Below are 112,738 nucleotides of genomic sequence, written 5' to 3' on the forward strand. Positions count from 1 at the left end.
CCCGTCGACCTACGACCCGAGCGGTGACGGTGCCTGGAAGGCGACCTGCGAAGGCAGCGCCGACAACAACGGCTTCTACGGAGCCGGCATCATCAACGCCAACAAGGCCGCCGACTGGTGGCGGATCTAGCAATATCGGTTTCCCACGGGCGCGCGGGGGTTCGGTCCCCCGCGCGCCCTCGGCATGGGTGGTCGGTCAGGCGCTCGGGCCGGCCGCGGCCGGGCCCCGCATCGCCTGCCCGCCGATCCCGCCGACGCCGCCGGCGGCGGCCCACCACTCGTCCACCGCCCGCTGGTCCATCGACGTCCACTCCGGGGTCCGCTGGACCTGGGCCAGGCCGAGGCTGCGCCCGAGCTCCAGGATGGCCCGGCCGACCGGGGCCCGCTCCGCGTCGTACGCGCGCAGCGCGGTGTCGGGATCGGGGGAGGCGGTCAGCGCCCGCTCCAGCACGGCGGCGTCCTGCAGCGCCTTGATCGCGCCGCTGCCGGTGTGCGGCCGGGCGATCGAGGCGGCGTCGCCGACCAGCACCAGCCGGTCCTTGGCGAAGTGCGGGGCCGCGATGTCGTACATCGGCTGGACGAACCGGTTCGCCTCCGGCGTGCGGGCGATCACCTCCTGCCAGAACGGCGGGAAGTGCTGCTCCACCACGGAGAGTTGGTACGCCTGGAGCTCCGCTCCGGTGGACCGCGAGGGCGTGGCGGTCGGGTCCTCGAACCGGGTGTCGGACCCGGCCGGCGGAGTGGCGTAGAAGACCCAGTTGACCTCGATGCCGGTGGCGCCGGGGATCCGGTAGACGATCATGTGCCCGCCGGGGAACGCCACCGTGGTCGCGTCCGGGACGGGGAACGCCTCGGCCGGCTCCGGCAGCAGCTCGACCGGCAGGGTGCCGCGCCAGGCGAGGTAGCCGCCGTAGCGGGCCCGAGCCTCCGGCGCCATCGCGGCCCGCACCAGCGAGCGGTAGCCGTCCGCGCCGACCACCAGGTCGAAGCGCTCCTCGCCGCCGCCTGCCGGCCTGAGCGTCACTCCGTCCGGTTCGGGGAGGACCTCGGCGACGCCGGCGCCGGTGCGGTAGTCCACTCCGTCCGGGATCCGCCCGCGCAGCTCCCGCCAGAGCGAGCCCCAGCCGTACGAGCGGAACGGGAACGGCAGCACCCCGATGACCCGCCCGGCGCGTTCGGTCCCCGACCTCACCACCCACGGGCGGCGGGCCAGTTGGACCCACGGCATGGCGGCGTCCAGATAGCCGGCCGCCTCCAGTTCGGCATAGCGGTCGTTGTGCAGCGCCAGGCCCACGCCCCGGTCCTGCAGGCGGCCGGCGGCCCGCTCGAACACCACCACCTCGTCCGCACCGGCCCGCCACGCCGCCAGTGCGGCCGCGCACCCGGCAATGCTTCCGCCGACGACGGCGACTCTTCCCCCGCGCACCGGACTCCCCCTCCGATCAACGGCAACCCGAACGAGTATTGGGCATCCGGGCGGGCGCGCCAAGCACGCCTCACTCCGGCGGACTACCGGCTGACTACCGACGGACCATCGGCGGACTACTCGCCGACGTGGCGGCTCCAGTCCGACTCCACGGGCGCCAGGCCCGCCCGGTTGGGGACCTGCTTGAGCCACGCCGGCCGGGCCGCCAGCGTGGCGGCCGCCCGGCGCTCCTCCGCGGCCCGCAGCTCCTCCGGGCTGGCGAAGCAGGTCGGCAGCCACGCCCGCGACTCGGCCGCGCGCGCCGCCAGATGCGCCACGTACGCCTCGCGGACCGCGGCCACCGAGTCGAAGCCGGGCTCGTCCGCCAGCCACGCGTCGGGGACCAGCGCCACCACCTCGCGCAGCAGTTCGGCGGTCACCCGGGGTGCCAGTTCCGCGTCGGCGGTGGTCACGTCGGGCCGGTAGGAGCCGAGCGCGTGCCCGCTGAGGTCGTACGCCTTCAACAGCGAGGCGTGGGCGCCGGACCAGCGGTGGTGGAAGATCAGCCCGGCGCCGTTGTCGATCAGCCAGAGCCGGCCGTGCCAGACCATCAGGTTGGGGTTGTGGACGGTCCGGTCCACGTTGCCGGTGAGCGCGTCCAGCCAGACGATCCGGCCGGCCTCGGCCGGGGAGACGTCGATCATCTCCGGGCGGAAGTCGCGCGCCCCGGGCAGCAAATCCATGCCGAGGTTGACCCCGGCGCTGGAGTGGAGCAGGTCCTGGATCTCCTGGTCCGGCTCGTGCGAGGCGACCGCCGGGTCGAACCGCACCAGCACCAGCGGGGGCACCCGCAGTCCCAGCCGGCGGGCCAGCTCGCCGACGATCACCTCGGCGACCAGGGCCTTCAGTCCCTGCGCGGCGCCGGTGAACTTCACCACGTAGGTGCCGAGATCGTCCGTCTCCACCACGCCGGGCACCGAGCCACCGGCCCGCAGCGGGTCGACGTAGCGGACGGCGGTCACCTCTTCGAGCATCCGGCCACCATAACCCGGCCCCCGGTTTGGCGGCGCCCGTCAGCGGTGGTTGGCTTGTCCCGATCACCGACGCGCGCAGCACGCAGCGGGCACACAGCGAGGAGAGTCACCGATGGGCAAGGTGTACGCCACCACCGAGCGGGTCTACCAGGCGGCCCCCGCGCGGGTCTACGAGGCGCTGGCCGACTACACCGGGACGCGGCCGAAAATCCTGCCCGCGCAGTACAGCGAGTACGAGGTGAAGGCGGGCGGCAGCGGGGCCGGGACCCAGGTGCACTGGAAGCTCCAGGCGACCGAGAAGCGGGTGCGGGACTGCCTGTTCACCGTCACCGCGCCGAGCCCCGAGCAGCTGGTGGAGACCGACGCCAACTCCTCCATGGTGGTCACCTGGACGGTCTCCGCGGTCGGCGAGAGCCAGTCCAAGGTCACGGTCGAGGCCACCTGGACCGGCGCCGGCGGGATCGGCGGCTTCTTCGAGCGGACGTTCGCGCCGAAGGGGCTGAACCGGATCCACGACCAGGTGCTCGCGAATCTTGCGGGTCAGCTGTAGTTGCGACTCAGGGGCGCGAGGAACTGCGCGAACGGCCGGCGCTCCACCTGAGTGCATGGTCGGGCGCGCAGTTCCTCGCGCCCCTGTTGGTCCTTCCCCGTACGAGTGAGTGGATTCGCCGGGACGGGTGAACGGGGGCCGCTCGGAGCTGTCGCGGAACCTAGAGTCCGGCGGATGCAGATGACGATCCTTCACGTGTCCCAGCCCGTCGACGGTGGGGTCGCCCGGGTGGTGGTGGACCTGGTCCGGGGTCAGCGCGCGGCGGGCCGGCGGGTGCTGGTGGCGTGTCCTCCGGGCGGTCGGCTGGGGGCGGAGGCGGCGGCCGTCGGTGCCCGGGTACTGGACTGGCCCGCCGAGCGGTCGCCCGGGCCGTCGACCGCCGCCGAGGCGTGGCGGCTGCGCCGGATCGTCCGCGGCGCGGCCCCGGACGTCCTCCATCTGCACAGTGCCAAGGCGGGCCTGGCGGGCCGGCTCGCCGCCCGGGGTTCGGTGCCCACGGTCTTCCAGCCGCACGCGTGGTCGTTCGCGGCGGTCGAGGGCCGGCTGGCGGCGGCGACGCTGCGGTGGGAGCGGTACGCGACGCGGTGGGCGGGGCGGGTGCTGTGCGTGAGCGCCCAGGAGCGGGCGGACGGTGAGGCGGCCGGGCTGCGCGCGGACTGGCGGGTGGTCCCGAACGGCGTGGACGTCCGCCACTTCGCCCCGGCGGACTCGGTGGCCCGGCGGCACGCCCGGATGGCGCTGGGCCTCGACCAGGCGGCGCCGCTGGCGGTCTGTGTCGGCCGGCTGTGCCGGCAGAAGGGCCAGGACGTGTTGCTGGAGGCGTGGCCGGAGGTGGCCCGCCGGGTGCCGGCGGCGCGGCTGGTGCTGGTGGGCGGCGGTCCGGACGCGCTGGCGGTGGCGGAGCGGGTGCGGGCGCTGCCGGAGCCGTCCCGGGTGCGGCTGGCCGGGGACGTGCCCGATCCGCGGCCGTGGCTGGCGGCGGCGGACCTGGTGGTGCTGCCGTCGCGCTGGGAGGGGATGGCGCTGGCGCCGCTGGAGGCGATGGCGGTGGCGCGGCCGGTGCTGCTGTCGGACGTGCCGGGTGCGCGGGAGTGCCTGCCGCCGGAGCAGCGGGGGACGGCGCTGGTGGCGCCGGAGGACCCGGCCGCGCTGGCGGCCCGGATGGCCGAGGCGCTGGCGGACCGGATCGAGTGCGAACGGCGGGGTGTGGCCGCACGCGAACACGTGACGGAACATCACGACATCCGTGGGGTGATTCGGCAGGTCGAGGGCGTGTACCGGGAACTGGTGGGGCCCGCGGCGGTGCCGGCGGGCCGCCGTCACCGTGTCCCCGAGAGGTCCTGATCGTTTGTCAGGCAGGAACGCTCGCCGGTGAAGGCGCGGCCATATTTCCGAATGTCTGATTAATGGGCGGGTGGAATGAAATGGCAAGTCAACTTCTCGTACGCGTGCCAGCGTTCGGTAATGTCTGATTTTGCCTGCTTCGCTCCCATTTTGAAACGAATGGCCGATCGCCGCCCCACGGCAGCAGGTGTCTACCTGGACCGCGTCCACCGGGTCGGGGTCGCCGTGCCGGTGCCTGTCGTCCGGATCCGGCTGTCCCGCCACGGCGGGTACACAGCAGGGGAGTTCGTGCGCTGATGACCATTGACCACGAGAGTGTGCCGAGGCCGGGCAGACCCGTGTCGGGCCCCGTGCGCCGGATCGCCACCCTGGACCGGCCGACCGGCGCACCGTCCGTCCGCCCGTCCACCGGCCTCGGCCGCCACCGCCGGCGGCTGCACTCCGGGCTCGCCCTGCCGGCCGGCCTGGTGGCGGTGGACGTCTCGGCGGCCGCCGGGGCGGCGGCGCTCACCGCGGCCTCCGGCAGCCACCCGCTGGCCGGCGCGGCGGTGCTGCTCCCGGCGCTGCTCCCGCTCAACCTGGCCGGCGGCCTCTACCGCAGCCGGCTCACCCTCTCCGCGCTCGACGAGTTCCCCGCGCTGGTCGCCCGCGCCGTCGTCGCCACCGCCTGCGTGGTCACCGTGGGCGCCTGCCTGGACGGCGGCTGGCGGGCGTTCGGCCCGGCCACCCCGCTGCGGCTGGCCGCCCTGCTCGGCGCCCTGGTGCTGTTTGCCGCCACCGGCCGGGCGTTCGCGTACCGGCTGGCCCGCAAGGTCCGCCGGCGCCGGCCGCGCCCGGTCCTGGTGCTCGGCGCCGGCCACCTGGGCCAGCGGATCGCTTCGGTGCTCAGCGAGCGCGCCGAGTACGGCATGAGCCCGGTCGGCTTCCTGGACTCCGACCCCGTGCTGCTCCCGCCGGACAACCGGCTCCCGGTGCTCGGCGGCCGGGAGGCCCTGCACAAGGTGATCCGCCGTCACCGCATCCACCACGTGGTCGCCACCGAGGGCGCCGCCGACGAGGCGGAGACCACCGCCTCGCTGCGGCTGGCCGCCCGGCTCGGCTGCCAGGTCTGGCTGGTCCCGGCGCTGCGCGAGTACGGCTCGGTGGGCCGCTTCCCGGCCGACCACCTCTACGGCTTCCCCTGCCTGCGGCTGAACCGCCCGGCGATGCGCCGCCCCGCGTGGACCGGCAAGCGGCTGCTCGACATCGCCGCCGCCGGCCTCGGCCTGGTCGCCCTCTCCCCGGTGCTGGCCGCCTGCGCCCTCGCGGTCCGCTTCGACACCGGTCCGGGCGTGCTGTTCCGCCAGCAGCGCACCGGCCTGGACGGCAAGGTGTTCACCGTCCTCAAGTTCCGCACCCTGCGGCCCAGCAACGAGCACGAGTCGGCCACCCGCTGGAACATCTCGCACGACCACCGGATGGGCGCGGTCGGCCGGCTGCTGCGCAAGACCTCGCTGGACGAGCTGCCCCAGCTGTGGAACGTCCTGCGCGGCGACATGAGCCTGGTCGGCCCGCGCCCCGAACGGCCGTACTTCGTGATGCGGTTCGGCCAGGCGTACCCCGAGTACGCCGACCGCCACCGCGTCCCGGTCGGGCTCACCGGCCTCGCCCAGGTCAACGGCCTGCGCGGGGACACCTCGATCGAGGACCGGGCCCGCTTCGACAACCGCTACATCGAGAGCTGGAGCCTCTGGCAGGACACCAAGATCCTGCTGCGGACCGCCGCCCTGATGCTCCACCCGGACGGGAGCTGACGGTGTCCCTGACCCTTGCCCGGCCCCAGCGGCCGACCTCGCTGCGCCGCCTCGCCGCGATAGTCCCGGCCCGGCCCAGCCTGCTGGCGGCCGCCACGGTGCTGCTGGTCTGCGTCCCCACCGGCGAGAAGGACGTCACCGCGGCCGTCCACGTCACCGCGGCCGACGTCGCGTCGATGGCGCTGGTCGCGCTCATCGCCCTGGACGCGCTGCGCGGGCGGATCCCGGCGCTGCACCCGGCCGCCGCCCTGCTGTTCGGCGGGGTGGTGGTGGCCGCCGGCGCCGCCACCGTCGGCTCGATCGACCCGGCCGCCAGCCTGACCGGCTTCGTCCGGCTCACCCAGGTGTTCGTCCTGGTGCCGGCCGCCGTGCTGTGCGCCGTCCGGGACCGCTTCGACCAGCGGCTGGTGCTCGGCTCCTTCGTCGCCGCCGCCCTGGTCCAGGGCGTGGTCGGCGCCCACCAGTACCTGACCGGGACGGGCGCCTCGTACACCGGCCGGCCGATCCGCGCCGTCGGCACCTTCGGCGCGCTCGACATCATGGCGATGTCCACCGTGGTCGCGTACGGGCTGCTCGCCGCCCTGGCGCTGGCCCTCGCCGAGCGGCGCCCCGGCGGCAGCTGGCGGCTGCGGATCGCGATGTACGCCAGTGCCGCGTTCCTGACCTTCCCGCTCGCGGTCTCCTTCAGCCGCGGCAGCTGGATCGCCACCGCGGTCGCCGCCACCGTGCTGCTGCTGCGCGCCGACGCCCGGCTCGCCGTCCGCGGCGCGGTGGTCGGCGCGGCCGCCGCCGTGGTCCTGGTCGGCGGCTTCGGCCTCGGCGGCGACGGGGTCACCGCCCGGCTCAGCTCGATCGGCTCGGTCTCCGCCGCGCCCGACCAGTCGGTCTCCGACCGCTACGACCTGTGGGCCACCGCCGGCCGGATCTGGCAGGACCACCCGGTCACCGGCGCCGGGCCGAAGGCCTTCCAGCAACTGCGCGACAGCCACGCCCCGTTGCGGCTGTCCTCCGGCAGCGACGCGGAGGACTCCACCATCGGCTTCCAGCGCGAGCCGCTGCTCTCCCCGCACAACATGTACTTCCTGGTCCTGAGCGAGCAGGGGCTGGTCGGGGTGGTCGCCTACCTGGCACTGTTCCTCGCGCTGCTGATCGGCTGCCTGCGCCGCGCCACCGGCGCCGGCCTGGCCGCGCTCGCCCTGCTCGCCTGGGTGCTGGTCGACTTCCTGTACGCCGACATCGGCGGGACCACCACCGTGCTCACCTCGGTGGTCCTCGGCCTCGCCGCCCGCGCCGCCCTTCCGGACCCCGACTCCACCGGAGCGTACGGCGCATGACCACCGACCAGTCCGTGGCCGAGCTGCCGGCCGCCCGGCGGGGGAGCGCGGCCGAGGCCGCCCCCCGCCGGGGCTTCCTCGCCAAGGCCTTCGGCGTCACCGCGCTGCTCAGCGCCGCCGGCTCCGCGCTCGGCCTGCTCCGCGACCTGCTGCTGGCCCGCTACTTCGGCGCCAACCAGGGCACCGACGCCTTCCTGGTCGCCTGGACCGTCCCGGAGACCGCCGCGCCGCTGCTGATCGAGGACGCGATGGCGTTCCTGATGGTCCCGGCCTTCAGCCTGGCCCTGGTGCTGCGCGAGGAGCGGCCGCACGGACCCGACCCGGTACGGCAGCTGGTCAGATCCACCCTGCCCTGGCTGCTGCTCGCCCTGTGCACCCTCTCGGCCGCCGCCGCACTCGGCGCCCCCCAGCTGGTCGACGTGCTCGCGCCCGGCCTCGCCGACCCGCAGCTGGCCGTCACCTGCACCCGGATCACCGCCATCACCATCCTGCCGTTCGGCGTGGTCGGGTACCTGACCTCCGCGCTGCGCGCCCACCACGGCTTCACCGCCCCCGCCACCATCTACGTGGCGTACAACCTCGGCATCCTCGGCCTGCTGCTCACCTGCCACCGGCTGTGGGGCGTCAGGTCGGCCGCGCTCGGCGTGGCCTTCGGCAGCCTGCTGATGGCCTCGGTGCTGATCGTGCCGTTCATCGCCCGGCTGCGCGCGGGCCGGCGCCGCCGGGCCCGCGGCCGGTCCGCCGCCCGCAGCCTGGTGCTGATCCCGCTGGCGATGCTCCCGGTGGCCGCGTTCACCCTGACCCGGCAGGCCCAGGTCTTCATCGAGCGCTACCTCGGCTCGGGCCTGCCGCCCGGCACCATCTCGCACCTCAACTACGCCGCCAAGGTCTCCCAGCTCGCCATGACCTCGGCCATCCTGATCGTCACGGTGACCTTCCCGGTGGTCGCCCGCGCGCTGGCCGCCGGCGACCTGACCGCGGCCCGCGACCGGGTGGAGAAGGACCTCGGCCAGGCGTCCGCCGTGGTGCTGGTCGGCACCGCCTTCCTGATGGCCTGCGCCCCGTCCGTGGTGGCGCTGCTCTTCGAGCGCGGCGCCTTCGGCGCGCACGACACCGCCGCCACCGCCGCGGTGATCCGGATCTACAGCTTCGGACTGCCCGCCCAGGCGCTGGTCGGCGTGATGGTCCGGCCGTACTTCTCGGTCCGCCCGGTGGTGCGCCGCGCGGACGCCCCCCGGACCGACAGCGGCCCCCGGCTGCTCGACTGGTTCCCGGTGGCCGCGATGGGCCTCGGCCTGCTGGTCACCGTCGGGGTCGGCCTTGCCGCCACCCCCCGGTTCGGCGCCCTGGGCCTGGCGGCCGGCAACGCGGCCGGTATCACCACCACCGCGGTGCTGCTGCTGCGCGGGCTGCTGCTGCGCGGGATCGCGCTGCGGATGCGGCCGGTCCTCGGCGGCCAGGCCCGGCTGCTGGCCGCCGCGCTGGGTGCCGCCGCGCTCGGCGCGCCCGTCGCCGCGCGCGCCGCCGACCCGCTGGCCGCCACCCTGCTCGGCGGTCTCACCGTGATCGTCGTCTTCGCCGGCCTCGGCACCCTGCTCGGTGCCGCCGAGGTCCGCGGCCCGGTCCTCGCGCTGGCCCGGGCCGTCAGCCCGCCCGCCCCGGCCCGTCCGACCGCGCGCGGCCGGCACCGCCTGCCCTCCCCGGCGCCGGCCGAGCCCGCCGCGCCGCCGTCCGCCGACCCGGCCCCTCGAAAGGCTGAAGGGACGCTGCCCCATGGACGCTGATCTCCTCCGTCTGCCGGTGCAGGCCGCAGGGTCCTGGCCGGCGCCCTGGATCCTGATGTACCACTCGGTCGCCGACGAGGAGGAGGACCCGTACCTGCTCACTGTCAGCCCGGACCGGTTCGCCGAGCAGATGGCGTTCCTGCACCGCAGCGGCCGGCGCGGGGTGAGCGTCCGGGAGCTGCTGGCCGCCCGCGCCGAGGGCACCGACGGACGGCTGGTCGGCCTCACCTTCGACGACGGCTACGCCGACTTCGCCCGGCACGCCGTCCCGGTCCTGCGCGAGTTCGGCTTCACCGCGACCGCGTACGTGGTGCCCGACCTGCTCGGCACCGAGAACGGCTGGGACGTCGAAGGCCCGCGCAAGAAGCTGCTCATCGTCGACCAGGTCACCCGACTCGCCTCGGCCGGCTGGGAGATCGGCTCGCACGGGCTCGGCCACCGAGCGCTCCCCGGGCTGCCCGCCGACGCGCTCGCCGAGCAGACCCGGGAGAGCCGCCGAGCCCTGGAGGAGCTGGTCGGCGGACCGGTCACCGGCTTCTGCTATCCGTACGGCGCGGTCGACCTGCCCGCCGGCCTGGCGGTCCGGGACGCCGGCTACGACTACGCCTGCGCCATCCAGCACTCCCCGCTGACCGGCCGCTTCGCCCTGCCGCGCTGCTACGTCGGCGACCGCGACGGCGCCTGGCGGCTGCGGGCCAAGCACGGCCGCCACCGCTGGCGCGACGCCCTCACCGGGCTGCGCAACGGCGCGCCGAGCGGCCCGTACGGGGGCCTGCGGTGAGGATCCTGCACATCGTCACCGGCCTGGCGGCCGGCGGCGCCGAACGCCAACTCCTGTTGATGCTGCGGCACCTGCCGCCCGGCTACGACTGCGAGGTGGCGACCCTGACCAATCCGGGCACGGTCGCCGTCGCGCTGCGCGCCGAGGGCTTCACCGTCCACGACCTCGGCATGCGCGGCAACCGTGACCTCGGGGTGCTGCCCCGGCTCATCCGGCTGGTCCGCGCGGGCCGCTACGACCTGGTGCACACGCATCTCTACCGGGCCGGGCTGTACGGGCGGCTGGCCGCCCGGCTGGCCGGCGTCCGGGCGGTGCTGGCCACCGAGCACTCGCTGCAGGCCGGGGTGATCGAGGGCCGGCCGACCACCCGGGGCGTCCGCGTGCTCTACCTGGCGGCCGAGCGGCTGGGCTCGGCCACCGTCGCCGTCTCCGGCCAGGTCGCCGGCGTGCTGGCCGACTGGGGCGTGCCCGCCGACCGCGTCCACCTGCTGCCCAACGGCATCGAGGCCGCCCGGTACGCCCGGCCGGCCGGCGAGCGGGCCGCCGTCCGCGACCGCCTGCGGGACGAACTCGGGCTGCCCCGGGCGGCGTTCGTGGTCGGCGGGGTGGGCCGGCTGGTGCCCGGCAAGCGCTTCGCCGTCCTGCTCGACGCGCTGGCCGAAACCCGCCCGGCGGGCCGGCCCGAGGCCCGGCTGCTGCTGGTCGGCGCCGGACCCGAGCGCCCCGTCCTGGAGCGGCAGGCCGAACGCCTCGGGTTGGCCGACCGGGTGCACTTCACCGGCGAGCGCGACGACGTGCCCGAACTCCTCACCGCCATGGACGTGCTGGCCTCGCCTTCGGCCGAGGAGACCTTCGGCCTGGCGGTCCTGGAGGGCCTGGCCGCCGGCCTGCCGGTGCTGCACTCGGCCTGCCCCGCGCTGGACGACCTGCCGCCCGCCGCCGCGCCCGGCGCCCTGGCCCTGCCCTCGGACGCCGCCGCCTACGCCGCCGCCCTCGCCGCCCTCGCCGACCGCCGTACCGCAGTGCTGCCCCGGCCGCCGGCCGTCGCCCACTACGACATCGCCCGGATCGCCGCCGAACTCGCCACCCTCTACGACCGCCTGGGGCCCGCGCCGCCCCGCCGGCGGGCCGACCGCCGTTCCACCGTCCGGGCCTGACCACCCCACCCCTCTAGATCCCACGGAGCCCGCCATGTCCGAATCCCGCCGAAGCGCCAGCGCGCTGGTCCGTCGCTGGTGGCCGCTGGCCCTCGCCGTCCCGCTGGGCGCCGCGGCCGGGGCCGGCTACGCGCTCGTCTCGCATCCCTCCTACGCCGCCAACTCCTATGTCGTGGTGGTCGCGGAGCAGCAGGGCGAGGGCGCCACCGCGGTCAACTTCGCCCAGGCGTACGGCCGGCTGGCCGGCCAACCGCAGGTGCTCGCGGCGGCGGCCGCCGAGACCGGGCACTCGGTCGCCACGCTCTCCGACACCGTCCGCGGCACCACCTCGCCGGACGCCCCGATGATCGAGATCACCGGCACCGGCCGCCGCCCCGCCGACGCGGTGAAGTCCGCCGACGCGGTCGCCAAGTCGCTGATCGCCTTCGCCAACACCAGCAGCAAGGAGACCGGCGTCCGCCTGGTGGCCCTGGCCGACGCGGCCGAGCCGGACGGTCCGTCCTCGCCCTCCGCCGCGCTCGACACCGCCGTCGGCGGTGCGGCCGGGGTGCTGGTGGGCACGCTGGTCATGCTGACCCGCCGCCGGCCGGGCGCCGCGACCGGGTCGGCGGGCACCGCCGCGTCCGCGGAGGCCGAGCCGGCGGCCGCCGCCGAGCCCGCGACCACCCCCCGCCCGCGCGCCGACTTCGAGCCGAAGAAGCCCGCCGGGAGCAACCGATGAGAGCGGCCACCCGGTCCGGCCGGCGCACCGCCCCGGCCGCCGCGGTCCCGGCCGTCCCCGGTTCGGCCGTCCCCGTCCCGCAGGGCGGCTCCTGGACCTTCGAGGTGCTCCGGGACGACCGGGCGCTGGACCGGCACACCGAGGAGTGGGACGGCCTGTTCGCCCGCTGCCGGACGGCCACCACCTTCCAGTCCGCGGGCTGGCTGTGCTCCTGGTGGCGCCAGTACGGCCGGCCCGGCGGCCTGGTCCTGGTGCTGGTCCGCCGCGACGGCGCGCTGGTCGGGGCGGCGGCGCTGATGCGGCGCGGACCGTTCGGCGGCCTGACCAACCTGGGCGCCGGCCTGGTCGACTTCACCGACGTCCTGCTCGACGACGAGTGCGCCGACCGGGCGGCCGCCGAGCTGGCCGCCGCCCTGCCGGTGCGCCGCCCCTGGCACAGCCTGGAGCTGCGCGAGGTCCGCCCCGAGGCGGCCCTCCAGCGGGTCTGGGCCGCCTGGCCGGGCCGGCGGTACCGGTTCGCCGACTCGCTCTGCCAGTACCTGCCGGCCGTGCCGATGGAGGAACTGCTCAAGCGGCTGCCCGGCAAGACCGCCCAGCGCAGCCGGGTGAAGCAGCGCAAGATCGCCGAGTCCGGCGTGGTGGTCCGCTCCACCGCCCCCGAGGAGGTGCCGGAGACGATCCGCGCGCTGCTGGGCCTGCACATCCTGCAGTGGCAGGAGCGCGGGGTCACCCCCGAGCACCGCACCGAGCGCTTCGCGGACCACCTGATCGAGTCCACCACCGCGCTGGTGGCGAGCCGCCGGGCCGCCCTGCACCGCTTCTTTCTGGACGGCGACCTGGTCGCGGTCAACCTGCTGCTGCTCTGCCCGGCGTTCGGCGGCCTCTACATGTACGGCGCCCACCCGCGGCTGCGCGAGCGGCTGGACATCGCCGGGCTGCTGTTCGGCGTGGCGCTGGACGAGGTCCGCGACGCCGGCATCCCGGTGCTCAGCCTGCTGCGCGGCCAGGAGCCGTACAAGCAGCGCTGGCGGCCGGACCAACTGCCCAACCAGCGCCTGGTCCTCGGCCCGCGCGGCTTCGCGCCGCTCGCCGCCGTCCGGGCCCTGCGGGTCCGGCTGCGCGGCGCCGCGGTGCACCAGCTGCGCACCCGGCTGCCCGGCCTCAAGCAGGCGCTAGCGGCCCGCCGGCTGCGGTGAGGGCGCCGGCGCCGGCGCGGGGACGGCGCCGGCCGAGCCGGACATCAGCTGCCGGAAGACCGCCGCCGAGCGGGGGTTGCGGTCGCACTGCCAGAAGCCGTGCGGACAGTAGTCGGTGACGGTCTGGTAGGCGGTGTCGTGGGTGCGCATCCACTCCACCATCCGCCGGACGAACTCCGGGTTGTCGCCGTTGCGGAACAGCCCCCACTCCGGGTACGAGACCGGCTTGCCGCGCTTGGCGGCGAACTCGACCTGGTCCTCCAGCCCGTACGGCTCGGAGACGTAGCTGTCGAAGGTGCCGCCGGCCGGCTGGTCGTAGCTGTCCATGCCGATGATGTCGACCACGTCGTCACCGGGGTAGCAGCGGGTCCACGGGATGGCGTCCAGGCCGCGGTTGGGGGTGAAGTCGAAGGAGAAGCGCTGGCCCGGCACCGAGCGCATCACGGTGACGATCCGCCGCCAGTACGCCTTCCAGGCGGTCGGGTCGGGCTTGCAGCGCGAGGTGTAGGTGACTCCGTTCATCTCCCAGCCGAGGGTGATGACGGTGTCCCCGCCGCCGAGCGCCACCAGTTTGTGCGCCAGCTTCAGGAAGTGCTGGTCGAACTCGCCCCTGGTGCCGCGGGCCAGCAGTCTGGCCACCTCGGCGTCCGGCAGGTTGCCCTCGTTGGGGACCAGCATCGGCACGCCGAGCACGAGCTTGCGCGAGCTGTCCGCCTGCCGCCACTGCGACCACAGGCCGAGCACCACCGGCTCGCCCTCGACGTCCTGCCAGCTGTTGCCCGCCAGGTAGGTGTGCCCGACCTGCATGTTGGCGTTGCCCAGCCAGTTCGCCATCCGGGCGATGTTGGGGATGTAGGTGTCCCAGGAGCCGACGAACGCGCCGAACGGCGTCTCGTGCCGGGACCGCTGCACCACCGGGCGGGGCGCCGCCCCGCGCGGCTGGATGGCGTCCGAGGAGAGCGCGGCGTGGCGCTCGGTCTGGCTCAGCGGCGAGCCGGACGGCACGCTCGCGGTCGTCACCAGCAGCAGTGCGGCGGCGGCCAGGGTCAGGCGGCCGATGCGCATGGGCTCTCCGTACGGGGCTTCGGAACTTCCTGAAAATGGACGTATCCGACAGTAAGTCAACAAGACGTCAGAAAAGCCTCATGTCACCCTAACGTGGCAGGTCGCACGGGTGACCGCCGGCCGCGGCCCGGCGCCGTTCCCGGCCTCAGTCGAAGGTGTCGCACTGCGCCATGTCACCGGTCCGGTAGCCGGTGGTGAACCACTGCGCCCGCTGCGCGGACGAGCCGTGCGTCCACGTCTCCGGGTTGGTGCGGCCGGTGGCGCGCTGCTGGATCCGGTCGTCGCCGACCGACTGGGCGGCGTCCAGCGCCCGGGCGATGTCCTGGTCGGTCAGCTGCGTGATCAGCGGCCGCCCGGTGGACGCCTGCGGGGTGGTGGTCGCGTGGTGCGTCCACACCCCCGCGTAGCAGTCGGCCTGCAGCTCCAGGCGGACCGCGGCGCTGTCCGCGCCCTGCCGGTCGTTGCCGACCTTCGCCATGGTGCCGGTCAGGTTCTGGACGTGGTGCCCGTACTCGTGCGCCACCACGTACGCCTCCGCGAACGGGCCGCCCTGCGCGCCGAGCCGTCCGGTCAGCTCGTCGAAGAAGCCCAGGTCGAAGTAGGCCCGGCGGTCCGCCGGGCAGTAGAACGGGCCGACCGCCGAACTGGCCGTGCCGCACGCGGTCGACACCTGGTCGTCGAACAGCACCGTCGACGCCGGCGCGTACTGGCCCTGCCGCCGGGCGAACTCGGCCTGCCAGAAGCTCTGCAGGCTGTTGACGGTGGCCAGGATCCGGCAGTCCTGCCGCCGCTCGGCGTCCGCCCCGGTCCGGCACGCCGCCTGCAACTGGGCCGGGCTGGTGGCCCGACCCACCGGCGCCACCGCGCCGTCCGAGACGCCGAACAGCGCCGGATCCACCCCGAACACCACCGCCACCAGCACCGTGAGGAGGCCGACCACGCCGCCACCGACCGTCAGTCGCCCGCCCGGCAGACCGCGCCGGTCCTGCACCTGGGAGGCGTCCAGCGGGGCGTCGTCGTCAAACCGCATCCTGTATCACCTCTGTAACAGTCCGTCCAGCGCGCGCAGTGGCACACTAACGGCGGCCGCAGGTCACCGCCCGTCGACAACCGCAGGTGAACGGCGCTCCCGTCAGCGCGCCGTCAACGTCCCGCAGGCTCCGCCCGGCAACGCGTCAAGCTGACCCGACACCCGATCGGGCGGTACGCTCCGCCCGTGTCCTCCAACCCGCTGCGAAGCCTCAGCCCCCGATCGGTGCTCCCTGCCCTGGCCGTGCTGCTCGTCCTCGGAGCGGGTGCCGCCGCGCACGCCAACCGGCCGGTGCCGTTCGGCGACCGGGTGGTCGACCCGGGCGGCGCGGACGCCAGCCCGGTGGGTGCGCAGTCGCTGGACGCCGGCGCGCTGGAGTTCAAGGTCGGCCCCGGCCTGGAGGCCTACGACCGCGGCACCGGCCAGCACCTGTGGTCCTACCGCCGCGAGGGCGCGACCGCGCTGCACACCGCCATGGTCGGCGAGAACGCCGTGGTGGTCTGGGACGACGGCATGGTCACCTCGGTCCACCCCAGTGACCACTCGGTCCGCTGGCACCGCTCGGTGCCCGGCCTGGCCGACTGGCTGCGGGCCGACGGCGAGCCCGGCGCGGCCGACCGGACCGACACCCAGAAGCGGGACACCGCGCTGAAGCGGGCCGCGGCCGCGCTCCAGCCCGGGATCGAGGAGGAGCCCTGGGTGGCGGTGGTCACACCGTCGCTGACCATGGGGTTCCGCGAGCGCGACGGCGACCTGCGGTTCAACTCGCGACCCGCCACCGGCTGCAGCTACGACCCGCTGCGCGCCGTGCACACCGCCAACGCCATGCTCGTGCCGCGCACCTGCACCGGCACCACCGGCGCCAGCCACCCCCTGCCCGGCGGCATCAGCGGCTTCCAGCTCAGCGGCCACGGCTGGCAGCTCAACGCCGGCCCGGACGTCCAGCTGCGCCAGATCGACGCCCACCGCGTCTCCATCGAGGACGGCCCGATCATCGGCAGCCGCGTCTTCGACACGACCGAGGGGTCGCCGGAGACCGCCTGCGGCAGTCCTGCGGAGCCCTTCGCGGCCGTCTCCCCGACCTGCTCCAAGTAGGGCGAACCGACAGGGCGGGCGGTGCGCCCGGCGGCGTTCCCCCTCCTCGAAAATTGCGTTTGCCGGGGTCACGTAGACTGGTCCGGATGGCTGTGTGCCATGACCACCGCTAGGAGTGACCCCAGCCATGATTTCCGCGAACGCCCTGGAGCTGCGCGCCGGCGCCCGCGTCCTGATCGAGTCCGCCACCTTCCGTGTCGCCCCGGGCGACCGCATCGGCCTGGTCGGCCGCAACGGTGCCGGCAAGACCACCCTGACCAAGGTGCTGGCCGGCGAGGGCCTCCCGGCTGGCGGCACCGTCACCAACTCCGGCCAGGTCGGCTACCTGCCCCAGGACCCCCGTACCGGTGACCTGGACGTGCTCGCCCGTGACCGCATCCTCTCCGCCCGCGGCCTCGACACCGTGCTGAAGAAGATGCGCGAGAACGAGGAGCGGATGGCCACCGGCAAGGGCTCCACCCGCGACAACGCGATGAAGAAGTACGCCCGGCTGGAGACCGAGTTCCTGACCAAGGGCGGGTACGCGGCCGAGGCGGAGGCGGCGACCATCGCGGCGGCGCTCGGCCTGCCGGACCGCATCCTGACCCAGCCGCTGCACACCCTGTCCGGCGGTCAGCGCCGCCGGGTGGAGCTGGCGCGGATCCTGTTCTCGGACGCGGACATCCTGCTGCTGGACGAGCCGACCAACCACCTGGACGCCGACTCGATCGTCTGGCTGCGCGACTTCCTGAAGACGTACAAGGGTGGCTTCATCGTCATCTCGCACGACATCGACCTGGTCGAGACGGTCGTCAACAAGGTCTTCTACCTGGACGCCAACCGCTCCTGCATCGACGTCTACAACATGGGCTGGAAGCAGTACCAGCAGCAGCGCGAGGACGACGAGAAGCGCCGCAAGCGCGAGCGCGCCAACGCGGAGAAGAAGGCGGCCACCCTCAACGCGCAGGCCGACAAGATGCGCGCCAAGGCGACCAAGACCGTCGCCGCGCAGAACATGGCCCGCCGCGCCGAGAAGCTGCTGTCCGGCCTGGAGCAGGTCCGGGCCTCCGACAAGGTCGCCAAGCTGCGCTTCCCGGACCCGGCCCCGTGCGGCAAGACGCCGCTGACGGCGGAGGACCTGTCGAAGTCGTACGGCTCGCTGGAGATCTTCGCCGGGGTGGACCTGGCGATCGACCGCGGCTCCAAGGTGGTCGTGCTGGGCCTGAACGGCGCCGGCAAGACGACGCTGCTGCGGATGCTGGCGGGCGTGGAGCAGCCGGACACCGGCGAGGTGATCCCGGGCCACGGCCTGAAGATCGGCTACTACGCGCAGGAGCACGAGACGCTGGATCCGGACCGCACGGTCCTGGAGAACATGCGCTCCTCGGCGCCCGACACCGACCTGGTGCAGATCCGGAAGATCCTGGGCTCGTTCCTGTTCTCCGGTGACGACGTGGACAAGCCGGCCGGGGTGCTCTCGGGTGGCGAGAAGACCCGTCTGGCGCTGGCCACCCTGGTGGTCTCCAGTGCCAATGTGCTGCTGCTGGACGAGCCGACCAACAACCTCGACCCGGCCAGCCGCGAGGAGATCCTCTCCGCGCTGCGGTCGTTCACCGGCGCGGTGGTGCTGGTGACCCACGACGAGGGGGCGGTCGACGCCCTCCAGCCGGAGCGGATCATCCTGCTGCCGGACGGCGTGGAGGACCTGTGGAGCCCGGCCTACCACGACCTGGTGGCGCTGGCCTGACGGTCGGGTAGACGCCTGATCGGCTCTTCTGCGCAGAAAATCTCATCCTCCCGGCGCTGTCGGGAATGCAAGGGTCCCGGATTCCGTTTGGCCGGGGCCCTCTGCTGTTTGGGTTCGGACGGTCCGGGCTGATCAGCTATTTCTCCCGGGGGCGCACATGCGCCGGGGGGCGCGTGCACCGAGTGTGAGCGCCCTTGTGCGGAGCGGGTACCACCGCCGGACTGCGCTTTCCCGGGATTGACCTTGTCGAATGGGTGGCCAGGAGCCTGGCAATGGGTGATCATGGGAATCTGACCGATCACCTCTACGAGGAGGCACGGGTGGCTGAGACTCTGAAAAAGGGCAGCCGGGTGACAGGTGCCGCGCGTGAGAAGCTCGCGGCGGACCTCAAGAAGAAGTACGACTCCGGGGCGAGCATTCGCGCACTGGCGGAGGAGACGGGTCGTTCCTACGGCTTCGTGCACCGCATGCTGAGCGAGTCCGGCGTGAACCTCCGCGGGCGCGGCGGGGCGACGCGGGGCAAGGGCAAGGCGGCTGCCGCCGCAGGTTCCTGACGGTTCATCACTCCTCCGGTGGTTCGGTCTGCGTGCGGTCGCAGCCGGTCCGATCCGGTCCGGTGCGTGCCGTCCCGTTCGGGGCGGGCGTCCACTCTTCGCTCCACCCTGTTTCGACGCACCAGACGATTCGGCGGCCGGGTTCTCCCGGGCCGCCGATCGTCTTTTCCGCACCTTGTCGGTCGTCGTTTCCGTGCGGCGCCGAAGGGTGTCTCGAAGGGCGGCGCACGGCGGTGAAGGGGGCTGTGCGGGCGTCGAACGGTTTGTTACTCTCCAGTAGCTCTGTCGCTACCCGCTGGAGGTACCCGCCATGACCGTCCCCGCCACCGACGCCGACCGGAAGCTGTGGGAGGAGGCCGGCGTCCGGCTCGACCTGGACGGCGAGCTCGCCACGGTCACGCTCTGCAACCCCAAGCGGCGCAACGCCCAGAGCCCCGCGATGTGGCGGGCACTGGCGGCGATCGGCCGCACGCTGGACGGCACCGTCCGGGTGGTGCTGCTCCGGGCGGAGGGGGTCTCCTTCTCGGCGGGCCTCGACCGGGCGATGTTCACCCCCGAGGGCATCCCCGGCGAGCGGACCTTCATGGAGCTCGCCGCCGCCGCCGACCAGGAGCTCGACGCCGCCATCGCCGAGTACCAGGAGGCCTTCACCTGGTGGCGCCGGCCCGACGTGGTCTCCATCGCCGCCGTCCAGGGCCACGCGGTCGGCGCCGGCTTCCAGCTGGCCCTCGGCTGCGACCTGCGGGTGGTCGCCGAGGACGTCCAGTTCGCCATGAAGGAGACCTCGCTCGGCCTGGTCCCGGACCTGGCCGGCACCAAGCCGCTCATCGAACTGGTCGGCTACGCACGGGCGTTGGAGATCTGCGCGACCGGCCGCTGGGTCGGTGCCGAGGAGTCGGTGGCCACCGGCCTGGCCAATCTGTCCGTCCCGGTCGAGGAGCTGGAGGGCGCTGCCCGCGACCTTGCCGCCGCCCTGCTCGCCGCCCCGCGCAACGCGGTGATCGAGACCAAGGCGCTGCTCCAGGGGGCCGGCGGCCGCTCGTACGACGAGCAGCGCTCCGCCGAGCGCCAGGCGCAGGCGCGCCGCCTGCGCGACCTGGCCGGGATCGGCGACTGAGGTTCCGGCGGACGACGCCCCGGGCGCCCCGTGCAGGGGGTGCCCGGGGCGTCTTTCGGCGCGCGGAGCGGGTGGCGGAATGTCAGAGTTGGGCTGATTTGCGATATAGCTGGACCTGACACCAGGGAGACCCGCGATGACGCAGCCCCCGACCCCCGCCGACCTCCAGAAGGCCATCGCCGCGCACGACGACGAGGCCGCCCCCGCGGCCGAACGCGGCCGCACCGCGCTGGCCGTCGGCGTGGTGGAGAAGATCGCAGGCATGGCGGCCCGCGAGGTGTCCGGCATCCATGCCCTGGGTTCCGGCTTCACCCGTACCTTCGGTGCGATGCGCGACCGCGTCCCCGGCACCAAGGGCAGCGTCGGCCGGGGCATCAAGGCCGAGGTCGGCGAGCGGCAGACCGCGATCGACATCGCCCTGGTGGTCGAGTACGGCGTGGTCATCCCCCGGCTCGCCGTCGAGGTACGGGAGAACATCATCGCGGCGGTCGAGCGGATGACCGGCCTCGAGGTCGTCGAGGTGAACATCGCCGTCAACGACGTCCACCTGCCCAACGAGCCGGAGGAGGAAGAGGAGGTCGAGACCTCCGGCCGACGGGCTCGGGTGCAGTGACAGCGGCAAGGGAGACGAGCGGATGAATCTGGCCCTGATCGGCATGGTCGCCGGCATGGCCCTCGGCTTCGCCGGGTACTTCGGCGGCTTCGCCGCGTTCCTGCTGGTCGCCCTGCTCGGCGCGGTCGGCTTCGTGGTGGGTCGCCTCCTGGAGGGCGACATCGAGCTCGGTGAGATCGGCGACCTGCTGCGCAGCCGCGACCGGCGGCGCCGATGACCGAGCCGGTCGCCCTGCCCGCGCCCGCCGGCCGCGGGCGGCTGCGGATCGCCGACCCGGTCTACGCCCGGATCGCCGCCCAGGCCGCCCGCGAGGCGCTCGCCGACGCGTGGGCCGAACGGCCGCAGCACGGACCGCTGCCCCGGGTCTCCGTCCTGGTGGTCCGCGGCCGGGTCAGGCTCACCCTCCACCTCGACCTCCCGTACCCCGTCGACACCGCCGCCCTCGCCGTCCGCGCCCGCGACGCGGCCATCGAACGGGTCACCGCGCTCACCGGCACCCCCGTCGGCGACGTCACCGTGATCGTCGACCGCCTGGTGCCCGCCGGAGCCGTCCGGTGAACGGGCCGGAGGCGCTGGAGGCGCTCGGCGCCCCCGACTCCGGCGACCGCGCGGCCGCCGCCGGCCGCGGCGCCCCCGGACCCAAGCTGCGCTCCCGCCGCACCGCCGCCACCTGCGTCGTGGTCACCGCCGTGGTGATCGCCGCCGGGGCGCTGCTGTACGACGTCATCGCGGTGCGCACCGGCCACCCCGCCCGGGAGTGGCGCTCCCGGCTCGCCCACCAGCTGGCCACCCGGCACCTCGACGACATCTGGGTGCTGACCGCCGCCGGAGTCGCCGTCCTGCTCGGCGCCCTGCTCTGCACTCTCGCCTTCGCCCCCGGACTGCGCCGCTGGCTGGCCCTGGAACCGGCCGGGGCGGCGATCCACCGCGGCGGGGTCGCCGCGCTGATCGCCGAGCGCGCCGCCGAACTGCCCGACGTCCACGGCGCCAAGGTCAAGGTCACCCGGCGGGCCACCCGGGTCACCGTCACCGGCGCGCACGACCCGGCCGCGGTGGAACGGGCGCTGCGCGCCGAACTCGCCCGGATCCCGCTGGCCGCACCGCACCGGCTGGACGTGCGCACCCGCACCGTCCGGTCCCACGGCCCGCACCACCGCAAAGCCCTGGAACAGGAGCCGTGATGGGCCGAGGCGCGGTCAACCGGACCATCCTCGCCGTGGTCGGCGTGATCCTGCTGCTCACCGGCCTGTTGGCGCTGGCCGGCGGCCTCGACCTGTACGGACACCTGGGCCTCTCCATGCCGAGTCGGTGGCCCTGGACCTCGCCGGACCAGCCGGTGCTCAGCGCCGAGGCGCGCACCCGCTGGAGCGACCGGGCCTGGTGGTGGCCGGTCGCCATCGCCGTCCCCTCGGTGGTGCTGGCCGGCGGACTGTGGTGGCTGTTCGGGCAGGTGCGCGGCAGCGGCCCGGCCGGGATCGACCTGCCCTCCCCGGCCGGGCCGACCGGCCACTTCGCCCTGCACGTCCGCAGCCGGGCCGTCGAGGAGGCGCTCGAAACCGAGACGATCGCCCTCCCCGAGGTCGCCCGGATCACCGCCCGGGTGGCTGGCGACCCCCACCACCCGCACATCCGGGCGGCCCTGCGGATGGTCTCCGGCGGCCACACCGCCGACCTCCTGCGGAGGTACGAGGCCGGGCCGATGGCCCACGCCCGCACCACCCTCGGCCTCGCCGACCTGCGGTCCGAACTGCGGATCCGGGTCACCGGCCGACGCGCCTCCGCCACCCGGGGGCACCACCCCCGGGTGCACTGAGCATCCTTCGACCGGCCGTCAGAGGCCGCGCAGGGCGCCGCCGTCCACCGGGACCATCACGCCGGTGAGGTACGAGGCGGCCGGGGAGAGCAGGAACGCCGCGACCCGGCCGAACTCCTGCGGCGTCCCGTACCGGCCCAGCGGAATGGCGGCGCTGGCCCGCGCCCGGGCGGCCTCGGCATCACCGCTCAGCCCGTCCAGCTCACGCACCCGGTCGGTGTCGATCCGGGCCGGCAGCAGGCCCACCACCCGGATGCCGCGCGGACCCAGCTCGTCCGCCAGCGACTTGGCCGCCATCGCCAGACCCGGCCGCAGCCCGTTCGAGATGCCCAGGCCCGCGATCGGCTCGCGCACCGAACCCGAGAGCACGAACGCGATCACCCCGCCCTCGCCCAGCTCCGCCGCCGCCGTCCGGGCCACCCGCAGCGCCCCCAGGAACACCGACTCGAAGGCCCCGCGCCACACCTCGTCCTCCGCCACCAGCACCGGCCCGGCCTTCGGGCCGCCGACGCTGATCAGCACGCCGTCCAGCCGGCCGAAGCGCTCCTTCGCCGCCGCGACCAGCCGCTCCGCGCTCGCCGGGTCGGCATTGTCGGCGACCACCCCGTGGGCGTGCTCCGCGCCGCCCAGCTCCGCGACGGCCGCATCCAGCCCCTCCTGCGAACGCCCGCTGATCACCACCCGCGCACCATCCGCGACCAGCTCCCGCGCCGAGGCGAAGCCCAGCCCCCGGGTGGCACCGGTCAGTACGTACACCTTCTGCTGAAGTCCGAGATCCATGGGCCCATCCTGCCTGCTCCCGCCCCGTCGGTGAGCCCCGTCTCACGGGCGGGTCGGAAGTTGACGGGAGAACAAAACTTAGGGAAACCTAACCTCGCTTTCGTCGCGCGGTCACCATCCCCGGAGTACAGCCATGCCCCAGCCCGAGCAGTTCGCCGCCCCCCTCGCCGGGACCGCGGCCCGGTGCGTCGCCGTGTCCTTCGGCCTCGCCGGGATGTGGGCGGCCAGTGCCTGGACCGCCGGCCACCTGCACGCCGACCCGTCGCTGCACACTGCGGCGCTCTTCGTCCACCTCGCCACCCTGGTGGTCGGCTTCGGCGCCGTGCTGGCCATCGACTACCTGGGACTGCTCTGGCTGCTCGGCCGGCGCACCCTCCGGCAGGTGGTGGACTTCACCGCGCCGCTGCACGTCCCGGTCTGGGCCGGCCTGGCCGGCCTCACCTTCAGCGGCATCCTGCTGGAACCGCACCTGGACTCCCCGCTCACCTGGCTGAAGCTGGTCCTGGTGCTCGCCATCGCCCTCAACGGCGTCCACGCGACCGCTCTCCACCAGCGCCTCGAGGAGTACGGCGACACCCGCCCGCCCCACCGCCTGCTCGGCCGCGGCGCCGCCTCCGCCCTGATCTCCCAGGTCGGCTGGTGGGGCTCGGTCGCGATCGGCTTCTGGAACGCCCAGCACTGAGGCCCGTCGGGCGGCGCTCAGGCCTCGGCCGGGGGTGCGCTGTGCCAGCGCCAGGCGGTGGGGCGGGGGTGGCCGGGGAGGTCGGTGCGGCCGGTGGCGTGGAGGAGGGTGGGCCAGGGGGAGTGGCCGGCCGGGGCGTCGGGGAAGAGGCGGGCCAGGACGCGGGCGCAGCGCTCGGCGGGCGGGCTCCACGGGAGGTCCAGGGCCTGGCAGACGTCGTGGACGTGGAGCAGCAGCTCGGCGGTGCCCATCGCGGCGAAGCCCTCGGGGTCGGCGAGGCCCCAGACGTGGAAGGCGCGCGCCTCGGGCGGGGCGGCCCGGAGCACCGCCGCCAGGATGCCGCCCGCCGCGTCCAGGACCCGCAGCAGGCCGTCCGGCCCGGCCGCCGGGTCGGCGCGCAGGGCGTTCGGCGGTCCGTCGGGCCGGTCGCGGTGCCAGGCGAGCGGAACGTAGTCGTGCTGCGGCGGCTCGGCGGGGGCGAGCTGGGCCGCGTAGCCGAAGAGGCCGTCCGCGACGTGTTCGACGGTCTCCCAGCAGCTCCAGCCACCGGGGGCGAGCGGCGTGGTCCAGGCCGCGCCGACGGCCGGGCGCAGGGTGGCGAGGGCCGCGCGGAGGGTGGCAGACAGGTCGTCGGCGGTGACGGGCGAGGGCATCCGGCGACCGTACCAGCGGTGTGCGGGCCGCCGGGCGGGGCGCAAGCCGGGCGCGATTCCGGCGGCCGGCGCACCGGGGCGGCGGTCCGGGCGAGGCAGTCGGCGTCGATGGCGCGCGGCGGGGAACCGGCCGAAGATGGGGGAAGCGGACCACCCACCCGAGGTGCAGAGCATGGAGAGACGGCGGCTGCCGTACATCGACAGCATGGCCGCGGCCCTGGTCGACGGCACCGGCTGCATCGTGGGCTGGACGAACGCCGCCGAGCGGCTGCTGGACCTGTCGGCGGCCGAGGTCACCGGCCGGCCGGTCCGCGAGCTGCTGGCGGACCCGGGCCACCGGCCGCGGCGCACCCGCAACGGCTGGACGGGCGACACCGAGGTGCGCACCGGCCGCGGCGAGCCGATGGCCGTCTGCTACCGGGTCCTCCCGCTCGCCGGGGAGCCCGGCAGCCCGCGCCACCTGGTGCTCTGCGCCCCCACCGACCGGGTCGTCCGGTGGAGCCAGGACCACGCGTTCACCCGCGAGCTGTTCCTCCAGGACCGGATCGGCCTGGCGGTCTTCGACGAGCAACTGCGGCTGGTGCGCACCAATACCCACCTCCTCCCGTACAGCGGCCTGCCGGCCGACCTGGGCGGTCACCGGCTGGCCGACTTCCTCTACCCGAAGGACGCGGAGGCGGTCGACGAGCTGCTGCGCGACGTGCTGCGCACCGGCCGGCCGGTGGTCCGGGCCGAGGTGCTGGTCCGCACCCTCGACGATCCGCGCGGCGGGGCGGTGATGGCGATCGAGGCGTTCCGGCTGCAGACCCCCGACGGCCGGGTGATCGGGGTGACCGCGCTGTTCGGGGACGTCACCGAGGTGCACCGGTCCCGGGAGCGGCTGGAACTGCTGCACCGGGCCACCGCCGCGGTCGGCTCCACCCTCTCGGTCGAGGGGACCGCCCACGACCTGGCCGCCGTCCTGGTGCCCGCGCTGGCCGACCACGCCGAGGTGGACATCGCGGAGGCGGTCTTCACCGGCGACGAGCCGGTCGTCGGAGCGGACGGCCGGCTGACACTGCGCCGCACCGCCTCGGCCCCTCCCGCGGACCCCGCGGCCGGCGGCGGCCCGGCTCCACCGGCCGGCCCGGCCGGCGCCGCCGGACCGCCCGGCCGGGTCGGCGCGCGCGGCCCGGCGGTGCTGGTCGACGCGGACGCCACCGCCGTCGCCGTGGACGACCCGCCCGCGATGACCGCCCCGCTCCGGGCCCGCGGCATCCTGCTCGGCGTGGTCACCCTGCGCCGCGCGTCGGCCCGGGGACCGTACGATCCGGCCGACCTGGACGTGCTGCGCCAGATCGCCGCCCGGACCGCGCTGGCGCTCGACAACGCCCGCCGCTTCACCCGCGAGCACCGCGCCGCCGTCGGCCTGCAGCGCAGCCTGCTGCCGCCCGCCGAGAGCGAGACCGCCGCCGCGGTCACCGCCAGCGTGTACCTGCCGACCGACACCGCCAGCGGCATCGGCGGGGACTGGTTCGACGTCATCCCGCTCTCCTCGGCGCGGGTCGCCCTGGTGGCCGGGGACGTGGTCGGCCACGGCCTGCAGGCCAGCGCCACCATGGGACGGCTGCGCACCGCCGTCCGCACCCTGGCCGACCTCGACCTGGAACCGGACGAGCTGCTGGTGCACCTGGACGACCTGGTCTCGCAGCTGGTGGTGGAGGACGAGGACGAGGACGGCGAGCACCCGGACGACGAGGACGCCCGCGCCCGTCGCGAGGCCGACCCGGTCGGCGCCACCTGCGTCTACGCCGTCTACGACCCGGTCTCCGGGCGCTGCACCGCTGCCAGCGCCGGACACCCGCCGCCCGCCGTGGTCGGCCCGGACGGCCGGGCCGCGTACCTGAGGATCAACCCCGGCCCGCCGCTCGGCGTCGGGGGCCTGCCGTTCGAGGCCACCGAGGTGGAGGTCGCGCCCGGCAGCGTGCTGGTGCTCTACACCGACGGGCTGATCGAGGGCGGCGCCGCGGACCTGGACGAGGGGATGGCCGGACTGCTGACCCGGCTGGAGCGGACCGACTTCGGTGTCGGGCTGCGCCGGGCCGGGCGGGAGATCGTCGCCGGGCTGCCCGCGGAGCGGCTGGACGACGACGTCACCCTGCTGCTGGCGCACCTGCGCGAGGTGCCGGTCGGTGCGACGGCCAGCTGGACCATCCCGGCGGATCCGGCGGCCGTGTCCGGGGTCCGGGAGGCGGCGACCCGGCAGCTGGAGGAGTGGGGGCTGGCGGAGCTGGTGTTCACCACCGAGCTGGTGCTGAGCGAGCTGGTGACCAACGCGATCCGGTACGCGGGCGGGCCGGTGGAGGTGCGGCTGATCCGCGCGGCGGCGCTGACCTGCGAGGTGTCGGATCCGAGTGCGACGCAGCCGCGGATGCGGCGGGCCCGGCTCACCGACGAGGGCGGGCGCGGGCTGTACCTGGTCGCGCAGCTCACCCAGCGGTGGGGGAGCCGCTACACCAGGAACGGCAAGACGATCTGGGCCGAACAGGCGCTGACGGGCGGGCTGTAGCGGCAGGGGGGTCAGACCGCGGTGGGCTGGGCGCGCAGTTCCTCGCGCCCCTCGGGGGCACCTGCCAGCGAGGCCTTCTCACGGCGGGCCATCACCACGAGCCCCACCGGCACCAGGGCCGCGAACAGCCACCACTGGATCGCGTAGGCCATGTGCGGGCCGATGTCCGAGTGGTTGGGCTCGGCGAGCAGTTCGGGGGTCGCGCCGACGGCGGGGGTCGCGGAGGCCAGCTCCAGGTAGCCGCCGAGCAGCCCGGTGGTGCCGGCCTTGCCCTGCTGGGCGGTGTTGATCAGCTTGTACTGGCGCTCCGGCAGGCCGCCGCGGTCGCGGATGCCGCTGCTGGCGGTGGTCTCGTCGGCGCGCAGCCGTCCGGTGACGGTGACCTCGCCGGTGGGCGGGGCGGGCACGGTCGGGTAGCTGGTGGCGTCTGCGGCGGACTCCACCCAGCCTCGGTTGACCAGCACCGAGCCCTTGCCGTCCGCCAGGGTCAGCGGGGTGACCACGAAGTAGCCGATGGTGCTGCCGCCCGGCTCGGTCCGGCCGCGCACCACGAACTCGTGCGCCGTGTCGTACGTGCCGACCGCCGTCACGGTGAGCCAGGTCCGGTCGGTCGGCACCGCCCACCCGGGGGTGGAGAGCGAGTCGAAGGCGACCGGCGCGCTGCCGAGGTTCTTCCCGATCAGCGTGTTGCGCGCGACCCGGGCCTCGTGGCGGTGGTACTGCCAGAAACCCAACCGGACCATGGTCGGGATCAGCAGCAGCGCGACGAGCGCGATGACCGCCCAGCGCGCGGACAGCAGAAATCGGTACACACCCGGCACGCTAGCTGGCCTTACCGATGATCTACGCACCGGGGTGCGCGACGACCTCGCGCAGCAGCTGGAGGAAGGCGTCCTCGCCGACCACCGGGGTGCCGTACTCGCGGGCCTTGCGGGCCTTGCCGCTCCAGCTGCCGGGCTCGTTGGTGACCAGCAGGCTGGTGAGCCGGCTGACCGAGGAGGCGATGTGCAGGCCGGCCTCGACGGCGCGGTCCTCCAGCAGTTCGCGGTCGGTGGCGGTGTCGCCGGTGATGGCCACCCGCATGCCCTGCATCAGCGGGTTGCCGTCGACCCAGCGGCCCGGGTTGGGGTAGGGGCAGGCCGGCCGCTTGCGGCTGGGGCGGTAGGAGGAGCTCCAGGAGCCGCGGGAGGGGGTGGCGGGGCTGTCCTCGCCGAGGTCGGTCACGGCCACGCAGGTGGTCAGCGGCAGCGGGACGCCGCCCTCGCGGGCCAGCCGCAGGCTGGGGCGGAAGATCTCGGCGAGCACCCGGGCGTCGTCCAGCGCGTTGTGGGCCTGGCGCTGCTGGACGCCGAAGTACGCGGCGAGCGAGGCGAGCTTGCCGTTGGGCAGCGGCAGGCCGAGGTCGCGGGCCAGCACCATGGTGCACAGCCGCTGCTCGACCGGGGCGCGCAGGCCGGCCCGGGAGAACTCGCGGGAGATCATGTTCCAGTCGAAGAGGGCGTTGTGGGCGACCATCACCCGGCCGCGCAGCCGCTCCGCCAGCTCGTCGGCCACCTCGGGGAAGGTGGGGGCGCCGGCCAGCACGTCCTCGGTGAGGCCGTGGATCCACACCGGGCCGGGGTCCCGCTCCGGGTTGACCAGGGTGTACCAGTGGTCGGTCACCTCGCCGTGGGCGTCGAGCTGGTAGACGCCGGCCGAGATGACGCGGTCCGACCGGCCGAGGCCGGTGGTCTCGACGTCGACCACCGCGAAGCCCGGGGCGTCGTCGCCGGAGCGCTGCGCGGGGAAGGTCGTGGACTGGAACGCGTACATGGCCAACCACTTTAAGGGTGATCAACGACAGGGATGGCCGGGAACCCGTGACCGGTGGCGTGCGCCACACCCCGGAATAGAGTGGGCGGTGGAGTGGTCGTACACCTGGTCGGCCCTCAACAGGCCGTCCGCACCCCGACCAACAGGCCGTCCGCACCCCGACGGCCGGACCATGCGACAAGGACACCCCCATGCGCGCCACCGTGATCCACGGCCCCAACGACATCCGGATCGAGGACGTCCCCGACGCCCGCATCCAGCAGCCGACCGACGCGGTGGTCCGGGTGGTGAACGCCTGCATCTGCGGCAGCGACCTGTGGGCGTACCGCGGGGTGGCCTCGCGCGAGGCGGGCCAGCGGATCGGGCACGAGTTCCTCGGCGTGGTCGAGGAGGTCGGCCCCCAGGTGCGCGGCTTCAAGGCCGGCGACTTCGTGGTGGCGCCGTTCGTCTGGTCGGACGGCACCTGTGACTTCTGTCGCGAGGGCCTGCAGACCTCCTGCCCGCACGGCGGGTTCTGGGGCCAGGTCGGCTCGGACGGCGGCCAGGGCGAGGCGGTCCGCGTCCCGTTCGCCGACGGCACCCTGGTGCAGCTGCCCAAGGAGGCGGCCGGTGACGAGAAGCTGCTGCCCGGACTGCTGTCGCTGTCCGACGTGATGGCGACCGGCCACCACGCCGCCGTCTCGGCCGGCGTCACCCCGGGCTCCACGGTCGCCGTGGTCGGCGACGGCGCGGTCGGCCTGTGCGGCGTGCTCGCCGCGCACCGGCTCGGCGCCGGCCGGATCATCGCGCTCGGCCGCCACCAGGTCCGCACCGACATCGCCCGGAAGTTCGGCGCCACCGACGTGGTCGCCGAGCGCGGCGAGGACGCCATCGAGAAGGTCAAGGAGCTGACCGGTGGCCAGGGCGCCCACGCGGTGCTGGAGGCGGTCGGCACCGAGGAGTCGATGCGCACCGCGATATCGATCGCCCGCGACGGCGGCGCGGTCGGCTACGTCGGCGTCCCGCACGGCGGCTCGGCCGGCGTCGACATCGGCCAGATGTTCGGCCGCAACGTCCAGCTGCGCGGCGGGGTCGCCCCGGCCCGCGCGTACATCCCCGAGCTGCTGCCGGACGTGCTCTCCGGGAAGATCGACCCGGGCCTGGTCTTCGACCGCACGGTCGACCTGGACGGCGTGCCGGAGGGCTACCGCGCGATGGACAACCGGTCCGCGCTGAAGGTCCGGATCTCCTTCTGACCCACCGTCAACGGGGCGGCACCGCAGCAGCGGTGCCGCCCCGTTGGTACGTACAGATGCTTTTCGGCCAGATCGTGCGCGGACGCTTTCCGTCCGCGTCCAGTGGATCTAGCATGCGCGGCAATGCCCTGTGACGCACCTCACCTCCACTCGTTCCCCCCGGTAGCGCCGAACGTCAGGAGACATCGCGTGGACAGCCCGCCGCAGACCACCCCCGAAACGCTCCAACGCCTGGAGGAGACAACCGAGTTCCAGCACCTGCGCCGCTCGTTCCGCGGCTTCGCCTTCCCGGTCACCGCCGCGTTCCTCCTCTGGTACCTGCTCTACGTCCTGCTCTCCAGCTACGCGCCCGACTTCATGGGCACCACCGTCTTCGGCCACGTCAACGTCGCCCTGGTGATGGGCCTGCTGCAGTTCGCCTCCACCTTCGCGATCGCCGCCTGGTACGCCCGCTACGCGGGTCGGCGGCTCGACCCGCCCGCCGCCGAGCTGCGCGAGCGCCACGCCGGCGAGGCCGTCGTCAACCCCCGGGAGGCGGCCGAATGACCACCACCACCCTGCTCGCCACCTCGGCGAGCGAGCACCGCACGCTGACCATGAGCCTGTTCGGCGTGTTCGTGCTGGCCACCCTCGGCATCACGATCTGGGCCGGCCGGCAGACCAAGGACGCCGCCGACTTCTACGCCGGCGGCCGCGGCTTCACCGGCTTCCAGAACGGCCTGGCCATCTCCGGCGACTACATGTCCGCCGCGTCCTTCCTCGGCATCGCCGGCGCCATCGCCCTGTACGGCTACGACGGCTTCCTCTACTCGATCGGCTTCCTGGTCGCCTGGCTGGTCGCGCTGCTCCTGGTGGCCGAGCCGCTGCGCAACTCCGGCCGCTACACCATGGCCGACGTGCTGGCCTTCCGGATGCGCCAGCGCCCGGTCCGCACCGCCGCCGGCGTCTCCACCATCGTGGTGTCGATCTTCTACCTGCTGGCCCAGATGGTCGGCGCCGGCTCGCTGGTCGCGCTGCTGCTCGGCGTCAGCGGCGACGGGGCCAAGCGCTGGACCATCGTCGCGGTCGGCGCGCTGATGGTCATCTACGTCGCCGTCGGCGGCATGAAGGGCACCACCTGGGTGCAGATCGTCAAGGCGGTGCTGCTGATCGCCGGCACCGCGCTGATGACCGTCCTGGTGCTGGCCAAGTACCACTTCAACCCGTCCGCGCTGCTCGGCGCCGCCGCCGACGCCAGCGGCAAGGGCTCCGCCTTCCTGGAGCCCGGCCTCAAGTACGGCGCCACCGGCACCACCAAACTGGACTTCATCAGCCTCGGCATCGCCCTGGTGCTCGGCACCGCCGGCCTCCCGCACATCCTGGTCCGCTTCTACACCGTGCCCACCGCCCGGGCTGCCCGGAAGTCGGTGCTCTGGGCGATCGGCATCATCGGCGGCTTCTACCTGATGACCCTGGCGCTCGGCTTCGGCGCCGCCGCCCTGGTCGGCCCCAGGACCATCAAGGCCTCCAACGCGGCCGGCAACACCGCGGCCCCGCTGCTCGCCGAGCAGCTCGGCGGCGGCGCCGGCACCACCGGCGGCGCGGTGCTGCTGGCGGTGATCTCGGCGGTGGCCTTCGCCACCATCCTGGCCGTCGTCGCCGGACTCACCCTGGCCTCCTCCGCCTCCTTCGCCCACGACCTCTGGGCCAATGTGATCCGGCGCGGCAGGGCGAGCGAGAAGGAGGAGGTGACCAGCGCCAAGCTGGCCGCGGTGGCGATCGGCGCGATCGCCATCCTGCTGTCGATCTTCGCCGACAAGCTCAACGCCGCCGCCCTGGTGGCCCTGGCCTTCGCGGTCGCCGCCTCGGCCAACCTGCCGACCCTGCTCTACTCGCTGTTCTGGAAGCGCTTCACCACCGCCGGTGCGGTCGCCTCGGTCTACGCCGGCCTGATCACCTCGGTCACCCTGGTGATCTTCTCGCCGGTGGTCTCCGGAAAGCCCACCTCGCTCTTCCCGCACAGCGACTTCCAGTGGTTCCCGCTGGAGAACCCCGGCCTGGTCTCCATCCCGGTCGGCTTCCTGGCCGGCTGGATCGCCACCCTGCTCTCCCGGCGGCCGGCCGACCCGGCGAAGTACGCTGAACTCGAGGTCCGCTCGCTGACCGGGCTGGGCGCCCACTGACCGGACAGGACCCCGGAGCGGTCCGACCGCCCCGATAAGCTGGCCCGGCCCGCGTCCCAGCGGGCCGGGCCGACTCGTTCACCGACCGGCGGCCGGTACAGGACAGGGAGCCCCGATGCTGTTGGACACCTTCGGCCGACAGGCCGTGGACCTCCGCGTCTCGCTCACCGACCGGTGCAACCTGCGCTGCACGTACTGCATGCCCGAGGAGGGCCTGCAGTGGCTCGCCAAGCCCGACCTGCTGACCGACGAGGAGATCGTCCGGCTGGTCGGGATCGCCGTGCGCGACCTGGGCGTGCGCGAGGTCCGGTTCACCGGCGGCGAGCCGCTGCTGCGCCCCGGACTGGTCGGCGTCGTCGCCGCCTGCGCCGAACTCGACCCGCGCCCCGAGCTCTCCCTCACCACCAACGGCATCGGCCTGGCCCGTACCGCCGACGCGCTGCGCGCCGCCGGGCTGGACCGGATCAACGTCTCCCTCGACACCCTCGACCCGGAGACCTTCTTCACCCTCACCCGCCGCCGGCGCCACCACGACGTCCTGGAGGGCCTGGCCGCCGCCGAGGCCGCCGGTCTCGCCCCGGTGAAGCTCAACGCGGTGCTGATGCGCGGGGTCAACGACCACGAGGCCGGCGACCTGCTCGCCTGGTGCGTGGAGCGCGGGTACGAGCTGCGCTTCATCGAGCAGATGCCGCTGGACGCCCAGCACGGCTGGGACCGCACCCGGATGGTCACCGCCGAGGAGATCCTCGCCCTGCTGCAGAAGCGTTTCACCCTCACCCCCGAGGCCACCGCCGCCCGCGGCGCCGCCCCGGCCGAGCGCTGGCTGGTGGACGGCGGCCCGGCCCGGGTCGGCGTGATCGCCTCGGTCACCCGGCCGTTCTGCCGCGCCTGCGACCGCACCCGGCTGACCGCCGACGGCCAGATCCGCGACTGCCTGTTCGCCACCACCGAGACCGACCTGCGGACCGCGCTGCGCTCCGGCGCGAGCGACGCCGAACTCGGTGAGCTGTGGCGCAAGGCGATGTGGGGCAAGAAGGCCGGCGGCGGCATCGACGACCCGCAGTTCCACCAGCCCGAGCGGCCGATGTCCGCGATCGGCGGCTGAACGAGCCGCGGTGTACCTCAGCCGGTGAACTCGGCGAACGGGACGACGTCCTTGAGGAAGCCGCGGACGCCCAGGAACTGGGAGAGGTGCTCGCGGTGCTCCTCGCAGGCGAGCCACGTCTTGCGGCGGTCCGGCGTGTGCAGCTTGGGGTTGTTCCAGACCAGCACCCAGGCGGCCGGTGCCCGGCAGCCCTTGGCCGAGCAGATCGGCGGGCCCGCGGGGGCGTCGTCCGGCGTGCCGAAGAGGGAGAGCGGGGGCGTGTCCATGGGGACGATCATATTCCGGGCGGTTCCCCGGCATGTTCCGGACAGGATCCGGGCATGACGACACCGGGCAGCCACGGGGGGAGCTGCCCGGTGTCGGTCTGTCGCTCCGACGGGGGATGCGGAGCGCTAAGGAAGTATGGCACGCCGGAGGTGCCGTGCGGGCGCCTCTTTCATGATTAATTTGAGGTTGTTCTGAGGTTTCTGCTGGTCAAATCACAGCAGAAACGGGCATACCGGACAGGCGGTTTGAGGGTCGGTCACTCCTCGGGCTGCTGCTTGGCGGCCGCGCCGCCGCCTCCGGTGCCACCCGGACCGAGCATCAGCGGCGTCTCCGGGGAGATCGCGAAGGTGCTCGGCAGACCCGGCGCCTTCTCCCGGCCGGCATTGGCGATCACCACCGCGAAGTACGGCAGCAGCGCGCCGCCGACCAGCGCGAGGACCGCCAGGTAGCGCTGGACGTCCCACAGCACCACCGCCAGCACCACGCACACGGTGCGGACCAGCATGGAGATCACGTAGCGGCGCTGGCGCCCCCGGACGTCCTCGGTCAGGCTGCTGCGAGCCCCCGTGATCCGGTGCACCTCTCCGCCACTGGAGCCCTTGCGCATGTCCTACCGCCCTCGTCCGTATCCGCACCCGCCTCAGGGACGCGGCCACCTCACGGTACGCCGCCTCACGCCCGCCCGGCCACAGGGGTGCGGCGCAGGTACCGCGGCGGGACGGCGTCGGTCAGCCAGACGCCGTTGGCGCTGACCCGGAACTCGTGGCCGTCGGCGGCCATCGCGGCCGCGTCCACGGCCAGCACCACCGGACGGCCGTGCCGCGAGCCCACCCGGACGGCGGTCTCCGTGTCGGCGGACAGGTGCACGTCCCGGCGGGACATCGGGCGCAGGCCCTCGTGGAAGATCGCGTCCAGGTTGCGGTCGGCGGTGCCGTGGTACAGCACGTTCGGCGGGGTGGTCGCCGGCAGGCCGAGGTCCACCTCGACGGTGTGGCCCTGGCTGGCCCGGATCGCGCCGCCGTCCTCGGAGTAGGCGAAGCGCTTCTTGTTGTTGTTCGCCACCACGTGGTCCAGCTGGGCGCGGCTCAGCGGGCGGCCCTGGCGGGCCAGCGCGGCGAGCAGGTCGGCGACGGGGACCCAGCCGGCCGGGTCGAGCGCGAGGCCGACGGAGGCCGGGTCGTGGCGGAGGATGCGGGAAAGGTTCTTGGAGGCTCTGACGGTCTGCTTCTCGTCCATTTCGGATCGATGGTCGCAGCGCGTTCTGCAGGTGGGCAACCACATTTCAACAGGGGCGCGAGGAACTGCGCGAACGACCTTGCACCTCCGTCACCGGTGGGCTGGTCGCGCAGTTCCCCGCGCCCCTGGAGGTACTGTCAGCTGGCCTGGCTGACCGAGCTCATGTTGAAGTCCGGCACGCGGACGGCCGGCATGGCCGCGCGGGTGAACCAGTCGCCCCACTCACGGGGCAGACAGCGCTCGGTACGGCCGACCTCGGTGATCCGGGCGAGCAGGTCGACGGGCGACTCGTTGAAGCGGAAGTTGTTCACCGCGCCGACCACCTCGCCGTTCTCGACCAGGTACACGCCGTCCCGGGTGAGGCCGGTGAGCAGCAGCGTCGCCGGGTCGACCTCGCGGATGTACCAGAGGCAGGTGAGCAGCAGCCCGCGCTCGGTCCGGGCGATCATCTCGTCCAGGGTCGGGGCGGCCGCCTGGTCGGCGGTCTCCAGCACCAGGTTGTCGATCGGCGGGGTGAGCGGCAGCCCGGCCAGGCCGGCGGAGTGCCGGGTGCTGAGCAGGTTGGTGAGTTCGCCGCCGCGGATCCAGTCGGTCGCGGCGAGCGGCTGGCCGTTGTCGAAGACGGAGTCGTTCTCGCCGGAGGAGTGGGCGATGACGAACGGCGCGGCCTCCAGGCCGGGCTCGGCGGGGTCGGAGCGCAGGGTGATCGGCAGCGGGCTGAGCCGCTCGCCGATCCGGGTGCCGCCGCCGGGCTTGGAGAAGACGGAGCGGCCCTCGGAGGCGTCCCGCGCGCCGGAGGACCAGCTGAGGTAGACCAGCAGGTCGGCGACGGCGGAGGGCGGCAGCAGCGCCTCGTACCGGCCGGCCGGCAGGTCGATCCGCTTGCTGCCCCAGGCGAGGCGCCGGCTGAGCTGGGCGTGCAGGGCAGCGACGTCCACGTCGGTGAAGTCGCGGGTGGCGGCGCCGGCCCAGGCGGAGCCGGTCAGGTCGGCGGTCTTGGCGTTGAGCTCGACCGAGCCGGTGGGCTGGTCGTGGCGCAGCCGCAGGCCGGTGGAGGTGCCGACGTAGGTGGAGGTGACCTCGTGGCGGGCGAAGCCGTAGAGGAGCTCGCCGGCCTCGCGGGCGCGGGCGAAGGCCTCGCCGAGGGCGGGGGCGAAGGCGGTGAACACCGCGGCGGAGGTCTCGGCGGGCGGCTCGGTGAAGCGGGGGTCGGCCGGGCGGGCGTCGATCAGCGGCTGGGCGTCCTCGGCGGGCTCGGCGCCGCGGGCGGCCTCCTCGGCGGCCCGGACCAGGCTCTCCACCTCGTCCGGGGTGACGGCCTCGCGGGCGACCACGCCGGAGGCGGTGCCCTCGGCGCCGTCGATGGTGGCGATCACGGTGAGCCGGCGGCTGCGGGTGACGCCGTTGGTGGTGAGCGCGTTGCCGGCCCAGCGCAGGTTGGCGGTGGACTCCTCGTCGGCGATCACCACGCAGCCGTCCGCCCGGGACAGCTCCAGCGCCCGCTCGACCAGCTCGTGGGGGTGCGTGTGGGACATCAGTGACCCGCCTCCTGCTGGGTGTTGAGCACGTTGACGTTGCGGAACAGCGCGGACGGGCAGCCGTGGCTGACCGCCGCGACCTGGCCCGGCTGGGCCTTGCCGCAGTTGAAGGCGCCGCCGAGGACGTAGGTCTGCGGGCCGCCGACGGCGCTCATCGAGCCCCAGAAGTCGGTGGTGGTGGCCTGGTAGGCGAAGTCCTTGACCTGGCCGGCGAGTCGGCCGTTCCGGATGGCGTACGCCCGCTGGCCGGTGAACTGGAAGTTGTAGCGCTGCATGTCGATCGACCAGGAGCGGTCGCCGACGATGTACAGCCCGTTCTCCACCTGGGAGACCAGGCCGTCGGTGTCCGGGCCGCCGGCCACCGGCTGGAGCGAGACGTTGGCCATCCGCTGCACCGGCACGTGCGAGGGCGAGTCGGCGAAGGCGCAGCCGTTGGAGCGGCCGAAGCCCTTCAACTGCGCCATCCGGCGGTCGAGTTGGTAGCCGACCAGGACGCCGTCCTTGATCAGGTCCCAGGACTGGGTGGCCACGCCCTCGTCGTCGTAGCCGGTGCTGGCCAGGCCGTGCTCGGCGGTGCGGTCGCCGGTGACGTGCATCAGCTCCGAGCCGTACTTCAGCGAGCCGAGCTTGTCGAAGGTGGCGAACGAGGTGCCGGCGTACGCGGCCTCGTAGCCGAGGGCGCGGTCCAGCTCGGTGGCATGGCCGATCGACTCGTGGATGGTCAGCCAGAGGTTGGACGGGTCGATCACCAGGTCGTAGGAGCCGGCCCGGACCGAGGGGGCCTTCATCTTCTCGGCCAGCAGCTCGGCCAGTTCGGCGTTCCAGTCCCAGCCGGTGCCGGTCAGGTACTCCCAGCCGCGGCCGACCGGCGGGGCGATGGTGCGCATCGAGTCGAACGCGCCGGTCTTCTCGTCGACCGCGGTGGCCTCCAGCCACGGGTGCAGCCGGATCCGCTGCTGGGTGGTGACGGTGCCGGCGGTGTCGGCGTAGAACTTGTTCTCCTGGACCGTCAGCAGGGCGGCCATGACGTGCGAGACGCCGTCGGCGGCCATCAGCCGGTTGCTCCAGTCGGCGAGCAGCCCGGTCTTCTCCGCGTCCGGCACCTCGAACGGGTTGACGTCGTACGCGGAGACCCAGGTGGCGTCCTGGTGGACCGGCTCGGGGGCGAGCTCGACCAGGTCCGCGGAGCCCGCGGCGCGGCTGATCCCGCCGGAGAGCCGGGCCACCTCGACGGCCTGCTCGGCCACCCGTGCGGCGGCCGCGGTGGTCAGGTCCACCCCGGCGGCAAAGCCCCAGGCACCGTCCAGCAGCACCCGGACGGCGAAGCCGAGCTGCACCGTGTCCGTGGAGCCGGCCGGGCGGCCGTCGCGCAGCCGCCAGGACGCGGAGCGGACCCGCTCCAGGCGGAAGTCGGCGTGGGCGGCACCCAGTTCGCGGGCGCGGGTGAGGGCGGCGTCGGCCAGCGTGCGCAGCGGATAGGCGAGGAACTGTGGGTCGACGGCTGTGGGCGGCATCGCTCTCCCTGGGTCGGCATCGGGCAGGTGTCTCCGATCGCATCATGGCTGGTCCACCGGGTTGTCGGCCAGGGAATTAGCACGGCGTGTCAGCGGTTCGGGGCACATCGGGGCGTCGAAGATCACCAAGCGCCGACCGGATGGTTGAATGACGGTCAGGCGCCGACGAAGGGGGAATCGACGATGCGACCTGATGACAACGGCAGCGCGGGCGGGGACGGCTTCAGCGTCCACCCGGACCAGTTGTCCGCCGCGGGGCAGCAGGCCGACATGCAGTCGGGGCGGGTCCCGGCCCACTGGGGCGAGCTCGACCGCACCGGCCAGGAGGCCGCGGACGGGATCCGGGGCTACGAGTCGCAGCAGCAGGTGTCGGCCCTCGCCGGCACCTGGTTCGACCTGATGGCCCGGCTCTCCGACGACATGCGCGAGCAGGGCAAGAACCTGGTGCACGTGGCCGAGACCTACCGCCGGGCCGACCAGGACAGCGCCGGCGAACTCCACCGGGCGCATGCCCGATGAGCCGATCGGAGGGAGCCGGAATGGACTACGCGACCCTGCACGACTCGAACCCCGGGGCGCTGGCGGCGACCGCCCAGGCCTACCGCGCCGAGGCCGAGCGGTGGACCCACTACGCCGACGACTGGCGGGACCGGGTCGAACGGCCGGCCATCGAGAACTGGACCGGTCAGACCGCGAGCCGTGCCGAGGCGCGCCTCGCCGAGACCGAGGCCCGGATGCGGCGCGGCCGGCCTGTGCTGGTGGACACGGCCGAGGCGCTCGACGAGGGCGCCATGCTGCTGGGGTCCTTCCGGGACCAGCTCCGGGGCCTGTCCCTGGAGGCGAAGAGCTACGGCTGGGTGATCGGTGACGACGGCAGCGTGAGCCGCTCACCGTGGGAGGAGCCCGCCACCGACCCGGTCGAGCTGGTGCAGCAGCACCAGCAGCAGGAGGCGATCGAGGACCGGATCCGGCGGATCCTCGACGAGGCCGGGCGGGCCGACGCCGACCTGGCCACAAAGCTGCGGGACCTGAACGCGCGGGCCCGGGACGCCGTCAAGGAGGGCGGTGGCGGACCGGAGCCGCGGCCACTGGCCCCGGGGGCCGTCCCGACCGCGCCGCCACCGAACGGCGGACGCGGCCCCTGGTGACGCGAAGAGCAGAGGGGCGGGCGGCCGTGACACCGGCCGCCCGCCCCTCGTCGCGTCACCCGTCAGGCGACCGTCTCCCACCAGCCGTCGAGCTCCGGCGGGTTGTCCACGTCGACCCGCTGACCGGGCCGCGGCACCGCCAGCGGCACGCCCTGCGCCTTGGCCTCGACCAGCAGCCGCTCGATCGGCTCGGACCACGCGTGCAGGCTCAGGTTGAAGGTGCACCAGTGCACCGGCACCAGCAGCCCCGCGTTCAGGTCCAGGTGGGCCCGGACCGCGTCCTCCGGCGTCATGTGGATGTCGGCCCACGCCTCGTCGTACGCGCCGACCTGCACCAGGGCCGCGTCGAACGGGCCGTGCTGCTCGCCGATCCGGGCGTACCCCTCGAAGTAGCCGGAGTCGCCGGTGTAGTAGACCTTCCGGTTCGGGCCGGCGATCACCCAGGAGCCCCACAGCGTGGTGTTGCGGGTCAGCCCGCGGCCGGAGAAGTGGTGCGCGGAGGTCAGCGTGAGGGTGAGCTCGCCGAGCGTGCAGGTCTCGTCCCAGTCCAGCTCGATGATCCGGTGCTCCGGCACGCCCCAGCGGCGCAGGTGCCCGCCGATGCCCAGCGGCACCGCGAACGGCGCCGACTGCAGCTCCACCAGCCGCCGCACCGTCGCCATGTCGAGGTGGTCGTAGTGGTCGTGGGAGATCAGCACCGCGTCCACCGGCGGCAGCGCCTCCAGTTCGACCGGCATCGGGTGCAGCCGCTTCGGGCCGACGTGGCCGGCCGGCGAGCAGCGCTCGGACCAGATCGGGTCCAGCAGCACCCGGCTGCCCTCGACCTCCACCAGCGCCGAGGCGTGGCCGTACCAGACCACCTCGACGCCCTCGGCGGGCCGGGCGGTCGGGACCGGGCGTACGGTGGGCACCGGGCCGGCGGGCGTACGGCCGTCGCGGTCCAGGAGCATCCGGCGGATCGTCCCCGAGTCCGGCCGCGCGGCACCCCGCAGCGCCAGCTCGGACGGCGCGTTGTGGAACACCCCGTCGCGGAACTGCGGCGAGTTGCGCACCCGCGGGTCGAGCGGGTCCGGACGGCGGCCGAAGGCGGCGGGCAGGTCGCGCAGCGCCCACGCCAGCGCACCGGCCGCGGCGGCGGCGGCCGTCACGGCGAGTAGGCGTGACCGTCGGCCAGGGTGTCCGTCGCTCATCCTTGCGCTCCCATTCGCGTGTCACGGCCGCCCCGGCGAGTCCGAGGAGCCCCCGGGGCAACGGCTGTGAACGCCCCGGTGTTCCCGTCCGCGCCGGTCACGGCGGTGGGTGCACGCATTGTCGGGATGTCACAGATCTCGGGCAAAGGGCCTGTCGAAGGCGGCTTCGCGTCCGCTCACGCGCTACCGATAGCGTCGCTCTGAGTACGCGTACACGACTAGGAGAGGTGGACCGTTGAGCCGCTCGGTTCTCGTCACCGGAGGCAACCGGGGCATCGGCCTCGCGATTGCCCAGGCCTTCGCCGAGAACGGTGACAAGGTCGCGATCACCAGCCGCTCGGGCGAGGTCCCGGCGGAGCTGCAGAAGTACGACGTGCTCGCCGTCCGTGCCGACGTCACCGACGCCGCGCAGGTCGACGCGGCCTTCACCGAGATCGAGGCCGCCCACGGCCCGGTCGAGGTCCTGGTCGCCAACGCGGGCATCACCAAGGACACGCTGCTGCTGCGCATGTCCGAGGACGACTTCAGCTCCGTGCTGGAGACCAACCTCACCGGCACCTTCCGCGTGGTCAAGCGCGCCTCGGCGAAGATGCTGCGCGCCCGCAAGGGTCGCATCGTGCTGATCTCCTCGGTGGTCGGCCTCACCGGCTCCCCGGGCCAGGCCAACTACGCCGCCTCCAAGGCCGGCCTGGTCGGTTTCGCCCGTTCGCTCGCCCGTGAGCTCGGCTCCCGCAACATCACGGTCAACGTGGTCGCGCCGGGATTCGTCGACACCGACATGACCGCCGTGCTCACCGAGGAGCGCCGCAAGGAGATCGTGTCGGGCGTCCCGCTCGGCCGCTACGCCGCCCCCGCCGAGATCGCCTCGGCCGTCCGCTTCCTCTCCTCGGACGAGGCCGCATACATCACCGGAGCCGTCATTCCCGTCGACGGCGGATTGGGCATGGGACACTGAACATGAGTGGAATCCTCGAGGGCAAGCGCATTCTGATCACCGGTGTGCTGATGGAGTCGTCCATCGCCTTCCACACCGCGAAGCTGGCGCAGGAGCAGGGTGCCGAGATCATCCTGACCGCCTTCCCCCGCCCCACGCTGACCGAGCGCATCGCCAAGAAGCTCCCCAAGCCCGTCAAGGTCCTGGAGCTGGACGTCTCCAACGCGGAGCAGCTGGCCGGCATCGCCGACCAGGTCCGCGAGCACCTGCCGACCCTGGACGGCATCGTCCACTCCATCGGCTTCGCCCCGCAGGACGCCCTCGGCGGCAACTTCCTCGACACCCCGTGGGAGTCCGTGGCCACCGCCATGCAGGTCTCCGCGTTCTCGCTGAAGTCGCTGACCATGGCGCTGCTCCCGCTGATGCAGGACGGCGGCTCGGTGGTCGGCCTGACCTTCGACGCGCAGTTCGCCTGGCCGCAGTACGACTGGATGGGCCCGGCCAAGGCCGCCCTCGAGTCCACCAACCGGTACCTGGCCCGCTACCTGGGTTCGCGCGACATCCGCTGCAACCTGATCTCGGCCGGCCCGCTCGGTTCGATGGCCGCCAAGTCCATCCCGGGCTTCGGCGACCTGGCCGCCACCTGGGACGTCCGCTCCCCGCTCAAGTGGGACCTGACCGACCCGGAGCCGGCCGGCCGCGGCGTGGTCGCGCTGCTGTCGGACTGGTTCCCGAAGACCACCGGCGAGATCGTCCACGTGGACGGCGGCCTGCACGCGATCGGCGCGTAAGCGCTTCTTGAGGGGCGCGGGGAACCGCGCGACCGGCCATCGCTCCACCTGAGTGCATGGCCGGGCGCGCCGTTCCCCGCGCCCCTTTCAGTTGCCCTCGCGGCACATGCCGATCGCCCGGCCCGCCTCCAGGGAGGCGCTCGCCGCGTCCCGGTCGCGGACGGCTTGCAGGATCGCGTCGTGCGACACGTACCGGTCGGCGATCAGCTCCGGGCCGACGTCGTGCCGCAGGTGGGCGCGGGTGACCTCGCCGAGGTCGGCGTAGACGGCGGCGAGCACCTCGTTGTGGGCGGCGGCCACCACCGCCTGGTGGAACGCGGCGTCGGCCTGGACGAAGTCCTCGGCGTCCCCGGAGCGCCAGGCGTCCTCGCGGCGCGCCAGCGCGGTGGCGATCAGCTCCAGGTCGCGGTCGGTGCGACGGAGGGCGGCGAGCCCGGCCGCGGAGGTCTCCAGGGTGGAGCGCAGCTCGGCGACCTGGTCCTGGTCGGCGTCGGCGAAGCGGCGGTGCATCACCCCGGCGAGTTCGCTGGTGGCCAGCACGTACGTGCCGGAGCCCTGGCGGATGTCCAGCAGCCCGTTGTGGGCCAGCGCCCGGACCGCCTCGCGCACGGTGTTGCGGGCGACCCCGAGCTGCTCGACCAGCTCCGCCTCGGTGGGAATGCGTGAGCCGACCGGCCACTCGCCCGAGGTGATCTGGCCCCGCAGCTGCGCGATCACCTGATCGGAGAGCGGGGTGCGGCGGGTCGTCGAGAGCGCCATCGGACTCCTATCCCTGTGGGCAAGAGCACCAGGATACCGGGGTGCGAGCATTCATCCCATGATTCTATGATGGGGCGCATGTCTACCCCAGCAGGCACCTCAGCGAGCACCCCGGCGGACGCTCCGACCACCCGGCCGTCGCCGTCCACCCGCTCGTCCGCCGGGCCCGCGCCGGCCCTTCCCCGGTACGCGGGCCTGCTGCTCGCCGTCGCCATCGCCGGCGCCGCGCTCAACCTGCGCCCGGTGGTCACCAGCCTCGGCCCGCTGCTCGACCGGGTCCGGGCCGACCTGGGGATGAACCCGACGGTGGCCGGCCTGCTCACCGCCGTGCCCTCGCTGTGCTTCGCACTGTTCGGCGTGGCGGCGCCCGCGCTGGCCCGCCGGGTCGGTCCGATCGCGGTGGTGGCGGCCGGCATGGGCGCGATCACGGTCGGCGTGCTGGCCCGCTCGTTCACCGGCTCGGCCGGGGTGTTCCTGCTGCTGACCGCGGTCGCGCTGGCCGGTGTCGCGGTCTCCAACGTGCTGCTGCCGGTGGTGATCAAGCGGTACTTCCCGGACCGGGTCGGCCCGATGATCGGCCTCTACTCGATGGCGCTGTCGGTCGGCACCTCGCTGGCCGCCGCCGCGACCGTCCCGCTGACCACCGCGCTGGGCGGCAACTGGCGCCTGGGCCTCGGCCTGTGGGGCGTGCTGGCGGCCGCCGCGCTGGTGCTGTGGGTCGTCGTGCTGGTGGTCCGGCGCGAGCGGGTCGGCCGCGGCGGCGGCCCGCAGGGCGCCAAGCTGCCGATCCTGCGCAGCCGCACCGCCTGGGCGCTCGCCCTGTTCTTCGGTCTGCAGTCGACCAGTGCGTACGCCACCATGGGCTGGCTGCCCAAGATCTACCAGGACGCCGGGGTGTCCGCCGAGGCGTCCGGGGTGCTGCTGGCGGTGGTCATGGCGGTCAGCGTGCCGGCCTCGTTCGTACTGCCCAACCTCGCCGCCCGCCGCGGCGACCAGCGGATCTTCGTCCTGGTGCTGGGCCTGTGCGGGATCACCGGCTTCCTCGGCCTGATGCTCGCCGCCGGCACGCTGTCCTGGCTGTGGGCGGTCCTGGTGGGCCTGTCGATGTGCGCCTTCCCGCTGGCGCTGACCATGCTCGGCCTGCGCGCCCGTACCCCCGGCGGGGTCACCCAGCTCTCCGCCTTCGCGCAGAGCCTCGGCTACCTGCTGTCGATCCCCGGCCCGATCCTGATCGGCGCGATCTACCAGCACACCGGCGGCTGGTACCTGCCGCTGGGCCTGCTGGCCCTGCTGCTGGTGCCGCAGATCCTGGTCGGCTCCCGGGCGGCCAGGGCCCGGTACATCGAGGACGAGGCCGTCGGTTAGGCTCGCGACATGCCCGTACTCGACCCGAACCCCGCCGACGGCCGCAAGAAGCTGCTGCAGATGCTCGGCCTGATCGCCGCCATCGCCGTGGTGATCTCGATCATCGCCTCGGTCGCCCAGAACCTGGGCTGACCGCCGGTCCGACCGCGCTCTCCACTCCTGCGGGTGGCGCCGCACGCGAGGCCGCGACCGGACGGCGATTTTCTGCGAAGCTCTGGGGGTATGAGCACCGACACCCCTCGAAGGATCATCGTTCTCCGGCATGCCCGGGCCGACTGGCCGAATCAGGTCGCCGACCACGAGCGGCCGCTGGCCGACCGGGGCGAGACCCAGGCGGCCGAGGCCGGCGAGTGGCTGGCCGACTCCGGAATCAACCCCGACTACGTGCTCTGCTCCACCGCGCTGCGGACCCGGCAGACCTGGAAGCTGGTCGCCCACCAGCTGCCCAAGCGCCCCCGGAAGACGGTGTACGAGGACCGGGTCTACGAGGCCAGTCCCGGGGAGATCATCGCGGTGCTCCAGGAGACCCCGGAGGACCACGCCGATGTGATCCTGGTGGGCCACAACCCCGGTGTGCTCGGCCTCACCCAGGTGCTCGCCGGCGACCAGGGCGACCGCGAGGCGCTCGAGCGGCTCCGGCTGAACGGCTTCCCGCCGTCCGCCGTCGCGGTGCTCGCCCTCAGCGGCTCCTGGAAGCAGGTCGAACCCGGCGCGGCCCGCCTCGACGCGTACCACACCCCGCAGGAGTGAACGCCCGAGGGCGGGCCCGGCCGGGCCCGCCCTCGGTGCGGTGGTGCGTCAGTGGGCCGTGGTGCCGTCCACGGCGTCGGCCGCCTCGACCTCCTCGCGGGAGATGCCCAGCAGGTAGAGCACGGTGTCCAGGAACGGCACGTTCACCGCGGTGTCGGCGGCCTCCCGGACCACCGGCTTGGCGTTGAACGCCACGCCCAGCCCGGCCGCGTTCAGCATGTCCAGGTCGTTGGCGCCGTCGCCGATCGCCACCGTCTGCTCCAGCGGCACCTTCGCCTGCTCGGCGAACCGGGCCAGCCAGCGGGCCTTGCCCGCGCGGTCCACGATCTCCCCGGTCACCCGGCCGGTGAACTTCCCGTCCACCACCTCCAGGGTGTTGGCCGCCGCGAAGTCCAGCCCCAGCAGGCCCACCAGGTGGTCGGTGACCTGGGTGAAGCCGCCGGAGACGATGCCCACCTGGTAGCCCAGCCGCTGCAGCGTACGGATCAGGGTCCGGGCGCCCGGCGTCAGCCGTACCTCGGCGCGGACCTTCTCGGTGACCGCCGCGTCCAGCCCGGCCAGCAGCGCCACCCGGGCGCGCAGCGACTCGGCGAAGTCCAGCTCGCCGCGCATCGCGGCCGCGGTCACCGCGGCGACCTCCTCCTCGCAGCCGGCGTGGGCGGCGAAGAGCTCGATCACCTCGTCCTGGATCAGCGTGGAGTCCACGTCCATCACCACCAGGCGCTTGGCCCGGCGGTGCAGTCCGGCACCGACCACCGCGATGTCCACCCGCTGGGCGGCCGCCTCGGTCGCCAGCAGGGCGCGCAGTTCCTCGGTCGGCACACCGGAGACGGCCAGTTCCACCGCGGTCACCGGGTACTTGGCGAGTCGGAAGACACGGTCGATGTTGCCGCCGGCCTCGCTCACCCGTCCGGTCAGCGCGGCCACCGCCGCGGCCGTCAGCGGGTGGCCGAGCACCGTCACGTGCGAGCGGCCCTCCCGGCGGGGCCGGTTGTCGCCGATGCCGGAGATGATCTCGGCCTGGAGCTTCTGCTCCTCGGCCCAGCGGTGCACGGTGACCCGCAGCGCCCCCTCGGCGCCCGGCGAGTCCGGGGGAGTGACCAGGGCGCACAGCGTTATCCGGCCACGGGTGACCACCTGTTCGATGTCGATCACCTCGACGCCGAATCCGCCGAGCGTGGCGAACAGGCCGGCGGTGATACCCGGGCGGTCCTTGCCGAACACCTTGACCAGCAGGGTCCGCTCGTCGGACGGGCCGGGCGGCTGCGGGGCGGGGAGGGCCTCAGCGGCCGGATCAGTCGCATTCATGGTGCCTCCCACGCTACCGGGCCCACCGGTGCGGCCATGCCACCCGTCCGCCCCGTGGGACGTCCTGTCCCCCCTGGTCACGCACAGTGTTGCCAGCCGGTCACAACCGGCGGGTCCGACTTCCGGGTACGGCGCCCGGGCTGGAATGATTCCGCGAGACAGATGCAGGAACAATCGGGGGACCGGAGAGCGGGGCGGGCGAAGAGTTGCCGCAACTCGTAGTTGAGATCGACGGACGGCAGCGGGTACTCGAACCCGGCCGGGCCTACACCATCGGGCGGGATCCGAACTCGGACTTCCCGTTCGACGATGCCAGGGTCTCCTGGCGGCACGCCACCATCTCCTTCGACGGAGCCAACTGGCAGCTCGCGGACCACGGTTCGACCAACGGCACATTCGTGGCCGGCAGCCGGACCCAGCACACGCCGGTCTTCCCCGGCGCCGTGGTCAACCTCGGCAACGCGCAGAACGGGCCGCGGCTGGCCTTCTCCGCGCCGGCCGCGCAGCAGGCCTCGCTGCACGAGGCCGCCACCACCCGCGCCGCCGCGCCGGACCGGCCGCAGGCCCCGGCGCACCAGGCCCCGGCGCAGCAGCCGCCGGCCCAGCAGCCGCCCGTCCAGCAGGACTGGCAGGCCGCCGTCCAGCCGCCGCCGGTCCGCCAGCAGTGGGACGCGCCCACCCCGCGGCCGGGTTTCCCGCAGCAGCAGGGCGCCCCCGCGGACCAGCCCGCCTTCCCGCACCAGGGCGGCCCCGCCGCCCAGCCGCAGCCGCCGGTGCTGCCCGGCGCCGTCCCCGGCCTCGGCAACCCGACCATGGTGCGCAACCTCACCGCCGGCTCCCGGACCATCCGGATCGGCCGCGCGCTCGACAACGACATCGTGGTCTCCGACCTCCAGGTCTCCCGCCACCACGCCGAGCTGCGCCAGCTGCCCGACGGCCGCTGGGAGATCATCGACCTCGGCAGCCACAACGGGATCTTCCTCAACGGCCAGCCGGTCCAGCGCCAGCTGATGGGCCCGCAGGACCGGCTCACCGTCGGCCACTCCTCCTTCGTGCTGGTCGGCGACCAGCTGCAGGAGTTCGTCGACACCGGCGAGGTCAGCTTCTCCGCCCACCACCTGACCGTCGAGGTCGACCACAAGGGCGGCAAGAAGGTCCTCCTCAACGACGTCTCCTTCTCCGTCCCGGAGAAGTCGCTCGTCGCCGTCATCGGCCCCTCCGGCTCCGGCAAGTCCACCCTGCTGCGCGCGCTCACCGGCTACCGCCCGGCCGACCGCGGCGAGGTGCTCTACGACGGCCGCAACCTCTACAAGCAGTTCGCCGAACTGCGCTCCCGGATCGGCCTGGTGCCGCAGTCCGAGATCCTGCACAAGGAACTCACCGTCCGCACCGGCCTCAAGTACGCCGCCCGGCTGCGCTTCCCCGGCGACACCGAGGCCGCCGAGCGCGAGCGCCGGATCGACGAGGTGCTGTACGAACTGCGCCTCGACAAGCGCGCCGACAACCGCATCACCGCCCTCTCCGGAGGCCAGCAGAAGCGCGTCTCGGTCGCCCTCGAGCTGCTCACCAAGCCCTCGCTGATCTTCCTGGACGAGCCCACCTCCGGCCTCGACCCGGGCATGGACCGCGAGGTCATGCAGACCCTGCGCGGCCTCGCCGACGACGGCCGCACCGTCCTGGTGGTCACCCACTCGGTCGCCGAACTCGCCCTGTGCGACCGGCTGCTGGTGATGGCCCCGGGCGGCTCGGTGGCCTACTTCGGCCCGCCCGCCGAGGCGCTGCACTTCTTCGGCTACGAGACCTGGGCCGACGTCTTCCAGGCCTTCGAGAACTACCCCGACCACGACTGGGCCGGCCGGTACCGCAACTCCGTGCACTACCAGCAGTACTCGGCCAACGTGGACGCCGCCGCCACCCAGGCGCAGCCCAACGTCCACACCCAGATCCGGCCGCCCAAGCCGCAGAGCTGGGGCTCCCAGCTGTGGACCCTGATCCGCCGCTACCTGTCGGTGATCGCCTCCGACAAGGGCTTCATGGCGCTGTCGGTGCTGCTGCCGCTGGTGCTCGGCGGGGTCTCCGCGGTCATCCCCGACAAGTGCGGACTCGTCGCGTGCGCCAACGGCCGCAACGACGTGGCCCGACTGATCCTCATGGTGGTCGCGTTCAGCGCCTGCCTGTCCGGATCCGCCAACTCGGTCCGCGAGCTGATCAAGGAACGGGCGATCTACGAACGGGAACGGGCCACCGGCCTGTCCCGGTCGGCGTACCTGATGTCGAAGATCATCGTGCTCGGGGCGATCAGCTTCCTCCAGGGCGCGATCATCTCCGCGATCGCCTTCAAGCTGCGCGACCTGCCCGCCGAGGGCCTGCTGTTCAAGCACGCGCCGGCGGTCGAGATGGGCATCGGCGTCATCCTGCTCAGCTTCTGCTCGATGATGGTCGGCCTGGTCATCTCCTCGCTGGTCAAGACCGCCGAGAAGACCATGCCGCTGCTGGTCATGTTCGCCATCGTCCAGATGGTCTTCACCGGCGCCATCTTCCAGCTCTTCGACAAGCCCGGCCTCGAGCAGCTCGCCTGGCTGATGCCCGCCCGCTGGGGCGTCGCCGCCTCCGGCAACACCCTCGACCTGGCCCACATCGCCCCGGTCGTGACCGGCAAGGAACCCCCGATCGACCCCCTGTGGGACCACTCGGCCGGCTTCTTCGTCCTCAACTGCCTGGTGCTGATCGCCATCTCCACCGGCCTCGCCTTCCTCATCCAGCGCCTCCAGAAGCGCCACGAGCCCGAGGTCATGCAGAAGGGCTGACTCCAGCTCCGGTAGGACGGGCCAGGTCCTCTCTTTCGGGTCGCGTCGGATCAGCGCGCGTCGTTGGAGTGCGTGGCTCGGCGGTGCGGAGGAGGGAGTCCATGCGGAGCATCGGCGACCGACGACAAGCCGGCGAGGTGCGTGCTCCGGCGGCGGGCGCCCGGCGCGATCCGCAAGAGCGGGCCTAGGTCTTCGGACCTGGGCCCGTTCCCGTCTGCGGACCCACGTGGGGGCGGGGGGTGCGGCGGTAGTTTGGGGGCATGCCGTCCGAGAAAGCCCCTGGTGGGGACGCGAGTCTGAGTGGGATCGAGGCCGTGAGCGCCGCGGTGCTGGCGATGAGCCGGCACCTGGAGGTACGGGAGGTGCTGCGCCGGATCACCGCCTCGGCCCGCGAGCTGCTGGGGGCCGAGTACGCGGCGCTCGGGGTGCCGGACGACCACGGCGGGTTCGCGCAGTTCGTGGTGGACGGCGTGAGCGACGAGCAGTGGCGGGCGATCGGCCCGCTGCCGCGTCAGCACGGCGTACTGGCGACGATGCTGCACGACCTCGCCCCGACCCGGCTGGACGATGTGCGCAGGGCACCGGCGTTCGGCGGCTGGCCGGCCGCGCACCCGACCCTCACCGACTTCCTCGGCATGCCGATCGTCGACGACGGCGAGATCGTCGGCGCGCTGTTCCTGGCGAACAAGCAGGGCGGCTTCACCGACCACGACGAGGACCTGCTGCGCATCCTGGTCGCGCACGCCGCCCTGGCGCTGGGCAACGCCCGTCTGTACGAGCGCAGCCGCGAGCTGACCCTGGCCGGCGAGCGGGCCCGGATCGCGCACGACCTGCACGACGCGGTGTCGCAGAAGCTGTTCTCGCTGCGGTTGACCGCGAAGGCGGCGGCCGCGCTGGTGGAGCGGGATCCGGCACGGGCGCGGGCGGAGCTGGCGGAGGTGGCGAAGCTCGCGGCCGAGGCCGCGGACGAGCTGCGGGCCGTGGTGGTGGAGCTGCGGCCGGCCGCGCTGGAGGAGGACGGCTTGGTGGCCACCCTGGCGAGCCAGGTGCAGGTGCTGGACCGGGCGCACAGCGCCTCGGTCTCGTTCACCGCTCAGGGAGTGCGGGCGCTGCCGCCGGCGCAGGAGGCGGCGGTGCTGCGGGTGGCGCAGGAGGCGTTGCACAACGCGCTGCGGCATTCGGGCGCGCAGGCGGTGACGGTGGCCCTGGCGGGGTCGGGTCCGGCCGGGCGGGGTGCCCGGCTGCGGGTGGCGGACGACGGCCGGGGCTTCGACCCGGAGTCGGTCCGCCGGGCGGGCCGGCACCTGGGTCTGGTCTCGATGCGGGACCGGGCGGCGGGTGTCGGCGGTCGGTTGAGCTTGGAATCCGCCCCCGGTACGGGGACGGTCGTCGAGATGGAGGTCCCCGGTGCCTGACAGCGTGTCACCGATCCGCGTGCTGCTGGTCGACGACCACCAGGTGGTGCGTCGAGGGCTGCGCACCTTCCTGGAGGTCCAGGGCGACATCGAGGTGGTGGGGGAGGCCGCGGACGGCGCGGAGGCGGTCGCCCGGGCCGCCGAGCTGGGGCCGGACGTGGTGCTGATGGACCTCAAGATGCCCGGCGTGGACGGCATCGAGGCGCTCAAGCTGCTCAAGGAGCAGGGGTCGACGGCCCGGGTGCTGATCGTCACCAGTTTCACCGAGCACCGCACGATGGTTCCGGCGCTGCGGGCCGGCGCCGCCGGGTACGTGTACAAGGACGTGGACCCGGAGGCGCTGGCGGGGGCGATCCGTTCGGTGCACGCGGGGCACGTGCTGCTCCAGCCGGAGCTGGCCGAGGCGCTGCTGGCGGACGACGGGCCGAGGGCCCCGCAGGGGCGGGGCGGCACGCTGACCGACCGTGAGCGGGAGGTGCTGAGCCACATCGCGGACGGCCGCTCCAACCGCGAGATCGCCCGGGCACTGCACCTGTCGGAGAAGACGGTGAAGACCCACGTCTCCAACATCCTGATGAAGCTGGACCTGGCCGACCGTACGCAGGCCGCGCTGTGGGCGGTGCGGAACCAGGCGGCCACCGAGAGAAGCTGAGATCGCGCTGCAAGACCTTGTCGGGTCGGCCGGGCGGCTCCAGGGTCACGCCCTGCCGCTACCCCCGCTCGTCCACGATCGCGTTGTACGCCGCCACCTGCGCCCGCCGAGCGGTTCGCTCCAAGGGCGCCAGGACCTCCCGCCGCGCGGCCATCTCGGAGGCGCTCACCGCGGCTCCGTGGCCGCCGGCCGCGATCCCCAGCAGCGCCGACACCTGGCGGGCCGACTCCAGCACCCGGACCGCCCGCGGCGGGTAGCCGGGCGCCAGCGCCTCGCTGTGCCCGCGCCGCCGGTACGACTCCAGCGCCTGCAGCGCCTCCGGGCCGGCGCCCGCCACGTCCAGGCGCACCAGCAGCCGGGTCGCCTCGCGCAGCCCGTCCGCCAGCTCGCGCTCGGCCTCGTCCAGGGAGGGGACGTCGGCCGGCAGCGCGTCCTCCACCGGGTGGCACTGCCAGAGCACCCGCACCCCGCGGTCGCCGGGCGGCCCGTAGTGCTCCACCTCGGGCACCAGGCCGACGGTGGAACCGACCGCCACCACCGCCTCCCCGGCGCCCAGTGCCGCCGCGTTGAACGCCGCCGGCCCGGTCAGCCCGAGCGGGTGGCCGGCCACCGGCAGCGCCAGCCGCAGGCCCTTCACCCCGAGCGCACGCAGCCGGCCCAGCGCCCAGGTCAGCCCGTGCAGCTCGCCGGGGGAGTCGCCCGGCAGCCCGGTCACCCGGTGCGCGTCGTCGGACCCCAGCACGGCGGCCGCGGCGTCGTCCGGCGAGGCGTGACCGCCCAGCAGCGCGTTGCCCCAGGCGGTCAGCCGACCGGAACGGGACTCTTGGTACGGATTGTCGGCAGGAGTAGCGAGCATCCCGCCAGCCTACGGACAACCGGGGCAAGCGGGTGGCGTAGGTTTGGCTCGACACCGTCGGACCTGCGCCCCGAGGACCCTCCCTCGCAGCCACCGGCGGACGGCCGAATTCTGCATTTCAGGTATTGGGGAAGGCGTAGGCATGAGCGACGTGCTGGAGCTGGTGGACGTTTCGGTGGTCCGGGAGGGACACCCGCTCATCGACCACGTCTCGTGGTCGATCCAGGAGGGCGAGCGCTGGGTGATCCTCGGGCCCAACGGCGCGGGCAAGACCACCCTCCTCCAGGTCGCCGCCACCTACCTGCACCCCACCAGCGGCACCGCCGCCGTCCTCGGCGAGAAGCTCGGCTCGGTCGACGTCTTCGAGCTGCGCGCCCGGATCGGCCTCGCCAGCGCCGCCATGTTCGACAAGCTGCCCGAGCGGCAGACCGTCCTGCAGACCGTCCTCACCGCCGCGTACGGGATGACCGCCCACTGGCAGGAGACCTACGAGGCCGCCGACGAGTCCCGCGCGCTGGCCCTGCTCGACCGGCTCGGCATGTCCCAGTACACCGACCGCCGGTTCGGCACCCTCTCCGAGGGCGAGCGCAAGCGCACCCTGATCGCCCGCGCCCTGATGACCGACCCCGAGCTGCTGCTGCTGGACGAGCCCGCGGCCGGCCTCGACCTCGGCGGCCGCGAGGACCTGGTCCGCCGCCTCGGCGCGCTCGCCCAGGACGAGTTCGCGCCCTCGATGGTGATGGTCACCCACCACGTCGAGGAGATCGCCCCCGGCTTCACCCACGTGCTGATGATCCGCCAGGGCAAGGTGATGGCGGCCGGCCCGCTCGACACCGAGCTCACCGCGCGCAACCTCTCGCTCTGCTTCGGCCTGCCGCTCACCCTGGAGCGCCGCGGCGACCGCTGGTCCGCGCAGGGCCTGCCGCTCGGCTGACCCCCCGTCGGAAGCCCGTACTGAACTCCTGAACCCACTGAAGCGGGACCGGTCGTACGCGCGGCCGGTTTCCGCCCGTCCACCTGCGGGAAGCTAGGCGGCGAGACCCTTCCCCTCCCTAGGATGGACGCCGTGGACGACTGGATCTGGTGGCTCCTGGCCGCCGTCGGCCTGGGCATCCCGTTGGTGCTGACCGCGATGCCGGAGCTCGCGATGTTCGCGATCGGCGCCGGCGCGGCCGCCCTGACGGCCGCTCTGGGCGGCGGGGTGGTGCTCCAGTTCCTGGTGTTCGTGGCGGCGACGGTGGCCCAACTGGTCTTCGTCCGGCCGATCGCGTACCGGCAGTCGAAGCAGGCACCGGCGATCAGGACGGGTATCGAGGCGCTCACTGGCGCCACCGCAGTCGTACAGGAGAGAGTCGACGGGGAGGGCGGGCGGATCAAGCTGAACGGCGAGATCTGGTCGGCCCGCGCGCTGGAACCCGGCCGTGTCTACGAGCCGGGTCAGCAGGTCGACGTCGTCGAAATCCAGGGCGCCACCGCCCTGGTCGTCTAGGGGAGAAGCGTTGGAACCCGTCCTCATCGTGCTGGTCGTCCTGGTCGTCGTGGCCTTCATCGCGCTGATCAAGACGATTCAGGTCATTCCGCAGGCCAGCGCCGCGATCGTGGAGCGGTTCGGCCGCTACACCCGCACGCTGAGCGCGGGCCTGAACATCGTGGTGCCGTTCATCGACACCATCCGCAACCGGATCGACCTCCGCGAGCAGGTCGTCCCGTTCCCGCCGCAGCCGGTCATCACCTCGGACAACCTGGTCGTCAACATCGACACCGTCATCTACTACCAGGTGACCGACCCCCGCGCGGCCACCTACGAGGTCGCCAGCTACATCCAGGCGATCGAGCAGCTGACCGTCACCACCCTGCGCAACATCATCGGCTCGATGGACCTGGAGTCCACCCTCACCTCCCGCGAGGTCATCAACGCGGGCCTGCGCGGCGTGCTGGACGAGGCCACCGGCCGCTGGGGCATCCGGGTCAACCGGGTCGAGCTGAAGGCGATCGAGCCGCCGACCTCCATCCAGGACTCGATGGAGAAGCAGATGCGCGCCGACCGCGACAAGCGCGCCGCCATCCTCACCGCCGAGGGTGCCCGGCAGGCCCAGATCCTGCGCGCCGAGGGCGAGAAGCAGGCCGCGGTCCTCCAGGCCGAGGGTGAGGCCCAGGCCGCCGTGCTGCGCGCCGACGGTGAGGCCGCCGCGATCCGTACCGTCTTCGAGGCCATCCACGAGGGCGACGCCGACCAGAAGCTGCTCGCCTACCAGTACCTGCAGACCCTGCCCGAGCTGGCCAAGGGCGACTCCAACAAGCTGTGGATCATCCCCAGCGAGGTCGGCGACGCGCTCAAGGGCCTCGGCGGCGCCTTCACCGGCCTCACCGGCGGCAACGGCGCGAACGGCAACGCCGCCGCCCCGACCGTCTCCCACGTCCCGGTCGACCCGGCCGCCGGCCCGCGCCCGGTGGACACCGAGAAGCCGTTCGCCCGCCCGCGTGTCGAGCCGGGCCGGGAGTACCCGAAGATCGACCCCGAGTGAGCCGCTGAGCCGGCTTCCCATCTGTAGCCGCAGGGGCCCGTCACCGACCGGTGGCGGGCCCCGGCCCGTTCCCCGGCCTGTTCTGGCCTGTCGCAGGACCCCGGTGTTCGCATCCTGGATACCGCTGGCGGTCCGGCTCCACCGTCCGGCATGATCCACGCGACAGGAGCAAGGGAGGAAATGACAGATGACGGTCTGGGAGAGCGTCGCCGTCCTGCTGGCCGGCGTCGCCGCGGGCACCATCAACACCATCGTCGGCTCCGGCACCCTGATCACCTTCCCGGTGCTGCTCGCCCTCGGCGTCCCCCCGGTCACCGCCAACGTCTCCAACACCCTCGGCCTCGTCCCCGGCTCGCTCAGCGGCGCCATCGGCTACCGCGCCGAACTCGCCGGCCAGCGCCGCCGCCTGCTCCGCCTCGGCAGCGCCTCGCTCACCGGCGGCCTGATCGGCGCCGCCCTGCTCATCGCCCTCCCCGGCAAGGCCTTCGCCGCGATCGTCCCCGCGCTGATCGTGCTCGCCCTGCTCCTGGTCGTCCTCCAGCCCCGGATCGCCCGCGCCGTCGCCGCCCGCCGGGCCGCCGGGGCCGGCGTCGCCGACCACGACGCGAGCCCGGTGCTGATCGCCGCCGTCGGCCTCACCGGCGTGTACGGCGGCTACTTCGGCGCCGCCCAGGGCGTCCTGCTGCTCGCCCTGATGGGCATCCTGCTCCAGGACTCCCTGCAGCGGATCAACGCGGTCAAGAACGTCCTCGCCCTGATCGCCAACGGCGTCGCCGCGACCTTCTTCCTCTTCACCACCCACATCGACTGGCTCGCCGCCCTGCTGATCGCCCTCGGCTCCGCGGCCGGCGGCCAGATCGGCGCCACCGTCGGCCGCCGCCTGCCGCCCGCCGCCCTGCGCTCCCTGATCGTCGTGGTCGGCCTGGCCGCCGTCACCCGCCTGCTGCTCTTCTGAGCCGACCCCCCGCGGTGTCGCCCACCCGCGACCGCGGCGCCTTCCTATGCTCGGACCAGTGCACCCCCGCCCGGCAACCCCACCGGAGAGACCATGAGCCGCGAGCGCCTGACCGAGGACCAGATCACCACCGGCCTGGCCGCCCTGCCCCAGTGGCACCGGGACGGCGACACCATCGTCCGGACCGCCGAGACCGCGAGCTTCCCCACCGCGATCCGGGTGGTCGACACCGTCGCCCTGGAGGCCGAACGGCTCGACCACCACCCCGACATCGACATCCGCTGGCGCACCCTGCGCTTCGCCCTTTCCACCCACAGCGCGGGCGGGCTGACCGAACTCGACCTCACCCTCGCCGCCTTCATCGACCGCAGCCTGGCCGGCGCCGTCGCCTGAGCCGCCGCCCGCGCCGTCTGCCGGCGCGAGCCGTCCTTGTGCTGACCGGCCGTCAGTCGCCGCCCCCGTACGGCGGCGACCACGGCCGGGCCGGGGCCCGCCCGACGCCGTGAGATGCTGGCTGCTTGCCAGACCTCAGGCGGACGGACGGAACGCATGGCTCAGGAACCTTCCACGACCTCCGGCCAGGGGTACCCGGACGAGGGCTACGACTACCAGCAGCCCTGGTACCCCCAGCAGCAGCCGCAGCAGCCGCAGCCGACCGCCGACGAGTGGAACGGCGGCTACGCGCAGCCGTACGGCGGCCAGTGGGACCAGTCCCAGCAGCAGGTCCCGGCCCAGCCGCAGAACCCGTCCGAGGGCTACTACGGCCAGGACGCGTACGGCTACCAGGCCGCCGCCACCGGCTACCCGGCAGCCGGCTACGGCACCGACTACGCCGCCGCCGACCACACCGCCACCGGCTACCCGGCCACCGGGCTGGACCCGTTCGGACAGCAGCCCACCGACCCGTACGCGGCCGGGTACGCGCAGCCGTACGACCCCGCCGTGCCGGTCGACCCGCAGCAGCTCTACGCCCCGGCCGGGACCACCGACCAGGCCTGGTCCGGCTACGTCCAGCCCGAGGCACCGGCCATGCCCCCGATGCCGCCCACCGCTCCGGCCGCCGCTCCGGTCGATGCTGCGCCCACCGACGCCCTGACCGTCGGATTCCCCCGGATCGCCGAGAACGGCGGGGACACCGGGGACGCCGGGGACGGGGACGACGAGCCCGGCACCGGGGACGGCCCCGGCGCCAAGCCGTCCCTGGTCGACCGCGCCCGGGCCGCCGCCGAAGCGGTGATCTCCGCCGACCACGGCCCCAGCCGCCGCGCCCTGCTGGTACGGGCGGGCGCCGGCGTCGCCGCCCTCGCCGTCCTGGTCACCGCGGGCGTCCTCGCCACCGGCGAGGACGACAAGCCCACCACCGCCGCCACCGACGGCGTCCCCACCCAGAACATCGCGGTCGCCCACGACAAGAGCTGGACCGCCACCCCCGCCGCGGCCCCCGCCGCCGGCGGCGACGACACCCTCACCGGCAGCTGGCTGCTGGCCGACGCCGTGGTCCGCGCCGACGCCTCCGGCGTCCACGCCTACGCGCTCGCCGACGGCAAGCCCACCTGGACCCTCGCCCCGCCCGCCGACGGCGCCGTCCCCTGCGGGCTCTCGCCCACCGTCAACGCCGCCGGTCTCGGCGCGGCCGTCTTCCGCCTCGCCGCCGACCCCAAGAGCCCCTGCACCCTGGTCGCCGCCGTCGACACCAAGGCCGGCAAGGCCACCTGGAACAAGGCCCTCTCCGAGGCCAAGGACTCCTACACCGCCCACGTCTCCGTCACCGACGACAAGGTCATCGCGGTCGGCGACGACAAGGCCGCCGCCTGGGCCGCCGCCGACGGCAAGGACCTCTGGCAGTACGCCGGCCAGGGCAAGTACTGCTCGCTCTCCGGCGGCGGCAGCGGCAACACCGTCGTGCTGCACAGCAGCTGCGCCGACTCCGCCCCCGTCGACCAGGCCGTCGCGCTCAACGCCGCCGACGGCAAGGTCACCTGGTGGCGCGGGCTGAACAACCAGCCCAAGACCGTCACCGTGCTCTCCGCCGAGCCCGCCGTCGTCCTCACCACCGGGGCCCAGCCCGCCGACGACCGGGTCTTCGCCTGGGGCGCCAGCGGCGACCCCGCCGCCGAGATCCCGGTCGCGGTCGACGGCGGCCGCCTCGAAGCCGGGCACGGCACCTTCGACACCGTCCCCGCCGTCTGGTTCCACGAGCACCTGATGTTCGCCACCGTCACCTCCGCCGAGGGCGCGACGACCGCGGTCACCGCGTACGACCTCACCACCGGCAAGGCCCAGTGGCGGACCGCGGTCGCCGAAAAGGCCAAGTCCCGCGCGGCCGGGCTCGACGGCGGCGGCCTGCTGCTCGCCGTGGACGAGCGGGTCGACCAGCCCGCCCACATCAGCCGCTTCGCCCTCACCGGCGGCCAGGAGACCCGCGGCGGCGCCTTCCAGCGCGGCACCGGCTCGCTGCTCACCTCCGGCCGCCTGCTCACCGGCGGCGGCAAGGTGATCGCCCTCCCCGAGCACTCGTCGAACTTCGGCACCGCCACCGCCTTCGCCAGCAAGGGCTGAGCCCGGCCCGGCGCGGCCCGGAAACCCGAAGTGGGCCCGACCTGTCCCCTGTGCAGGTCGGGCCCACTGGCCTCGGTGGAGTCCGGAACCGGGCTCCTCGGGTCGTCCGCCGGGTCATGCGGTCGGCGATTGTTCGGTCAGCGGTTGTTCGGTCGGCGGTTGTGCGGTCAGGCGGTGGCCGGCAGCCAGGCCGCCAGCTCGCCGAGGTCGCTCTGCTTCAGCCCGAGCGCCAGCATCAGCGTCGCCTCCGGCGTCGGCTCGAACGGCCTGCGCAGCAGCTTCATCCCCGCCTGCTCCGGCGTCCGGTCGGCCTTGCGCTGGTTGTCCTCCGCGCACGCCGCGACGGTGTTCAGCCAGCTGTCCGCGCCCCCGCGCGACTTCGGCTGGAGGTGGTCGACGGTGGTCGCCCGCCGCCCGCAGTACGCACACAGGTGCTGGTCACGGACCAGCACACCGCGCCGCGACCACGGCGCCCGTTGTCGGAACGGCACCCGGACGTACCGGTTCAGCCGGATCACCCGCGGCACGGGCAGCGACACACCGGTTCCCCGGACCACGCTCAGCGGATGGGCGTGCTCGACCACGGCCTTGTCCTGCAGGACAAGCACCACGGCACGCTTCAGCGACACCGTCGTCAGCGGTTCGTAGCTCGCGTTCAGAACCAGCGTGTTGCGCATTCCGGGCCACCTCCAGTCCACACCCCCCGCCGCTCGGCGGTGGCACCACTGTGAACGGGCGTGCGGGCGCTGAACAACGGAATTTCCGTCCAGCGCCCGGACGGGGCGAAAACTCGCTGGCCCCGACCGCGTAGGCTCTACCACGCTGGAGTCGTCCGTGCGCCAGGCCCCGTCGAGCGGGCCGTCACCGCGCCGGACAACCCGACCGAAGGAGAAGCGGGACCGTGACCGACATCGTCGACGAGCTGCGGTGGCGCGGGCTGATCGCCCTGTCCACCGACGAGGACGCACTGCGCAAGGCGTTCGCGGACGGCCCGGTCACGTTCTATTGCGGCTTCGACCCGACGGCGCCCAGCCTGCACCTCGGCAACCTGGTGCAGATCCTCACCATGAAGCGCCTGCAGCTGGCCGGAAACCTGCCGCTCGGCCTGGTCGGCGGCGCCACCGGCCTGATCGGCGACCCCAAGCCGACCGCCGAGCGCGTGCTCAACGACCCCGAGACCGTCGCCGCCTGGGTCGACCGCCTGCGCGGCCAGATCTCCCGGTTCCTCGACTTCGAGGGCGAGTACGCGGCCCGCATGGTCAACAACCTGGACTGGACGTCCGGCATGTCGGCGATCAGCCTGCTGCGCGACGTCGGCAAGTACTTCCGGGTCAACAACATGATCGCCAAGGAGGCGGTCGCCCGCCGGCTGAACTCCGACGCCGGCATCAGCTACACCGAGTTCAGCTACCAGATCCTCCAGGGCATGGACTTCCTGGAGCTCAACCGCCGCTACGGCTGCACCCTGCAGACCGGTGGCAGCGACCAGTGGGGCAACCTGACCGCCGGCACGGACCTGATCCGCAAGGCCGAGGGCAAGTCCGTGCACGCGCTCGCCACCCCGCTGATCGTCAAGGCGGACGGCACCAAGTTCGGCAAGACCGAGTCCGGCACCGTCTGGCTCGACCCGGAGCTCACCACCCCGTACGCCTTCTACCAGTTCTGGCTGAACGCGGACGACCGGGACGTCTCCAACTTCCTGCGGATCTTCTCCTTCCGTTCCCGCGAGGAGATCGAGGAGCTGGAGCGCGAGACCGCCGAGCGCCCCGCCGCCCGCCTCGCCCAGCGCGCGCTGGCCGAGGAGCTGACCACGATGGTCCACGGCGCCGAGCAGTACGAGCGCGCCGTCGCCGCCTCCAAGGCCCTGTTCGGCCAGGGCGACCTCGCCGACCTCGAGCCGGCCACCCTCGCGGCCGCACTCGCCGAGGTCCCCAAGGCGACCGTCGCCGAGCTGGCCCCGATCGTGGACCTGCTGGTCGAGGTCGGCCTCGCCCCCAGCCGCTCCGGCGCGCGCCGCACCATCAAGGAGGGCGGCGCGTACCTGAACAACACCAAGGTCACCGACGAGGAGGCCGCCCCGACCGCCGACGACCTGCTGCACGGCCGGTGGCTCGTGCTGCGCCGCGGAAAGCGGAACCTGGCGGCCGTCGAGGTCGTGTCGGCCTGATCCGACCGCGATGAGCCACTGTCAGGTGGCCTGAACCACACCGGAGTTGACCTGCGACTCCACCACCGAGGGGCCGGATCCAGCCAGATCCGGCCCCTCGTGTTTGACTCGATCACATCCGTGACCTAACGTAGTCCGAGTCGCCTGAACCGGTCGAGACCGGCAGGCGGAACCCCAAACCCTCGCCGAGCGATCAGTCGCGCGCCCATTCGAATTTCGATCGGGAAATGCGGACCGAATAACTCTGCTAGAGTCTGGGAGTGCCGAAAGGCAAAACAGTCGGAAGACTGAACGGCGAGTGAGAAAAGCGGAAACGCTGATCTGATAAGCTGGAAACACGAAAGAACGAAGCGCCCGGAGGGCCCGCTGGAAGGCGGTCCGAAGGAAGTGTCCGTTCCTTGAGAACTCAACAGCGTGCCAAAAGTCAACGCCAGATATGTTGACATCCCCGGCCTCAGATTTTCTGGGGTTGGAGATTCCTTTTGAAATAACACTAGCGAGGACGCAGTGCGCGGGGCCGCCCTATTCCGGTGGTTGCCGTGCCGCTCTTTCGCGGGTGTGGACCCGATTACGGGTTGACATTCACGGAGAGTTTGATCCTGGCTCAGGACGAACGCTGGCGGCGTGCTTAACACATGCAAGTCGAACGGTGAAGCCCTTCGGGGTGGATCAGTGGCGAACGGGTGAGTAACACGTGGGAAATCTGCCCTGCACTCTGGGACAAGCCTTGGAAACGAGGTCTAATACCGGATATGACCTTCCTCTGCATGGGGGTTGGTGGAAAGCTCCGGCGGTGCAGGATGATCCCGCGGCCTATCAGCTTGTTGGTGGGGTAATGGCCTACCAAGGCGACGACGGGTAGCCGGCCTGAGAGGGCGACCGGCCACACTGGGACTGAGACACGGCCCAGACTCCTACGGGAGGCAGCAGTGGGGAATATTGCACAATGGGCGAAAGCCTGATGCAGCGACGCCGCGTGAGGGATGACGGCCTTCGGGTTGTAAACCTCTTTCAGCAGGGAAGAAGCGCAAGTGACGGTACCTGCAGAAGAAGCACCGGCTAACTACGTGCCAGCAGCCGCGGTAATACGTAGGGTGCGAGCGTTGTCCGGAATTATTGGGCGTAAAGAGCTCGTAGGCGGCCTGTCGCGTCGGATGTGAAAGCCCGGGGCTTAACCCCGGGTCTGCATTCGATACGGGCAGGCTAGAGTGTGGTAGGGGAGATCGGAATTCCTGGTGTAGCGGTGAAATGCGCAGATATCAGGAGGAACACCGGTGGCGAAGGCGGATCTCTGGGCCATTACTGACGCTGAGGAGCGAAAGCGTGGGGAGCGAACAGGATTAGATACCCTGGTAGTCCACGCCGTAAACGTTGGGAACTAGGTGTTGGCGACATTCCACGTCGTCGGTGCCGCAGCTAACGCATTAAGTTCCCCGCCTGGGGAGTACGGCCGCAAGGCTAAAACTCAAAGGAATTGACGGGGGCCCGCACAAGCAGCGGAGCATGTGGCTTAATTCGACGCAACGCGAAGAACCTTACCAAGGCTTGACATACGCCGGAAACTGGTAGAGATATCAGCCCCCTTGTGGTCGGTGTACAGGTGGTGCATGGTTGTCGTCAGCTCGTGTCGTGAGATGTTGGGTTAAGTCCCGCAACGAGCGCAACCCTTGTTCTGTGTTGCCAGCGAGTAATGTCGGGGACTCACAGGAGACTGCCGGGGTCAACTCGGAGGAAGGTGGGGACGACGTCAAATCATCATGCCCCTTATGTCTTGGGCTGCACACGTGCTACAATGGTCGGTACAAAGGGCTGCGATGCCGCGAGGCGGAGCGAATCCCAAAAAGCCGGCCTCAGTTCGGATTGGGGTCTGCAACTCGACCCCATGAAGTTGGAGTTGCTAGTAATCGCAGATCAGCATGCTGCGGTGAATACGTTCCCGGGCCTTGTACACACCGCCCGTCACGTCACGAAAGTCGGTAACACCCGAAGCCGGTGGCCTAACCCGTAAGGGGAGGAGCCGTCGAAGGTGGGACCAGCGATTGGGACGAAGTCGTAACAAGGTAGCCGTACCGGAAGGTGCGGCTGGATCACCTCCTTTCTAAGGAGCACACGGCAGCTTCGGGCGAATGTCCCGGAGTGCTTGCTCATGGGTGGAACGTTGACTATTCGGCACACTCGAGGATGACCGCCAGTACTGCCCTTCGGGGCGTGGAACGCGGGATCGGATTCGGTTGTGTCGGGCACGTTGTTGGGCCCTGAGGGAACGGAAGTTGCCTCATGGAGTGCCGGTCCCATGCCTGTTCGGGTGGGTGTCTGGTCGTTGTTTGAGAACTGCACAGTGGACGCGAGCATCTGTGGCCAAGTTTTTAAGGGCGCACGGTGGATGCCTTGGCACCAGGAACCGATGAAGGACGTGGGAGGCCGCGATAGGCCCCGGGGAGCTGTCAACCGAGCTTTGATCCGGGGGTGTCCGAATGGGGAAACCCGGCAGTCGTCATGGGCTGTCACCCATACCTGAACACATAGGGTATGTGGAGGGAACGCGGGGAAGTGAAACATCTCAGTACCCGCAGGAAGAGAAAACAACCGTGATTCCGGGAGTAGTGGCGAGCGAAACCGGATGAGGCTAAACCGTCATGGTGTGAGACCCGGCAGGGGTTGCCGTGACGGGGTCGTGGGAGTGAGCTTGATCGGTCTGCCGGCCGGTCGGCGAGTCAGAAACCGTATGGATAGTCGAAGGACATGCGAAAGGTCCGGCGTAGAGGGTAAGACCCCCGTAGACGAAATCTGTACGGCTTGCTTGCTCATTTCCCAAGTAGCACGGGGCCCGAGAAATCCCGTGTGAATCTGGCGGGACCACCCGCTAAGCCTAAATATTCCCTGGTGACCGATAGCGGATAGTACCGTGAGGGAATGGTGAAAAGTACCGCGGGAGCGGAGTGAAATAGTACCTGAAACCGTGTGCCTACAAGCCGTGGGGGCAGTCTTCGGACTGTGACTGCGTGCCTTTTGAAGAATGAGCCTGCGAGTTTGCGGTGTGTAGCGAGGTTAACCCGTGTGGGGTAGCCGTAGCGAAAGCGAGTCCGAATAGGGCGTTTGAGTTGCATGCCCAAGACCCGAAGCGGAGTGATCTAGCCATGGGCAGGTTGAAGCGCGGGTAAGACCGCGTGGAGGACCGAACCCACCAGGGTTGAAAACCTGGGGGATGACCTGTGGTTAGGGGTGAAAGGCCAATCAAACTCCGTGATAGCTGGTTCTCCCCGAAATGCATTTAGGTGCAGCGTCGCGTGTTTCTTGCCGGAGGTAGAGCACTGGATAGGCGATGGGCCTCACCGGGTTACTGACCTTAGCCAAACTCCGAATGCCGGTAAGTGAGAGCGCGGCAGTGAGACTGTGGGGGATAAGCTCCATGGTCGAGAGGGAAACAGCCCAGAACACCGACTAAGGTCCCCAAGCGTGTGCTAAGTGGGAAAGGATGTGGAGTCGCAGAGACAACCAGGAGGTTGGCTTAGAAGCAGCCACCCTTGAAAGAGTGCGTAATAGCTCACTGGTCAAGTGATTCCGCGCCGACAATGTAGCGGGGCTCAAGCACATCACCGAAGTCGTGTCATTGCAGCAATAGGGCCAACGCCCGCTGTGATGGGTAGGGGAGCGTCGTGTGCCGGGTGAAGCAGCCGAGGAATCGAGTTGTGGACGGTTCACGAGTGAGAATGCAGGCATGAGTAGCGATACAAGAGTGGGAAACTCTTGCGCCGATTGACCAAGGGTTCCTGGGTCAAGCTGATCTGCCCAGGGTAAGTCGGGACCTAAGGCGAGGCCGACAGGCGTAGTCGATGGACAACGGGTTGATATTCCCGTACCCGCTTTGAAGCGCCAACGCTGAACCCTCTGATGCTAAGCCCGTGAAGCCGGCCCGGAGTCTTCGGACAAAGGGACGTGGTGGAGCCGGTGACCCAACGGGGTATTAGGTGAGCGATGGGGTGACGCAGGAAGGTAGTCCAGCCCGGGCGGTGGTAGTCCCGGGGTAAGGGTGTAGGCCGTGAGGTAGGCAAATCCGCCTCACATCAAGGCTGAGACCTGATGCCGAGCCGATTGTGGTGAAGTGGATGATCCTATGCTGTCGAGAAAAGCCTCTAGCGAGTTTCATGGCGGCCCGTACCCCAAACCGACTCAGGTGGTCAGGTAGAGAATACCGAGGCGTTCGGGTGAACTGTGGTTAAGGAACTCGGCAAAATGCCCCCGTAACTTCGGGAGAAGGGGGGCCATTGCTGGTGACGGGACTTGCTCCCCGAGCTGGTGGTGGCCGCAGAGACCAGCGAGAAGCGACTGTTTACTAAAAACACAGGTCCGTGCGAAGCCGTAAGGCGATGTATACGGACTGACGCCTGCCCGGTGCTGGAACGTTAAGGGGACCGGTTAGTCACGATTCGTCGTGGCGAAGCTGAGAACTTAAGCGCCAGTAAACGGCGGTGGTAACTATAACCATCCTAAGGTAGCGAAATTCCTTGTCGGGTAAGTTCCGACCTGCACGAATGGCGTAACGACTTCTCGACTGTCTCAACCACAGGCCCGGTGAAATTGCATTACGAGTAAAGATGCTCGTTTCGCGCAGCAGGACGGAAAGACCCCGGGACCTTTACTATAGCTTGATATTGGTGTTCGGTTCGGCTTGTGTAGGATAGGTGGGAGACTGTGAAGCGGCAACGCCAGTTGTCGTGGAGTCGACGTTGAAATACCACTCTGGTCGTGCTGGATGTCTAACCTGGGTCCGTGATCCGGATCAGGGACAGTGTCTGGTGGGTAGTTTAACTGGGGCGGTTGCCTCCTAAAGAGTAACGGAGGCGCCCAAAGGTTCCCTCAGCCTGGTTGGCAATCAGGTGTTGAGTGTAAGTGCACAAGGGAGCTTGACTGTGAGACTGACGGGTCGAGCAGGTACGAAAGTAGGGACTAGTGATCCGGCGGTGGCTTGTGGAAGCGCCGTCGCTCAACGGATAAAAGGTACCCCGGGGATAACAGGCTGATCTTCCCCAAGAGTCCATATCGACGGGATGGTTTGGCACCTCGATGTCGGCTCGTCGCATCCTGGGGCTGGAGTAGGTCCCAAGGGTTGGGCTGTTCGCCCATTAAAGCGGTACGCGAGCTGGGTTTAGAACGTCGTGAGACAGTTCGGTCCCTATCCGCTGTGCGCGTAGGAGTGTTGAGAAGGGCTGTCCCTAGTACGAGAGGACCGGGACGGACGAACCTCTGGTGTGCCAGTTGTTCTGCCAAGGGCATGGCTGGTTGGCTACGTTCGGGAGGGATAACCGCTGAAAGCATCTAAGCGGGAAGCCTGCTTCGAGATGAGCACTCCCACCTCCTTGAGAGGGTAAGGCTCCCAGTAGACGACTGGGTTGATAGGCCGGATATGGAAGCCTCGTGAGGGGTGGAGTTGACCGGTACTAATAGGCCGAGGGCTTGTCCTCAGACGCTCGCGTTCACTGTGTGGTTCCCGGGTAGCGAACAGCTATCGCCGGCGAACAAAGCTAGCACTTGTCAACTGAAAAGTGTGTTCGCTGAATACCCGATAGGGTTTCGGTGGTCATAGCATGAGGGAAACGCCCGGTTACATTCCGAACCCGGAAGCTAAGCCTCATAGCGCCGATGGTACTGCAGGGGGGACCCTGTGGGAGAGTAGGACGCCGCCGAACAATTCTTCAAAAAGGCCGAGGCCCCAGCGATTCGCTGGGGCCTCGGCCTTTTTGCGTTGTAAAACACGAGCACGACAGCCGCCGGCCCAGCCGGTACCGGAACCGCACGCGGGGCCGGACCGGAGGGGATGGCGGACAATGGAGTGGTGTGGGTGCGCGGCCTGGTGGCCGGCGCCCGGGACGCGCTGGTGCCGACCGACGGCAGCCGGCGCCAGAGCTTGAAGTACGCAGTACGCAGACAGGAGTCACCAGCATGTCGAACCCGCCCCAGGACCGCCCCGAGCGTCGATCGGACGGCGGCCGCGGTTACGAGCCCCGCTCGCGTGGGGGCTGGTCCAACGACCGCGGCCCGCGCCGGGACGACCGCGGTGAGGGTGGCGGCTACCGCCGCGACGACCGTGGCGGCGAGCGCGGCGGAGACCGCGGTGGCGACCGCGGTGGTTTCCGTCGGGACGACCGTCCGTCCGGTGGTTACGGTCGTGACCGTGACGACCGTGGTGGCGACCGCGGCGGTTTCCGCCGTGACGACCGCCCCTCCGGTGGTTTCCGTCGCGATGACCGTCCGTCCGGTGGCTACGGCCGTGACCGTGACGACCGTGGTGGCGACCGCGGCGGTTTCCGCCGTGACGACCGCCCCTCCGGTGGTTTCCGTCGCGACGACCGTCCCTCGGGCGGCTTCGGCCGTGACCGTGATGACCGTCCGCGTCGTGACGACCGTCCGTCGGGTGGTTTCCGTCGGGACGACCGTCCGTCCGGTGGCTTCGGCCGTGACCGTGATGACCGTCCGCGTCGTGACGACCGTCCGTCGGGTGGTTTCCGTCGGGACGACCGTCCGTCCGGTGGCTTCGGCCGTGACCGTGATGACCGTCCGCGTCGTGACGACCGTCCGTCCGGTGGTTTCCGTCGCGATGACCGTCCGTCCGGCGGCTTCGGCCGTGACCGTGATGACCGTCCGCGTCGTGACGACCGTCCGTCGGGTGGTTTCCGTCGGGACGACCGTCCGTCCGGTGGCTTCGGCCGCGACCGTGACGACCGTCCGTCCGGTGGTTTCCGTCGCGATGACCGTCCCTCGGGCGGTTACGGCCGTGACCGTGATGACCGTCCGCGTCGTGACGACCGTCCGTCCGGTGGTTTCCGTCGGGACGACCGTCCCTCGGGCGGTTACGGCCGTGACCGTGATGACCGTCCGCGTCGTGACGACCGTCCGTCGGGTGGTTTCCGTCGGGACGACCGTCCGTCCGGTGGTTACGGCCGTGACCGTGACGACCGCCCCTCCGGTGGCTTCCGTCGGGACGACCGTCCGTCCGGTGGTTACGGTCGTGACCGCGACGAGCGTCCCTCGGGTGGCTACGGCCGTGACCGTGATGACCGTCCGCGTCGTGACGACCGTCCGTCGGGTGGTTTCCGTCGGGACGACCGCCCCTCGGGCGGCTACGGCCGTGACCGTGACGACCGTGGTGGCGACCGCGGCGGCTTCCGCCGTGACGACCGGGGTGGCCGCTCGTACGGCGGCGACCGCGGTGGCGACCGGGGTGGCCGGTACGAGGGCCGTCGGGACGACCGTGGCGGCGAGCGCGGCGGGTTCCGTCGCGACCAGGACGAGCGTCGTCACGAGCCGGTCAAGCGGCTGCCGATCCCGGACGACGTTACGGGCTTCGAGATCGACGCGGACGTGCGTCAGGACCTGAAGAGCCTGCCGAAGACGCTGGCCGAGGACGTGGCGCGCAACCTGGTGATGGTCGCGCGGCTGCTGGACAGCGAGCCGGAGGAGGCGTACCAGTACTCCCGCGTCGCGCTGCGGCTGGCGTCGCGCGTGGCGAGCGTGCGTGAGGCGGCGGGCTTCGCCTCGTACATGACCCAGCGCTACTCGGAGGCGCTGACCGAGTTCCGTGCTGCCCGCCGGATGACGGGTCGCGCGGACCTGTGGCCGGTGATGGCGGACTGCGAGCGCGGTCTGGGCCGTCCGGAGCGGGCGCTGGCGATGGCCGGCGAGCCTGAGGTGAAGCAGCTGGACAAGGCGGGCCAGGTCGAGATGCGCCTGGTCGCGGCCGGTGCGCGCGCCGACATGGAGCAGTTCGAGGCTGCTGTGGTCACCCTGCAGAGCCCGGAGCTGGCGTCGAGCGCGATCCACCCGTGGACCGCTCGTCTGCGGTACGCCTACGCGGATGCGCTGATCGCGGCCGGCCGTGGCGACGAGGCGCGTGACTGGTTCGCCAAGGCCGCGGAGGCCGACACCGACGGGACCACCAACGCCTCGGAGCGGCTGGCCGAGATCGACGGTGTGGAGTTCGTGGACGCGCTCGCCGAGGACGAGGAGGAGGCCGTGGAGGCCGAGTCCGCGCCGGCGCGGGTGATCGCCAAGGACGAGATCGGCGACGACCGCATGATCTTCGAGGACGAGGAAGACGTCGAGGAGTACTACGACGAGGACGACGTCGAGATCGACGAGGACTACCCCGAGGACGAGCGTCCGAAGGGCTGAGTGCGTCGGCTCGGCCGCTGACGGCTGAGTCATCGTCCGTGGTCACGGCCCCTGTGCGGATTCGCACGGGGGCCGTTCGCGTTCCGGTCAGTGCCGGTGGGCCTCACCCGTGGCGCGGAAGTGGGTGCACAAACGGTTGACAGAACCGTGTCGTTTGGCGGGGTGTCGGCGTTGGGTCGGCGTGAGTGTGCGAGCTGGCGTGCCGGATCCGAGGCGGAGACCGGCCGAAGAAACGATTCTGTCGCTCCCGGACGAGTGCCGGGACGCGCCGATCTTCGCGGAACTGGCACGGGCGTGGCGCTCGGCCGGGCGTGCGGTGCCGGGCCAACCGGATCCGGTGTGGACCATGGTGGCCGGCCGGGCCGGGCGGTACCGGACCACGGGGTTCGGCCGACCGCACGGCGGGCCGCTGCCCCCGGGCTGTTCCGGGGAACCGGCGCGGGCGAAACCGCTGGACGAGCCGCCCGGGGAGGAAGGTGCGGAGCTGTCGGCGTCCCCGGCGGCCACCCCGGCCCTGTCCCCACGCGATGCCGGGACGGCTGACGAGCCACCCACCGAGCCGTCTGCCGACGGTGCCGAATCGTCCGACGAGCCGTCCGACGAGCCGTCCGACGAGCCGTCCGACGAGCCGTCCGACGAGACGCATGCCGAGGGTCCGTCCGGGCCGGACGACGCCGGACCGCCGGTGGACTGACGCCGGACCGACGTCAGGTACCGGCCGCGCAGCCGGTCAGCCGAGTTCGAGGGAGCGCAGCACCAGGCCGGTGGCCGGCTTGGGCCCGAAGGACGTCGACTTGCGCGGCATGGTGACGCCCTGCTCGGCGAGGCGGCGGACCACCCGTTCCTCGACCGGGTGGAGCAGGACGGCGGTGCCGCCGGTGCGGGCGGCCTCGCGTTCGGCGGCTTCGGCGGAGTGCAGGTAGCCGATGTCGTCGGGCCCGTCCGGGATGCGCCAGGTGTGGTCGAGCAGGGTCTCGTGCAGCACGGTGGCGTCCAGGTGGCGCCATTCCTCGGGCCGGTCGGTGCGGACGGTGGCGGCGAGCAGGGCCTCGTCCGGGTCGCTGAGCAGCTGGTAGCCGCCGTCCCCGGCGGTGAGCAGGAAGGCGTTGCCGCCCTGCTTGGCGTCGGCGAGGGCCTGCAGCGCGTTGGCGAGCGGTCCGGGGACGTCCTTGACCTGCCAGTGCTCGCCGAGGGCGGCGACGGCGCGGTCGATCGGCAGCCGGTAGAGCACGCGGTGGATGGCGCGCACCTGCAGTGGGTAGCGGGCGGTGTCGACCAGCAGGACCAGGCCGCGGTCCCAGGGGCTGCGGGGGAGGTGCCGGTGCTCGCGCTGGAGCCGCAGGTACATCTCCCAGCGGTGGTGGCCGTCGGCGATGAGGGCGCGGCAGCGGGCCAGGTCGCGGGTGACCTCGGCGAGGTCGGCGGGGTCGGTGACGGCCCACAGCCGGTGGTCGGTGCCGTCGCTGGTGCTGGTGGCCAGCAGCGGTGCGCGGCGCACGGTGCGTTCGATGACGCCGGCGGCGCCGCCGTTGCCGCGGTAGGTGAGCAGCAGCGGTTCGAGGTTGGCGCGGGTGGTGCGCATCAGGCCGACCCGGTCGGCGACGGGGCGGGGCATGACGTCCTCGTGGGGGAGGACGACGCCGGCCTCGCGTCCGCTGACGGCGAGGGCGCCGATCAGTCCGCGCTGGAGGAGTTCGGGGCCGTCGCCGTGGACGCGCTGCTCGTAGACGTACAGGGCGGGGAGCGGGTCGGCGGCGAGGACGCCTTCGCGCTGCCAGGCGGAGAGCAGCCGGGCGGCGTGGCGGTAGCGGGTGTCGCGGTCGGGGCGGTCGCCGGCGTCCTCGGGTTCGGGGCGCGGCAGGATGAGCCGGACGATGTTGTGCGGGTCGGCGGTCTCCAGGTCGAGCCGCCGGTTGGGGTCGACGACGTCGTACGGCGGGGAGGTGACCGCGGCGAGCGTTCCAACCCGGTCGGGGACGTAGCGCAGGCCCCGGAACGGGGAGAGGGACAGCCCGGCGGTCGCGACGTGCCCGGGGTCTCCGGGGCCGCCCGCCGAGGGCTCTGGGCCGGTGTCGGCACTCTGTGAGCTCATCTTGGGCATGTTAGTCGGGTAGTCCTTGTTGGGAGATCACTGTGCGACGAGGAGATCACTGTGCGCGCGGCCGGGGCGGTCGGCACGGCTGCGGGCGCCGGGACCGGGAGCGAGGGACGACATGACCGGTGGACAGGAGCACCCGAACGGCAACAGCGCGGAGGGCGCGCCGGACATTCCCGGCGCGGGGGCGACCGGAGCGGGGACGGCCGGTGCGGCGCTGCCCGCGGCGGGGGTGCCGGAGGGCAGTGTGTACGACTGGTTCCGCCGCGGGGTGCGGCTGCTGGAGCAGCGGCATCCGGCGGCGGCGGTGCAGTTGCTGACGCGGGCGGCGGAGGCGGAGCCGGGGTCGCGGTCGATCCGCGAGGCGCTGGCCCGGGCGCAGTTCGACGCGGGGTCGTACGCGTTGGCGCTGGAGAACTTCCGGGCGGTGGCGCAGGCGGATCCGTCGGACGACTACGCTCAGTTCGGCTGGGGCATCGCCGCGGCGCGGCTGGGTGACTTCGAGGCTTCGGCGAAGCACCTGTCGCTGGCGGTGGCGATGAGACCGGACAACGCGGACTACCGGGCGGCGTTGCGGCAGACCAGAGCGACGCTGGCGGCGCGGGCGGGTGCGTTCGGGCCGCTGTTGCCGGGTGCGCCGGGGTACCTGGCGCCGCCGCCGGAGGGCGTCGAGGGCGACGCGGGCCGGGGCGCGCCGGAACGAGACTGAGGACTGAGGTAGAGCAGGCATGACGCAGACCACCGCCGGACCGGACCGCACCTTCCCCGGGGGGTGCGACCGGCCGCTGACCGAGGCGTACGACACCGCGCTGCTGGACCTGGACGGGGTGGTGTACGCGGGGCCGGACGCGATCGGGTTCGCGGTGGAGTCGCTGGCCGCGGCCCGGGAGGCGGGGATGCGGCTGGCGTACGTCACCAACAACGCGTCGCGTCCGCCCGCGGTGGTGGCGGCGCATCTGACCGAGCTGGGCGTGCCGGCCGAGCCGGCGGACGTGATCAACTCGGCGCAGGCGGCGGCCCGGCTGGTGTCGGAGCGGGTGCCGGCCGGCTCGAAGGTGCTGGTGGTGGGCGGCGCGGGCCTGGAGGAGGCGCTGGTCGAGCGCGGGCTGGTGCCGGTGCGTTCGCTGGAGGACGGTCCGGCGGCGGTGGTGCAGGGCTACGACCCGACGGTGGGCTGGAAGGACCTGGCCGAGGCGTCGTACGCGGTGGGCCGGGGGCTGCCGTGGGTGGCGTCCAACACCGACATGTCGATTCCGACGGCGCGGGGCATCGCGCCGGGCAACGGGACGCTGGTGGCGGCTGTGCGGGCGGCGACCGGAGTGGAGCCGGAGGTGGCGGGCAAGCCGCTGCCGCCGATGCACCGGGAGACGGTGATCCGTACCGGTGCCCGGCGGCCGCTGGTGGTCGGCGACCGGCTGGACACCGACATCGAGGGTGCTCACAACGGTGGCGTGGACAGCCTGTTGGTGTTCACCGGGGTGACCACGCCGGTGATGCTGCTGGCCGCCCCGGCGCAGCACCGGCCGACGTACCTGGCGGCGGACCTGCGCGGGCTGCTGACCGGGCAGCCGGAGGTGGCCGCGGTGGGCGGTGGTGCGTACCGCTGCGGCGGCTGGACGGCGTCGGTGGTGGACGGCGCGCTGCACCTGGAGGGTGCGGGTGACCGGTACGACGGGCTGCGGGCGCTGTGCGGGGCCGCCTGGACGGCGATGGACGCGGGCGCCGGCGCCCCGGACGGGCACAAGGCGCTGGCCGAGCTGGCCCTCTGAGCGGGGCCGTGCGGGCCGGGGCGGCTGTCGGAGCGGGGTGCCGCTAGAGCAGGGTGCGCAGGCGCAGCAGGTCGCGGAAGCCGGCTTCGAGGCGGACCCGGCCGCCGGCCCAGGCGGAGGCGAAGTTGAGCCGGCCGCCGACCATGGCGACGAGGTCGTCGCCGGTCATGGCGAGGCGGATGTCGGCCTTGGCGGCGGGCGGTCCGGGGGTCTCGGTGACGTCGGTGATCCGGCCGTCGCGCAGGCGGCCGGCGAAGGTCAGGCCGAGGTCGGTGAGGTGGCAGGTCAGCGACCGGTCGAGGGCGGCGGCCTTCCGGACGTCGCCCTGGGAGCCGGCCAGGTTGCGGCTGAGCTGTTCCAGTGCCTCGCGGCACTCCTCGATGCTGGCCATCGCTGTCCTGCTCCCGTTCGGTGGTGGTCGGTCCACGGTACGGCCTGTCCGGCCCTTGCCGTCGGGGCGGGCGCCCGGGTCTGTCAGGACGGACGTGCGCGGAGCGCCGTACAGCGTTTGCCCGAGGTGTGCGGCGGGGCGGCCGGGGGAGGGGGTAGCGTCGTCACGGGGAGTCCGGGCGGCCGTCCCGGGCGGCGCCCCGCGAGGAGGCATGCGGATGCTGCGGGATGCGGTACGGGGCGTGGTGGTGGTCGCCGCCGAGTTCGCCGAGGAGGCGGGTCGGCGGGTGCTGGGTGCGGCCGAGGGGCTGCTGCAGCGCGGTGGCGTCGACGTGGCGGCGGTGGAGGCGCGTCTCGGCGGGCAGTTCCCGCCGTCGGCGGAGCAGCTGCGGCTGGTGGTGACCGAGGCGGTGACGGCCGGCCGGGCCGGTGTCGACCTGGTCACCGGGGTGGCGCGCAGCGAGGCGGAGCAGCTGTTCGAGAGGGTCGGCGACCAGGTGATGAAGGTGGGCGTGGTGCTCAGCTTCCTGGAGTCGAAGCTGCGCGAGGTGCACGAGGACGAGCAGCCGCCGGCGTCGAAGCCGGAGGGCCGGGCGGGCGGGCTGTTCGAGGCGGGCTGGGAGTCGGCCGAGCCGGCGACGGGGTGGGCCGAGCCGGACGCGGAGTGGGCGTTCGTACCGGAGGAGCCGTTCGAGCCGGAGGGGTTCGCCGGGTCGGCGGACTTCACCGCGCTGGGTGACGCGGCGGGCGAGGCCCCGGCGAAGAAGTCCCCGGCGAAGCGCGCGGCGAAGTCCACCGCGGCGAAGAAGACGGCCGCGAAGAAGACGACCGCGAAGAAGACGGCGGCGGAGAAGCCGGAGGCGAAGAAGGCCTCTGCCGGGAAGACGACGGCGAAGCGGACGACGGCCAAGCGGACGGTCGCGCGGCAGAGCGCCGCGGGCGCCGCCCCGGCGGCCGGCCGGAAGGCGGCGGCGAAGAAGACCGTCGTCCGCAAGAGCACGGGCGGGGCCGGGCGGGCCGCGCGGAGGAAGGACGCCGATGACTGAGCCGGAGCCCACCGGCCATCCCGGGGTCGACGACGCGCTGGCCCGGCTGGCGGAGCTGGACGGGGTGGACACCGAGGCGAGGGTTGCGGTGTACGAAGATGTTCACCGGCGGCTCACCGAGTCCCTGGCCGCCCTCGACAGCGAGTGATCCGTAGGAGCTGAGTTCCCCAGTGGCAGTGGCACGACGCCGTCTCGACGCGGAGCTGGTACGCCGCAAGCTGGCCCGTTCGCGCGAGCACGCGAGCGAGTTGATCGCGGCGGGCCGGGTGACGGTCGGCGGTACCACGGCGACCAAGCCGGCGACCCAGGTGGAGACGTCGGCCGCGGTGGTGGTGGCGAAGGACGACAGCGACCCCGAGTACGTGTCGCGCGGCGGCCACAAGCTGGCCGGGGCGTTCGCCGCCTTCGTGCCGCAGGGGCTGCAGGTGGCGGGTCGGCGGGCGCTGGACGCGGGCGCGTCGACCGGCGGGTTCACCGACGTGCTGCTGCGCGCGGGCGCGGCGCACGTGCTGGCGGTGGACGTGGGCTACGGCCAGCTGGCGTGGTCGCTGCAGAGCGACGAGCGGGTCACCGTGATGGACCGCACCAATGTGCGCGAGCTGACCCTGGAGTCGATCGGCGGGACGCCGGTGGACCTGGTGGTGGGCGACCTGTCGTTCATCTCGCTGGGCCTGGTGCTGCCGGCGCTGGCGGGCTGCTGCGCGGCCGACGCGGACCTGGTGATGATGGTCAAGCCGCAGTTCGAGATCGGCAAGGAGCGCCTGGGCAGCGGCGGTGTGGTGCGCAGCCCGGAGCTGCGGGCCGAGACCATCCGGCAGGTGGCGGACCAGGCGTGGGCGCTGGGCCTCGGGGTGCGCGCGGTGACGGCGAGCCCGCTGCCCGGGCCGTCCGGCAATGTCGAGTACTTCCTGTGGCTGCGCCGGGACGCGGACCGGCTGGATCCCGCCGACGCGGACCGGGCGGTGGCCGAGGGGCCGCGCTGAGTCGGTCTTCGCGTCCGTTTTTTCGCATGGCCCGGTGCGGCTCCGCGACTGCCGGAGTCGGCCGGGAAGGACTTAGGGTACTTGGCAGACGTCCGACCGGCGCGCAGACTGGCGGCCGCGACCGGGCCGAGGGCGACCCGGCAGGCGTAGGGAGAGGGCAGCGGGCTGATGGGTGACGTTCGTACGGTCTTTCTGATCGCGCACACCGGGCGGGAAGCGGCACTGCGGAGTGTCGAGGGCCTGGTGCACGGCCTGTTGAAGGCCGGGATCAGAATCCGTCTGCTGGCCGCGGAGGCGGTCGGGCTCGACCTGCCGGACGGCGTCGAGCTGGTGGCGGGCGGACACGGCGCGGCGGACGGCTGCGAGCTGATCCTGGTCGCGGGCGGGGACGGCACGCTGCTGCGCGGGGCCGAGCTGGCCCGCGAGTCGGGGCTGCCGATGCTGGGCATCAACCTGGGCCGGGTGGGCTTCCTCGCGGAGGCGGAGCGGGACGACCTGGCGGTGGTGGTCGAGCGGGTGGTCGGCGGCGCGTACGAGGTCGAGGAGCGGATGACCATCGACGTCCTGGTGCGGACCAACGGCGACGTGGTGCACGAGGACTGGGCGCTGAACGAGGCGTCGGTGGAGAAGGCCTCGCGCGAGCGGATGCTGGAGGTGGTCACCGAGGTGGACGGCCGTCCGGTGTCGAACTTCGGCTGTGACGGGGTGGTGCTGTCCACCCCGACCGGGTCGACGGCGTACGCGTTCTCCGGCGGCGGGCCGGTGGTGTGGCCGGAGGTGGAGGCGCTGCTGATGGTGCCGATCAGTGCGCACGCGCTGTTCGCGCGGCCGCTGGTGACCTCGCCGGACTCGGTGCTGGCGGTGGAGGTGCAGCCGAAGACGCCGCACGGCGTGCTGTGGTGCGACGGGCGCCGGTCGGTCGAACTCCCGGCCGGCGCACGGGTGGAGGTGCGCCGCGGCAAGACGCCGGTGCGCCTGGCCCGGCTGCACCGGGCGCCGTTCACGGACCGGCTGGTGGCCAAGTTCGCGCTGCCGGTGACGGGTTGGCGCGGCCGGACGGGCGAGCACTGAGCCCGGCCCGGACGGAGAGCGACGGCTGAGGGGCCGAGGGGGCGTCAGACGGCCAGCGGCGGAGTGTCGTCGAGGGCGGGCCAGCGGTCGGTGCCGGCGAGTTCGGCGGCGGCCGCCAGCCGGCCCACGGCGTCCTCCGCGGCGCCGGCGGGGACGGTGAGCGGGATCCGCAGGTGGTGCTCGAACGCGCCGTCCACGCCGAACCGGGAGCCGGCTGCCAGCCGTACGCCGGTGCGCTCGCCGGCCCGGGCCAGGGCGCTGCCGGACAGTCCGTCGGTGGCGACCCACAGGGCGAGGCCGCCCGGCGGCATGGTGAACCGCCAGCCGGGCAGCTGCCGGTGGAGTTCGGCGGCCAGCGCACGGGCGCTCTCGGCGAGCCGGTCGTGCTGGTGGGCGCGGACCTCCGGCAGGTGGTCGGTCAGCAGCACGGCGGCGATCAGCTGGTCGAGGACCGGGGTGCCGATGTCGCTGAAGGCCCGGTCGGCGGCCAGCTGCCGGACCAGGGTCGGGGCGGCGCGCAGCCAGCCGATCCGCAGGCCGCCCCAGAGCAGCTTGGCGGCCGAGCCGACGGTGACGACGCGGGCGGAGCGGTCGAGGGCGGCGACGGGCCGGGGGAGGTCGGCCTCGGGGGTGGCCCAGCCGAGTTCGGCGGGGGTCTCGTCGACCAGCAGGACGGTGCCGGCGGCCCGGGCGTGGGCGAGCAGGGCGCGGCGCTGCTCCTCGTCGATCAACGCGCCGGTGGGGTTGTGGAAGTCGGGGATGGTGTAGGCGAGCCGGGGTGCGGCGCCGCGCAGCACCCGCTGCCACTCGTCCAGGTCCCAGCGGGGCCGCTCGGGGTCGGCCATCGGGACGGGGACCAGCCGGGCGCCGCCCAGTTGCAGGGACTGGAGGGTGTGGGCGTAGCTGGGCGCCTCGACGGCGACCCGGTCGCCGCGGGCCAGCAGGGCCCGCTGGGCGAGGTGCAGGGCGCCCATCGCGCCGGTGGTGATCAGGACCTGGTCGGGGGTGGTGGGCAGTCCGCGCTCGGTGTAGCGGCGGGCGACGGCCTCGCGCAGCAGCGGCACGCCGGTGGGGTAGTTGCCGTGCCCGGCGGCGTACGCGGGGAGCAGCTCAAGCGCGGCGGCGGCCGCCTGGCCGAGGTAGGGCTGTGGTGCGGGCAGGGCGGCGACGCCGAGGTCGACGACCCGGTCGCCCTGGTCCGGCGGGACGGGGTGCAGGGCGTCGCCGGGCGGGCTGGTGCCCTCGGGGAGGGCGGTCCAGCTGCCGGCGCCGCGGCGGCTGCGCAGGTAGCCCTCGGCGCGCAGCGCCTCGTACGCGGTGGCCACCGTGGTGCGGCTGAGGCCGAGGCCGGCGGCGAGTTCGCGTTCGGCGGGCATCCGGGCGCCGACCGCGAGCCGGCCCTCGGCGACCAGGGCGCGGACCTGGTCGGCGAGGGTGCGGTAGGCGGGCCGGCGGCCGGGCGCCTGGGGCAGCCGGGTGGAGGCCAGCAGGCGGGCCAGTGCGGGGGGAGTCACGGTGCTGTGCCACTCGGCCATCGGAATCAGTCCACTTGCCTGGAATTGGACCTGGAGCAGGTCCGATTGGACTGCCCATGATGGCTCCGGATCGTGCACCGCAGCAAGTGAGGAGACCACTGATGGCCACCACCGCCCTGACCGCCCCGCGCGGCGACGCGCTCGGACGACGGCTCTGCCAACTGGCGGTGGGCCTGTGGCTGTACGGGTCGAGCATCGCGCTGATGCTGCGGGCCTCGCTGGGCGGCAGTCCGTGGGACGTGTTCCACCAGGGCCTGTCCCGCCACCTGGGGATGGGCGTCGGGGTGTGGGTGACCGTGGTCGGCGCGCTGGTGCTGCTGCTGTGGATCCCGCTGCGGCAGCGGCCGGGCGTCGGCACGGTGGCCAACGTGCTGGTGCTGGGCGTGGCCCTGGACACCACGCTCTCCCTGGTGCCGCCGCAGCACGCGCTGGCCCTCCGGGTGCCGCTGCTGGCGGCCGGCGTCCTGCTGAACGGGCTGGCCAGTGGCCTCTACATCGGCGCCCGGCTCGGCCCGGGCCCGCGCGACGGGCTGATGACCGGCCTGCACCGGCGCACCGGCCGCTCGATCCGGCTGATCCGGACGCTGATCGAGCTCACCGTGTTGACGGCGGGCGTCGTGCTCGGCGGCACCGTCGGCGTCGGCACGGTCGCCTACGCACTGGCGATCGGACCGCTGGTGCAGTTCTTCCTGCGCTGGTGCACGGTGCCGGGCGGCCCGGGCTCGGACGGGCACTGACGACGCTGCCCGCAGGGGTGAATCTGCCGCCCGGGACCGCCGCTCGTCGCGAACCGACGGTGGACCCCCGTAAGGTCGTCACCGTGTTGGACGAGATGCGGATACGGGATCTGGGTGTCATCGACGACGCCGTGGTCGAACTGGCGCCGGGCTTCACCGCCGTGACGGGCGAGACCGGTGCGGGCAAGACGATGGTGGTGACCAGCCTCGGGCTGCTGCTCGGCGGCCGGGCCGACCCGGGCCTGGTGCGCAACGGCTCGGACCGGGCCGTGGTCGAGGGGCGGCTCTCGCTGCCCACCGGCTCGCCCGCCCTCACCCGCGCCCAGGAGGCCGGCGCCGAGCTCGACGACGGCGAACTGCTGATCAGCCGGACGGTCTCCGCCGAGGGCCGCTCGCGCGCCCACGTGGGCGGCCGCGCCGTCCCGGTCGGCCTGCTCGCCGAACTCGGCGAGGACCTGATCGCCGTCCACGGCCAGACCGACCAGCAGCGGCTGCTGCGGCCCTCGCGCCAGCGCGGCGCACTGGACCGCTACGCCGGCGAGTCGGTCGCCGAACCGCTCGGCCGCTACCGCGAGGTGTACCGGACGCTGCGCGAGGTGTCGGCGACCCTGGAGGAGCTGACCACCCGGGCCCGCGAGCGGGCCCAGGAGGCCGACCTGCTCCGCTTCGGCCTGGAGGAGGTCGCCGCCGCCGAGCCGGAGGCCGGCGAGGACGTCGAGCTGGCCGCCGAGGCCGAGCGGCTCGGCCACGCCGACGCGCTGTCCTCCGCCGCCACCCTGGCGCACGCCGCGCTGGCCGGCGACCCGGCCGACCCGGAGGCGGTGGACGCGGGTACCCTGCTCGCCCAGGCCCGCCGCGCCCTGGACGCGGTGCGCCACCACGACGAGCGCCTGGCGGCCCTCGCCGACCGGCTGAACGAGGTCGGCTACCTGCTCGCCGACGTGGCCGGCGACCTCGCCGGCTACGCCGACGACCTGGACGCCGATCCGGTCCGGCTGGCCGCCGTCGAGGAGCGCCGCTCGATCCTCTCCCACCTGCTGCGCAAGTACGCCGGCTCCGAGGGCAGCCTCGCCGAGGTCGTCGAGTGGGCCGAGGCCGGCTCGCTGCGGCTGGCCGAACTCGACGGCGACGACGACCGGATCGACGAGCTCGGCGCGCAGGAGACCGCGCTGCGCGCCGAGTTGGCCGACCTCGCGGCCGAGGTGTCGGCCGCCCGGTACGCCGCCGCCGACAAGTTCGCCGCCGCCGTCTCCACCGAGCTGGCCGAACTGGCCATGCCGCACGCCCGGGTGAGCTTCGCCATCTCCCAGGTCGACGACCTGGCCGGTCTGGAGATCGAGGGCCGCACGGTGGCGTACGGGCCGCACGGCGTCGACGAGGTCGAGGTGCTGCTCGCCCCGCACCCCGGCGCCCAGCCGCGGCCGATCGCCAAGGGCGCCTCCGGCGGTGAGCTGTCCCGGGTGATGCTCGCCGTCGAGGTGGTCTTCGCCGGGGCGGATCCGGTGCCGACCTACCTGTTCGACGAGGTGGACGCCGGCGTCGGCGGCAAGGCCGCCGTCGAGATCGGCCGCCGCCTCGCCAAACTGGCCCGCAGCGCCCAGGTCGTGGTGGTCACCCACCTCCCGCAGGTGGCCGCCTTCGCCGACCGGCACCTGGTGGTCGAGAAGACCAACGACGGCGTGGTGACCCGCAGCGGCGTCAAGACGCTCACCGACGAGGAGCGGGTCCGCGAGCTGTCCCGGATGCTCGCCGGCCTGGAGGACTCCGAACTCGGCCGTGCGCACGCCGAGGAACTGCTGGCCACCGCCCGTACCGCCCGGGCACACTGACGGCGGACCGGCCGCGGCACCACCTGCGACGCGCCCGCAGGTGGTGCCGACTGTCCAAGAAGCCGCCCGACCTGGCATGGTGGCGGCTGGACACCTGGCCTCAGATCGAGTCGGAGCGAGACGAAGTGGACCATTCCGCCGCCCGGACAACCGCAGCCAACCAGCTGCACGTGGTACTCGTCCTGGCCGCCGCCACCGGCGGCATCGGCGCCCATGTGCGCTCGCTCGCGCACGGCCTGGTCGCCCACGGCGTGACGGTGACCGTCTGCGCCCCGGACGGCAGCGACCAGCTCTTCGGCTTCTCCCGCGCCGGCGCCCGGCTGCACACCGTCGAGATCACCCCGACCGCCGGCGCCCGCAGCGACGCCCTCGCCATCGGCGAACTGCGCAAGGCCTTCACCGGCGCCGACGTGGTGCACGCCCACGGCATGCGGGCCGCCCTGCTCTCCGACCTCGCACTGCGCACCGCCGGCCGCTTCCCCGGCCTGCGCCCGCAGACCCCGCTGGTGGTCACCTCGCACCACGCGATGCTCGCCACCGGCATGGAACGGCGCCTGCAGCGGCTGATGGAGCGCCGCGTCGTCCGCGCCGCCGACCTGGTCCTCGGCGCCTCCTCCGACCTGGTCGCCCGCGCCCGCGAACTCGGCGCCACCGACGCCCGCCTCGGCCCGGTCGCCGCCCCGCCGATCCCGCTCGGCCGACTCGACCGCGCCGCCTCCCGCGCCGCCCTCGCCGCCGGGGAGAAGCAGCCGGTGGTGCTGGCCGTCGGCCGGCTGGTGCCGCAGAAGTGCTTCGGGCTGCTGCTGGACGCGGTACCGCAGTTCGCCGACGCCGAACCGATGGTGCTGCTGGTCGGCGACGGCCCGGAACGGGCGGCGCTGCGCGAGCGGATCACCAACGAGAAGCTCCCCGTCGACCTGCTCGGCTACCGCACCGACGTGCCCGACCTGCTGGCCGCCGCCGACGTGGTGGTGGTGAGCAGCCGCTGGGAGGCGCGGTCGCTGGTGGTGCAGGAGGCGATGCGGGCCGGCGTACCGGTGGTGTCCACCGCCGTCGGCGGGGTGCCGGAGCTGGTCGGCGACGCCGCCGTGCTGGTGCCGTTCGCCGACCCCGCCGCGCTCGGCGGCGCGGTGCGCGAGCTGCTCGCCGACCCCGACCGGCGCGCCCGCCTCGCCGACGCCGGCCGCCAGCAGGCCACCACCTGGCCGGACGAGGCGGCGACGGTGGCGCAGGTGCTCAGCACGTACGACGAGCTCGTCCAGCGAGGTTAGGGCAACCACTGGGGGCGCGGGGAACTGCGCGAATCGGAAGGTGCGGCGCCGTCACTCCCGCTGCGCGCAGTTCCCCGCGCCCCTGGAGGTGCCTATACGGGTTGCGTCGAGAGGTACGCCCCCGCGCACGCGGTGAGCCGCAGCGCGGTGTCGATCAGCGGCACGTGGCTGAACGCCTGCGGGAAGTTGCCGACCTGGCGCTTCGCGCGCGGGTCCCACTCCTCGGCCAGCAGGCCGAGATCGTTGCGCAGGGCGAGCAGCTTCTCGAACAGCTCCCGCGCCTCGCCGACCCGGCCGATCATCGCCAGGTTGTCGGCGAGCCAGAAGGAGCAGGCGAGGAACGCGCCCTCGTGGCCGGAGAGGCCGTCGACGTTCTGCCCGCTCTCGTCGTGGGTGGGATAGCGCAGCACGAAGCCGTCGGGGGTGGAGAGTTCGCGCTGGATGGCCTCGATGGTGCCGATCACCCGCTTGTCGTCGGCGGGCAGGAAGCCGACCTGCGGGATGAGCAGCAGCGAGGCGTCGAGCTCCTTGCCGCCGTAGTACTGGGTGAAGGTGTTGCGGTCGGGGTCGTAGCCCTTCTCGCAGACGTCCCGGTGGATCTCGTCGCGCAGCGCCTTCCAGCGCTCCAGCGGGCCCTCGGCGGGGGTCTGCTCCAGCAGCTTGATGGTGCGGTCGACGGCGACCCAGGCCATCACCTTGGAGTGGACGAAGTGCCGGCGGGGTCCGCGGACCTCCCAGATGCCCTCGTCGGGGTTGCGCCAGTGCTCCTCCAGGTAGCCGATCAGCTTGAGCTGGAGGTGGTGGGCGTGGTCGTGCCGGGCGAGGCCGCTCATGTGGGCGAGGTGGAGCGCCTCGACGACCTCGCCGTAGACGTCCAGCTGGAGCTGGCCGGCGGCGCCGTTGCCGATCCGGACGGGCAGCGAGTTCTCGTAGCCGGGCAGCCAGTCGAGGGTGGACTCGGTGAGTTCGCGCTCGCCGGCGATGCCGTACATGATCTGCAGGTTCTCCGGGTCGCCGGCTACCGCGCGCAGCAGCCACTCGCGCCAGGCGCGGGCCTCCTCGCGGTAGCCGGTGCGCAGCAGCGAGGAGAGGGTGATGGCGGCGTCGCGCAGCCAGGTGTAGCGGTAGTCCCAGTTGCGCTCGCCGCCGAGGTCCTCGGGCAGGGAGGTGGTGGGGGCGGCGACGATGCCGCCGGTGGGGGCGTAGGTGAGCGCCTTGAGGGTGATCAGGGAGCGGACCACGGCCTCCCGGTAGGGGCCCTGGTAGGTGCACTGGCCGACCCAGTCGCGCCAGAACCGCTCGGTGGCCTCCAGCTCGCGCTCGGCCTCCGGCGGGGCGGGGGCGGGCTCGTGGGAGGCCTTCCAGGTGAGGCCGAACGCGATCCGCTCGCCCTCGTCGACGGTGAAGTCGGCGTAGGTGGTCAGGTGGGCGCCGTAGGTCTCGGCCTCGCCGTCGAGCCAGACCGAGTCGGGGCCGGCCACGGCGACGGTGCGGTGGCCGCCGTCGGGCTGCTCGACCCGGTGCACCCAGGGGACGATCCGGCCGTAGGAGAAGCGCATGCGGACGGCGGAGCGCATCCGGACCTTGCCCTTGAGCCCCTCGACGATCCGGATCATCTGCGGCACGTCGGGGGTGCCGAGCAGGTGGCGCGGCGGCATGAAGTCGATGACCCGGACGGATCCGCCCTGGGTGTCCCACTCCTGCTCCAGGATCAGCGAGTCGCCGCGGTAGCGGCGCCGGTCGCACGGGAGGGCGGGGGCGGCGGCGGTGACCGGGGGGACCGGGACGTCTCCGGAATCGGTGACGGGCCCTTGCGCGGCCGGCTGCGGGCCGGCGACCGGCTCGGCGGGGCCGATCCGCCAGAACCCGTGCTCATCGGTGCCCAGCAGGCCCGCGAAGACCGCGGGCGAGTCGAATCTGGGCAGGCACAGCCAGTCGACCGCGCCGTCGTTGCTGACCAGAGCGGCGGTCTGCATGTCCCCGATGAGTGCGTAGTCCTCGATACGGCCGGCCATGGTTCTCCAGTTCGCGGTCTGTGCTCGGCTGCCCGACGGGGGGCGCGCGGGGACGGTCGGAGCCCGAGGCTCGGGCGGGGCGCTCCGGGGGTGAACTGGTACGGGGAGGTGGGGGTCCGGTCGCGCATCGGTGACCGAGCGGTGCCGTCCCCGGCTCCGTCGTCCTCCGCGTGCTCTGCTGTCGGCGATGCGTCCGTGCAGAATACGTCGGCGGCACGGGCCCGGGCACGCGGAGATCGCGGTGTGCGGCCGTCCCGGCGGAAAGTAGGAACATAATCAGCCCGATCGGGGGATGCGGCCAGGCCCGTCGGGACCATCCGGAGATGATCCTTCCGGGCCATCCGGGACGGCTCGCGGGGGGCACGCCGAGACACGCGCGAACGCCTCCTCGCCGTTGCACTGATACGCTGGTATCCCGTGGACTGGTGGGCAGGACCGGCTAGAAGCCCCGCCACCGGCGTCCTCATCGACACGCGACCCACGGGAGCCCTCTCTTGGCACAGCCCCATTCCGGCAAGTCGGCCAGCGGCCGCGCCGTGACGACCAAGCACCTCTTCGTCACCGGGGGTGTCGCCTCCTCGCTGGGCAAGGGCCTCACGGCCTCCAGCCTCGGTGCCCTGCTCAAGGCCCGCGGCCTGCGCGTGACGATGCAGAAGCTCGACCCGTACCTCAACGTGGACCCGGGCACCATGAACCCGTTCCAGCACGGTGAGGTGTTCGTCACCGACGACGGCGCCGAGACCGACCTGGACATCGGCCACTACGAGCGGTTCCTCGACACCAACCTGCACGGTTCGGCGAACGTCACCACCGGCCAGGTGTACTCGACCGTCATCGCCAAGGAGCGCCGCGGCGAGTACCTGGGCGACACCGTTCAGGTCATCCCGCACATCACCAACGAGATCAAGTCCCGGATCCGCCGGATGGCGACCGAGGACGTCGACGTGGTGATCACCGAGGTCGGCGGCACCGTCGGCGACATCGAGTCGCTGCCGTTCCTGGAGGCGGTCCGCCAGGTCCGCCACGAGGTCGGCCGGGACAACGTGTTCTTCGTGCACGTCTCCCTGCTGCCGTACATCGGCCCCTCGGGCGAGCTGAAGACCAAGCCGACCCAGCACTCGGTCGCCGCCCTGCGCAACATCGGCATCCAGCCGGACGCCATCGTGCTGCGCGCCGACCGCGAGGTCCCGCAGGCGATCAAGCGCAAGATCTCGCTGATGTGCGACGTGGACGAGGAGGCCGTGGTCGCGGCCATCGACGCCAAGTCGATCTACGACATCCCCAAGGTGCTGCACGGCGAGGGCCTGGACGCGTACGTGGTGCGCCGCCTGGACCTGGCGTTCCGCGACGTCGACTGGACCACCTGGGACGACCTGCTGCGCCGCGTCCACGAGCCGCAGCACGAGGTCAAGGTCGCGCTGGTCGGCAAGTACATCGACCTCCCCGACGCCTACCTGTCGGTGACCGAGGCGCTGCGCGCCGGCGGCTTCGCCAACAACGCCCGGGTCCAGATCAAGTGGGTCACCTCGGACGACTGCCTGACCCCCGAGGGCGCCCAGGAGCAGCTCGGCGACGTGGACGCGATCTGCATCCCCGGTGGCTTCGGCGACCGCGGTGTGGACGGCAAGGTCTCCGCGATCACCTACGGCCGCGAGAACCGGATCCCGCTGCTGGGCCTGTGCCTGGGCCTGCAGTGCGTGGTCATCGAGGCCGCCCGCAACCTGGCCGGCCTGCCGGAGGCCAACTCCACCGAGTTCGACTCCTCGGCGAAGTACCCGGTCATCTCGACCATGGCCGAGCAGCTGGCGATCGTCGACGGCAAGGGCGACCTGGGCGGCACCATGCGCCTGGGCCTGTACCCGGCCAAGCTCGCCGAGGGCTCGATCGTGCGCGAGGTCTACGGCGGCGAGCAGTACGTGGAGGAGCGCCACCGCCACCGCTACGAGGTCAACAACGCCTACCGCGCCGACCTGGAGAAGACCGGCCTGCAGTTCTCCGGCCTGTCCCCCAAGGGCGACCTGGTGGAGTACGTCGAGTACCCGCGCGAGGTGCACCCCTACCTGGTCGCCACCCAGGCGCACCCGGAGCTGAAGTCCCGCCCGACCCGCCCGCACCCGCTGTTCGCGGGCCTGGTGGCGGCGGCCATCAAGATCAAGACCGGCGCGCAGTAAGCACGTCACCGACCACCGGACGGCGGTCGTACGGGACACCCCGTGCGGCCGCCGTCCGGCGTTTCGCGGCGCCGTGTGGCGTACATTGTGTCGTACTGACGAAAAGGGGAGTGCGTGATGGACGTGCGGGACATCCGGGACGCGGCCGAGGAGTGGCCGGCGCGGGCGGGGGAGACGCCCTTCCAGGGGCGGGTGACCGGGGTGCGCACCGAGGAGGTGCGGATGCCGGACGGCGGCTGGGCCCGCCGCGACTACCAGCTCCACCCGGGCTCGGTCTCCGTCCTCGCCCTCGACGAGCAGCAGCGGGTGCTGATCCTGCGCCAGTACCGGCACCCGGTGCGCCACCGGCTGTGGGAGCTGCCGGCCGGCCTGCTCGACGTGCCCGGCGAGAACCCGCTGCACGCCGCGCAGCGCGAGCTCTACGAGGAGGCGCACTGCAAGGCGGGGGAGTGGCGGGTGCTGCTCGACCTCTACACCTCGCCCGGCGGCAGTGACGAGGCGCTGCGGATCTTCCTCGCCACCGACCTGGGCGACGCCGACGGTGAGCGCTACGCCGCGCACGGCGAGGAGCTGGAGCTGGAGACCGCCCGGGTGCCGCTGGCGGAGCTGGTGCGCCTGGTCCTGGCCGGCGAGCTGCACAGCCCCACGATGATCGCCGGAACCCTGGCCCTGCACGCGGCGCTGACCGGGCCCGGCCTGGACGGTCTGCGCCCGGCCGACGCGCCCTGGCCGGCTCGCCCGTTCTGACCCGACCGGATCGGGCGGCCGCTCGCTCAATGGCCGGAGCGCCGGGCGATCAGGGCGGCGAGGCCGTCCAGGATCCGGTCCGGCCCGAACTCCAGCGCCCGGTTGCGGCGCTCCGGCTCGGCCATTGCCGCGGCGACCGCGGGGAAGCGCTCCCGGTGGGCGTGCACCTGCCCGCCCAAGGCGGCGACGCCGCCTGCGGCGCCACCATCGGCGGCATGGGCACCGGCACGGCCGTGGTCGCCGCGTACGTGCCGGCCGGCGAGCTGGCCCGGGCCGGCGGCGACCACCGCACCGCCTTCGCCCGGTACGAGTGGCTGCTGCGGCCCTTCGCGCAGCGTTGCCAGAAGGGCGGCGACCGGACCGGCCGGTTCTTCGCCCCGCGGTGGGCGATCGGTGCCCGGACGCGCGACGCGATGCTCCGCCGGCCCGCCCTGCTCGCGCTGATGCTCAGGGCCGGTGAGCAGGTGGCCGGCGTCGACCTGCCCACCTACCCGCCTGCTGCGGCGCTCGACTGACCCGGCGGGGTGACTTGCCCGTTGGTAGTACCGGATGTCAGCTCGGACCGGGGGCGGGCGCGAACTACGCTTCGCGACAGGACCCGTGGTGGGTCGGGTCGGCTGAGCGACTGGTCGGGAGTGGCGCGGGTGGCGAGGAAGACGGCGACGATGGACGAGCACACGGCCGCGCCCGGCGCCGCCGATCCGCTGCCCGCCGACACCGCCCCGTTCGCCGGCCGCCGGGCCGAACTGGCCGCCCTCGCCCAGGCCGCCGCCCGGCCCGCGCACGGCCGAGGCCGGGTGGTCGTGCTGGCCGGCCGACCCGGCTCCGGGCGGACCTCGCTCGCCGTGCGCTACGCCCGCTCCGCCGCCGCCGACTACCCCGACGGACTGCTCTACCTGCGGATGTCCGACCCCGACGGCAGCCTGCTGGAGGCCGGCCGGGCCGCCCGGACCCTGCTGGAGCAGCTCGGCGAGCAGCCCGAGGGCCTGCTCACCGGCGCGGAGGCCGAGGACCCGGCGTGCGAGGCGCTGCGCACGGCGCTGGCCGCCCGGCGCGTGCTGGTGCTGCTCGACGACGTCCGGGAGGCCGCGCAGGTCGGCCCGCTGCTGGCGGAGAAGACGGAGTCGCTGCTGCTCGCCACCACCACCGGGCCGCTCACCGGCATCGAGGACATCGACCCGGTGATCCTCGGCGGCCTGGACCAGCCGTCCGCCGTCGGACTGCTCCGCGACCTGATCGGCGCCACGCGGGTGGCGGCCGACCCGGTCGGCACCGCCGACCTGGCCGAGTCCTGCGCGGGCCGGCCTGCGGCGCTGCGGATGATGGCCGACTGGCTGAAGGCCGACCAGCGGGTCGCGATCACCGACGCCGCCGAGGCGCTGCACCCCGCCGGGGAGGAGGACCGCACCGACCGGCCCCGTGCCCACGGCGCCCGCCGGCCCGGCCGCGGCCGACCGGCCGGACGGCGGGACGGCGGCGGGCTCGGGCCCGCGGACGGCGCCGCGCCGGGCGGGTCGGCGACGGACGGTGCGGCGCAGAACGGCGAGGGCGGCCGGGCCGGCACCGCCCGGACCGCCGCCCGGACCGACGGCCGGCCCGAGGACCGGGCCGCCACCGGACGTCCGGCCGGCGGCGCGGCGCGGGACCTGCTGCCCGCCGAGCCGGTGCCGGTGGTCGAGGGCGACCCGCTGCGCGCCGCCTTCGAGCTGCTCTACCGGCGGCTGCCGCCCGCCCGGGCCCGGTTGCTGCGGATGCTGACCCTGGCCCCCGGCCAGCTCGCCGACCTGCGCACCGCCTCCGCCCTGGTGGGCTGCCCGGCGCCGGAGGCGGGCGAGGCGCTGGAGCGGCTGGTCGGACAGGAGCTGCTGGAGCGCGCCCCGGCCGCGCCCGACGGGACCGCCCGCTACCGGGTGCCCGGCCGACTCCACCCGCGGCTGGTCGAACTGCGCGAGGAGCAGGACCGGCCCGCCGAGGTCGAACTGGCCCGGGCCAGGCTGCTGGAGCGGATGGTCCGCCTGGTCGACTCGGCCCGGATGCTGCTCGACCCGGCCGCCGGTCCCAACCCCGACCCGCTGCCGGGGCCGCTGCGACTGCGCAGCGCCGCGCAGGCCGCCGGCTGGCTGCTCGCCGAGCGCGAGCAGCTGCTCGGGGCGGTGGCGAGCGCGATCGGCGAGGGCGACCTGGACGGCTCGGCCGGCCGGCTGGTGACCGCGCTGCTGCGGGCGCTGCCGCTGACCGGCGCCGCCGCGCCGGCCGACCTGTACCGGCTGCACGGATCGGTGCTGCGGGTCGCCGAACGCCAGGGCGCCCCGCGCCGGGCCGCCGCCGCCCTGCTCAACCTGGCCGATCTGCAGGCCGCCGCCGGCCACTGGGAGCTCGCCGAGGAGCACTACCGGCAGGCGACCGACCGGGCCCGGGAGGCGGGCGACGAACCCGGGTGCGCCCGCGCGATGGAGGGCGCGGGCAACTGCCGCAGGGCGCTCGGCGACCCCGTACGCGCGGGTGACTGGTACGGCCGCGCGCTCTCGCTGCGGCAGGGTCTGGCCGATCACCCGGCGGAGGCCCGGCTGCTGGCCCGGCTGGCCGAGGCGCACGTCGGGCAGCGCCGGTTCGAGGAGGCCGTCCGGGAGTACCGGGCCGCCGCCGCGGTGCTCCGCCGGCTCGGCGACGCCCGGGGCCAGGCGCTGGTGGGCGGCGCCCTGGAGCGGCTGCAGGCCCGACTGGTCCAGGAGGGAAACAGTCCGATTACGGAGTAATGTCTGAGATGAGGGTTTCACCCCTCTTTGGCACTCGAACTGCCGAGCAAGCCTACGAACCTGCCAATGGGCCTGGCGGATTTATTCACTTTGGAAGGCTGACGGATCCGCTGGGCTTCATTACACTCGACTGCAGTCGCGCAGCGAACCGTGCCCCGGCGTGTCCGGTGGACCCCTCGTGCGCGCCGCCCGCCGGTCTTCTCCGGTAGGGACCCCCATGGCAAGAGGACGTGTTTAGCCGTGAAGGTCGGCATCCCCCGCGAGGTCAAGAACCACGAGTACCGCGTGGCCATCACGCCCGCCGGCGTGCATGAGCTGGTCCGCAACGGACACGAGGTCGTCATCGAGGACAACGCCGGCCTCGGCTCCTCGATCACCAACGAGGAGTACGTGGCCGCCGGTGCCACCATCCTCCCCACCGCCGACGAGGTGTGGGCGGCCGCCGACCTCCTGCTGAAGGTCAAGGAGCCGATCGCGCAGGAGTACCACCGCCTGCGCAAGGGCCAGACCCTCTTCACCTACCTCCACCTGGCGGCCGACCGCGCCGGCACCGACGCGCTCGTTGCCTCCGGCACCACCGCCATCGCGTACGAGACCGTGCAGCTCGCCAACGGCGCCCTGCCGCTGCTCGCCCCGATGTCCGAGGTCGCCGGCCGCCTGGCCCCCCAGGTCGGGTCCTACCACCTGATGCGCCCGGCCGGCGGCCGCGGCGTGCTGCCCGGCGGCGTGCCCGGCACCCACCCGGCCAAGGCCGTTGTCATCGGCGGCGGCGTCTCCGGCTGGCACGCGGCCACCATCGCCATCGGCATGGGCTATGAGGTGACCCTGCTCGACCGCGACATCAACAAGCTGCGCGAGGCCGACAAGATCTTCGGAACGAAGATCAAGGCCATCATGTCCAACTCCTTCGAGCTGGAGAAGGCCGTGCTCGAGGCCGACCTGGTCATCGGCGCCGTCCTGATCCCGGGCGCCAAGGCCCCGAAGCTGGTCACCAACGAGCTGGTCTCCCGGATGAAGCCGGGCTCCGTGCTCGTCGACATCGCCATCGACCAGGGCGGCTGCTTCGAGGACTCCCGCGCCACCACGCACGCCGAGCCGACCTTCCAGGTCCACAACTCGGTCTTCTACTGCGTGGCCAACATGCCGGGCGCCGTGCCGAACACCTCCACCTACGCGCTGACCAACGCGACGCTGCCGTACGTCGTCGAGCTGGCCAACCGCGGGTGGAAGGAGGCCCTGCGCCGCGACGCCGCGCTGGCCAAGGGTCTGAACGTCCACGAGGGCCAGATCACCTACCAGGCCGTCGCCGACGCCTTCAACCTGCCGGCCGTCGCCCTGGACAGCGTCCTCGCCTGACGCCACCGCTCGAACACCCCCGGCCCGCTCCCCTCGGGCCGGGGGTTTCGGCATGCCCGCACGGCTGTCACCGGCGCTCTCCGGGTGATCCGGGGGTGATCCGGGGGTGATCCCGGGGTGATTCGCGGGTGATCCGGGGGTGTCAATTTGTGTGCATCGTGTCACCCGCTCTGTCGACAAGGTCATCTGACGCGACCTCGGGGGTGGGTCGGACTCCGCAGAAACGTTAGAGTCATGGGGCAACTCATCCCTTGACACGGGCCGCGGGAACCGCCGACACATCGTGCCGACTACCGTGGATTGTGTTGCTGCGAATGCCCGCAACGGCCTAGAGTCGCAAACCGTCGGCATGCTGCCACGCTGACGAATCGACATAGAGTCCTGGACGCCCAAGGAGGTAAGACGACTTGTGAATGAGTCGACATTTGCTCCCGGGGGTGGTCAGCCAGGACTGGCGGAGCTCTCCGCCGGGCAGCCGAACGAGGAGGCCCGGCAGGCCACGGTGGGCGCGGTGGAGGTCGGCTCGGTCGCGGTCCGCACCTTCGAGGCGCGCCAGAGCGCCGCTCCCGCCGCCCCCGACTACGACACCGAGTTCGCGGCGTACGGGCTGTCCTACACCGAGCTCGGCTACGGGCCGTTCGACGACCCCGACGCCGAGTACGAGCCCGACCCGGAGTACGCCGCCACCTTGGCCCCCGACGCCGCCCGCCAGCGCCGTGAGCGCGTCGGGCCCACCGGCCGCCCGCTGCCCTACTTCCCGATCCCCGCGCCGCTGGCCGAGCACGGCCCCGCGCAGATCATCGCCATGTGCAACCAGAAGGGCGGCGTCGGCAAGACCACGTCGACCATCAACCTGGGCGCCGCCCTGGCCGAGTACGGCCGGCGCGTCCTGCTGGTGGACTTCGACCCGCAGGGCGCCCTCTCGGTCGGCCTCGGCGTCAACCCGATGGAACTCGACGTCACCGTCTACAACCTGCTCATGGAGCGGGGCCTGACGGCCGATGAGGTGCTGCTGAAGACCGCCGTCCCCGGCATGGACCTGCTGCCCTCCAACATCGACCTGTCCGCCGCCGAGGTGCAGCTGGTCAGCGAGGTCGCCCGCGAGTCCGCACTGGCCCGCGCGCTGAAGCCGCTGCTGCCCGACTACGACTACGTCATCATCGACTGCCAGCCCTCGCTGGGCCTGCTGACGGTCAATGCCCTGACGGCGGCTCACAGCGTCATCGTGCCGCTGGAGTGCGAGTTCTTCGCGCTGCGCGGCGTCGCGCTGCTCACCGAGACCATCGAGAAGGTCTGCGAGCGGCTCAACCCCGACCTGCGCCTGGACGGCATCCTCGCCACCATGTACGACTCGCGCACCGTGCACAGCCGCGAGGTGCTGGCCCGCGTGGTCGAGGCGTTCGGCGAGCACGTCTTCCACACCGTCATCGGGCGGACCGTCAGGTTCCCGGAGACCACGGTCGCCGGCGAGCCGATCACCACGTACGCGACCAACTCGGTCGGCGCCGCCGCCTACCGCCAGCTCGCCAGGGAGGTGCTCGACCGGTGCCGCCCCGCCGAGTGAGTCTCCCGGGGGCCGACGAGCTGTTCCGGGCCACCGGGGGAATGGCCCTGTCACCCTCCCTCGCCCGCTCGGGCGAGGGGCGCGCGGAGACCGCCCGCACCACGGAGGCGGCGCGCGCCGGCGAGTCCGCCGGCGCGACCGACGCCGACCGGGCGCGCCCGGCGGTCCACGGGAACCCGGTCAACGGCACCGGCGCGAACGGCGCCCAGGTCCACGGCGGCGCGGCCAACGGCACCGCGATCGGCGCCCGGCAGGCCGACGGCCAGCAGCCCGGCCAGGGCCCGGCCCGCGGCGCCGCGCCCGCCGAGGAGGCCGGCGAGACCGCCCGCCGCCGGCCCCGCGCCCGCGGCCCGCGACGCCCCACTGGCCGCGAGCGGCACGACGAGAAGATCACGGTGTACGTCTCCGCCGAGGAGCTGATGGACCTCGAGCACGCCCGCCTGGTGCTGCGCGGGGAGCACGGCCTGGCGGTGGACCGCGGCCGGGTGGTTCGGGAGGCCATCTCGGTCGTGCTGGCCGACCTGGAGCAGCGCGGCGAGGCCTCCATCCTGGTCCGGCGCCTGCGCGGGCGCTGAGCGCTGGGCGCTGGCCCCGGCCGACCGGTGAGCAGCCCGGTCGGCGGCCGGTGAGGCCTGCCCGGCGCCGCGGTCCCGCTCTGCGAAGATGGGCACGTCATGGCGAGCCCCACCGACTCCGAGGTTCCCCCCGCGCCGCCTTCCGAGGAGGAGCCGCGTGGGGGATTCCAGGTGCGGCTGGACAACTTCGAGGGTCCGTTCGACCTCCTGCTCAGCCTGATCGCCAAGCACAAGCTGGACGTCACCGAGGTCGCTCTCTCCCGGGTCACCGACGAGTTCGTCGCCCACATCCGGGCCATGGGCCCCGCGTGGGACCTGGACGCCGCCACCGAGTTCCTGGTGGTCGCCGCCACCCTGCTCGACCTCAAGGCGGCCCGCCTGCTGCCGGCCGCCGAGATCGAGGACGAGGAGGACCTCGCCCTGCTGGAGGCCCGCGACCTGCTCTTCGCCCGGCTGCTGCAGTACCGGGCGTACAAGCAGGCGGCCGCCGTCTTCGCCGAGCGCTGGGCCGCCGAGCTGCTGAGCCGCCCGCGCACCGTCGGCCTGGAGCCGCACCACGCCGAACTGTTGCCGGAGGTCGTCCTCACCATCGGGCCCGAGCGCTTCGCCCAGCTCGCCGCCCGGGCGATGACGCCCAAACCGAAGCCGGTGGTGTACGTCGACCACATCCACACGCCGCCGGTGAGCGTGCGCGAGCAGGCCGCCCTGGTGGTCGACCGGCTCACCGCGCTCGGCACCGCCTCCTTCGGACGGCTGGTCGCCGACGCCGAGAACACCCTGGTGGTGGTCGCGCGCTTCCTCGCCCTGCTGGAGCTCTACCGGGAGAAGGCGCTGGACTTCGAGCAGCCCGAGGCGCTCGGGGAGCTGCTGGTGCGCTGGGTCGCCGAGGCGGACCGGCAGGTCGAGGTGACGGACGAGTTCGACCGCCCGCCGGGCGAGAGCGAGGAGGGCGATCCCGCATGAGCGCCAAGCAGCCGCGCCGATCCCTGGGACTGCCGGGGCAGGCGCGACCGGGGGAGTGGCAGGAGTCCGCGTACGCCGAGCCCGAGCCGGCCGGCACCGAGTGGGCCGAGCCGTCGCCGCCGCCGGAGCCGGAGCCGGAGCCTCAGGTGGCGGTGGCGGTGACGGTGGAGCCCCTGCCGCGGCCGGTGGTGCCCGAGCAGGCGGAGCACGCGGAGCGCGCGTCCTCGGCCGCCGCCGAGCCGCCCGCCGCCCCGGAGGAGGCCGAGGACGCCCTCGGCGTGCCCCTGGCGGCCGCGCTGGAGGCCGTCCTGATGGTGGCGGACGAGCCGATCCCCGAGGGGCGCCTGGCGTCCGTGCTGGGCCGCCCGCGCGGCGAGGTGGCGGCGGCGCTGCACGCGCTGGCCGCCGAGTACACGGTGCAGGGGCGCGGTTTCGACCTGCGGCCGGTGGCGGGCGGCTGGCGGTTCTACAGCCGGGCCGCGTGCGCCGCCGCCGTCGACCGCTTCGTGCTGGACGGCCAGCAGGCACGGCTGACCCAGGCCGCGCTGGAGACGCTGGCGGTCGTCGCATACCGGCAACCGGTGTCGCGCGGACGGGTCTCCGCGGTACGCGGTGTGAACTGTGACGGCGTGATGCGTACCCTGGTACAGCGAGGACTGGTGGAAGAAGCCGGATCCGAGCCCGAAACCGGAGCGATCCTGTATCGGACGACGAACTACTTCCTGGAACGGATGGGGCTGCGCGGCCTGGACGAGCTGCCGGAGCTTGCGCCCTTCCTGCCCGAGGTCGACGACGTGGAAGCGGAGTCCCTCGAAGGCACGATGATCGCGGAGGCGGTCGCCGCCGCACAGGAGGGGCCAGGGCCGGCACAGGCCGACCAGACGGAATACGACGTACGGACATTTTGATGCGTAGCAGTGGCAACGGCAGGAACAGCGGCGGCCAGGGCCGGGGCGGACAGAGCGGACAGGGCAGGGGCGGGCAGGGGCGGGGCGGCCAGCAGGGCGGCGGCCGCGGCGGCTCCTCCTCCTACGGGGGCGGCGGTTCCTACGGGGGCGGCTCCGCGCGCGGAGGCTCCTACGGGGGCGGCTCGCGCGGCGGCTCGTCCTCCGGCGGCTCCCGCGGCCAGGGCGGCTCCCGCCAGGGCGAGCGCCGCGACGACCGGCAGTACCCGGACCGTCCGCTCCGCCCGGAGGAGCGCCGGTACGACCGCCCCGAGTACGGCGGCGGCGCGAACGCGACGCCGGGCCGCGGTGCGTACGGCGCCCGCAAGCCCGGCGCGGCCCCCAAGCCGCGCCGCGAGGGCCAGGGCGCCCCGGGCGACCCGCGCCGACAGCCGCAGCGCTCGCGCGAGCTGCAGGCCCGGATCGAGGACGCGGTGCTGGCCCGGCACGACAAGCCGGCCGTGAAGACCCCGAAGACCTTCGGCGAGCCCGAGGGCGAGCGCCTGCAGAAGGTGCTGGCCCGGGCCGGCATGGGCAGCCGCCGCGCCTGCGAGGAGCTGATCGAGCAGGGCCGGGTCGAGGTCAACGGCCGCCTGGTCACCGAGCAGGGCAAGCGGGTCGACCCGATGAACGACGAGATCAAGGTGGACGGCCTGACCGTCGCCACCCAGTCGTACCTGTTCTTCGCGCTGAACAAGCCGGTCGGCGTGGTCTCCACCATGGAGGACCCCGAGGGCCGGCAGTGCCTGGGCGACTACGTGACCAACCGGGAGACCCGCCTCTTCCACGTCGGCCGCCTGGACACCGAGACCGAGGGCATCATCCTGCTCACCAACCACGGCGAGCTGGCCCACCGCCTCACCCACCCCAAGTACGGCGTGACCAAGACCTACCTGGCCGCCATCCAGGGCCCGATCCCGCGCGACCTGGGCAAGCAGCTGGAGCGCGGTGTGGAGCTGGAGGACGGCTTCGCCCGGGTCGACGACTTCAAGGTGGTGTCCAACCTCGGCAAGAACTACCTGGTCGAGGTGACCCTGCACGAGGGCCGCAAGCACATCGTGCGCCGCCTGCTCGCGGAGGTCGGCTTCCCGGTGGAGAAGCTGGTCCGCACCCACTTCGGTCCGATCGCGCTCGGTGACCAGAAGTCGGGCTGGCTGCGCCGCCTCACCAACCCGGAGGTCGGCCGCCTGATGCAGGAGGTCGGCCTGTAGGCCGCTCGGCAGTGCCGGACCGAGGGCCCTCTCCGCCGCCGGCGGGGAGGGCCCTCGGCCCGTTTTGCCAGGGCTTTCCTGTGAGCCTGACCGCATGGCCTTGTCATCGTGCGGCGTGTTGGCAGAGGATTGCCACCGAAGTTCGCTTCGACGCGTGGCGTAAAAGCGCCACCCGGATCGGAGCAGGGGTGGGGGAAGGAGCGAGGTGCTCGACGCATTCGGAGCGCTCGGCCTCGGGAGGCCGGACGGACAGGTGTACGCGGCGCTGGTGGTGGCACCGCAGTCCACCGCCGGTGAGCTGGCCGAACAGTGCGGTCTGACACTCCAACAGAGCCAGGAGGCCCTGGACCGGTTGGCGGAGCAGGGCATGGCCACCCGCGCCCCGGTGGACCGCGAGCGCTACCTCGCGGTCGCCCCCGACGTCGCCATCGGCACCCTGATCGGCCACCGCGAGGCCGAGCTGCGCAGCGCCCGCGCCGAGATGCACCGCCTCATGGACGCCTTCCGGGAGGCCTCCCGGTACACCGACCCGGCGCACTCGGTCGAGGTGCTCACCGGCGGCGAGGCGATCAACCAGCGCCTCGAGCACCTGGTGGAGACCAGCCACTACCAGATCCGCGGTTTCGACTGCCCGCCGTACGTGATGGACCCGACCGCGCACCAGCCGCGGCAGCGGGCCAAGCTCAAGTCCGGGGTACGGATCCGGACGGTCTTCGACAAGGAGGCCATCGCCTGGCCGGGCCGGCTGGAGCAGGAGATCCTGGTCGGCGTCGAGGACGGCGAGGAGGCGCGGGTGCGGCCGGTCCTGCCGATGAAGATGATGATGTCGGACGACCGGATGGCGATCATCCCGATCAGCGTCGGCGACAGCGTGCTGGACGCCGCCTACGTCATCCACCCCTCGGCCCTGCTGCAGGCGCTGGACGCGCTGTTCGAGGCGGAGTGGGAGCGGGCCGTGCCGCTGCAGACCGCGCTCGGCGGCGACGACCACGGTCCGGGGCCGGAGTCCGACCACCTGAAGCTGCTCGGCCTGCTGGCCGCCGGGCTGACCGACGAGTCGATCGCCCGCTCGCTCGGCTGGAGCGCCCGCACCACCCAGCGCCGCCTCCAGGGCCTGATGCGCGAGCTCGGCGCCACCACCCGCTTCCAGGCCGGCATGGCGGCCCGGGAGCGCGGCTGGCTCTGAGGGCCCCCCAAGACCGCCGGTGGGGGCGGGCGGCTCCTGCCCCCACCGGCGTCAGCTCCAGGGCACCAGGGTGGCCCAGCGGCCGTCCTCGCCCCGCTCCAGCTTCTCCAGGCCCATCACCGCGGTCCGGTTCAGCCGCCCGTAGATGTGCGGGAAGAGCACCCCGGGGGTGGCGCCGGCCGGCGCCCCGCCGGTGGCGGCCTCCCACTTCACCATCGGCTCGACCAGGTTCTCCTCGATCAGCAGGACCATCAGCGGGTCCGGCGTGTCGCGGAAGAAGGCGTTGGCCACCGCCAGCGCCGTCTGCTCGTCCGCCGAGCAGTGGATGAACCCGTCGGTGAGCAGCGACGCGGTCGCGTACGGGCGGCCGGGGTCGCGCAACCAGTCGTCCAGCGGTGCGAGGTGGTAGATCATGTCTCTTTTGTACCGGAGTTGACGGCTCGGCGGTCGATCCGCCCGGGCCCCCGGCGGGGCGTCACAGCCCGGCCACCTTCGCCGCCGCGGACACCTCGTACACCAACGTCACGGTCCGGCGGCCGCCCGGCGGCAGGGCGACGTCCCAGCGGACGATACCCTCGGCGTCCAGCTCGTCCGGCGGCGGGCTGCAGGACTCCTTGCGCAGCCGGACCTCCACCGCCGACACCTCGGAGACCGGGATCCGCTCCCGCAGGGTGACCAGCCGTTCGTCGTGCTCGTCCGGGCCGGAGAAGCGGGACAGGTGCAGCCGGACCGTCCGGGTGACCACCGTGCGCTGGGTGATCCCGGCCGAGGCGCGGCTCTCCTCCGACTCCCGGACCACCCGGTAGCCGTCCGAGGAGCCGAACGCCAGCTCGGCGGGGGCGCCCGGCGCGGTGAAGGCCAGCTCGCCGCGGCCGGCGAAGCCACTGCCCTGGACCAGCTCCACCGGACCGGCCAGCAGCGCGTGCCCGGAGCCGTTGGTGAACCGCACCGTCCGGGTGACCAGCGGGGACAGCTCCGGCGCGCACGCGTACTCGCTGCCCGCCGACGTCTCGAAGACGCCCAGGCCCACCCGGTGCGCCCGCCCGTCGCTCGGCACCGAGGCCGGCGCGGCGGCCCGCAGCACCCGCACCTCGCCGCCGTCGTCCACACCCGGCAGGCCCGGGGCCGCGGCCGGACCGGTGGTGGAGATCTCCTCCTCGCGCAGCTCCACGTCGACCGTGCGGCGCTCCTCGGCGGTCCGCTCGCGCAGGGTGAGCCGGTCCTCGGTCAGCCGGGGCGGCTCGCCGGCCAGCGCCGAACGGGCGGTGGACAGGGTCAGCCGGACACCGGACCAGTCCTCGCCGGTGCGCTGCCACACCACCGCGTCCGTCTCCAGCCGCAGCGTGCCCCCGCTCAGCGTCGCCCGGTAGGCCGGCCGCCACAGCGCACACGGCGTCAGATGCGCCACCCGCAGCTCGGCCCGCCCGGCGGCGGACGCCTCCACCGTCAGCTCCACGTGCGCGGTCAGCTCGGCCGGCTCCTCCTCCGCCTGGTCCAGTGCCGCCTCCGCCTCGGCCAGCTCGGTCGCCAGCTTCACCAGCCGGGAGCGGACCGCCCGGGCCTGCTCGCCGCAGGACTCGCGCTCGGCGTCCACCCGGTCCAGCTCGCGCGACCAGCGGGCGTGCTCCACCTCGCCCCGGCCGGTGCCCTCGCCGACCTCGCGCAGCAGGTCGGCGGCGAGCCGGCCGAGCAGCGCCAGCCGGGCCTCCAGCCGGTCACGGTGGCGGACGGCGGCCAGCTGCTCCTGCTCCAGGGCGTGGATCCGGTGCCGCAGCTCCGAGTCGTCCCCGGTCGGCGGCAGCGGGGCGCGCGGGGTCCAGGCGCGCACCAGCCGGGCGTCCAGCACCCGGGGCGCCGCGCCCTCCTGCTCTCCGGTGGGCAGGAAGGCGGCGTGCAGGGTGCGGTCGACCGCGAGCGCGGTGACCGGGCCCAGCCGCAGCCGCTGGACGCCCGCCGCCAGGTCGAGCACGGCCGAGCGCTCGACGTGGGCGCGGTCCTCCAGACAGGTGACGGCGGTGACCGGCAGCGGGATCGACGAGTCGTTCATGGGTCAGCTCCTCCGGTTTCCGCCGACCAGGGCCTTGCCGGCCGGGATGCGGATCTCGTAGCCGCCGTCGAGGACGGCGGTGCCACCGGCGGGCAGCTCCACCCGCCGCACACGGGCGGACGGCGGGTTGTCCTCCGCCGGGTGGTCCGGTTCGGACCAGGGGGACCAGCCGGGCCGCTCCTCGATCCGTACATCCGGATCGGACGTCACGGGCACCCGCTCGCGCACCTCCACGGTCGCCGGGTGCGGCAGGCGGTTGACCAGCTCCACCCTGACCCGGTGGTCGAGCACGGTGGTGTTGTTCAGCATCCCGGCGGTCGACTCGCGCAACTCGGTACTGCGGGCCACCCGGATGCCCTCCGCCTGCCCCAGCCCCACCCGACGGGAGGCGCCGGGCGCCAGCGTCGGCAGGGCGGCGGTCAGCAGGAACTCCCCGTCCACGCTCACCTCGACCGGACCGGCCAGCAGCGCATGACCACCCGCGTTGGCCAGCACCAGCGTCGCGTACACCGCCTCCTCCACCGCCGGAACGCACACGTACTCGGTGCGCAGCCCCACCGACAGCTCGGCGACGGTGACGGTGTGCCAGGTACCGTCCGACGGGATGTCCGCCGGGGCGGCCGCGTCGTAGCGGTAGTCGAACGAACCGGCCGCCTCACGCGGACGGACCGCGTGGCCGGGCAGCGGCAGCGCCAGCGGCCCCTCGGCCAGCCGCCGCGCCTGCTCTCCCAGCGGGTCCGCCGGGGCACCCGGCAGCAGCCGGCCGCGGCTCGCCGCCGACTCCTGCGGCCCGGCGAGCACCAGGGCCGCGTAGTCCAGCTGCCCGCTGTCGGGCTGCGGCGGGCCGGTCGGCGGGGGCGGGGCCAGCGGCAGCGAGGCCTGCGACAGGGAGGCCTGCGGCATCGGTGCAGCGGGAGGGGCGAAGCCGCGCACCGCGGCGCGGGGCTTCGCCGCCGGCCGCGGGGCCGCCATCGCCGGCGGGGCGCCCACCGGGCCGGGCGCGGCGCCGGGCGCGGCGGGCATCGCCGGGGCCGCGCCGCCGTACCCCATCGCCTCCGGCCCGGCCTTGCGCCGGCGCGGGGCCTCCGCGCGGTCCAGGCTCGACGCCGGCAGGTCGGGCTCGTCCAGCAGTCCGCCGCCGCCGAACGGCTGCGGTGCGGGCGGCGGCCCACCGACGAACGGCGGCGGCAGCGGCGGCCGACCGGCGCCCGCACCCCGCTCCGCGCCGGAGTGCCGGGCGGTGTCGTAGCCGTCGAACAGGTCCGCCAGACCCGGCGGCTGCTCCCGCCAGCCGGACGGCGCCGGGGCCGCCTGGCGGCGCCCGATCCGCACCGACCGCAGCCGGGGCAGCCCGGTCGGCCGGGCCAGATCCGCGGTCGACAGCGCGAGCCGCACTCCCGACCAGTCCTCGCCGGTCAGCTGCGCCACCGAGGCGCGCAGCACCAACCGGCCCTCCGCCTCGCCCTCGCGGTGACTCAGCCGGTACGTCGGCACCCACACCGCGCCCGGCACCACGTACTCGATCTCCAGCTCGACCCGGCTGTCCGCCGCCTCGGCGCCGACGACGGTGAGCGCGGCAACCGCGGCCGTCTCCAGCGGTCTGGACGGGGCCGCGGTGGAACTGCGCGCCAGCTCGTCGCGGGCGACGTCCAGGACGTGCTCGGCCAGCCGCAGCTCCTCGTCCAGCTCGGCCAGGCGCCCGTGCAGGACGGTCAGCCTGCCGTCCACGAAGTCGGCCAGCTCCAGCCAGGCGTCGGCCGGCGTACGGCGGTGCGGCTCGCCCCTGCGGGGCTCCGGCGGCAGCGGCTGCAGGGCCGCCACCTCCTCGATCCGGGCGTGCAACCGGGTCCGCCGCTCGAACACGGCGTCGCGCTCCTCGGCCAGCCGCTCCACCCGGGTCCGCAGCTCGGGCAGGTCGGCGGGCCGGTGCGTCCGGACCTCCGCCTCCAGCCGGGCCTCGGCGACCCGCCCCGGCCCGCCCACCACCCGGGCCCGCAGCGACTCCGGCCGCAGCGCCCGCGGCAGACCGCCGACCCGCACCCGCCCGCCGTCCGCCACCGTCCCGGCCGCCCGCCGACGGCACACCGCGCCGACCGCGTGCACCACCACCGAGTCCAGCCGCGACTCCCAGACCGCGCTGCCCGCGTCCGCACCCGTTGCCGCTGTCGTCTCCGCCGCCACCCGCCGTGCCCCCTTCGTCCGATCCCCGCCCGGGCGCCCAGTCTGCACCCGCACCCCGCCCAGGTCGCCGGATTTCCCCTGCGCGTCGGTGAATTGGACGACCCACCCGGGCCCCCGGTTGCGACGCCGGCCGGGCAGCGGCTGCCTGGCGGACCCGTCCCGGGCGTTGATCGGCTAAGGTCCGGCACGGCTGTGCCAGGGCGACGGGGTCGGAAAGCGGTGGGTCAGGTGGTCGACCGGACGACGATGGAGTCGGTGTTCGACGCCGATCGCCTGGTCGTGCTGGACGCGGAACGGCTCACGGCGGTGCCGCACGGGACGACCCGCGCGTATCTCCGGGACATCGGACTGCCGGACCAACTCGGCAGCTGGTTCCGCCTCGCCCGCGGGTGGGACGAGGGCGACGTCACCATCGGTGGTGAGAACTTCCGAAGGCTGTCGGAGTGGTACCCCGGCCGGCCGTACGACATGGCGCACTGGCTGAACATCGGGGGGATCGGCGACGACGACATCGCCGTGGACGTGGCTTCCGGGACTGTCTACGCCCTCCCCGAGAACGGCCCGACCCCGTGCGTCCTCAACACCGACCTCCAGCGGTTCGCCTCGTTCCTCCACCTGCTCGAGGTCGAGCGCCTCGAGTACGACGGTGAGGCGGCGACCGCGGCGGGCCTCGACGAGTACGACCCCGAGGGTGCCGCCGAGCGACTCCTCGCCTTCATGCGAGGGAGTGATCCGCTCGCGCCGCTCGACGACCCGGAGTCCGTCTGGTGCAAGGTGCTGCGCCGGGTGGAGAGCGGCATGGCCTACCAGTAGCCCGGGGTGCGGGCGGATGCGAGAGGATGGGGCAGCACCGGGACCCGCCCGTACGCCCAGAACCACCGCCCAGGAGACGTACCCCGCCATGCGCACTGTCGCCGTCGTCGGCACCGGACTGATCGGCACCTCCGCCGCACTCGCCCTCACCGGCCGCGGGCTGCACGTGTATCTGGAGGACGCCGACCCGGACGCCGCGCGGACCGCGGCGTCGCTCGGGGCCGGTACCACCGAGCTGCCGGACGGGCCGGTGGACCTGGCGGTCGTGGCGGTGCCCCCGGCGCTGGTCGGGAGCGTGCTCGCCGACTGCCAGCGGCGCGGGCTGGCCCGCTGCTACACCGACGTGGCGAGCGTGAAGTCCGGTCCGCGGGCGGAGATCGCCTCGCTCGGCCTGGACACCGTCCACTACATCGGCAGTCACCCGATGGCGGGCCGGGAGCGCTCCGGGCCGCTGGCGGCCCGCGCCGACCTGTTCGAGGGCCGGCCCTGGGTGCTCACGCCGACCCCGGAGACCGACACCGAGACGCTCAACGCGGCGCTGGAGCTGGTCGCCCTGTGCGGCGCGATGCCGATCGTGATGGACGCGGCCGCCCACGACCGCGCGGTCGCGCTGGTCTCGCACGCCCCGCAGCTGCTGTCCTCGCTGGTCGCGGCGCGCCTGGAGCACGCCGACGAGACCGCGATAAGGCTGTCCGGCCAGGGTGTGCGCGACGTCACCCGGATCGCCGCCTCCAACCCCGCGATGTGGGTCGACATCCTCTCCGCCAACGCCGGCGTGGTCGCCGACATCCTGGAGGAGGTCGCCGCCGACCTGGACGAGACCGTCACCGCCCTGCGCGCCCTGCAGGCCGCCGACGAGGGCGAGCGGAATGCCGGAGCGGCCGGGATCGAGGCGGTCATGCGCCGCGGCAACACCGGCCAGGCCCGCATCCCCGGCAAGCATGGCGCCCCGCCGACCCGCTACGAGACGGTCGCGGTCGTCCTCGGCGACCAGCCGGGCGAGCTGGGCCGCCTGTTCGGCGAGGTCGGCGCGCTCGGCGTGAACATCGAGGACGTCACCATCGAGCACTCGACCGGCCAGCAGGTCGGCCACGTCCAGCTCGCCGTCGCCCCGGGCGCCGTCAAGACGCTCACCGCGGGTCTGCGCGCCCGCGGCTGGAGCGTCCGCGACTGACCCCCCGGCCTCCGGCTTTCGGTCGCCCGCAGGGTCGCCCGGTCGGAGTACGGGAGGGCCGGAGGACGGCGGTCCGGGGACGGGGCGGCGGTCGTCTAACCTTGAGGTAGCCGTCCCCGTGCATGCAGAGAGAGGTTCGCCCCGTGGAAACTGCCGACCGAGCGTCGCACGCCCCGGTCGTCGTCGCCATCGACGGACCCTCCGGCTCCGGGAAGTCGACCGTCTCCCGGGCGGTCGCCGCCCGGCTGGGGCTGAGCTTCCTGGACACCGGCGCGATGTACCGGGCGATGACCTGGTGGATGCTGGCCAACGACGTCGACGTGGACGACGCCGATGCCGTCGCCATCGCCTGCACCAAGCCCGTGATCGTCTCCGGCACGGACGCCGACGGCCCGACCATAACGGTCGACGGCCAGGACGTCTCCGGCCCGATCCGCGGCCCCGAGGTGACCGCCAAGGTCAGCGCGGTCGCCGCCGTTCCGGCCGTCCGCAGCCGGCTGGTCGAGCTGCAGCGCGGCTGCGCCGAGGTCGCCGAGCGCGGCATCGTCGCCGAGGGCCGCGACATGGGCTCGGTGGTCTTCCCGACCGCCACCGTCAAGGTCTTCCTGACCGCCTCCGAGGCCGCCCGCACCGAGCGCCGGGCCGCCGAACTGCGGGCCAAGGGCCTGGACGAGGCGACCATCACCGCGATGGCCGCCGACCTGGCCCGCCGCGACGCCGCGGACTCCTCCCGGGAGACCGCGCCGCTCACCCAGGCGCCCGACGCCGTCCTGGTCGACACCAGCACGCTCACCCTGGAGCAGGTGATCGACCGGATCACCGGGCTGGTCGAGGAACGGGCCCGCCTGTTCACCGTCTGATGTCCGTCGACTGACGGCTGTGGCCGGCACCGGTCCGGCCGACCCCACTTTGTCCAAGGCCGCGCGTCCGCGCGGTCTCGCGCTGCCCGTACGGGCAGGTACGCACGGTGCGCCCCTGGGAAGGGCCGTACCGGGAAACGGAAGAACGCAGCATGAGCAACGACACCTCCGCCCACCACGGCGAGCTCGGCGACGCCGAGTACGCCGAGTTCATGGCGCTGGCCGCCGAAGAGGGCTTCGACATCGACGAGGTCGACGCCGACCTGGACGCCGCCTCGCACGGCCCGCTGCCGGTGCTGGCCGTCGTCGGCCGCCCGAATGTCGGCAAGTCGACCCTGGTCAACCGCATCATCGGCCGCCGCGAGGCGGTCGTCGAGGACCGTCCCGGCGTCACTCGTGACCGGGTCACCTACGAGGCGACGTGGAACGGCCGCCGCTTCAAGCTCGTCGACACCGGCGGCTGGGAGATCGACGTCCTCGGCATCGACAAGCTGGTCGCGACCCAGGCCGAGTACGGCATCGAGAGCGCCGACGCCGTCCTGTTCGTGGTCGACGCCACCGTCGGCGCCACCGACACCGACGAGGCCCTGGTCAAGCTGATCCGCCGGGCCGGCAAGCCCGTCGTGCTCTGCGCCAACAAGGTCGACGGCCCGTCCACCGAGGCCGAGGCCGCCTACCTGTGGTCGCTCGGCCTCGGCGAGCCGTACCCCGTCTCGGCGCTGCACGGCCGCGGCTCCGGCGACCTGCTGGACGCCGTCCTCAAGGCGCTGCCCGAGGCCCCGCCGCAGACCTTCGGCAACGGCCAGCTCGGCGGCCCCCGCCGGGTCGCCCTGATCGGCCGCCCGAACGTCGGGAAGTCCAGCCTGCTCAACAAGGTCGCCGGCGAGGACCGCGTGGTCGTCAACGAGCTGGCCGGCACCACCCGCGACCCGGTCGACGAGATGATCGAACTCGGCGGCAAGACCTGGAAGTTCGTCGACACCGCCGGTATCCGCCGCCGGGTCCACCTGACCGCTGGCGCCGACTTCTACGCCTCGCTGCGCACCTCCTCCGCGCTGGAGAAGGCCGAGGTGGCGGTCGTCCTGATCGACGCCAGCGAGACCCTGGCCGAGCAGGACACCCGGATCATCTCGATGGCCGTCGAGGCCGGCCGGGCCGTCGTCATCGCGTACAACAAGTGGGACCAGCTCGACGAGGAGCGCCGCTACTACCTGGAGCGCGAGATCGAGCGCGATCTCGTCCAGGTGCAGTGGGCCCCCCGGGTCAACGTCTCGGCCAAGACCGGCCGGCACATGGAGAAGCTCGTCCCGGCGATCGAGACCGCGCTGGAGGGCTGGGAGACCCGCATCACGACGGCGCGCCTGAACGCCTTCCTCGGCGAGCTGGTCGCCTCCCACCCGCACCCGATCCGCGGCGGCAAGCAGCCGCGCATCCTGTTCGGCACCCAGGCGGGCACCCGTCCGCCGCGGTTCGTGCTGTTCGCCTCCGGCTTCCTGGAGGCCGGCTACCGCCGCTTCGTCGAGCGCCGGCTGCGCGAGGAGTTCGGGTTCGAGGGGACGCCGATCTCGATCTCGGTGCGGGTGCGGGAGAAGCGCAAGCGCAAGTAGTGACGTGAACCGTTGACGGTACGGCCGAGGGCCGGGTGAGGAGCGCTCCTCACCCGGCCCTCGGCCGTACCGTCACCCGCGTTGCTGTCCGGTCACTCGCCGCGTCCCGGGGGCAGGGACAGCATCGAACGGTGCCGTCCGCCGCTCCCGGCCGGAGCGGTCGGCGAACCTGCGGCCGACGTCTGGCCCGTCGCCGGGGACGACTGCCCGGAGCCGCCGAGGTAGCCGGCCGCGATCCAGCCCTGACCGTTGCCGGAGGCCCCGGCCGACGGCTGCGCCTGCGCGGGCATGAACTGCGGCACCCCGTGGGACTGGCCCGGGTAGGTCTGGAAGGTCTGCTGCTGGGGGTACGGCAGCGCGTCGCGCGTCCCGCGCAGGTCGCGGCTCTCCCGCAACTCCACGCTCTCCCGGGGCTCGCGGACGGCGAAGCCGGTGAACCGCATGTGCTCCTCGCCCGTCCGGTCACCCGGCAGGGCGCGGAACAGCCGCCGGTACTCGGAGTACAGCGCGTCGTAGATCGGGGTGGCGGAGGACGGGTGCTCCGCGTCGTACGACGGCCGCATGCTCGGGATCGAGCGAGCGGCGGAAGCGGCGGCGGTGGAGGCGTAGGAGGCGGAGGGGCGGCTGGGAGCGGCGACGTCGTAGCTGTACACGTAGAGCCAACGAGTGAGGGCGGCGGGGGATGCGGGCGTGTCGCGGGCTGTCCTATGCCAGTTCGGATCTTGACGGCGCGGTGCCTCCGAGCCTGATGGGTGGGGTGGTTGACGGTCCGTCCGGTGGTGTCGGCACCGTCGTCGGTGGCGTCGGCAACGCCGGCCGGGGCCGCTGCGGGCAGCCCCGGGCCGGCGTCGACGGCCGCGGGTGCGGTGCGGGCTCAGGTGCCGGCGAGCGGGAGCAGCGCAGCGGCCAGCACGCCGCTCGCGGCGGCGCGGTCGAGCGCCATCCGGAGCAGGTCCTCGCGGGGTTGGCGGCCGATGGTGCCGGCCGGGACGGCGTACATGATCACCTCGGACTGCCGTCCGGCCGCCACCCGCCACGCGTCGGTGACCTGGAACGGCGCGTGCGCCTGCCACCACGCCGCACTGCCGCCGGTGGCCGACGGCTGCAGGATCGCGTGCAGCTTGCCCATCGCCATCAGCACCGACCAGCCGGTCCGCGGCCGGACCGGCGCGTTGTTGACGTCCTGGACCAGCTGGAAGCCGTGATCGGTGAGCAGGGAGAGGAACTCGTCCTCGCCACTGGTGTTGCCGGGGCGGCCGATCGGTCCGGTCGGTTCGACCACCAGCGAGGCGTACCCGGTGTCGCCGCACAGCACGATGCCGCAGGTGACGCCGAGGACGGCGAGCTGGGTCGGCTTGGCTGCGGCGGCGGTGGCGGGGGAGGGGGTGTTCACGGACGGCGCGACCGGTCCGGGCGCCGCACCACCCGGGCCGGCCGGGGGTGCGGCGGAGGGAGAGGGCGAGTGCGGCAGGGCGGCGGTGAGCGATTCGGGGGTGCCGCCGGTGCCCTGGGTCTGGCTGATGCTGCGGACCGCGCCGAGCAGCTGCTCCTCGGAGACCGCCACCACCTGGGACGGGATGCAGCGGGCGTGGGCGAACGCCAGGACGGCGGTCTCGTCGCCGACGAAGAGCACAGTGCTGGTGGGCTCCCGATGGGAGTCGCCCGGCTGACGGCAGGAGGTGCAGTCGTAGGCGTCGGGCGCGTGGGCGCCGGCCAGCAGGTTGTCGGCCTCGTCGTCGCCGATCTCGGCTCGTACGTCCTCGCTCACCTCGAGCATGCGTGACACGGAGACTCCTCGGTTCTTGGGGACACGGCGGTGCTTCGGGGGACACGGCGCGGGTGTGCGCCCGACCGCCATTACCAACGGGCCGCTGTGGCTGGGGTCACGGGTGCGCTCGGCACCGACGGGAATTGCCGCCGTTCTGACTGCCCTGGGTGCCCGCCGCGTCGCAATGTGTCGACGCTGTGCCCGACCTCACAGGGCCGAAACTGTGACGGCGGCCATCTCGGGGCAGTGTTCGATCTTTGAAATGACGGACAAATCGGGCGGATTGCCCCATAGTGCTAGATCGATACCGCTGGTAACGCCGGTTTGACCTGGGAAGACCCGAAAGCGCTTGGCGCCCGTGACGCCGACTCGTAGCTTCGTACCCAGTGCAACGAGCACTTCCCGGGTTCACCCCCTGAAAGCACGGCCCGCCGGTCCCGTACCGGCGGACACCGGCCCACCGGACACGAGGCCTTCGGCCCGACCGGTGCGCAGCGGGTGGCTGGGGCGGCGCGGCACGTCCGACACGTGCACGGCCGCCTTGCGGACGCGGTGAGCGAACCATGCCTTCCACGGCTTGGTTCCGCATGCCCGCCCGGGGCTGTCGAGAGGACTCTCATGACCTTCCGTAACGAGACCGCCGCTGCCACCACCACCACCGCCACCAAGCGCAACCGCGTGCGGATGGCCGTCATGGGCGGCGCCATCGCCGTCCTTCCGGTGGCCGGCCTCGTCACGGCCACCACGGCCTCCGCCGCGCCCGTCTCCACCTGGGACAAGGTCGCGCAGTGCGAGTCCACCGGTAACTGGGCCATCAACACCGGCAACGGTTTCTACGGCGGCCTGCAGTTCACCTCCTCCACCTGGGCCGCGTACGGCGGCACCGCGTACGCCCCGCAGGCCAACCTGGCCACCAAGGCGCAGCAGATCGCGATCGCCGAGAAGGTGCTGGCCGACCAGGGCCCCGGCGCCTGGCCCGTCTGCTCCATCCAGGCCGGTCTGACCAAGGGCGGCGCCGCCGCCCAGGTCGACACCTCCGCCTCCAACGCCACCTCGGACCAGGCCGCCTCGCGCAGCGAGACCCGCGCCCAGGCTCCGCAGGCCGCCACCCAGCAGGCCGCCCCGAAGCAGGACGCCGCGCCGAAGGCCGCCCCCAAGCCGGCCGCTGCCCCGAAGCAGGACACCACCCCGGCTCCGGTCCAGAAGAAGTCCGCCCCGGCCAAGACCACCCCGGCCCCCAAGGCCCCGGTCAACACCGCCAAGGGCGGCAGCTACACCGTCAAGTCCGGTGACACCCTGAGCAAGATCGCCGCGTCCAAGGGCCTGGACTGGCACGCCGTGTACAACACCAACAAGGGCGTCGTCGGCGGCAACCCGGACCTGATCTTCCCGGGCCAGGTCCTGTCGTTCTGACACCCCCCGACCTGACGGGCGTCGTCGTCCCGGAGCCGCCGACCTGACCCGAGCTGCCCCCGGCCCGCGCCACCGTCGGCCGCGCGAAGCCGCCGACCGCCTCCCCTCGCGGGAGCGGTCGGCGGCTCTCGCCGTTGCGGGGGGGGGGCGGGTGGTTGGCGTGGCCGAGCTGCGCCCGCCGCATCGGCGTCCTCGCTGTCCCGGCCGGTTGACCGGGGCGCGGTGCCGTCCGCAGCTCACCCCCAGGGCAGCTCACCCTTGGCGACCTTGGTCCCGAGTTCCGCCGCCAGCGGGAGCCCCGCGTCCGGGTAGCGCCGCTTGAGGCCCGCCACGGCGCCGGCGGCGTCGGAGGACTTGCCGAGCTCCGTCTCGAACGCCTTCAGGTAGTCGCGCGTCCACCCGATCGCCGTCGCGTCGTCCGGACCGTCCGCCAGCCGGTGCCCGGCGGCGACCATGAACGGGTCCAGCGTCTCCATCTCGTCCAGCAGGTCGATCCACGCCTCGCGCTGCGCCGCGTGCGGCGTGTCCGCCGTCCACACGTGCACCCCCTCGTACAGCAGCACCCCGCCGAGGAGCGAACGGCTGCGGTGCTCCCAGAGGTAGTGGTGGTCGGGCAGCCCGAGCGACGCACCGCGGACCTCCAGCCGGTGGCCCTCCAGCTCCAGGGCGTCGTCGTCCAGCGCCTCCAGCGCGACCAGGCGGGTCGACAGCTCGTCCCCCAGCCGCGCCCATGCCGCGACCTTGTCCCGGTACGTCTCCTCGATGCGCTGCACCACCGGCGCGGGAGCCAGGAACCGCGCCTCCGGGAAGGCGTCCCGCAGCACCTCGGCCCCGAAATAGCAGTCCGGATCGCCGTGGCTGATGAACACCGTCGACAGCCGCCGACCGCTCGCCGCCACCTCCTGCGCCAGCCGCCGCCCGTCCGACAGCCGGAAGCCGGCGTCCACCAGCACCGCCTGGTGCATGCCCAGCACCAGCACCGAGGTCTTGTGCAGCGACGCGTCGGAGAAGTCGATGATCCTGTACTCGAGGGGATTCATCCCTGCTCCTTCCGCTCGTCGTCCGACCGGCTCTGCAGTGCTGTCCGGTTCCGCGCTGCTGTCCGGTTCCGCGGTGTGTCCGTGCGGCAAGGGGTACGGGCGCCGGACGCCTCCCAGAGGCCAGCCTCTGTCCCGCCGCTCCACCGCGCACCCGCGCACCGCCGTCCGCTGCGCCGAACGGCCCACCCGCACGGCGGAGGCGGCGGTGGAAGGATGGACGGCGTGACCGGCCACTCCTCCCCGCAGTCCGGCGGCGTGTCCGGGTCCGAACTGTTCCCGCGGGAGCGGGCCGACCCGGCACCGGGCGCCGTCCTGCTGCCCGACTGGCTCGACCCGGACGAGCAGCGCGCCCTGGTCGAGGCGTGCCGCGACTGGGCCAGGCCGCCGGCCGGGATGCGGACGGTGACCCTGCCCACCGGCGGCGTGATGTCGGTACGAATGGTCTGCCTCGGCTGGCACTGGTACCCGTACGGCTACGCGAAGACGGTGGTCGACGGCGACGGCGCGCCGGTCAAGCCCTTCCCGGCCGAGCTGGGCGACCTCGCCCGGCGCGCGCTCGACGCCGCGTACGGACCGTCGCCGGACGGAACCGCAGGCCGTCCGGGGAAGGCCGCGATCGCGGGCGCGGGCGTGGATGCGTACGACCCGGACATCGCCGTGGTCAACCACTACCCCCACGGCGCCAGGATGGGCCTGCACCGCGACCGCGAGGAGCGGATCGACGCCCCCGTCGTCTCCCTCTCGCTCGGCGACACCTGCGTCTTCCGGCTCGGCAACACCGAGACCCGCACCCGCCCCTGGACCGACCTGGAGCTGCGCAGCGGCGACCTGCTGGTCTTCGGCGGCCCGTCCCGCTTCGCGTACCACGGGGTGGTGCGCACGCTCCCCGGCACCGCGGATCCGGCGCTCGGCCTGGTGGGGCGGCTCAACATCACCGTCCGGCAGTCGGGTCTCCCGCCGTCCTGACCGTCCTGACCGTCCCGACGGTCCCATGACCGGACGCCGTGGTCCGATTGACCGCCCCGGGCGGCGGGAATTGGAGGGCCGCGAGGACACTTGAGGGTGGACGAAGGCGGTGGCCGCGGGCCCACCCCGAGCCGGACGGCCGCCGGGAGAGGGAGCACACCCATGGGAACCCCCGTCGACCAGCTCGTCGACCTGCTCGACCTGGAGCAGATCGAGCTGAACATCTTCCGCGGCCGCAGCCCCGAGGAGGCGCTGCAGCGCACCTTCGGCGGCCAGGTCGCCGGCCAGGCGCTGGTGGCCGCGGGCCGTACGGTCGACGCGGACCGCCCCGTGCACTCGCTGCACTCCTACTTCCTGCGCCCCGGCATCCCCGGCGTGCCGATCGTCTACCAGGTCGACCGGATCCGCGACGGCCGCTCGTTCACCACCCGCCGGGTGCTCGCCATCCAGGGCGGGCGGTCGATCTTCGCCCTGACCGCCGACTTCCACAAGCCCGAGGAGGGCGGGATCGAGCACCAGGTCGCCATGCCGGACGTTCCCGCACCCGAGGACCTGCCCAGCGCGCTCGACGAGGTCGGTTCCCGGCTCGGCGAGCTGCCGCCGTTCATCAGCCGCCGCCAGCCCTTCGACATCCGGTACGTCGACCGGCTCCGCTGGACCGAGGAGGAACTGGCCGGCGTCGAGGCGCGCAGCGGCGTCTGGCTGCGGACCAACGGCGCACTGCCCGACGACCCGCTGATCCACGTCTGCGCGCTCACGTACGCCAGCGACATGACGCTGCTCGACGCCGTCCGCGCCCCCGTCGAACCGCTCTGGGGCCAGCGGAACTTCGACATGGCCTCGCTCGACCACGCGATGTGGTTCCACCGCCCGTTCCGGGCCGACGACTGGCTGCTTTACCAGCAGGAGTCGCCGATCGCCCACGCCGCCCGCGGCCTCGCCAGGGGCGAGATCTACGACCGCAGCGGGCGCCTCGTCGTCTCCGTCGTACAGGAGGGACTCTTCCGCCCACTTTCCGCCGACCGCTGACGCCGTACCGTCCGCCGCTGCCGTCACCGACGCTCCTGACGCTTCCGATGGTCGGAGTTGTCCGCCACTCACGTTCGACCGGCTACCACCGGCCGCCCCGCACTCCCCGGGAGGGATCGTTCCGATGACCGCCACCGCCGCTGAGGAATGGAAGCACTGGACGGAGGCCCGCACCGCCTCGGTCAGCGCCCCGCACGGCCCGCTCGCGCTGACCGGCACCCACTGGCTGGAGCCCGAGCCCGCCGAGATCCCCGGCCTGCCCGGCCGCTGGTGGGCCGAGGACGGCCACGTGCGGCTGAGCATCAGCGCGGCGGACGGCATCCGGCTGGAGCACGGCGACGGCGCCCTCGACGGCGAGGTGGCGCTGCGCCCCGACACCGACCCCAAGGCCGACCTGGCAGTCCTCGACCAGCTGCGCCTGGTGCCGATCGAGCGCGAGGGCGAGCTCGCCCTGCGCGTCTTCGACCCCGACTCCCATGCGCGGTCCTCTTTCGCCGGAATCTCCGTCTTCCCGTACGCCGGCGAATGGGCCGTACCCGCCGTCTTCACCGCCTTCGAGAGCGGCGAGCAGGCCGTCCTCGTCCCCAACGCGGACGGCCGCGAGCGGCCCCTGGAGATCACCGGCAAGATCGCCTTCACCCTCGCCGGCGAACCCCACAGCCTCACCGTCAGCCGCTCCGGCAACCGCCTCACCGGCGTGATCGCCGACGCCACCAGCGGCCACGAGACCTACCGCTTCCGCTTCATCACCCTCCCCGCCCCCGACGCCGACGGCCACACCGTCCTCGACCTCAACCGCGCCTACCTGCCGCCCTGCGCCTTCGCCGACCACTTCGTCTGCCCCTTCCCGCCCCCGGGAAACCGGCTCACCGTCGCCGTCGAGGCGGGGGAGCGGCACGTGATCACCGCAGAGACCGGCTGACGCCTTTTGGTGGGTGACCCCGACGGGGGCGGCGCGGCGTGCGTGGACGAACATGGGTTGCTGTGCCCACCGATCAGCCACCCACCACGTCCCCGCCCGCCGCCGTTCCCGCTGCCTCTGCGCCCTCCAACGGTGGACGCCTCCGCCGCCTGTCCCGCGGAGCACTCGCCGACATCGGACCGCTCCGGGACATACCCGACTACCGGCGGCTCTGGTTCGGCCAGTCCGTCTCCGCGATCGGCCAGCAGATGACGGCTGTGGCCGTCTCCGTCCAGGTCTACCAACTCACCGGCTCGCCCTTCGCCACCGGACTGGTCGGCCTCTGCTCCCTCGTCCCGCTGATCGCCTTCGGCCTGTACGGCGGCGCCATCGCCGACACCGTCGACCGGCGCAAGCTCGGCCTGATCGGCTCCGGCGGCCTCGCCCTGGTCTCCGCGGTCCTCGCCACCCAGGCCCTGGCCGGACTCCACTCCGTCGCCCTGCTCTACGCCGCGGTCGCCCTCCAGGGCGGCTTCTTCGCCGTCAGCTCGCCGGCCAGATCGTCGATGATCCCGCGACTCGTCCCCCGCGAACAGCTCCCCGCCGCCAACGCCCTCAACACCATCGGCATGAACCTCGGCATGACCGTCGGCCCCATGCTCGGCGGCGTCCTCATCGGCACGTACGGCGCCCAGTCCGCGTACCTCGTCGACACCTTCGCGTTCGGCGCC

101 protein-coding genes, 3 rRNA genes and 1 pseudogene (2 of these 105 running past the window's edge) are annotated in these 112,738 nt (G+C 73.2%); 76 read left to right on the plus strand and 29 right to left on the minus strand.

The window, feature by feature from the left end:
• Positions 1-130, plus strand: the final stretch of a protein-coding gene (locus FHR36_RS06200; RefSeq protein WP_253794435.1) for a S8 family peptidase. It extends 1,355 nt beyond the left edge of the window; 130 of the gene's 1,485 nt are visible here — the last part of the coding sequence; its start codon lies beyond the left edge, outside the window; it ends in the stop codon at positions 128-130.
• Between the two features lie 66 nt (positions 131-196).
• Here the strand turns inward: FHR36_RS06200 and FHR36_RS06205 are convergent, their stop codons facing one another.
• Both FHR36_RS06205 and FHR36_RS06210 read right to left on the minus strand, forming a co-directional pair.
• Positions 197-1,426, minus strand: a complete 1,230-nt coding sequence (locus tag FHR36_RS06205) for an FAD-dependent monooxygenase (RefSeq protein WP_253794437.1) — start codon at positions 1,424-1,426, stop codon at positions 197-199.
• Between the two features lie 116 nt (positions 1,427-1,542).
• Positions 1,543-2,439, minus strand: coding sequence for a HipA family kinase (locus tag FHR36_RS06210; protein WP_253794439.1), 897 nt, complete (start codon positions 2,437-2,439; stop codon positions 1,543-1,545).
• Between the two features lie 112 nt (positions 2,440-2,551).
• Between FHR36_RS06210 and FHR36_RS06215 the strand changes: the two genes are divergently transcribed.
• The 9 genes from FHR36_RS06215 (at position 2,552) to FHR36_RS06255 (ending at position 13,099) form a co-directional block, all read left to right on the plus strand.
• Positions 2,552-2,989: an SRPBCC family protein gene (locus tag FHR36_RS06215; protein WP_253794441.1), complete on the plus strand. Its 438-nt coding sequence runs from the start codon at positions 2,552-2,554 to the stop codon at positions 2,987-2,989.
• A 180-nt stretch (positions 2,990-3,169) separates the two neighbouring features.
• A complete protein-coding gene (locus FHR36_RS06220) occupies positions 3,170-4,333 on the plus strand; it encodes a glycosyltransferase (protein WP_407660804.1) in 1,164 nt (387 codons plus the stop codon).
• Between the two features lie 338 nt (positions 4,334-4,671).
• Positions 4,672-6,126 carry a sugar transferase gene (locus tag FHR36_RS06225; protein ID WP_253794445.1) on the plus strand — a complete coding sequence of 485 codons (1,455 nt, stop codon included), beginning with the start codon at positions 4,672-4,674 and terminating at the stop codon, positions 6,124-6,126.
• A 2-nt stretch (positions 6,127-6,128) separates the two neighbouring features.
• Positions 6,129-7,460, plus strand: coding sequence for an O-antigen ligase family protein (locus FHR36_RS06230; RefSeq protein ID WP_253794448.1), 1,332 nt, complete (start codon positions 6,129-6,131; stop codon positions 7,458-7,460).
• Positions 7,457-9,244 carry a lipid II flippase MurJ gene (locus FHR36_RS06235; protein ID WP_253794449.1) on the plus strand — a complete coding sequence of 596 codons (1,788 nt, stop codon included), beginning with the start codon at positions 7,457-7,459 and terminating at the stop codon, positions 9,242-9,244. The genes FHR36_RS06230 and FHR36_RS06235 overlap by 4 nt, the downstream gene beginning before the upstream one ends.
• On the plus strand, positions 9,234-10,025 hold the full coding sequence (locus tag FHR36_RS06240) for a polysaccharide deacetylase family protein (protein ID WP_253794451.1): 792 nt from the start codon (positions 9,234-9,236) through the stop codon (positions 10,023-10,025). The genes FHR36_RS06235 and FHR36_RS06240 overlap by 11 nt, the downstream gene beginning before the upstream one ends.
• Positions 10,022-11,182 (plus strand): glycosyltransferase, encoded by a 1,161-nt coding sequence (locus FHR36_RS06245; protein ID WP_253794453.1) that lies wholly within the window; start codon positions 10,022-10,024, stop codon positions 11,180-11,182. The genes FHR36_RS06240 and FHR36_RS06245 overlap by 4 nt, the downstream gene beginning before the upstream one ends.
• Before the next feature lie 34 nt (positions 11,183-11,216).
• Positions 11,217-11,903, plus strand: a complete 687-nt coding sequence (locus FHR36_RS06250; RefSeq protein WP_253794455.1) for a Wzz/FepE/Etk N-terminal domain-containing protein — start codon at positions 11,217-11,219, stop codon at positions 11,901-11,903.
• Complete coding sequence (locus FHR36_RS06255) at positions 11,900-13,099, plus strand: GNAT family N-acetyltransferase (protein WP_253794456.1); 1,200 nt, start codon at positions 11,900-11,902, stop codon at positions 13,097-13,099. The genes FHR36_RS06250 and FHR36_RS06255 overlap by 4 nt, the downstream gene beginning before the upstream one ends.
• Here the strand turns inward: FHR36_RS06255 and FHR36_RS06260 are convergent.
• Together FHR36_RS06260 and ypfJ are read right to left on the minus strand one after the other, a co-directional pair.
• Entirely contained in the window at positions 13,076-14,164 is a 1,089-nt protein-coding gene (locus tag FHR36_RS06260; protein WP_253794457.1) for a glycoside hydrolase family 26 protein, read from the minus strand. The genes FHR36_RS06255 and FHR36_RS06260 overlap by 24 nt on opposite strands.
• 145 nt (positions 14,165-14,309) lie before the next feature.
• Positions 14,310-15,194 carry a KPN_02809 family neutral zinc metallopeptidase gene (gene ypfJ, locus FHR36_RS06265; RefSeq protein WP_253794458.1) on the minus strand — a complete coding sequence of 295 codons (885 nt, stop codon included), beginning with the start codon at positions 15,192-15,194 and terminating at the stop codon, positions 14,310-14,312.
• Positions 15,195-15,380: 186 nt separating this feature from the next.
• Between ypfJ and FHR36_RS06270 the strand changes: the two genes are divergently transcribed.
• The 9 genes from FHR36_RS06270 to FHR36_RS06310 all read left to right on the plus strand — a co-directional run bounded on the left by FHR36_RS06270 (position 15,381) and on the right by FHR36_RS06310 (position 22,112).
• Positions 15,381-16,289, plus strand: coding sequence for a PQQ-like beta-propeller repeat protein (locus FHR36_RS06270; RefSeq protein ID WP_253794459.1), 909 nt, complete (start codon positions 15,381-15,383; stop codon positions 16,287-16,289).
• Positions 16,290-16,416: 127 nt separating this feature from the next.
• Positions 16,417-18,015 (plus strand): ABC-F family ATP-binding cassette domain-containing protein, encoded by a 1,599-nt coding sequence (locus FHR36_RS06275; RefSeq protein WP_253794460.1) that lies wholly within the window; start codon positions 16,417-16,419, stop codon positions 18,013-18,015.
• 320 nt (positions 18,016-18,335) lie between these two features.
• Complete coding sequence (locus FHR36_RS06280; protein ID WP_014138756.1) at positions 18,336-18,569, plus strand: helix-turn-helix domain-containing protein; 234 nt, start codon at positions 18,336-18,338, stop codon at positions 18,567-18,569.
• A gap of 310 nt (positions 18,570-18,879) precedes the next feature.
• Positions 18,880-19,686 carry an enoyl-CoA hydratase/isomerase family protein gene (locus FHR36_RS06285; protein ID WP_253794461.1) on the plus strand — a complete coding sequence of 269 codons (807 nt, stop codon included), beginning with the start codon at positions 18,880-18,882 and terminating at the stop codon, positions 19,684-19,686.
• Between the two features lie 136 nt (positions 19,687-19,822).
• Positions 19,823-20,299 (plus strand): Asp23/Gls24 family envelope stress response protein, encoded by a 477-nt coding sequence (locus tag FHR36_RS06290; RefSeq protein ID WP_253794462.1) that lies wholly within the window; start codon positions 19,823-19,825, stop codon positions 20,297-20,299.
• A gap of 22 nt (positions 20,300-20,321) precedes the next feature.
• Complete coding sequence (locus tag FHR36_RS06295) at positions 20,322-20,516, plus strand: hypothetical protein (protein WP_253794463.1); 195 nt, start codon at positions 20,322-20,324, stop codon at positions 20,514-20,516.
• Positions 20,513-20,857 (plus strand): hypothetical protein, encoded by a 345-nt coding sequence (locus tag FHR36_RS06300; RefSeq protein ID WP_253794464.1) that lies wholly within the window; start codon positions 20,513-20,515, stop codon positions 20,855-20,857. Before FHR36_RS06295 ends, FHR36_RS06300 begins: the two co-directional genes overlap by 4 nt.
• Entirely contained in the window at positions 20,854-21,480 is a 627-nt protein-coding gene (locus FHR36_RS39840) for a DUF6286 domain-containing protein (RefSeq protein WP_308199189.1), read from the plus strand. Before FHR36_RS06300 ends, FHR36_RS39840 begins: the two co-directional genes overlap by 4 nt.
• Positions 21,480-22,112, plus strand: a complete 633-nt coding sequence (locus FHR36_RS06310) for a hypothetical protein (protein WP_253794465.1) — start codon at positions 21,480-21,482, stop codon at positions 22,110-22,112. The genes FHR36_RS39840 and FHR36_RS06310 overlap by 1 nt, the downstream gene beginning before the upstream one ends.
• A gap of 18 nt (positions 22,113-22,130) precedes the next feature.
• Here the strand turns inward: FHR36_RS06310 and FHR36_RS06315 are convergent, their stop codons facing one another.
• Positions 22,131-22,892: an SDR family oxidoreductase gene (locus FHR36_RS06315; protein WP_253794466.1), complete on the minus strand. Its 762-nt coding sequence runs from the start codon at positions 22,890-22,892 to the stop codon at positions 22,131-22,133.
• A 133-nt stretch (positions 22,893-23,025) separates the two neighbouring features.
• Here FHR36_RS06315 and FHR36_RS06320 point away from each other — a divergent pair, with 133 nt between their 5' ends.
• Entirely contained in the window at positions 23,026-23,574 is a 549-nt protein-coding gene (locus tag FHR36_RS06320; protein WP_253794467.1) for a hypothetical protein, read from the plus strand.
• A 17-nt stretch (positions 23,575-23,591) separates the two neighbouring features.
• Here FHR36_RS06320 and FHR36_RS06325 read toward each other — a convergent pair whose 3' ends face one another.
• On the minus strand, positions 23,592-24,227 hold the full coding sequence (locus FHR36_RS06325) for a DinB family protein (protein ID WP_253794468.1): 636 nt from the start codon (positions 24,225-24,227) through the stop codon (positions 23,592-23,594).
• 172 nt (positions 24,228-24,399) lie between these two features.
• Here FHR36_RS06325 and FHR36_RS06330 point away from each other — a divergent pair, with 172 nt between their 5' ends.
• The gene (locus FHR36_RS06330; protein WP_253794469.1) at positions 24,400-26,775 is read left to right on the plus strand and encodes a SpoIIE family protein phosphatase; all 2,376 of its coding nucleotides are present in this window, start codon (positions 24,400-24,402) and stop codon (positions 26,773-26,775) included.
• A gap of 11 nt (positions 26,776-26,786) precedes the next feature.
• Here FHR36_RS06330 and FHR36_RS06335 read toward each other — a convergent pair whose 3' ends face one another.
• Together FHR36_RS06335 and FHR36_RS06340 are read right to left on the minus strand one after the other, a co-directional pair.
• Complete coding sequence (locus tag FHR36_RS06335) at positions 26,787-27,587, minus strand: SURF1 family cytochrome oxidase biogenesis protein (RefSeq protein WP_253794471.1); 801 nt, start codon at positions 27,585-27,587, stop codon at positions 26,787-26,789.
• A 31-nt stretch (positions 27,588-27,618) separates the two neighbouring features.
• Positions 27,619-28,587, minus strand: coding sequence for a DEDDh family exonuclease (locus FHR36_RS06340; RefSeq protein ID WP_253794473.1), 969 nt, complete (start codon positions 28,585-28,587; stop codon positions 27,619-27,621).
• Between the two features lie 191 nt (positions 28,588-28,778).
• Here FHR36_RS06340 and FHR36_RS06345 point away from each other — a divergent pair, with 191 nt between their 5' ends.
• The 4 genes from FHR36_RS06345 to moaA all read left to right on the plus strand — a co-directional run bounded on the left by FHR36_RS06345 (position 28,779) and on the right by moaA (position 33,089).
• Positions 28,779-29,822, plus strand: coding sequence for a zinc-dependent alcohol dehydrogenase family protein (locus FHR36_RS06345; protein ID WP_253794475.1), 1,044 nt, complete (start codon positions 28,779-28,781; stop codon positions 29,820-29,822).
• A gap of 123 nt (positions 29,823-29,945) precedes the next feature.
• Entirely contained in the window at positions 29,946-30,368 is a 423-nt protein-coding gene (locus FHR36_RS06350) for a DUF485 domain-containing protein (RefSeq protein WP_380232237.1), read from the plus strand.
• Complete coding sequence (locus FHR36_RS06355) at positions 30,365-31,984, plus strand: monocarboxylic acid transporter (RefSeq protein ID WP_253794478.1); 1,620 nt, start codon at positions 30,365-30,367, stop codon at positions 31,982-31,984. Before FHR36_RS06350 ends, FHR36_RS06355 begins: the two co-directional genes overlap by 4 nt.
• Positions 31,985-32,099: 115 nt before the next feature.
• Positions 32,100-33,089 carry a GTP 3',8-cyclase MoaA gene (gene moaA, locus FHR36_RS06360; RefSeq protein WP_253794479.1) on the plus strand — a complete coding sequence of 330 codons (990 nt, stop codon included), beginning with the start codon at positions 32,100-32,102 and terminating at the stop codon, positions 33,087-33,089.
• 17 nt (positions 33,090-33,106) lie between these two features.
• Here the strand turns inward: moaA and FHR36_RS06365 are convergent, their stop codons facing one another.
• From FHR36_RS06365 to FHR36_RS06385, 5 genes are all read right to left on the minus strand, one after another.
• Positions 33,107-33,355: a hypothetical protein gene (locus FHR36_RS06365; RefSeq protein WP_253794480.1), complete on the minus strand. Its 249-nt coding sequence runs from the start codon at positions 33,353-33,355 to the stop codon at positions 33,107-33,109.
• Between the two features lie 257 nt (positions 33,356-33,612).
• The gene (locus tag FHR36_RS06370) at positions 33,613-33,963 is read right to left on the minus strand and encodes a DUF3099 domain-containing protein (RefSeq protein ID WP_308199190.1); all 351 of its coding nucleotides are present in this window, start codon (positions 33,961-33,963) and stop codon (positions 33,613-33,615) included.
• Positions 33,964-34,028: 65 nt separating this feature from the next.
• Positions 34,029-34,592, minus strand: coding sequence for an RNA 2'-phosphotransferase (locus tag FHR36_RS06375; RefSeq protein WP_253794481.1), 564 nt, complete (start codon positions 34,590-34,592; stop codon positions 34,029-34,031).
• Positions 34,593-34,729: 137 nt separating this feature from the next.
• Positions 34,730-36,127, minus strand: a complete 1,398-nt coding sequence (locus tag FHR36_RS06380; RefSeq protein ID WP_253794482.1) for a metallopeptidase TldD-related protein — start codon at positions 36,125-36,127, stop codon at positions 34,730-34,732.
• On the minus strand, positions 36,127-37,644 hold the full coding sequence (locus FHR36_RS06385) for a TldD/PmbA family protein (RefSeq protein ID WP_253794483.1): 1,518 nt from the start codon (positions 37,642-37,644) through the stop codon (positions 36,127-36,129). Before FHR36_RS06385 ends, FHR36_RS06380 begins: the two co-directional genes overlap by 1 nt.
• A 183-nt stretch (positions 37,645-37,827) precedes the next feature.
• Between FHR36_RS06385 and FHR36_RS06390 the strand changes: the two genes are divergently transcribed.
• The gene (locus tag FHR36_RS06390) at positions 37,828-38,163 is read left to right on the plus strand and encodes a hypothetical protein (protein ID WP_253794485.1); all 336 of its coding nucleotides are present in this window, start codon (positions 37,828-37,830) and stop codon (positions 38,161-38,163) included.
• Positions 38,164-38,183: 20 nt separating this feature from the next.
• Positions 38,184-38,792 carry a hypothetical protein gene (locus FHR36_RS06395; protein WP_253794487.1) on the plus strand — a complete coding sequence of 203 codons (609 nt, stop codon included), beginning with the start codon at positions 38,184-38,186 and terminating at the stop codon, positions 38,790-38,792.
• A 62-nt stretch (positions 38,793-38,854) separates the two neighbouring features.
• On the opposite strand, the gene FHR36_RS06400 is transcribed toward FHR36_RS06395, so the two are convergent.
• Positions 38,855-39,982, minus strand: a complete 1,128-nt coding sequence (locus tag FHR36_RS06400; RefSeq protein ID WP_253794489.1) for an MBL fold metallo-hydrolase — start codon at positions 39,980-39,982, stop codon at positions 38,855-38,857.
• 235 nt (positions 39,983-40,217) lie between these two features.
• On the opposite strand from FHR36_RS06400, the gene fabG reads away from it, so the two are divergent.
• Both fabG and fabI read left to right on the plus strand, forming a co-directional pair.
• The gene (gene fabG / locus FHR36_RS06405; RefSeq protein ID WP_253794491.1) at positions 40,218-40,937 is read left to right on the plus strand and encodes a 3-oxoacyl-[acyl-carrier-protein] reductase; all 720 of its coding nucleotides are present in this window, start codon (positions 40,218-40,220) and stop codon (positions 40,935-40,937) included.
• Between the two features lie 2 nt (positions 40,938-40,939).
• Positions 40,940-41,707 (plus strand): enoyl-ACP reductase FabI, encoded by a 768-nt coding sequence (fabI, locus tag FHR36_RS06410; RefSeq protein WP_253794493.1) that lies wholly within the window; start codon positions 40,940-40,942, stop codon positions 41,705-41,707.
• Positions 41,708-41,794: 87 nt separating this feature from the next.
• Here fabI and FHR36_RS06415 read toward each other — a convergent pair whose 3' ends face one another.
• Complete coding sequence (locus tag FHR36_RS06415; protein WP_253794495.1) at positions 41,795-42,466, minus strand: FadR/GntR family transcriptional regulator; 672 nt, start codon at positions 42,464-42,466, stop codon at positions 41,795-41,797.
• Between the two features lie 69 nt (positions 42,467-42,535).
• Between FHR36_RS06415 and FHR36_RS06420 the strand changes: the two genes are divergently transcribed.
• The 3 genes from FHR36_RS06420 (at position 42,536) to FHR36_RS06430 (ending at position 44,581) form a co-directional block, all read left to right on the plus strand.
• Entirely contained in the window at positions 42,536-43,831 is a 1,296-nt protein-coding gene (locus tag FHR36_RS06420) for a CynX/NimT family MFS transporter (RefSeq protein ID WP_380232242.1), read from the plus strand.
• A 9-nt stretch (positions 43,832-43,840) separates the two neighbouring features.
• Positions 43,841-43,963, plus strand: a complete 123-nt coding sequence (locus tag FHR36_RS06425; protein WP_253794499.1) for an SGM_5486 family transporter-associated protein — start codon at positions 43,841-43,843, stop codon at positions 43,961-43,963.
• 90 nt (positions 43,964-44,053) lie between these two features.
• Entirely contained in the window at positions 44,054-44,581 is a 528-nt protein-coding gene (locus FHR36_RS06430) for a SixA phosphatase family protein (protein ID WP_253794500.1), read from the plus strand.
• A gap of 48 nt (positions 44,582-44,629) precedes the next feature.
• Here the strand turns inward: FHR36_RS06430 and serB are convergent, their stop codons facing one another.
• The gene (serB, locus tag FHR36_RS06435) at positions 44,630-45,889 is read right to left on the minus strand and encodes a phosphoserine phosphatase SerB (protein WP_253794502.1); all 1,260 of its coding nucleotides are present in this window, start codon (positions 45,887-45,889) and stop codon (positions 44,630-44,632) included.
• 206 nt (positions 45,890-46,095) lie between these two features.
• On the opposite strand from serB, the gene FHR36_RS06440 reads away from it, so the two are divergent.
• The 3 genes from FHR36_RS06440 to FHR36_RS06450 all read left to right on the plus strand — a co-directional run bounded on the left by FHR36_RS06440 (position 46,096) and on the right by FHR36_RS06450 (position 50,763).
• Entirely contained in the window at positions 46,096-48,696 is a 2,601-nt protein-coding gene (locus FHR36_RS06440; protein WP_253794504.1) for an FHA domain-containing protein, read from the plus strand.
• Between the two features lie 260 nt (positions 48,697-48,956).
• Entirely contained in the window at positions 48,957-50,111 is a 1,155-nt protein-coding gene (locus FHR36_RS06445) for a GAF domain-containing sensor histidine kinase (RefSeq protein WP_253794506.1), read from the plus strand.
• Entirely contained in the window at positions 50,104-50,763 is a 660-nt protein-coding gene (locus FHR36_RS06450) for a response regulator (RefSeq protein ID WP_253794508.1), read from the plus strand. The genes FHR36_RS06445 and FHR36_RS06450 overlap by 8 nt, the downstream gene beginning before the upstream one ends.
• A 58-nt stretch (positions 50,764-50,821) precedes the next feature.
• Here the strand turns inward: FHR36_RS06450 and FHR36_RS06455 are convergent, their stop codons facing one another.
• Complete coding sequence (locus tag FHR36_RS06455; RefSeq protein WP_253794510.1) at positions 50,822-51,619, minus strand: Rv1486c family protein; 798 nt, start codon at positions 51,617-51,619, stop codon at positions 50,822-50,824.
• Between the two features lie 142 nt (positions 51,620-51,761).
• On the opposite strand from FHR36_RS06455, the gene FHR36_RS06460 reads away from it, so the two are divergent.
• The 6 genes from FHR36_RS06460 to FHR36_RS06485 all read left to right on the plus strand — a co-directional run bounded on the left by FHR36_RS06460 (position 51,762) and on the right by FHR36_RS06485 (position 57,658).
• Positions 51,762-52,553 (plus strand): ABC transporter ATP-binding protein, encoded by a 792-nt coding sequence (locus FHR36_RS06460; RefSeq protein ID WP_253794512.1) that lies wholly within the window; start codon positions 51,762-51,764, stop codon positions 52,551-52,553.
• Between the two features lie 123 nt (positions 52,554-52,676).
• Positions 52,677-53,108, plus strand: coding sequence for an NfeD family protein (locus tag FHR36_RS06465; RefSeq protein WP_253794514.1), 432 nt, complete (start codon positions 52,677-52,679; stop codon positions 53,106-53,108).
• A gap of 10 nt (positions 53,109-53,118) precedes the next feature.
• Complete coding sequence (locus FHR36_RS06470) at positions 53,119-54,144, plus strand: SPFH domain-containing protein (protein WP_253794516.1); 1,026 nt, start codon at positions 53,119-53,121, stop codon at positions 54,142-54,144.
• Between the two features lie 187 nt (positions 54,145-54,331).
• Positions 54,332-55,099 (plus strand): sulfite exporter TauE/SafE family protein, encoded by a 768-nt coding sequence (locus tag FHR36_RS06475; protein ID WP_253794518.1) that lies wholly within the window; start codon positions 54,332-54,334, stop codon positions 55,097-55,099.
• Between the two features lie 93 nt (positions 55,100-55,192).
• A complete protein-coding gene (locus FHR36_RS06480) occupies positions 55,193-55,492 on the plus strand; it encodes a 4a-hydroxytetrahydrobiopterin dehydratase (protein ID WP_253794520.1) in 300 nt (99 codons plus the stop codon).
• 156 nt (positions 55,493-55,648) lie between these two features.
• Positions 55,649-57,658 (plus strand): outer membrane protein assembly factor BamB family protein, encoded by a 2,010-nt coding sequence (locus tag FHR36_RS06485; RefSeq protein ID WP_253794522.1) that lies wholly within the window; start codon positions 55,649-55,651, stop codon positions 57,656-57,658.
• A gap of 167 nt (positions 57,659-57,825) precedes the next feature.
• On the opposite strand, the gene FHR36_RS06490 is transcribed toward FHR36_RS06485, so the two are convergent.
• Positions 57,826-58,335: an HNH endonuclease gene (locus tag FHR36_RS06490; protein WP_253794524.1), complete on the minus strand. Its 510-nt coding sequence runs from the start codon at positions 58,333-58,335 to the stop codon at positions 57,826-57,828.
• Positions 58,336-58,559: 224 nt separating this feature from the next.
• On the opposite strand from FHR36_RS06490, the gene tyrS reads away from it, so the two are divergent.
• The 6 genes and pseudogenes from tyrS to FHR36_RS06520 all read left to right on the plus strand — a co-directional run bounded on the left by tyrS (position 58,560) and on the right by FHR36_RS06520 (position 67,994).
• Positions 58,560-59,825 carry a tyrosine--tRNA ligase gene (tyrS, locus tag FHR36_RS06495; RefSeq protein WP_253794526.1) on the plus strand — a complete coding sequence of 422 codons (1,266 nt, stop codon included), beginning with the start codon at positions 58,560-58,562 and terminating at the stop codon, positions 59,823-59,825.
• Positions 59,826-60,406: 581 nt separating this feature from the next.
• Positions 60,407-61,923: ribosomal RNA gene (locus FHR36_RS06500) — 16S ribosomal RNA — on the plus strand.
• A 258-nt stretch (positions 61,924-62,181) separates the two neighbouring features.
• Positions 62,182-65,287, plus strand: a 23S ribosomal RNA gene (locus FHR36_RS06505).
• Between the two features lie 108 nt (positions 65,288-65,395).
• Positions 65,396-65,512 (plus strand): 5S ribosomal RNA (gene rrf / locus FHR36_RS06510).
• Together the 16S, 23S and 5S rRNA genes form the textbook arrangement of a ribosomal RNA operon.
• Positions 65,513-65,864: 352 nt before the next feature.
• Positions 65,865-66,620: pseudogene (locus tag FHR36_RS40225) on the plus strand (hypothetical protein); the annotation flags it as partial.
• Positions 66,621-67,184: 564 nt separating this feature from the next.
• Positions 67,185-67,994, plus strand: coding sequence for a tetratricopeptide repeat protein (locus tag FHR36_RS06520; RefSeq protein WP_380232654.1), 810 nt, complete (start codon positions 67,185-67,187; stop codon positions 67,992-67,994).
• Between the two features lie 730 nt (positions 67,995-68,724).
• Here FHR36_RS06520 and FHR36_RS06525 read toward each other — a convergent pair.
• Positions 68,725-70,086 carry a DUF1015 family protein gene (locus tag FHR36_RS06525; protein WP_253794528.1) on the minus strand — a complete coding sequence of 454 codons (1,362 nt, stop codon included), beginning with the start codon at positions 70,084-70,086 and terminating at the stop codon, positions 68,725-68,727.
• A gap of 121 nt (positions 70,087-70,207) precedes the next feature.
• On the opposite strand from FHR36_RS06525, the gene FHR36_RS06530 reads away from it, so the two are divergent.
• Both FHR36_RS06530 and FHR36_RS06535 read left to right on the plus strand, forming a co-directional pair.
• Entirely contained in the window at positions 70,208-70,798 is a 591-nt protein-coding gene (locus tag FHR36_RS06530) for a tetratricopeptide repeat protein (protein ID WP_253794530.1), read from the plus strand.
• Positions 70,799-70,817: 19 nt separating this feature from the next.
• Positions 70,818-71,858 carry an HAD-IIA family hydrolase gene (locus tag FHR36_RS06535; RefSeq protein WP_253794532.1) on the plus strand — a complete coding sequence of 347 codons (1,041 nt, stop codon included), beginning with the start codon at positions 70,818-70,820 and terminating at the stop codon, positions 71,856-71,858.
• A gap of 43 nt (positions 71,859-71,901) precedes the next feature.
• Here FHR36_RS06535 and FHR36_RS06540 read toward each other — a convergent pair whose 3' ends face one another.
• Positions 71,902-72,249: an SCP2 sterol-binding domain-containing protein gene (locus tag FHR36_RS06540; protein ID WP_253794534.1), complete on the minus strand. Its 348-nt coding sequence runs from the start codon at positions 72,247-72,249 to the stop codon at positions 71,902-71,904.
• 217 nt (positions 72,250-72,466) lie between these two features.
• On the opposite strand from FHR36_RS06540, the gene FHR36_RS06545 reads away from it, so the two are divergent.
• The 4 genes from FHR36_RS06545 to FHR36_RS06560 all read left to right on the plus strand — a co-directional run bounded on the left by FHR36_RS06545 (position 72,467) and on the right by FHR36_RS06560 (position 75,348).
• Positions 72,467-73,294, plus strand: a complete 828-nt coding sequence (locus FHR36_RS06545) for a hypothetical protein (RefSeq protein ID WP_253794536.1) — start codon at positions 72,467-72,469, stop codon at positions 73,292-73,294.
• Positions 73,287-73,442, plus strand: a complete 156-nt coding sequence (locus tag FHR36_RS06550; RefSeq protein ID WP_253794538.1) for a hypothetical protein — start codon at positions 73,287-73,289, stop codon at positions 73,440-73,442. Before FHR36_RS06545 ends, FHR36_RS06550 begins: the two co-directional genes overlap by 8 nt.
• A 28-nt stretch (positions 73,443-73,470) precedes the next feature.
• Positions 73,471-74,277, plus strand: a complete 807-nt coding sequence (locus tag FHR36_RS06555) for a TlyA family RNA methyltransferase (protein ID WP_253794802.1) — start codon at positions 73,471-73,473, stop codon at positions 74,275-74,277.
• Positions 74,278-74,445: 168 nt separating this feature from the next.
• Positions 74,446-75,348: an NAD kinase gene (locus FHR36_RS06560; protein ID WP_253794540.1), complete on the plus strand. Its 903-nt coding sequence runs from the start codon at positions 74,446-74,448 to the stop codon at positions 75,346-75,348.
• A gap of 44 nt (positions 75,349-75,392) precedes the next feature.
• Here the strand turns inward: FHR36_RS06560 and yczR are convergent, their stop codons facing one another.
• The gene (gene yczR / locus FHR36_RS06565; protein WP_253794542.1) at positions 75,393-76,883 is read right to left on the minus strand and encodes a MocR-like transcription factor YczR; all 1,491 of its coding nucleotides are present in this window, start codon (positions 76,881-76,883) and stop codon (positions 75,393-75,395) included.
• A gap of 101 nt (positions 76,884-76,984) precedes the next feature.
• On the opposite strand from yczR, the gene yczE reads away from it, so the two are divergent.
• The 3 genes from yczE (at position 76,985) to FHR36_RS06580 (ending at position 80,720) form a co-directional block, all read left to right on the plus strand.
• Positions 76,985-77,620 (plus strand): membrane protein YczE, encoded by a 636-nt coding sequence (gene yczE, locus FHR36_RS06570; RefSeq protein ID WP_253794544.1) that lies wholly within the window; start codon positions 76,985-76,987, stop codon positions 77,618-77,620.
• Between the two features lie 95 nt (positions 77,621-77,715).
• Positions 77,716-79,449 (plus strand): DNA repair protein RecN, encoded by a 1,734-nt coding sequence (recN, locus tag FHR36_RS06575; RefSeq protein WP_253794804.1) that lies wholly within the window; start codon positions 77,716-77,718, stop codon positions 79,447-79,449.
• Between the two features lie 125 nt (positions 79,450-79,574).
• On the plus strand, positions 79,575-80,720 hold the full coding sequence (locus tag FHR36_RS06580) for a glycosyltransferase family 4 protein (RefSeq protein ID WP_253794546.1): 1,146 nt from the start codon (positions 79,575-79,577) through the stop codon (positions 80,718-80,720).
• 92 nt (positions 80,721-80,812) lie between these two features.
• Here FHR36_RS06580 and FHR36_RS06585 read toward each other — a convergent pair whose 3' ends face one another.
• Positions 80,813-82,735 (minus strand): glycoside hydrolase family 15 protein, encoded by a 1,923-nt coding sequence (locus FHR36_RS06585; protein WP_253794547.1) that lies wholly within the window; start codon positions 82,733-82,735, stop codon positions 80,813-80,815.
• A gap of 494 nt (positions 82,736-83,229) precedes the next feature.
• Between FHR36_RS06585 and FHR36_RS06590 the strand changes: the two genes are divergently transcribed.
• Positions 83,230-84,906, plus strand: a complete 1,677-nt coding sequence (locus tag FHR36_RS06590) for a CTP synthase (protein WP_301329716.1) — start codon at positions 83,230-83,232, stop codon at positions 84,904-84,906.
• Between the two features lie 117 nt (positions 84,907-85,023).
• Positions 85,024-85,653 (plus strand): NUDIX domain-containing protein, encoded by a 630-nt coding sequence (locus FHR36_RS06595; RefSeq protein ID WP_253794548.1) that lies wholly within the window; start codon positions 85,024-85,026, stop codon positions 85,651-85,653.
• A gap of 26 nt (positions 85,654-85,679) precedes the next feature.
• Here the strand turns inward: FHR36_RS06595 and FHR36_RS06600 are convergent, their stop codons facing one another.
• On the minus strand, positions 85,680-85,820 hold the full coding sequence (locus FHR36_RS06600; RefSeq protein ID WP_253794549.1) for a hypothetical protein: 141 nt from the start codon (positions 85,818-85,820) through the stop codon (positions 85,680-85,682).
• Between FHR36_RS06600 and FHR36_RS06605 the strand changes: the two genes are divergently transcribed.
• The 9 genes from FHR36_RS06605 to FHR36_RS06650 all read left to right on the plus strand — a co-directional run bounded on the left by FHR36_RS06605 (position 85,809) and on the right by FHR36_RS06650 (position 96,208).
• Positions 85,809-86,168: a Rossmann-fold NAD(P)-binding domain-containing protein gene (locus FHR36_RS06605; protein WP_301329717.1), complete on the plus strand. Its 360-nt coding sequence runs from the start codon at positions 85,809-85,811 to the stop codon at positions 86,166-86,168. The two genes, FHR36_RS06600 and FHR36_RS06605, sit on opposite strands and share 12 nt — an antisense overlap.
• A gap of 150 nt (positions 86,169-86,318) precedes the next feature.
• Positions 86,319-88,409, plus strand: coding sequence for a tetratricopeptide repeat protein (locus FHR36_RS06610; protein WP_301329718.1), 2,091 nt, complete (start codon positions 86,319-86,321; stop codon positions 88,407-88,409).
• A gap of 240 nt (positions 88,410-88,649) precedes the next feature.
• A complete protein-coding gene (ald, locus tag FHR36_RS06620) occupies positions 88,650-89,765 on the plus strand; it encodes an alanine dehydrogenase (protein WP_253794550.1) in 1,116 nt (371 codons plus the stop codon).
• A gap of 502 nt (positions 89,766-90,267) precedes the next feature.
• The gene (locus FHR36_RS06625) at positions 90,268-91,329 is read left to right on the plus strand and encodes a ParA family protein (RefSeq protein WP_253794808.1); all 1,062 of its coding nucleotides are present in this window, start codon (positions 90,268-90,270) and stop codon (positions 91,327-91,329) included.
• Positions 91,326-91,904, plus strand: coding sequence for a hypothetical protein (locus FHR36_RS06630; protein ID WP_253794551.1), 579 nt, complete (start codon positions 91,326-91,328; stop codon positions 91,902-91,904). Before FHR36_RS06625 ends, FHR36_RS06630 begins: the two co-directional genes overlap by 4 nt.
• A gap of 99 nt (positions 91,905-92,003) precedes the next feature.
• Entirely contained in the window at positions 92,004-92,867 is an 864-nt protein-coding gene (locus tag FHR36_RS06635) for a segregation and condensation protein A (RefSeq protein ID WP_253794552.1), read from the plus strand.
• Between the two features lie 311 nt (positions 92,868-93,178).
• Entirely contained in the window at positions 93,179-93,775 is a 597-nt protein-coding gene (gene scpB, locus FHR36_RS06640; RefSeq protein WP_253794810.1) for an SMC-Scp complex subunit ScpB, read from the plus strand.
• Positions 93,775-95,022, plus strand: coding sequence for a pseudouridine synthase (locus FHR36_RS06645; protein ID WP_253794553.1), 1,248 nt, complete (start codon positions 93,775-93,777; stop codon positions 95,020-95,022). Before scpB ends, FHR36_RS06645 begins: the two co-directional genes overlap by 1 nt.
• Positions 95,023-95,227: 205 nt before the next feature.
• Positions 95,228-96,208, plus strand: a complete 981-nt coding sequence (locus FHR36_RS06650) for a helix-turn-helix domain-containing protein (RefSeq protein ID WP_253794555.1) — start codon at positions 95,228-95,230, stop codon at positions 96,206-96,208.
• Positions 96,209-96,259: 51 nt separating this feature from the next.
• Here the strand turns inward: FHR36_RS06650 and FHR36_RS06655 are convergent, their stop codons facing one another.
• The 3 genes from FHR36_RS06655 to FHR36_RS06665 all read right to left on the minus strand — a co-directional run bounded on the left by FHR36_RS06655 (position 96,260) and on the right by FHR36_RS06665 (position 100,436).
• Positions 96,260-96,622 carry a DUF952 domain-containing protein gene (locus tag FHR36_RS06655; RefSeq protein WP_253794557.1) on the minus strand — a complete coding sequence of 121 codons (363 nt, stop codon included), beginning with the start codon at positions 96,620-96,622 and terminating at the stop codon, positions 96,260-96,262.
• 61 nt (positions 96,623-96,683) lie between these two features.
• Positions 96,684-98,255 (minus strand): mucoidy inhibitor MuiA family protein, encoded by a 1,572-nt coding sequence (locus FHR36_RS06660; RefSeq protein ID WP_253794559.1) that lies wholly within the window; start codon positions 98,253-98,255, stop codon positions 96,684-96,686.
• A 3-nt stretch (positions 98,256-98,258) separates the two neighbouring features.
• Positions 98,259-100,436: a DUF4139 domain-containing protein gene (locus tag FHR36_RS06665; protein WP_407660788.1), complete on the minus strand. Its 2,178-nt coding sequence runs from the start codon at positions 100,434-100,436 to the stop codon at positions 98,259-98,261.
• A gap of 228 nt (positions 100,437-100,664) precedes the next feature.
• Between FHR36_RS06665 and FHR36_RS06670 the strand changes: the two genes are divergently transcribed.
• The 4 genes from FHR36_RS06670 (at position 100,665) to der (ending at position 104,890) form a co-directional block, all read left to right on the plus strand.
• Positions 100,665-101,249 (plus strand): SUKH-4 family immunity protein, encoded by a 585-nt coding sequence (locus FHR36_RS06670; RefSeq protein ID WP_308199195.1) that lies wholly within the window; start codon positions 100,665-100,667, stop codon positions 101,247-101,249.
• Between the two features lie 88 nt (positions 101,250-101,337).
• The gene (locus tag FHR36_RS06675) at positions 101,338-102,423 is read left to right on the plus strand and encodes a prephenate dehydrogenase (RefSeq protein WP_253794564.1); all 1,086 of its coding nucleotides are present in this window, start codon (positions 101,338-101,340) and stop codon (positions 102,421-102,423) included.
• 143 nt (positions 102,424-102,566) lie between these two features.
• A complete protein-coding gene (gene cmk, locus FHR36_RS06680; protein WP_253794565.1) occupies positions 102,567-103,283 on the plus strand; it encodes a (d)CMP kinase in 717 nt (238 codons plus the stop codon).
• Between the two features lie 152 nt (positions 103,284-103,435).
• A complete protein-coding gene (gene der / locus FHR36_RS06685) occupies positions 103,436-104,890 on the plus strand; it encodes a ribosome biogenesis GTPase Der (protein WP_253794567.1) in 1,455 nt (484 codons plus the stop codon).
• Between the two features lie 92 nt (positions 104,891-104,982).
• Here the strand turns inward: der and FHR36_RS06690 are convergent, their stop codons facing one another.
• Together FHR36_RS06690 and FHR36_RS06695 are read right to left on the minus strand one after the other, a co-directional pair.
• Complete coding sequence (locus tag FHR36_RS06690; RefSeq protein ID WP_253794821.1) at positions 104,983-105,543, minus strand: hypothetical protein; 561 nt, start codon at positions 105,541-105,543, stop codon at positions 104,983-104,985.
• Positions 105,544-105,764: 221 nt separating this feature from the next.
• The gene (locus FHR36_RS06695; RefSeq protein WP_253794814.1) at positions 105,765-106,667 is read right to left on the minus strand and encodes a DUF8842 C-terminal domain-containing protein; all 903 of its coding nucleotides are present in this window, start codon (positions 106,665-106,667) and stop codon (positions 105,765-105,767) included.
• A 609-nt stretch (positions 106,668-107,276) separates the two neighbouring features.
• Between FHR36_RS06695 and FHR36_RS06700 the strand changes: the two genes are divergently transcribed.
• On the plus strand, positions 107,277-108,071 hold the full coding sequence (locus FHR36_RS06700) for a LysM peptidoglycan-binding domain-containing protein (protein WP_253794569.1): 795 nt from the start codon (positions 107,277-107,279) through the stop codon (positions 108,069-108,071).
• 236 nt (positions 108,072-108,307) lie between these two features.
• Here the strand turns inward: FHR36_RS06700 and FHR36_RS06705 are convergent, their stop codons facing one another.
• Complete coding sequence (locus FHR36_RS06705) at positions 108,308-109,111, minus strand: MBL fold metallo-hydrolase (RefSeq protein WP_253794571.1); 804 nt, start codon at positions 109,109-109,111, stop codon at positions 108,308-108,310.
• Positions 109,112-109,324: 213 nt separating this feature from the next.
• Between FHR36_RS06705 and FHR36_RS06710 the strand changes: the two genes are divergently transcribed.
• The 4 genes from FHR36_RS06710 to FHR36_RS06725 all read left to right on the plus strand — a co-directional run.
• Entirely contained in the window at positions 109,325-110,077 is a 753-nt protein-coding gene (locus FHR36_RS06710) for an alpha-ketoglutarate-dependent dioxygenase AlkB family protein (protein WP_407660789.1), read from the plus strand.
• Between the two features lie 162 nt (positions 110,078-110,239).
• Positions 110,240-111,106: an acyl-CoA thioesterase gene (locus FHR36_RS06715; protein WP_253794575.1), complete on the plus strand. Its 867-nt coding sequence runs from the start codon at positions 110,240-110,242 to the stop codon at positions 111,104-111,106.
• 124 nt (positions 111,107-111,230) lie between these two features.
• On the plus strand, positions 111,231-112,028 hold the full coding sequence (locus tag FHR36_RS06720) for a DUF1684 domain-containing protein (RefSeq protein ID WP_253794577.1): 798 nt from the start codon (positions 111,231-111,233) through the stop codon (positions 112,026-112,028).
• Between the two features lie 62 nt (positions 112,029-112,090).
• Positions 112,091-112,738 carry the 5' end (the start) of an MFS transporter gene (locus FHR36_RS06725; RefSeq protein ID WP_407660790.1) on the plus strand. Its footprint extends 687 nt past the window's final position, so the window shows 648 of its 1,335 coding nt (coding positions 1-648); the start codon lies at positions 112,091-112,093; the stop codon falls past the right edge of the window.

It is taken from the genome of Kitasatospora cinereorecta (assembly GCF_024172095.1).
In the GTDB taxonomy this organism is placed as follows: domain Bacteria; phylum Actinomycetota; class Actinomycetes; order Streptomycetales; family Streptomycetaceae; genus Kitasatospora; species Kitasatospora cinereorecta.

Coding starts and splice junctions, on each gene's coding strand:
- FHR36_RS06255 (WP_253794456.1), top strand. CDS start 11,900: ATGAGAGCGGCCACCCGGTCCGGCCGGCGCACCGCCCCGGCCGCCGCG.
- FHR36_RS06385 (WP_253794483.1), bottom strand. CDS start 37,644: ATGCCGCCCACAGCCGTCGACCCACAGTTCCTCGCCTATCCGCTGCGC.
- scpB (WP_253794810.1), top strand. CDS start 93,179: ATGGTGGCGGACGAGCCGATCCCCGAGGGGCGCCTGGCGTCCGTGCTG.
- FHR36_RS06645 (WP_253794553.1), top strand. CDS start 93,775: ATGCGTAGCAGTGGCAACGGCAGGAACAGCGGCGGCCAGGGCCGGGGC.
- FHR36_RS06660 (WP_253794559.1), bottom strand. CDS start 98,255: ATGAACGACTCGTCGATCCCGCTGCCGGTCACCGCCGTCACCTGTCTG.
- FHR36_RS06545 (WP_253794536.1), top strand. CDS start 72,467: ATGCTGCGGGATGCGGTACGGGGCGTGGTGGTGGTCGCCGCCGAGTTC.
- FHR36_RS06705 (WP_253794571.1), bottom strand. CDS start 109,111: ATGAATCCCCTCGAGTACAGGATCATCGACTTCTCCGACGCGTCGCTG.
- FHR36_RS06710 (WP_407660789.1), top strand. CDS start 109,325: ATGGACGGCGTGACCGGCCACTCCTCCCCGCAGTCCGGCGGCGTGTCC.
- FHR36_RS06210 (WP_253794439.1), bottom strand. CDS start 2,439: ATGCTCGAAGAGGTGACCGCCGTCCGCTACGTCGACCCGCTGCGGGCC.
- FHR36_RS06375 (WP_253794481.1), bottom strand. CDS start 34,592: ATGGACGAGAAGCAGACCGTCAGAGCCTCCAAGAACCTTTCCCGCATC.
- FHR36_RS06420 (WP_380232242.1), top strand. CDS start 42,536: ATGGGGCGCATGTCTACCCCAGCAGGCACCTCAGCGAGCACCCCGGCG.
- FHR36_RS06635 (WP_253794552.1), top strand. CDS start 92,004: ATGGCGAGCCCCACCGACTCCGAGGTTCCCCCCGCGCCGCCTTCCGAG.
- FHR36_RS06350 (WP_380232237.1), top strand. CDS start 29,946: ATGCCCTGTGACGCACCTCACCTCCACTCGTTCCCCCCGGTAGCGCCG.
- FHR36_RS06535 (WP_253794532.1), top strand. CDS start 70,818: ATGACGCAGACCACCGCCGGACCGGACCGCACCTTCCCCGGGGGGTGC.
- FHR36_RS06315 (WP_253794466.1), bottom strand. CDS start 22,892: ATGGATCTCGGACTTCAGCAGAAGGTGTACGTACTGACCGGTGCCACC.
- FHR36_RS06585 (WP_253794547.1), bottom strand. CDS start 82,735: ATGGCCGGCCGTATCGAGGACTACGCACTCATCGGGGACATGCAGACC.
- FHR36_RS06560 (WP_253794540.1), top strand. CDS start 74,446: ATGGGTGACGTTCGTACGGTCTTTCTGATCGCGCACACCGGGCGGGAA.
- FHR36_RS06695 (WP_253794814.1), bottom strand. CDS start 106,667: ATGCTCGAGGTGAGCGAGGACGTACGAGCCGAGATCGGCGACGACGAG.
- FHR36_RS06240 (WP_253794451.1), top strand. CDS start 9,234: ATGGACGCTGATCTCCTCCGTCTGCCGGTGCAGGCCGCAGGGTCCTGG.
- FHR36_RS06275 (WP_253794460.1), top strand. CDS start 16,417: ATGATTTCCGCGAACGCCCTGGAGCTGCGCGCCGGCGCCCGCGTCCTG.
- ypfJ (WP_253794458.1), bottom strand. CDS start 15,194: ATGCGGTTTGACGACGACGCCCCGCTGGACGCCTCCCAGGTGCAGGAC.
- FHR36_RS06455 (WP_253794510.1), bottom strand. CDS start 51,619: ATGCTCGCTACTCCTGCCGACAATCCGTACCAAGAGTCCCGTTCCGGT.
- FHR36_RS06325 (WP_253794468.1), bottom strand. CDS start 24,227: ATGCCCTCGCCCGTCACCGCCGACGACCTGTCTGCCACCCTCCGCGCG.
- FHR36_RS06390 (WP_253794485.1), top strand. CDS start 37,828: ATGCGACCTGATGACAACGGCAGCGCGGGCGGGGACGGCTTCAGCGTC.
- FHR36_RS06345 (WP_253794475.1), top strand. CDS start 28,779: ATGCGCGCCACCGTGATCCACGGCCCCAACGACATCCGGATCGAGGAC.
- moaA (WP_253794479.1), top strand. CDS start 32,100: ATGCTGTTGGACACCTTCGGCCGACAGGCCGTGGACCTCCGCGTCTCG.
- FHR36_RS06365 (WP_253794480.1), bottom strand. CDS start 33,355: ATGGACACGCCCCCGCTCTCCCTCTTCGGCACGCCGGACGACGCCCCC.
- FHR36_RS06465 (WP_253794514.1), top strand. CDS start 52,677: ATGGACGCCGTGGACGACTGGATCTGGTGGCTCCTGGCCGCCGTCGGC.
- FHR36_RS06290 (WP_253794462.1), top strand. CDS start 19,823: ATGACGCAGCCCCCGACCCCCGCCGACCTCCAGAAGGCCATCGCCGCG.
- FHR36_RS06415 (WP_253794495.1), bottom strand. CDS start 42,466: ATGGCGCTCTCGACGACCCGCCGCACCCCGCTCTCCGATCAGGTGATC.
- FHR36_RS06285 (WP_253794461.1), top strand. CDS start 18,880: ATGACCGTCCCCGCCACCGACGCCGACCGGAAGCTGTGGGAGGAGGCC.
- FHR36_RS06295 (WP_253794463.1), top strand. CDS start 20,322: ATGAATCTGGCCCTGATCGGCATGGTCGCCGGCATGGCCCTCGGCTTC.
- FHR36_RS06215 (WP_253794441.1), top strand. CDS start 2,552: ATGGGCAAGGTGTACGCCACCACCGAGCGGGTCTACCAGGCGGCCCCC.
- FHR36_RS06700 (WP_253794569.1), top strand. CDS start 107,277: ATGACCTTCCGTAACGAGACCGCCGCTGCCACCACCACCACCGCCACC.
- FHR36_RS06475 (WP_253794518.1), top strand. CDS start 54,332: ATGACGGTCTGGGAGAGCGTCGCCGTCCTGCTGGCCGGCGTCGCCGCG.
- FHR36_RS06610 (WP_301329718.1), top strand. CDS start 86,319: ATGGACGAGCACACGGCCGCGCCCGGCGCCGCCGATCCGCTGCCCGCC.
- FHR36_RS06480 (WP_253794520.1), top strand. CDS start 55,193: ATGAGCCGCGAGCGCCTGACCGAGGACCAGATCACCACCGGCCTGGCC.
- FHR36_RS06355 (WP_253794478.1), top strand. CDS start 30,365: ATGACCACCACCACCCTGCTCGCCACCTCGGCGAGCGAGCACCGCACG.
- FHR36_RS06300 (WP_253794464.1), top strand. CDS start 20,513: ATGACCGAGCCGGTCGCCCTGCCCGCGCCCGCCGGCCGCGGGCGGCTG.
- FHR36_RS06260 (WP_253794457.1), bottom strand. CDS start 14,164: ATGCGCATCGGCCGCCTGACCCTGGCCGCCGCCGCACTGCTGCTGGTG.
- FHR36_RS06540 (WP_253794534.1), bottom strand. CDS start 72,249: ATGGCCAGCATCGAGGAGTGCCGCGAGGCACTGGAACAGCTCAGCCGC.
- yczR (WP_253794542.1), bottom strand. CDS start 76,883: ATGGCCGAGTGGCACAGCACCGTGACTCCCCCCGCACTGGCCCGCCTG.
- FHR36_RS06530 (WP_253794530.1), top strand. CDS start 70,208: ATGACCGGTGGACAGGAGCACCCGAACGGCAACAGCGCGGAGGGCGCG.
- FHR36_RS06655 (WP_253794557.1), bottom strand. CDS start 96,622: ATGATCTACCACCTCGCACCGCTGGACGACTGGTTGCGCGACCCCGGC.
- FHR36_RS06720 (WP_253794577.1), top strand. CDS start 111,231: ATGACCGCCACCGCCGCTGAGGAATGGAAGCACTGGACGGAGGCCCGC.
- FHR36_RS06490 (WP_253794524.1), bottom strand. CDS start 58,335: ATGCGCAACACGCTGGTTCTGAACGCGAGCTACGAACCGCTGACGACG.
- FHR36_RS06310 (WP_253794465.1), top strand. CDS start 21,480: ATGGGCCGAGGCGCGGTCAACCGGACCATCCTCGCCGTGGTCGGCGTG.
- FHR36_RS06395 (WP_253794487.1), top strand. CDS start 38,184: ATGGACTACGCGACCCTGCACGACTCGAACCCCGGGGCGCTGGCGGCG.
- FHR36_RS06400 (WP_253794489.1), bottom strand. CDS start 39,982: ATGAGCGACGGACACCCTGGCCGACGGTCACGCCTACTCGCCGTGACG.
- serB (WP_253794502.1), bottom strand. CDS start 45,889: ATGAATGCGACTGATCCGGCCGCTGAGGCCCTCCCCGCCCCGCAGCCG.
- FHR36_RS06235 (WP_253794449.1), top strand. CDS start 7,457: ATGACCACCGACCAGTCCGTGGCCGAGCTGCCGGCCGCCCGGCGGGGG.
- FHR36_RS06595 (WP_253794548.1), top strand. CDS start 85,024: ATGGACGTGCGGGACATCCGGGACGCGGCCGAGGAGTGGCCGGCGCGG.
- der (WP_253794567.1), top strand. CDS start 103,436: ATGAGCAACGACACCTCCGCCCACCACGGCGAGCTCGGCGACGCCGAG.
- FHR36_RS06380 (WP_253794482.1), bottom strand. CDS start 36,127: ATGTCCCACACGCACCCCCACGAGCTGGTCGAGCGGGCGCTGGAGCTG.
- fabI (WP_253794493.1), top strand. CDS start 40,940: ATGAGTGGAATCCTCGAGGGCAAGCGCATTCTGATCACCGGTGTGCTG.
- FHR36_RS06220 (WP_407660804.1), top strand. CDS start 3,170: ATGACGATCCTTCACGTGTCCCAGCCCGTCGACGGTGGGGTCGCCCGG.
- FHR36_RS06340 (WP_253794473.1), bottom strand. CDS start 28,587: ATGTACGCGTTCCAGTCCACGACCTTCCCCGCGCAGCGCTCCGGCGAC.
- FHR36_RS06430 (WP_253794500.1), top strand. CDS start 44,054: ATGAGCACCGACACCCCTCGAAGGATCATCGTTCTCCGGCATGCCCGG.
- FHR36_RS06675 (WP_253794564.1), top strand. CDS start 101,338: ATGCGCACTGTCGCCGTCGTCGGCACCGGACTGATCGGCACCTCCGCC.
- FHR36_RS06370 (WP_308199190.1), bottom strand. CDS start 33,963: ATGCGCAAGGGCTCCAGTGGCGGAGAGGTGCACCGGATCACGGGGGCT.
- FHR36_RS06250 (WP_253794455.1), top strand. CDS start 11,217: ATGTCCGAATCCCGCCGAAGCGCCAGCGCGCTGGTCCGTCGCTGGTGG.
- FHR36_RS06425 (WP_253794499.1), top strand. CDS start 43,841: ATGCCCGTACTCGACCCGAACCCCGCCGACGGCCGCAAGAAGCTGCTG.
- recN (WP_253794804.1), top strand. CDS start 77,716: ATGCGGATACGGGATCTGGGTGTCATCGACGACGCCGTGGTCGAACTG.
- FHR36_RS06550 (WP_253794538.1), top strand. CDS start 73,287: ATGACTGAGCCGGAGCCCACCGGCCATCCCGGGGTCGACGACGCGCTG.
- yczE (WP_253794544.1), top strand. CDS start 76,985: ATGGCCACCACCGCCCTGACCGCCCCGCGCGGCGACGCGCTCGGACGA.
- FHR36_RS06485 (WP_253794522.1), top strand. CDS start 55,649: ATGGCTCAGGAACCTTCCACGACCTCCGGCCAGGGGTACCCGGACGAG.
- FHR36_RS06445 (WP_253794506.1), top strand. CDS start 48,957: ATGCCGTCCGAGAAAGCCCCTGGTGGGGACGCGAGTCTGAGTGGGATC.
- FHR36_RS06525 (WP_253794528.1), bottom strand. CDS start 70,086: ATGAGCTCACAGAGTGCCGACACCGGCCCAGAGCCCTCGGCGGGCGGC.
- FHR36_RS06330 (WP_253794469.1), top strand. CDS start 24,400: ATGGAGAGACGGCGGCTGCCGTACATCGACAGCATGGCCGCGGCCCTG.
- FHR36_RS06715 (WP_253794575.1), top strand. CDS start 110,240: ATGGGAACCCCCGTCGACCAGCTCGTCGACCTGCTCGACCTGGAGCAG.
- FHR36_RS06320 (WP_253794467.1), top strand. CDS start 23,026: ATGCCCCAGCCCGAGCAGTTCGCCGCCCCCCTCGCCGGGACCGCGGCC.
- FHR36_RS06460 (WP_253794512.1), top strand. CDS start 51,762: ATGAGCGACGTGCTGGAGCTGGTGGACGTTTCGGTGGTCCGGGAGGGA.